The organism is Burkholderia sp. LA-2-3-30-S1-D2 (assembly GCF_001523915.2).
Lineage (GTDB): Bacteria > Pseudomonadota > Gammaproteobacteria > Burkholderiales > Burkholderiaceae > Burkholderia > Burkholderia diffusa.
In genome coordinates this window covers 1,259,518-1,374,860 of record NZ_CP013383.1, presented here as the reverse complement: position 1 = coordinate 1,374,860, position 115,343 = coordinate 1,259,518, and the positions used below count along the sequence as shown (strand labels likewise).

The following is a 115,343-nucleotide window of genomic DNA, read 5'->3' as shown; positions in this document are numbered from 1 at the left end:
GCGCCGTCAATGACTTGGGCCTCTCCCCACGGTTCGCTCTCGACCGTTTCTATCTTCTCGACGACGACGGTGTGATTCCAGCCGTCTCCAAAGTCGTATCGGTACACGAAGCGCGAACCTGGCTTCAGGACTGTCTGCAGACGAATCTTCCGGTCATCGGCAGTCGTGTCCGGGTCGGCGAAGTCCGCCACGTCATCAACCTCGAACATGGCGTAGGTCATGCCGTCGATCACGAAGTCGTGCAGATGGGTGTCGTCCCATCCGAAAGCTGCCTGCAGAATGTGATGCAGCTTGCGCAGAGATTCGGATCCTTCGACCTCGATCTGACGCCAGATCGGCGGATCGATATGCTGAAGCGTCACATTGATGGTGAGACGCTGGAACGATTTTGGCATTTGATCTCCGGAGAACGGGAATCTGCACTATTATCGCCCTAGGATGATTCCCCGGGATCTACTTGGAAGCGCGAATCGAAAATCGCTTCCGGTCAGCTTGATATGCGAAATCGATTAATTCGTTAGATTCTCTTATGTAAAACTTAACTAATCGCCCGATGGGGCACCCCCTTGGCGCGGCCTCTCTGAGTCAATCCTCACTGCCGACAAGACGTTCTAAATCAGATTCCACCAAAATCAAGGGTAGGCCCTCAGGGGCAAGGCCGTTCAGGCTTGCCGGACCGATCAGAATATATTTCGCGGCAGCACGTGCACCGTGCCGAATCAGCCCCGGCAAACAGATAGTTCCACCGTCTGATAGCGCCGCCCCGAAAGTCGGTGTGACTTCCGACCGCCGACGGCCCAGCACACCATTCCGCCGCCCCTTGCGCGCGGCTAGCATATGCGCGGTAACTGCTCCACCGTCAGCATGTCCAGTGCACGCGCGCCGCCTATCGTCCCAAGTTCAACAGTGCCCGGTCGGGTTGAGGTTTCGACGGCACCGATGATGGCAGCATCGCCACAGAATCGGCGCAGGATGGCGACGACCCGCTCCGCGCAGGCGGGCGCTACCAGCGCGACGAACCGCCCTTCGTTCGCCACATAAAGCGGATCGAGCCCGAGGATCTCGCAGGCGCCGCGTACCGGATCCGAAACGGGAATGGCCGCTTCATCGAGCCGAATCGTTACCCTGCCCGCCGAGGCGATTTCGATCAATGCGGTCGCGAGTCCGCCTCGGGTCAGGTCGCGCATGCAATGCAATTCGCTTCCTGCGTCGATCAGCGCACGCACGCTGGCCACCAGTGGTGCACAGTCACTGGTAATCGCGGTTTCGAATCCGAGCCCTTCCCGTACCGCCATGATGGCGATGCCGTGCCTGCCAATGTCGCCGCTCAGCACCACGGCATCCCCCGCCCTGACCTGCCTGGGCGAAACCGGAGAACTCGCCAGAACGAGTCCGACGCCAGACGTGTTGATATAGAGGCCGTCGCACTTGCCGCGCTCGACCACCTTCGTATCACCGGTCACGATGCGCACGCCTGCCGCCCGCGCCGCGTCGCGCATGGACATCACCACGCGGTCCAGATCGTCGATCGGCAAACCTTCCTCGAGTACCAGCCCGACGCTTAGATAGCGCGGTTCGGCGCCGCACATGGCCAGATCGTTCACCGTCCCGTTGACGGCAAGCGAACCGATGTCACCGCCGGGAAAGAACAGCGGCTGCACCACATAGGAATCGGTCGTGAAGGCAAGCTGCGCGCCGCCGATATCGAGCACGGCCCCGTCATGCGTGAGATCTTCCGGCGCCTCGGCGAAGGCAGGCCGAAAAAGATCATCGATGAGCCGTTGGGTCAGCAGGCCGCCACCACCATGGGCGAGTTCAATGGTGTCGCCGCCCGCCGCCGGTAGCGGACAGTTCGCGACGAAGCGTGGCGTGTAGCTCATAGGCTCTCCTTGCGCTCGAGTGCACCAGCCGCATCGGCGAACAGCGGCCTGCGATATCGAAAGTAGGCGGCGCACGCGCCTTCGGACGACACCATGGTCGCGCCCAGCGGATGCTCCGGTGTGCACCGCGTGCCGAAAGCCGGGCACTCCCCAGGCTTCTTCAACCCCCGCATGACCTCACCACTGATGCATTCGCTGCAACGTTCAGGCGGCACGGCAACATCCGGAAAGCGCCGCAGCGCATCGTAGTGCGCGTACGCGGGCGCGAGACCCAAGCCGCTGCGAGCGATTTCGCCGATACCGCGCCACCGCTGTGACTGAACAGCAAACACGCGGCCAAGCACGTCCTGCGCGTGACGGTTGCCGTTGCGCTGCACGCTGCGCAGATACTGGTTTTCAACCTCGGCACGGCCCTCTTCCAGTTGCCGGATGCACAGGTAGAGGCCCTGCACCAGATCGACGGGTTCGAAGCCGGTCACGACGATCGGAATGCCGAAGCGGCGCGCGATCGGCTCGTATTCCCAGTAGCCCATCACCGTGCAGACATGGCCTGCGGCCAGGAAACCTTGCACGCTATTGCCGGGGTCGCTCAGCAACGCCTCGATCGCGGGCGGCACGAGAACGTGGGACACTAGCAGCGAAAAATTCGCGAGCCCCTCGCGCTCCGCCTGCAACACAGCCATGGCGGTGGCAGGGGCAGTAGTTTCGAAACCGATTGCGAAGAAGACGACCTCGCGATCCGGTCTGTCACGCGCAATTGTCAACGCATCGAGCGGCGAATAGACCATGCGGATGTCAGCGCCGCGTGCCTTTGCCGCGAGCAGACTGCCCGCTTCGCCGGGCACCCGCAGCATGTCGCCAAACGAGCAAAAGATCACGGCGGGTCGGCTTGCAATGGTAATCGCAGCGTCGATGATTCCGGCGGGAGTCACACACACCGGGCAGCCAGGCCCATGTAGAAGGCTCACGCCTGAAGGCAACATCTGGTCGATGCCGTGCCGCACGATCGAATGTGTCTGTCCACCGCAGATTTCCATAATGGTCCACGGCCGTGTCGTGATGCGCGCAATTGCGGCCGCATAACGACGGGCTGCGGCCGGGTCGCGAAATTCGTCGATATATTTCATTCGAAATCCTCCGGCGCGAATCTAGCGAGGTAGACAAGCGTCTCCCGAGCCTGCACCTCGTCTATCACGGCGATGGCGAAGCCCGCGTGGACGAGCACATAATCGCCAGGCTTCGCTTCGGGGACATAGGCAAGGCAGGCCGCCTTGACGATGCCGGCAAAGGCGACCCGTCCTTGCCGCAACAGCGGATCATCTCCTTCGATGCTCAGAACCTGTCCCGGAACGGCAAGGCACATCAGATCTTCTCCCCGGTCAGCGGCTGGGCGGCGAAAGCGGCCTGTCCTACGGCAATGCCTCCGTCATTCGGCGGAATGCGACGATGCCAGTAAGGATCGAAGCCCGCCTCGCGTAGCCGCTCAACCGCCCGCTCGACGAGTCGCGCATTCTGAAAGCAACCGCCACTGAGCAGGACCCGCTCGAATCCGACGCGCGTCGCGACGTCGACGATGGCCTCGACCAGGCTGTCATGAAACGCCGCTGCCAGTGACGGTGTCACGACGCCGTTGCGACACCCGGCCACGATATCGGCCAGCACCGGCCGCCAGTCGAGTACGAGCTTGCCGGCATGCTCCGACAGGCGCGGCGGTGCCAGCGCCGCAGCGGTCACCGCCCGCTGGGCGGCGAATTCGACTGCCATCGCGGCTTCGCCTTCGAAGCTGGCTATCTGAACGAGATCCAGCAGTGCAGCAACCGCATCGAAGAGCCGACCAGCGCTCGATGTCAGAGGCGCATTGACGCCGCGGCGCAGCATGATGCCGAGAGTCTGTCGCTCTCGCGCGTCAAAGGCGGCGACGGGCTTCTGGTCCGTCATCGCCAGTGCGGCATCGCCAAAGGTCGCGTAGAGTGCGCCGAGCGCAGCACGGCGCGGCTCGCGCATGGCGGACTCCCCGCCGGCCAACCGAAACGGCAGCAGATGCGCAATCCGGCGAAATCGGTTCGCTTCGACGGTCAGGAACTCACCGCCCCAGATCGAGCCGTCATTGCCATAGCCGGCGCCGTCCCATGCTACGCCGAGCACGGGACCTCTGAGATCGTTGTCGACCATCCCTGCAAGTACGTGCGCAAGATGATGTGGTACGCGTCGCACCGGCAGTCCGGATGCATCCGCAACGCGGGTGCTGTAATAGTCCGGATGGAGGTCGCAAGCGACATGCAGGGGGCGCACGCCGTACAGCGCCGTCATGGAATCGACGGCTTGCGCAAAAGCCTCACGTGTTGCGGGTGCGGCGAGGTCGCCGATATGAGGGCCGAGGATGATCTGTCCATCGGCGGCGATCGCGATCGTGTTCTTCTGGTGCGCGCCGACCGCGAGCCCCGGCTCTGTGGCGGTCGGACAGGCGAACACCAGGGGAGCGTAGCCTCGCGCGCACCTGAGCACAGCCTCACGCCCCGCCATCACCCTCACAATGGAGTCGTCCACCGGACGCAGGATCGGGCGATCGTGCACGAGGAAGAAATCGGCAATGCCCGCAAGCCGTTCGAGTGCCTCTTGCTCGTCGGTCACGATCGGCTCGCCGCCCCGGTTGCCGCTGGTCGCCACGACGGGAAAGCCAAGTTCGAGCATCAGCAACTCGTGCAGCGGCGTACAGGGCAGCATGATTCCGAGCAGCGGGTTGGCCGGCGCAACGCCCGGCGTAACCACGGACACCCCCGTTCGCGACTTCGCCAGAACGATCGGCGCTGCGGCCGAGCATAGGAGCCGTTGCTCGACCTCTGAGAGGTCCGCGACTGTCAACGCGTCGGCTACTGTCCTAACCATGATGGCGAAAGGCTTGGCCGGACGTGCCTTGCGTTCCCGCAGACGGCGCACCGCAGTATCGCTGCGGGCATCGACGATCAGTTGGAAACCACCCAGACCTTTGAGTGCCACGATCAGGCCCTTGCGCACGGCGTCGCCCGCAAGACGCAGGGCTTGATGCCGCTCCGCCAGCACGGTTCCCGCCGTATCCCATAGCGAGAGTCGCGGCCCACACTCGGGGCATGCGTTTGTTTCGGCATGAAAACGGCGCGCCCCCGGTTCGTCGTACTCCTTGCGACACGCTGCACACATCGGAAAGTGGCGCATGGCGGTGCGTAAGCGATCGTACGGCAGAGCCTCGATCAGACTGTAGCGCGGTCCACAGCGCACGCAGGTCGTAAACGGATACAGGTGGCGACGATCATTCGGGTCGCTAATTTCGCCGAGACACTCCGGACAGACGGCAAGATCGGGCAATACCATGACCGAGCGTCGGCTGCCGGCCGCACTTCGGGCAATCAGGAAGCCTTGCTTCCCCTGGACCGGAAGTCGACGGCTTTGCCGCTGATGAATGGCTGCCGGCGGCGCTATTTCCGCGTCGAGCCTCGCCAGAAAGCGCTCGATCGCCTGCGGGGAGCCCTCAACTTCGATCGACACGCCCTCACCCGTGTTGCGTACAAAGCCACCCAGCCCCTCGCTGACGGCAAGCCGATGAACGAAGGGCCGAAATCCCACCCCCTGTACCGCGCCGGTGACATCCAGTTGCAGCCGCAGCGACCCCGCGCCTGCTGTATCGGTGCATGTCGTACCCATCGCGTTTCAGCCCTCCCCGTCCGGGACGTCGAACTCCATGGCCGTCATCATCACGTCCTGTGCATGCGGATGATGAAGATCCTGCGACACCTCGATACGCAGCGTGGCGCCCTCGGCCAACGTGCCGCACGCTTCGTCGACGAAATGCTCGCGGAAATGTTCCGGCGAAAACTGGCACAGCGCGCCAAGCCAGACCTCGACCCCGTTGATCCGCACAGCGCCGTTTTCTTGCGCCGCCGTCTCCAGCCGGTGCACCAGGTTTCGTACGATGCCTGTCTCATGCATGAGGTTCGATCTCCGTAACGGTCCGCCTGAGCCGCTCCACCTCGGCCACTACACGCCCGGCCACTTCATCGGCAGCGGCCGCAACTTCCGGCGTGATCGGCGCCCCTCGGTCGAAACAGGCGCCTTCGATCGCATAGACGACCATCTCGCGTGGCGCAAGCCCGAGCGCGCGGGCAAGTTCGATTGCCTCGGCCACGCCGAAGGCATGGCTCGACGTAAACGACATCTCCCGTACCAATTGCTCCGAGGCGAGGTCGATGCGGTGAACACGACCCGGTAGCGTCGCAGGTGCGGCAGCGTCCACGCACACCAGCGCGTCGAATCCGGCCCAGTCCTCGATCAGCGACAGCACGTCGCCGGTGCGTACGACGAGCGATACATCGGCCGGCAGTTGTCCGGCGATACTGCGCACGACACGCGCGCCGACGCCGTCATCGCCTCGATCGGGGTTTCCCATGCCAACCACCAGGACCCTGCGTGGCGCGCCGCACGGCTTAAGGGTACGGGTCATGTCCGGTGTACCGAGAGTTTGAGGAAGTGAGCGGAACACGAGATGCAGGGGTCGTAATTGCGGATGCTCCGTTCGCATCGATCCCGCAGCACGTCGTCAGGTTGATCCAGTGCGGCTGTCGCGACAGCCATCAGGTCCGCCTCGATACTCGGCTGGTTTTGCGAGGTCGGCGGCACTATACGCGCGTCCACGATCGCCCCGTCTGCATCGACGCGATATCGATGCCAGCAGATACCACGAGGAGCCTCGGTACAGCCGAAGCCCGTGCCCGCGCGCGGTTCGACGGGCACGGCCGCGAGCTCCGGCACCTCATAGGTCGCGATCAGTCTCAGCGCCTCTTCGCACGCGTAGACCAGTTCGAGCGACCGCACGACGATGCTCCGGAACGGGTTTCTGCAGACCGGGCCAAGTCCGGCTTCACGGGCCAGCGCTTGCACCTGGTGGGGAAAACGATCGAAATTGATGGCGTAGCGGGCGAGCGGCCCGACCAGATACGCGCCGCGCTGCTTCACCGCGGCATGCAGTGCAGTCGAGTGGGCAACGTGGCGCTCCTCGAATTCAGTCTCAAAGTCGGCTATGTCGATATCGATGCCACGGGTGGAGACGAGCCGCCCCTCGTTGAATGGATATTCGTCTGCGTGCCGCAGCGCCACGAACTCGTAGTCGCGCTCGAATTCCGGAAAGTCGAAGCCCGCCACCCAACGGACCAGATCCACCGCATGGTCGCGGGCACGCTGGAGGCTTTCGGTGACCGGCGTGAGTTCGTCGTGGCCCGGTACGCGGTAGAATCCGCCCACCTTCACGTTGACGGGATGAATCTCGCGCCCGCCCAGCAGGCGCATCAACTCGTTGCCGGCTTTCTTCAGGGCAAGGCCCCGGCGGACCGCATCGCCGTGCTCGCGGGCCATCTGGATCGCATCCGGGAAACCGAGGAAGTCTGGTGCATGCAGCATTACGACGTGCAGCGCATGGCTCTCGATCCATTCGCCGCAGTAGATCAGGCGGCGCAACGCGCGTAGCTGTCCATCGACCTTGATGCCGAAGGCGGTTTCGAGCGCGTGGACCGCACTCATCTGATAGGCGATCGGGCAGATCCCGCAGATGCGGGCCACAATGTCGGGGGTTTCGCCGAAACCCCGTCCTCGCAGGAGCGCCTCAAACAGGCGCGGCGGTTCGAAGATGTTGAGCTGCGCCGATGTCACCTGCCCATCCTTGAGATGCAGATCGAGTGCACCCTCCCCCTCGACGCGGGTGAGATAGTCAACCCGGATCGTCTTTGTCGCCATGGGCCTCGCTCTCTTTCAGAAACTCAGGTGCCGTCGCGTTGAAGGTGCGTAACGCACGCCGGATATCCAGTGGTCTCGCACCGAGCGCCTGCCATTCGCGTGTCAGCGCTGCCATGTTCGGCGTCTCCATCGGACCGTAGCAGCCGTAACAGCCACGTTGGAAAGCCGGACAGATCGCGCCGCACCCGGCATGCGTCACCGGCCCGAGGCAGGGCGTGCCCTGCACCATCACGCACACCGTGCCGCGCTGCTTGCATTCGACGCAGACACTGTGACTCGCGATCGCCGGCTTGCGGCCGGTGAGGAAGGCCGAGATGACCTCGATGAGTTGCATCTTGTTGATCGGGCAGCCACGCAGCTCGTAGTCGACAGGAACATGCGCGGATATCGGTGTCGAGGTGGCAAGCGTCTTGATGTATTCGGGCGATGCGTACACCGCAGCCACGAACTCGCGCACGTCGGCAAAATTGCGCAACGCCTGGATTCCGCCGGCTGTCGCACAGGCGCCGATCGTAACGAGATGTTTCGACTGGCGCCGCACCGACTGAATGCGCTCGGCGTCATGCGGTGTGGTGATCGAGCCCTCAACCAGCGAGAGATCGTATGGGCCGGCCCCGATAGCGCTGGACGCTTCAGGGAAATTGGCGATCTCAATGGCGTCGGCAAGCGCGAGCAGTTCGTCTTCGCAATCGAGCAAGGAGAGCTGGCATCCGTCGCAGGATGCGAACTTCCAGACAGCAAGCCGTGGCCGCTTGCGCGGGTTGGTTGCAGGTGCGCCCATCTCAGATCTCCGGGACCGCGAAGATGCCGGCAATCGTATCGAAACGCATCACTGGCCCGTCCTTGCAGATGAATGCAGGGCCGAACTGACAGTGGCCGCACAGGCCGATCGCGCATTTCATGTTGCGCTCCATCGACAGATAGATTCGCTCGGGCGAAACGCCGGCATCGTGCAGCGTATTGACCGTGAAACGCATCATGAGTTCGGGTCCGCAGAGCAGCGCGACAGTCTCGCGCGGATCGAAGGTCGCACGCGCAACGAGCGCTGGCACGACGCCAACGTGGCCGTGCCAGTCCGCGTCGGCGTGATCGACGGTGACTTCGATCTGAACGTCAAGTCGCTGTCGCCACTGTTCCAGTTCTCGACGGTAGAGTAATTCCCTCGGAGTGCGGCTTCCGAACAGGATTACGACGCGTCCATAACGGCCCCGGTTGGCCAGCACGTCGTAGATCGCGGGGCGCAGCGGCGCGAGGCCAAGGCCGCCAGCGACGATGACGATGTCCGAGCCCTCCGCGGCGGCGACCGGCCAGCCCGTTCCAAACGGGCCGCGCAGCCCGATTGTCGCGCCCGCTTCCAGCCTCGCGAGCGCCGCGCTGACAGCGCCGACATTGCGAACAGTATGCACAAAAGAGTGTCCATCGCTCCGGTCGCCGCTTATGCTGATCGCCGCTTCGCCAATACCAAACACGTAGAGCATGTTGAACTGCCCCGGCTCAAAAGCAGGTCGCTCTCCGGCGAGCGGTACAAACTCCAGCGTTGTCGTGTCGGCGAGTTCGCGCCGCGTCCGCGCGATGCGATACAGCTGTGGGACGAACGGATCCGGAGCCCGGGCGGCAGTCATCTCAGCGTTTCCCGTAAACATCGAGCAGTTGCAGCCTCGTTGCGTCCAGCCGTTTCACGAAGATCGGCAGAAAGCGCTTCATCAACGCGTAACCCAGATCGTGGTCGGCATCGCACTTGTCGCGCAGGCACCTGGCATCCATGCCGATCGCACGCGTGAGTTCGGCGGCCCGTGCATCGAAAGTCCAGCGATAGGGCGGAACCAGCCACGACGCGCCCACGATCTCGCCGGCGCCGAGTGTCGCGACCACGATGGGCGCCTGCCCGGGCGCGACGATTTCGAGCGCGACCTTGCCGTGCCGGATCAGGAAGAACTCATTGGCGGGCTGGCCTTCCCTGAACAGATAATGCCCCGCATCGAAGCGGTGGTTTTTGGCACAGCCTGAGATCAACCGGCTATGCGCGGTATCGAAACCCGCAAAGAAGGGGTGTTCGCCCAGAATATGCTCAAGCCCCTCCATGTTCATTCTCCCTTGCTGTGGTACGGGTCGCGCGAATGGCGGCGGCTTCCTCCGTGATGTCGATACCGACCGGGCACCAGGTGATACAGCGTCCGCACCCGACACAGCCGGATGTTCCAAACTGGTCGATCCAGCTCGCGAGCTTGTGGGTCATCCACTGGCGGTAGCGCGAGCGGGCGGTCTTCCGGACGCTGCCGCCGTGGATGTAGGAGAAGTCCATCGTGAAACAGGAGTCCCATTTGCGAACGCGCCCGGCAGACTGTCCGGCCAGATCGCTGTGATCCTCGATCGTCGTACAGAAGCAGGTCGGGCAGACCATCGTGCAGTTGCCGCAGCTCAGGCACCGATCTGCCACCTCGTCCCAACGCGGATGGTTCGGGTTGCGTTGCAGCAACTCCTTGATTCCGTCGGTCTCCAGGGAGCGTCCCATCTGGGCCGCCGTATGCGTAACAACCGCCTCGGCCACCGTACAGTGTGCGTCCGACGCAGGTCGATGAGGAATCTGCGAAAGAACTTCCGCGCCGTTTGGGGTGCCGACCTCGACCAGGAATTCATGGGTGCTTTCGTGAAGCAACTCGGTCAGCGCCAGGTCGAACCCGGACTCCGCCCGCGGGCCTGTCTGCATCGAAACGCAGAAGCAGGTTCCAGCGGCCTGTGCGCAGTTCACCGCAACGATGAACGCGTCGTGACGACGAATGCTGTAAACCGGATCCGGATACGGCCCCTCGCAAAAGACCCGGTCCTGGATCGCGATGGCATGGATCTCACAAGAGCGCACGCCAATGAACGCGAACTTCGGGGAAGGCTCGTCTGCTGTGGTGATCGTGAGCCCATCGTCTCCGGTTCGCGCCTCCCAGAGCGTCTGGACGGGCGGATGCAAAAAGCGCTTCCATGAATGCGGCCCAACGGCGAAACCAAACAGGGCAGCATCATTGCGACGCTCCAGGTGATAACGCCCCGCTTCCTGGTGATCGGTCCAGCCTATAGGTAAATCGGGTACGCTCGAGACCCTGTCGTAAACAATAGCGCCATCCCGCACCGTTGGCCCCATCACCAGATACCGGTTGGCGACAAGAACATCGATGAGAGACTGGAGGGCCTCACGGGTGATGACCGCCTTGTCGCCCTTCGACAGCGGATGCTCTACCATCGCAGCTCCTTCCAAACTGGACTGTGACCGTGCCGATTGTTTGACTTTAACAAGGCTAGAGCGCGTCAGCTGTAACGGTACGCACAGTCACCGTTTCATCGGCATCATCGCTGCCCATGCTCTTGAACCCTGGGTCGTGGCGCATCTGCGTGACGCACCCGCAGCAACAGGCTGTTCGCGGCGGTCCTGTTCCCCGAAAGTATAAGTTCCCGCTGAGGGTCACGTTACAACAGATTGTTGTGCGCCAATGCCGACATTCTCAGCCGATCCGGGCGTGATCGAATGACACCTTCCGCGGGCACCATAGCCTGCGCGCGGCCAGCAAACCGGCGACGAACGCGGTGCGCCAGGCATTCTGGACAATCGCCAGGGCAACACGTCCGATGCGCCCCCAGGAAGCCAAACAAGCCAATTGGTACGCAGTGCCACCGACTTCGATTGAAGCCACGGGGCTGCCCACGCGTGGGTTTGATCTCTTACAAATGGTCTGCTGGAAGGCCGCCGCGCTGCATCGTTTCCACCGCTGAACTCGGGACGATCACAATCGTGGAGTTTTCCCCTTGTCCGAATTTGCGCGGCCACCTCTTTGCCATCGTGGCTCCCCCCCACCGAAGCGATTTGACGTAAGTCAACGGGCCGGGAGCCGCCTCTCGACGTTACTCATCGCGTCAAGCAGGCGGTAATCGATCTTGGGTGGACGCACGGTCCCGACGTCACTGCGTCGTCTGATGTCGGTGATCTGCCGACTTCTTGGCGTCTTTGACACCAATCAACGCACGACTAGACTCAAGGTTCGATAGTTTCCATGGTTGCCGTTGTGGCGATGAAGATCATTGACGGCCTGTCGATGAGCCAACGATGCGGCAGCCTCGACCTGGGCTTCGTGAAGCTACCTGATGCAACAAAGGCGCGTGTCGTGCAACGAACTCAGTACGCGCCTGCATCACGACTGTGGCCTATTCCGCGTGTCGGGCCCGAGCGACGACGTGCGCGCCTTGTGAGCCAGCAATCGACCATCTGCGCGAGAGCCCATCGACTTGTTTGTGTATCGCATCGCACGGGAGTTGGCTTCGCTTACAGCCACCGTCCGTGGCCTTGTTTCGCTTTTCTTCACCGCTGGCATTGGCGGACACGCGCGCGATTCGGCGCCGGGTTTGCGAGGATGCCTCATGGCTAGGCCTCGGTTTGAGCGATCGTGCATACGCTTCCGGCGGCCCGTGTGTCCCCCCTGCTGGAAGTCGCATGTCAGTTTGGGCGATTCCGACGGATGAGGACTTGATGTTTGCGCGGCACACCCGGGCGGTTCTCGGGGTATAGCCCGCTAACGACAAAATTCGGGTATCGCCAACACGAGCGGCCCGTGCGGTGCTTGGAGAATGTCACGGATAGGAACGAGGTAGGCCGGCTTGTACAGGAGAAATTGGCATGAAGCAGGAACAGATAATGCAGGAAGATCGTGAGATCGAGACCAAGACTCCTCTTGCCACTGACGCCAAAGGTCTGACGGAGACCGAAGCGGCCCAAGGGCTCATCCAGTATGGCGAAAATGTGCTCACCGAGCGTCACGTCAGTGCGCTCGGGCGGCTCGCTCACTTCTTTTGGGGGCCGATTCCGTGGATGATCGAGGCGGCCGCGGTGCTTTCAGCGGTGCTTGGACATTGGGCGGATCTCGCCATTATCCTCGCGATGCTGTTTATCAACGCGGGGGTCGGATTCTGGCAGGAATTCAAGGCCGACAACGCGATTACGCTGCTGAAGCAACGGCTCGCGCTCAAGGCACGGGTACGCCGTGACGGCACATGGAAAGACATCGAGGCGCGATTGCTCGTTCCGGGCGACGTCGTGAATGTGAAGCTCGGCAATGTTGTGCCGGCCGATCTGAAGCTGATCGACGGCACTTACCTGAGCGTTGATCAGGCGGCGCTGACCGGCGAATCGCTGCCGGTCGAAAAAAAGGTGGGCGACGACGTCTATTCCGGGTCAATCGCGAGACAAGGCGAGATGAGCGGGGTCGTCACGGCCACGGGGATGAACACTTTTTTCGGCAAGACGGCCCATCTGGTTCAGCAAGCCAAGTCCGTATCGCACTTCCAGCGCGCCGTGCTGCGGATCGGCAACTTCCTGATTATGGTGACGGTGGGCCTGGTTCTTGTCATCGGGATCGCCGCCCTATTTCGTCACGATCCGATGGTCGAAACCATCCAGTTCGCCCTCATCCTCACCATCGCCTCTATCCCTGTCGCGCTGCCGGCTGTGCTGTCCGTCACGATGGCAATCGGCGCGGAAAAGCTTGCCAGATTCAAAGCGATCGTCTCGCGTCTCGTCGCCATCGAAGAGATGGCCGGTATGGACATGCTCTGCAGCGACAAGACCGGCACGCTGACCAAAAACGAACTGACTCTGGGCGATCTGGAGCCAGCGCCGGGGGTTGCGCGCGACGACCTCATTCTGGCAGCCGTACTGGCATCGCGGCGCGATGCGCCTGACGCAATCGATGCGGCCATCCTCGCAGGCGTTTCATCCAATCAGCAACTCGGCAGCTTTACGGTGAAGGCTTTCCGTCCGTTCGACCCCGTGGTGAAGCGGGCAGAAGCAGACATCGAACAGGGCGACCGCAGCTTCAAGGTCGCCAAGGGTGCGCCGCAAGTGATCGTCGAGCTTTGTGAGCCGGACGACGGCCAGCGTAAGGCGATTTCAGCGTCTGTCGATCGCGACGCAGCGCGGGGGTTCCGCACCCTCGGCGTGGCGCGTACGGATGAATCCGGCACGTGGCAATTCCTCGGACTGCTACCGCTGTTCGATCCGCCACGGGACGATTGTGCCGAAACGATCGCGACGGCTCGCTCGATGGGTGTCGACATCAAGATGGTGACGGGCGATCACGAAGCGATCGCCAAAGAGATTGCCGGGCAACTCAAGCTCGGACAAAACATTGTCGTTGCCGATTCCGTCTTTGGACAAGACGATGCAGGCGAGCAGCTCTCACGAATTGTCGCTGCGGATGGGTTCGCACGCGTTTTGCCCGAACATAAGTTCAAGATCGTCAAGGCGCTGCAGGATGCGGGCCACATCGTCGGCATGACTGGGGACGGGGTGAACGACGCGCCGGCCCTGAAGCAGGCAGATGTCGGCATCGCGGTCAGCGGGGCAACCGATGCCGCGCGAGCCGCGGCCGACCTCGTATTGACGGCACCTGGTCTCTCGGTCATCACGACGGCAATCGAGGAGGCCCGTCGCATCTTCGAACGCATGAACAGCTACGCGATATACCGCATTGCCGAGACGATACGGCTCTTGCTTTTCATGACCGCGAGCATCCTGGCTTTCAACTTCTACCCGGTGACCGCGATCATGGTCGTATTGTTGGCGTTGCTCAACGATTTGCCGATCATGATGATCGCATACGACAACGCACCCCTGGCCGCAAACCCGGTGCGCTGGGACATGACGCGAGTGTTGACCATCGCGTCAGTACTCGGCGCCTACGGCGTCGTTGAGAGCTTCGGTCTGTTCTGGATCGTTCGCGACTATCTGCACCTGTCCTTGCCGGTGGTCCAGGCACTGATCTTCCTCAAGTTGCTGGTCTCGGGCCACATGACGATTTATCTGACTCGCAACAAGGGGGCCGTGTGGGAGCGCCCATGGCCGAACTGGAAGCTTGTCGTTCCGTGCGAAGCAACCCAGGTCGTCGGGACGCTGGTCGTGGTCTATGGCGGGCTGATGGCACCGACCGGCTGGCCGCTCGCAATCATGGTCTGGGGCTACGCGATTAGCTCGTTTGCGGTGGCGAGCGGGATCAAGATCGGTGTGTACCGGCTACTCGAGCATCGCCCGGCGCGGCAATCCCGGCATCTCGCTCGGATCGAGGGTTCTCTGATCGGCCATGTCCCTCATCATCGGTAGCGTGTCAACTTTGGGCGGATAACGCGCGTGCAGCAGTGACGAATCGGGCGAGGTGAGCAATGAAGCGAATATTGGTGGCAACAGATGGGTCAGCGGGCGCGGATCGGGCCATTGAATATGCTGCGCGAACGGCGAAAGACTACGGAGCCGAGCTCTTGATCGTCAACGTCATTGGCGGCTATGGACTTCCGGACAAAGTATTCATGGCCTTCTCGAGCACGCAGCAAATCTGGCTGAAGGAGCTGCTCGAATCGGTGTCGGCCGAACTCCTGACAAAGGCGAGAGACCTGGCGTGGAGCGTCGGCGTCACGACGATTCAACTCGAGTCGCGCACCGGAGATGTTGCACAGACCGTCATCGAAATCGGGCAGCAAAAAAGCGTCGACCTGATCGTCGTCGGCAAGCGCGGTGCCGGGGCAATTGCCCAATTGCTGCTCGGCAGTGTCTCGCAAAAATTGGTAAGCCTTGCGCCCCTGCCCGTCACCGTCATCCCCTGATGCTGAATTGCCGATCGTTGGATGGAACACCCTCGCAATCGGGCCTCCCGAAGCGTGGATCGGCGGCCGGCACCGATCGCGATCGCCTGAGTGCCAGGTGGCCCTGCCGTGATTGAATCTACTCGCAACGTATGAGAGAAAGGACCTGCCATGCCGAACAAACTATCCGTCAAATCTACTGATCTTGCGTTATCGAGCGTACCGGCGTTCTGGCCGATGGCCATGGCTGCCGCGCTGTTCGAGCAAGGGGTGGACCTGTATGCGAAGAACCTCAAGTTCGTCGATGAAGAAATCAAAATCCACGAGGAACTCAGGCCTTCCCTGGCGACACCCAATCGGGTCCGGATCGATCTCCGCACCATGGTATTGCGCGAATATGGAAAGCCGGGCGGGATACCGACGCTCGTCGATGCCCCTCATGCGGGGCATACGGCCATGATCGCCGACTACCGGGATGGGCAAAGCCTGGTGCAGACGCTTCTTGCGAACGGCATTGGGCACGTGGCACTCACGGACTGGAAGTCGGCGACGGACGACATGAAGGATCTGGAGATCGACAACTACCTGGCCGAGATCGTCGTGGCCATCGACGATCTCGGCGGCCGCGTCAATCTTGTCGGGTTGTGTCAAGGGGGATGGGTATCGGCGATGGTCGCCGCGCGCTTCCCCGACAAGGTCAATTCGCTCGTGCTTGCGGGGGCGCCCATCGATACGGACGCCGGTAACGGGCCGATTACCCGGATGGTGCACGAGTCTCCGTCGTCCTTCTACGAAGAGCTTGTCGAGCTTGGCGGCGGCCTGATGAGAGGCAAATTCATGTTGCAGGGGTGGAAAAACATGCACCCCGAGCAGCACTACGTTCAGGATCAGATCGATCTGTATGAAAACATCGACGATCCCGCATACGTCGCCAAAGTGGAAGCCTTCGAGAGCTGGTATGAAAATCCGATCGACCTACCGGGGCGCTGGTACCTGCAAGCGATCAACCAGCTCTTCAAGGAAAATCGGCTCACGAAAGGAACGTTCGTCGGGCTCGGCCGCAAACTCGACCTGCGCGACATTACATGCCCAACCTATCTATTGGCGGGAGCCGCCGACGATATTACGCCGCCGGAGCAGGTCCTGAATGCCGAGAAGCATCTAGGCACACCCAAAGACCGCATCGTCAAGAAGACCGCACCGGGAGGGCATATCGGGTTGTTCATGGGTGCGCGAACGCTCAACGAGCATTGGCCGAAAATCGCAGAATGGATTTCAGCGCAATAACCACGATTATGAAGATCAACTCCGATGATTTCCGCGTGCGTGAGGGTGAGAAGGTTGACCTCACGAAGTGGCCGACACGCATCAAGCCCGTCTGCAAGTCGAAGGACGAATATCACGCGATGCTCGCTGGCCACGTGACGAGGCTGAGTGAACTGCAAAGCTTGCTCTATGCCGACAACCGCTATGCCGTGCTGTTCATCTTCCAAGCGATGGACGCCGCGGGTAAGGACGGAGCGATCAAGCACGTGATGTCTGGCGTCAACCCGCAGGGCTGCCAGGTGTTCAGTTTCAAGCATCCCAGCGCGGAGGAACTTCAGCACGATTTCCTCTGGCGCACCACTCGCGACCTGCCCGAGCGCGGCCGCATTGGAATCTTCAACCGCTCCTACTACGAGGAAGTACTGATCCTGCGCGTACATCCCGAGATTCTGCGCGGCGAGGGTCTGTCGCCCGTGGCAGGGTCGGGAGAGGCCGTCTGGAGAGGCAGGTATCGTTCCATCACCGAGCTCGAGAGCCATCTCCATCGCAACGATACGCGCATCGTGAAGTTCTTCCTGCATCTCTCGAAAGAGGAACAGTGCAAGCGCTTTCTCGCTCGCATCGACCAGCCGGACAAGAACTGGAAATTCAGCACAGCCGACATCGAAGAGCGCAAGTTCTGGGCGCAATACATGGTCGCATACGAAAAATGCTTCAGTGCGACGAGCACCGAAACCTGTCCTTGGTACGTTGTGCCGGCAGATGATAAAGAGGATGCGCGGCTTGTCGTATCGCAGATCGTCCTCGACACGCTCGACGCGTTGCACTTGCGGTATCCCAAGACATCCGCGAAGCGGCGAAAGGAGTTGTCGGCGATTCGCAAGCAGCTCGCTAAAGACGACGACACGTCAAATTAGCCGTCAGGTCGGAATACTCGTGCTTGCTCGTTTGCGCGCGAAGCGCGAGGAACACGGGGCTCGCGTTCTGGTGAAGAATGGGCGCGAACACGGTGACGGTATGGGCGGTACGCCGCGACGCTGGGCGCTAGCCTGACCTGCCCCCTACAAACAGGGCCAGCCGGAGTCTAGTAAAGTTCGTTTTCGGAGAAGAAGACGGACATGAAGAAGCGCTTTACGGAACAGCAAATCATCGGGTTTCTGAAGGAAGCCGAAGCCGGTATGGCGGTCAAGGAACTGTGCAGGAAGTACGGGTTCAGTGACGCGTCGTTCTACACCTGGCGCGCGAAGTTCGGCGGCATGGAAGTCTCGGAAGCCCGCCGGCTCAAGGACCTCGAGGTGGAGAATGCCCGGCTGAAGAAGCTGCTGGCCGAAGCAATGCTCGATATGGAAGCGTTGAAGGTCGTCGTCAAGGGAAAGCCCTGAGCCCGCAAGCCAAACGCGAAGCAGTGTCGGCGATTCGGGAGAAGGTCAATATCTCCGAGCGCCGCGCCTGCCGGCTTGTCGGGCTTTCTCGCAGCGTGCTGCATTACGACGCGAAGCCGGACCACGAGAATGAGCTGCTAGCGGCGCGTCTGGTGGAATTGGCACACGAACGTCGTCGATTCGGCTACCGTCGACTGCACGCCCTGGTGGAGCGCGAAGGCACGCACGCCAATCACAAGCGCATCTATCGCCTGTACCGTGAGGCAGGGCTGGCTGTGCGGCGCCGTCGCAAGCGCCATGGCGTCATGATTGAGCGCGAGCAACTGGCATTGCCGGGCGCGCCCAACGAGGTGTGGTCAATCGATTTCGTGATGGATGCGCTTTCCAACGGCCGTCGCGTGAAGTGCCTGACCGTCGTCGACGACTTCACGAAAGAGGCTGTCGACATCGTCGTCGACCATGGCATCTCAGGCTTGTATGTCGCTCGGGCATTGGACCGTGCAGCTCGCTTCCGTGGCTATCCCAAGGCGGTGCGAACAGACCAGGGACCCGAATTCACGAGCCGCGCGCTTGACCAGTGGGCATATGCGAACGGCGTCACGCTGAAGTTGATTCAGGCGGGCAAGCCAACGCAAAATGCGTACATCGAATCGTTCAACGGCAAGTTCCGCGACGAATGCCTTAACGAGCACTGGTTCACGACGCTCGCGCACGCTCGGGCTGTCATCGCGGCATGGCGTCAGGACTACAACGAGCAAAGGCCGCACAGCGCACTGAACTACCTTGCGCCGTCAGAGTTTGCGGCGAAACACCGGGCAACCGCGGATGCTCCTGCCGCTTTCCAGGAGCTGGTTTAACAGGACTTTGCTAGAAGCCCATTGGCCCTATTGAAGGGGGCAGGTCAAGCCATCGGCAATCAGCGTCGGCGCCTCATGCTCGCGGGGCGCATGATGTGTATTAGCCGGGACTTGATCTGACAGGTAGTCGGGCCGCGAGCGCGTTGCGGCGCGCCTGGTTCGGCCACGCAAATGGCGGCGGCATGAACGCCGACACCGCGCGCTGCGCGTCTTCCAGGTGGACGTGCGGCTCAGACCTGAACCCGAAATTGGTCAGGTCCGTCTCGAACTGCAGGTGCGCGGATTGGTTCGGCGAACAGCGCCGCAAAACTTTGCGTGCCGTGCGCAGCGCGCCGGTCCGCCATCCAGTGCAGTTGGCCTAGCTTGCCTTTTCTGAAATGCCAGTCTGGATGGACCAGCCCGGGTGCGTTCCGAGCGGCCGGCTGGCGATCTTCGCCCTGCCGCAATGACTGAACGAGTTACCGTAGGTGCAGAGCACCAACAGCGACTTATGCTCACCGACGCGATTACGACCACAGATTCGGAAGCCCCAGACTGGTACCGGGAGTACTTAATCTGGAACGCCCCGAATCCCGATCGGCCGGAGCTTGGGCATCGTTGACTCATGTCAACGGCGACCAGTCGCATGGGCATAGATTCAATTTCAACGGGAGACCCCTATTCCCGGAAAAGGAGACCACATCATGGATACGTTCCGGAAGTCCATCGTTTCGGCGATCATGGGCACGGTGCTCGCAATTGCCATCGCGCCTGTTCTGGCTCATGCCGCCGGCCCAACCGCTCACATCACGGTCTACGTTCTGCGCGGCGAGCAAGCGCCGAAGGGGCCCGATGGGCACGGACACGACATGATCGTGCCGGCCAATGTCGTGCTCAAGGCGGGCCAGCCGGTCGATCTCACCATCGTCAATTATGACGAAGGTCCCCATACGATCACGGCCGAAAAAATGAACTTGAACGTCATGATCGCCCCAGGCCATGAGCATGCGGATCAAACGGTGACGCCAGTGACCACGCACTATTCGTTCACACCGGCTAAAAAGGGTGTTTTCAGGTGGCATTGCCTGACTCCCTGCGATAAGGGAGGCCACTACTGGGCGATGTCAAAAGGCGACGGTGGCGACGACCAGGTCGGCTACATGGCGGGCTACTTCATCGTGATGTAAGTTCCAAACGCTGCGGCCATCACGCTGGCGCGGAGCCGACGATGGCTGCGCGCCAGAGCCGAAATGCGGGCAATCGTGGCGAATCTGATCGACTAGTTGGAATCGGGTACCTCATTCGCCCAGCGCGCGCTCTTGCCCCGATTTGACGTCGGGGGTACTTGGAGACTTGCCTATCGATGCTCATCGATCACCCGAGTTCTTCTCGTCAATTCAACTCTGACCAAGAGCACCGTGTGAGGCACGCGGCATTTTCGGCCCCTCATCCGAAGTCACCTGTCGGCGATATAAGCCGGCTTCATCGAACGGATATGACATCAGGTGGATTTGCTTTCGATTATCCACGCTCGTGCCGCCACGCTGTCGCCACTCGCAAATACCCGCACTTCCCCCGGGATCACGAATCGAAACGCCGCCAAAGCAAATCGAACCCATTCAACGTCCGTCACGACAGCAATGCGTTCCCATTGTGTGATGTGCTGAACGCCAAGCTTGAAGTCTTCCCAGGCTGCGCCAGGATCCATGCCTGAGAAATCAGAGCCCAGCTCGTAATAACAGCGCACCTTCCTGTGAGCGGCCAAGATCTCCGTCATTTTGGGGATCAGAATGTCCTCATAGTCCTTCCTGGTCACCTGTCCCTTGGCCACAAAGCCGACGACACCCGGTGGCATCTCATTGAGAATCTCGATCATCTCAGCTCCTTTTTCAGGCCCGCTCAGGTCAGCCGACAAGTTTGCCCTCGCTGCGGCCGGCACGATCGTTATACACCCGGGTATGTGCGAGCGCCACACGAAGCCTGAGCGTCCGACGACGGTCGGCGCCCCGCCCTCACGGAACGATCGCCGCCGGTACCGGCACAAGGCCGACGAACAGTTCGTGACACCCTGCCAGACACCAAGCTGATCGCGGCCGCGTAAGATCAACCGTTCAGTTCCCCGAGGACATCAGGCACCTCAAGGATGCGCGATCGAATCGCCAAACGCTTCGTCGCGCTCTGCCTCATCGGACAGCAGGAACTCACGTCTCGCATCTTCAATCACGCGGCGGACATAGGCGTCGTGACCCGGCTGTCCGACTGTCTCCATATCCCAGTTGCGTTCTTCGGCGTCCGTGGGGTGAGGCTTTGGCAGCGGGATGGATACCTGCATCGGATCGTTCCCGCTGCCGTCACGGACGCGCTTGGACACCTCGTCCCGGATTTGTTCGGCGGTGAGCAGAGTCTTTGCCATTTCTTCCTCCCGTTCTCATCGGTAGTGCTGAAGCGTCGCTACCGGGTAAGCTTCAATCGGCGGATGTATGTCTATCCCCAGCGCTCAACGCACGATAAACTTTCCGAACATGCCTTCCTCGGCGTGCTGCGGCGTCGGGCAGACATACCAGTATGTGCCGACTTCATCTGCGACAAACGTTGTCGACAGCTTTGCGTAAGTAGCCTGCTTCAGAGTCTTCTTGCTGCGCCACGGCAGTAGCGGCATGATCCGGGCGAGCCCCGGTCCGGTTGCCATCATCGCCATGTACGGATAGGGCGGCGGCTCCGGCGTCAGGATCAAGCCATGTTCCATGTTAGCTCCGAAATCCATGTTCACCAGATTGAGGTGAACCACTGCCTTGGCTGGCACGATCAGCGTGGGATTCGTCAAGCCGCGAACTTCGAACGTCTGGTCATCATGTCCCGGTTGAACGGCGATCATGTCGATCGTGACGTCCGGTGCATCGAAAGTGACTGTGTTCGTTTTGATATCGACCCTGCCTTGACGATCGCCGTCGCGGATGAAGGCCTGAACCTGGTCGTATGTCATTGACTCGCGCCCCCAACCACCGCCGCCCGGGCCGTTGGAGAAACCGCCCATCATGCCAGGTCCCATGCCGTAGCCGCCCATCATGCCAGGTCCCATGCTGTAGCCACCCATCATGCCCCACGCGTCTGAGTTACCCGAATAGCGCTGCGCCGACACTGGCATGGTGACGCCGAGCAACGTCATCGCCGCGGCCACGGCGAACACACGAATTCTAAAATTACTGGACATCATGTCCTCCTTCCACGCAGGGACTGGTTCCGCACGCAGGAACCCGAATGCTTCCGGTCGACGTGCCGCTTCTTGTACCCGCCTGCATCGATTTCGCCGCATGCATAGCGCTCGTCCAGAATGTCCAGCGCCGTGCCGTCACGGTCATGACGTTCTACACGCCTGAATGCGATACACCCGTGTGATCTTCAACACCCTTGACACCCGGAATACCCTCGGCCGCGACACGCATCGCTTGCACCTCGTTCGGTGCCCATGCGTAGTAACCCCAAAGGTGCACAATCCCGTTCTTGACGATCACGTTTCGACCGGGAAAGCTCCATTTATGACCTGCGATTTCGGCCAACAGCATGCCTCGAATCTCGCGGTCACTTAGAACCTGCTGCAGGTTGGGCGTTGATGGCGAAATTGCGAGCGCCTGAACGAGATTTGCCCGGCTTACGATCCCGACAACCTCATTGCCGCGGACGACGGGGACGCGCCTGATGTGTGCCTTCTCAAGAAGGTGAGCCAGTTCGTCGATGGGCGTCATCTCCTCGACGGTCACGACGTGTTTCGTCATGACGTCCTTCACGAGATGTGCGTGCGTTTTCACATAATCCGCAGCGTCGTCGCGGCGGGCTGTCAGCAAATCCAGCCACCAGGCGCGATGCGGCCTGTCGGTGTCGATCTCGACGCGCCGCACCAGATCCGACTCGCTGATCATCCCGATCAGACGTCCATTCTCGTCGATCACGGGCGCTCCGCTTATGCCGTGCTCGACGAGCAGCGCTGCTGTTTGCTGTACGGTCATATCCGGCTTTACGGAAATCACTGCGGGTGTCATGACATCTATTGCGTGCATTGTCAGCCTCCTCGAATCTACTTCAGGCAAGCGCCCTGCACGGCGCTTCCTGCATATCCGATATCGAGGTTAGGTAACCTGCGCATCGGTTCGTTGATATGAGTCAACGCCGTAGCCATGGCTCGCCATGCCGAATATCCCAGACGTTTCGGCTTGGCTGCGCACATAGCCAAGCCGCCTTGGCCGCCCCGCCTGTCGATGTGCCCTTTGATCACGATCAATCGTCGACAGGTTGCATCGCAGTAAATATTGGCTAGTACCTTATGCCCGAGACACAAATCAGTACGGCACCGAGCGGCACACGGACATCAACTCCAACAGCGAACAGAACTGATGAACACCGCATCGACCGACAACGCCTCCCTCCCGAAGATTCCAGGACGCGTTGTGGCAGTCCGTGGCGCAGTCGTCGATATCACGTTCCCGACCGGCATGCTGCCGCCGGTGGACACTTCAGTTTCGATCGAAGTCGATGCCCGCAACTCAATCATTGCCGAGGTACAAGCCCACCTGGATGAGCGGACTATCCGAGCACTGGCCATGCAATCGACCAGCGGGTTGCCGAGAGGGGCGGCGGCGAAAGCTTCCTGTCAGCCCATCGCGATTCCGGTCGGCAACGCTGTGCTTGGACGCCTGATCGACGTGATGGGTACGCCTGGCGACATGGGTGAGCCGCTTCCTCTCGATGTTCAACGCCGCCCCATCCACCAGCCACCGCCGGCATTGTCTGAGCAGGACAGTGCAACCGGCATATTCGCGACTGGCATCAAGGTCGTCGATCTCCTCGCCCCGCTCGCCCGGGGTGGCAAGGCGGCGATGTTCGGCGGCGCCGGCGTGGGCAAGACCGTTCTCGTCATGGAGTTGATTCATGCGATGGTCGAACGCTACAAGGGGATTTCCGTGTTCGCCGGTGTCGGGGAACGTTCGCGAGAAGGCCATGAACTGCTGGTGGACATGCAGCATTCCGGCGTGCTGCCAAAGACCGTGCTCGTGTACGGTCAGATGAACGAACCCCCAGGGGCGCGCTGGCGTGTTCCCCTGACCGCCTTGACCGTTGCAGAATATTTTCGCGACGAACAGCACCAGAATGTGCTGCTCCTGATGGACAACGTATTCCGCTTCGTCCAGGCCGGCGCCGAAGTATCGGGTTTGCTCGGGCGACTCCCGTCACGCGTCGGCTATCAGCCGACGTTGGCGAGCGAAGTCGCGGCGTTGCAGGAGCGCATCGTTTCCGTTGGCGGGGTCTCGATCACGGCGATCGAGGCCGTGTACGTTCCGGCGGACGATTTCACGGACCCCGCTGTCACGACCATCGCCGCGCACGTCGACAGCATGGTCGTTCTGTCGCGCACAATGGCCGCCGAAGGCATGTATCCGGCGATCGATCCGATCGCATCGTCGTCGATTCTGCTCGATCCGCTGGTGGTCGGAGCCGAACACGTCCAGGTCGCAACCGACGTGCGGCGCACGATCGAGCACTACCGCGAGTTGCAGGACGTCATTTCGCTGCTCGGCATCGAGGAACTGGGAGCGGACGACCGCCGGATCGTCGGCCGGGCCCGCCGTCTGCAGCGATTTTTGACCCAGCCGTTCGCCGTCACCGAAGCGTTCACGGGTGTGCCGGGCCGCTCCGTCACGGCCGACGACACCATTGCAGGATGCCGCGCGATTCTGGACGGCGAATGCGACGCATGGCGGGAACAATCGCTATACATGGTCGGAACGCTGGACGAAGCACGCGAGCGGGAGCGGGAAACGTCATGAGCACGGGGCTTCACATGACCATCGCGACGCCCGCAGGGATGCTGGTCGATTCACCTGACGTCGTCGCCTTCCGTGCGGAGGATGCGACCGGCAGTTTCGGTGTTCTGCCCGGGCATACGGATTTTCTGACCGTGCTGTCACCCTGTGTCATGCGTTGGCGCACTGCAGACGGCACACGCCGGTTTTGTGCGGTGAGCGGTGGAGTTTTACGGGTCATCGACGGAAAAGACATCAATATCGCGTGCCGTGACGGAGAACTCGGCGATGCACTTGAGACACTGGAAGCCCGCGTACGGGAAAGCCGCGAATCACGTCTCGATGCGACGCGTAGAGTGCGAGTCGAGCAAACGCGCCTCAATGCCCAAGCCATTCGGCAGATACTGAAGTATCTGCGTCCCGGCACACCGGGCGCAGCCGTACGCGCGGACGGTACAAACGAGGGCGCCGGCCATGAGCGGTGATCCCGGAAAAGAGTCGCCTGCTCGGCCCGGTCCGGAGGCGAAAACTCAGGAGCCCGACGCGCCGGTACTTGAACAGACCGCGCAACGCGCCGTTCAGCGAGACAGGCAGGCACGTGACGTGCCGGAGCCGACACTGGGCTCCAGACTCGGGCAGATCGGAATGCTCGGCTGGATTATCGTGATTCCGGCCTTGCTGGCGTTATGGCTGGGCCATTGGCTCGACCGGCATTTTCAAACCGGCGTGTTCTTCTCCGCGCCACTACTGATGCTGGGTGCGGCGTTCGGCCTGTGGTCCGCATGGCGCTGGATGCATCGCCAAGGTCCAGGGAGCTGAAACATGATGCCAATCCAGACGTTGTCGGTTCCCGTCCAGACTGCCGCAGGCTGCTTAACCGGTGGGGCCGTCGGCCTTGCCTATTTTGCGTCGCTGCTCGCCAACGTGCGCTGGTACGTACGGGATGCAATCAGCATCGCCATCATCGTGCATCTCGTTCGTTTCGGCATGATCGCCCTGGTGCTATTTGGGCTGGCGCAAATTGGATACATCGCGTTGCTGAGCGGCCTCGCCGGCATCATGCTCGCTCGCCGCGTGATGATCCGGCTGCCGGGAGGTTCGTCATGATGCATTCACCGCTCATGACCGAACCGCTGTTTCGCATCGGGGAGGTGCCTGTCTCTACGCCGGTGGCGACCACCTGGGCGCTGATGGCGCTCATTGCCGTCGCCGCGGTAGCGATGCGACGCCGGCTGTCGCTGACCCCGGGCAAACTCCAGACCGCCGCCGAGTTGTTCGTCTCGACGCTCGACAACCAGTTGCGGGACACGATGCAAGTTGAACCTGCGCGTTGCCGGACGTTGCTCGGGACGTTGTTCCTGTTCATCCTGACTTGCAACTGGTCCGGCGTGATCCCGGGTGTCGAACCCCCTACCGCCCATCTTGAAACCGACGCAGCCCTTGCCGGTGTCGTCTTCGTGTCGACGGTGTTCTACGGCATCCGCGAACGCGGTCTCGCCCGTTATCTCGCATCTTTTGCACAACCGACCTGGATCATGATTCCGCTCAATCTGGTCGAGCAGATAACCCGTACCTTTTCGCTGATCGTGCGCTTGTTCGGCAACGTCATGAGCGGCGTGTTCGTGATTGGCATCGTACTGTCGCTCGCGGGCCTGCTGGTTCCGATTCCGCTCATGGCGCTTGACCTGCTGACAGGTGCGGTTCAGGCATACATTTTCACGGTACTCGCGGCAGTCTTCATCGGCGCCGCGCTCGGCAGCGAAGGCGCGCCCGCGTCGCATCCACCGCAAGGAGCATCATGAACAACTGGATTCAAATCGTAAGCATCGTCGCGGCAGCCATTGCTGTTTCATTCGGCGCAATCGGCCCGGCACTGGCTGAGGGCCGCGCCGTGGCCGCCGCGATGGATGCTTTGGCACGCCAGCCTGAATCGGCTGGCACGATTTCACGAACGTTGTTTGTCGGTCTGGCGATGATCGAAACCATGGCGATCTACTGTCTCGTGGTCGCCCTGCTCGTTCTGTTTGCCAATCCGTTTACCAAGTAAGCATTGGCCATGCGAATCGACTGGTGGACACTCGGCTTCCAGACGATCAACGTCCTCGTCCTGATTTGGCTGCTGTCGCGCTTTCTGTTCAAGCCGGTTGCCAAGATCATGGCGGATCGTCAGCAAGCCGCTGCGCGTCTTCTGCAGGACGCATCGGCCGCCCGCGACGCGGCGCAGCAGGATCGCGACAAGGCGGCGAGAGATGTTGCCGAGCAAGAGGCAACTCGCCTGAAACGATCGAGTGCGGCCACAGTCGAGGTCGAGCGCCTTAAGGCATCGCTGCTCGCCGACGCACGTGCCGAGGCCGATGCGCTGAGAAAAGCCGCCGAGGCTGAAGTCGAAGCGATGAAGAAGGAGGCGCGCCGTGACAACGCGGCACGGGCCAGCCAGTTTGCGATCGACATCGCGGCCCGATTGCTCACGACACTCCCTGCCAGCACGCTGGTGGAAGGATTCATCGAGCCACTCGCCGAAGCGGTCCGGGCACTGCCTGCGGAGGACCGCGCACGCCTCGGCCGCGACGGTGAAATGCCGCGCCTGATTGCCCCGCGTACGTTGCGGGACGACGAGTTGGCTCGCTGTCGCTCGATGCTCGCAACGGTGTTGGGTTACGACACGCCGATACAGGCTGACGTCGATCCGACTTTGATCGCAGGGCTCGAACTCGTCGCGCCCCACGTCATCGTGCGAAACAGCTTTCGACATAGTCTGGAATCCCTGAAAAGCGACCTCATTTCCCATGGCGACGAACGAAACGCGTGAAGGCACCGCCGATGCGTGGCTGGCGCACGGCAGAACCGTGCTGGCGGCGCTGAATCTCGCACCGCAGGCGGAATCGGTCGGGCGCGTCGAGCACATCGCTGACGGCATTGCACGGGTGAGCGGCCTTCCGCATGTTCGCCTGAACGAGTTGCTGCAATTTGACGGAGGACAGTTCGGCTTCGCGCTGAAGCTGGACGTCGACACGCTCAGTTGCGTGTTGCTCGACACCGAAAGCGGCATTGCGGCCGGCACGCGCGTCTCGGGTACCGGCCGCGTCGTCGAAGTGCCGGTGGGCTCGAACCTACTCGGGCGCGTCGTCGATCCGCTCGGGAGGCCACTCGATCGCGGCCAACCGCCGAAATGTTCGTCGTCCCTTCCGATCGAACGCGCCGCGCCGTCGATCATCGAACGCGCAGCGGTCTCTCAACCTGTCGAAACAGGCATCCTCTTGATCGACGCGCTTTTCGCGATCGGCCGCGGACAGCGCGAGCTGATCATCGGCGATCGGGCAACGGGCAAGACGTCCATCGCGGTCGACGCGATCGTCAACCAGAAGCATTCCGACGTGATCTGCGTGTACGTGGCGATTGGCCAGCGGGCCACCGCAGTCGAACGCGTAATCGATGCGGTTCGACGGAACGGCGCACCGGAACGCTGTATCTTCGTCGTCGCATCGGCGGCCGATCCGCCCGGTCTGCAATGGATCGCACCGTTCGCCGCGTTCAGCATTGCGGAATACTTCCGCGATCGGGGTCAGCACGCACTCGTGGTCATCGACGATCTGACCAAGCACGCCGCAACGCATCGTGAGCTGGCGCTGCTGGCACGAGATCCGCCCGGGCGAGAGGCCTATCCTGGCGATATCTTCTACCTGCATGCCCGCCTGCTCGAGCGGGCCGCCAAGCTATCCGAGGAGCGCGGAGGCGGCTCGTTGACCGCGCTGCCCATTGCGGAAACCGATGCCGGGAATCTCGCGGCGTACATTCCAACCAATCTGATCTCGATTACCGATGGGCAGATCGTTCTCGACTCCCACCTGTTCGCGGCCAACCAGCGTCCCGCCATCGATGTCGGGCTCAGCATCAGCCGAGTCGGCGGCAAGGCCCAGCTTCCGGCACTGAGAGCTGCCTCTGGAAGGTTGCGACTCGATTACGCACAGTTTCTCGAGCTCGAGATGTTCACGCGCTTCGGCGGGCTCAGCGATACGAGAATCAAGGCGCAAATCGCTCGTGGGGAACGCATTCGCGCATTGATTGCGCAACCGCGATTCGCGCCGCTGCGCCCGGTGGGCGAGATCGCATTGCTGTTTGCGCTGGCCGACGGCGTATTCGATGCATGCGCACCGTCGGCGATCGCTGCGGTGCGAGTCGCTCTTCCCGCCCGCCTCGATTCGACCGGTATCGCGACAAAGCTCGGTCCCATGCTCATTGCCGGCGACAACGTGTCATCCGATGATCGCACCGAGCTCATCCGCATCGTCCGCGATCTCATACCGCAATCCGCGGAAATCCGGAGCGACCGATGAGCAATCGGCTCGGCGACGTTCAGAACCGACTGGGTACGGTCCGCGAACTGGAATCCGTGGTGAGCGCGATGCGCGGCATCGCGGCGACACGAACGCGAGAAGCACTCGCACGCCTGCCGGGAATCCGGGCATGCGCCGATCTGATCGGCCTTGCGATCGCTGACGCGATGAGCATTGCCCTACTACAGTCACCCGAGAGCCCGAGGTCGCCGCTTCCGGACGACACCCATGTCTATATCGTTATCGGCGCGGAACACGGCTTCGTCGGCACCTACAATCAACGTGTGCTTGAGGCAATCAACCGGCCGGCAACCGGAGCCGTCGAGTATTTCGTCGTGGGCGATCGCGCACGAAGTACGGCCGACGAATTCGGTCTCCCGGTGGTCTGGTCATCGGAAATGATCGTTCACGCCGATGCCGTGCCCGATCTCGCAGCAAAGATCATCAATGCGCTGTATCGTCGCCTGCGTCGCGGCAACGCATCGCATGTCACGCTCGTGCACGGTGTACCACAAGCGATCAGCGAAGCGGCCATCCTGACGACATCGCTGCTGCCCTTCGATTTCCGGCGTTTCAAACCGGTCACGCGCCCCTTTCCGCCGGTTGTCACGCTCCCGATTCAGCAACTGCAGGAAAGACTGGCCGAGGAATATGTCTACACGCAGGTTTGCGAGGCCATCATCCTGTCGTTCGCGGCGGAGAACGAAGCGCGCATGCGCGCAATGATCGCGGCGAAACGCAATATCGACGACACCGCGCAACGCCTGAACCGGGACTATCACCGCTTGAGGCAGGAGCAAATCACTGCCGAAATCGTTGAACTATCGACCGTTGACGGGGGCTTTGCCTCATGATTCACGACGGGATTGCAATTGATTGCCCCGAGATCGCCGTCGGCCGCCGAAGAAATGGTACGCGCACCGTGGGATCGCACCACCGATGCGGCCCGCTCCGAACATCGAGACCTTTACGTTTCCGCTCAATCGACTACCTTAGCTAGGCATACGGGGATTTTTGCAAACGAACCAACAAAGCGGCTGCATCCGATTCAGGATATTTCTCTCCTGCATGGCATGTGACGCGACAAATATTCGATGCTTAAGCGAAAAAATATGCTTGGCCACCGGCCGTGGCGCACAAAGGTCGTACGGTTGTCCAGTTGCGTGCCCTATGTCGGGCTGCTCATCGCGATGCTCATGACAGCAATATGTGCGCTCTCGTTGTATCAGAGTCGGCGCGACGCCACCACGTACACCCGCGAGAATCTCAGAAATATCGCGCTCATCGCACAGCGGGACATTGAGCGAAACTTTGAACTGTACGAGAGCTCGTTGCAAACGCTTGCTGGCAGGCTGGGAAATACCACGATCATGCGCATGCCACCGGCGCTTCGTCGGCAATTCTTGCTCGATGGTCTAACGAACTCGAGTACGCTGGGCTCCATCCTTGCCATTGACCCGACGGGACGCGTGATACTTGATTCCGAAGACGCGACGCCGCATGCAAGAAATTTATCCGATCAAATCTACTTCACGGCACAGCGTAATCACCCCGCACTGGGGTTTTTTCTCAGCCCACCTTTTCACTCCAGGGCACGGCGCGGCGATTTATGTGTCGCTCTGAGCTTACGAATCCCCGCGCCAGCCGGCAAATTCGGCGGCGTCGTCGTCATGATCATCAGTCTCGACTATTTCCGCCAGCTGCTGTCGGTGCTTTCTCTCGGCCCCGGCGGATCAGCATCGCTCATCGGAAAAGACGGGCTCATGGTGATGCGCGTGCCATACCAGACAAGCGTCATTGGAAGAAATATCAGCGCCGCCTCCACATTCAAGCGCTTCATGGCCTCGGATGAAGGATCGTTTAGCGAGATTGCAAGTCTTGACGGGGTACGTCGCCTTTACTGGTTTGCCCAAATGAGGCGCCTGCCTTGGATCATCATGGTCGCGGCCGCCCATGACGACATCTACCGCCCCTGGAGCAAGCGTGCGGCAACCATCGGGGCACTGGTGTTGTTGCTCGGCGCGCTGATTTTCGTCCTGTCCTATTTGCTAGGCGTACAACTTCGGCGAAGGGCACAAGTCGAAGCCGAACTGCACTTGCTGGCGGACACCGACGCGCTGACCGGTCTGAGCAATCGCAGGAGGCTGGACAGAATCCTCAAGGCCGAATGTCATGAGGCAATCCGCGCGCGGACGCCAATTTCATTGCTGTTCATCGACCTAGACAGATTCAAGGGTTACAACGACACGTACGGCCACGTGGCCGGTGACGCAGCACTTGCAGCCGTTGCGCGATGCATTGTCGAAAACCTTCGACATCCCGGCGACAATGCATGTCGGTACGGCGGCGAGGAGTTTGTAGTCGTGCTTCCGAACGCAACCGAGCGGCACGCGTACGACGTGGCCGAGCGGATTCGAACTGCTGTCGAAAACCAGAATCTTGCGCACGCGCTCAACGAATCGGGGTGCGTGACAGTCAGTATCGGCATCGTGACGTGGTGGCCGGATCGGGGCGATGACCTCGCGGCTTTGCTTCACGCTGCCGATTCTGCCGTCTACCGTGCAAAAGCCCGGGGCCGTAACCGGATCGTCGTCTTCAACGAATAGATGGCGACGTGGTGGTGCATCGCGTACCGCGCCACATCGGTTCGAGCCATCACGTCCGTCTCCCTCGCGGCTTGCAATACTGCGAAGCGTCGATCACGGCCCTCTCAGCGCCCGTCGTCAGGTCCCGACGCGTAGATCGAAAAGTATGCAGAACATCCTGTCGTCACCTTCGATGGGCCTGCCCGACGCCCTGATCCCGGTCTTTTAAGCGCAATTTAATACTCGCGACCTACGGTAAAACTGTCGCGGTATGGAAGCGCCGTAGCGTGTTTTTTGCCCGGTACGTTTGCCTCTGCGCGACAGGAGCGTAGTCATGGCAAGCATCGGATTGAAGCGTATCGCGGTCGCCAGTGTCGCAATTGCAGCGTTGTCGTCAAGTTGCATGTCGAAGGAGTCGCTTGCCCCGGCGCAGGCAACGCGGGCTCCTCAACGCGCGCTCTCCGCAACGTCAGACATGGCGGCCTATCCGGGAATCGTGTCTGACTTCGAGAACATAGCGAGGGTAGACGGGCCCGCTGTCGTAGCAGTCAACGCATCTCCACTCGACACGGCATCAAGTGTGAAGCAACTATGGCCTCCGCCAGGCGTCGGAAACGATCCGTTCCTTCACTTCTTCAGGGAATTCTCTCCCGCACCAGGCGACGATCGCGGTACCCTCGCACGACAACACGCCAGCGGCTTCATCATCTCGCCGGACGGGGACATCCTCACAGATGCCCGCGACATTGCCGGTGCCTCGAGAATCACCGTCTCCCTCGCTGATGGGCGAACCTATCGCGCCAAAGTAATCGGAAGCGACCCGGCAAGCGGCGTCGCGCTGCTTCAGATTCACGCGAAAGGGTTGCCGGTTGCCAGAATCGGATCGCCTTCGACGCTTAAAGCCGGCGAATGGGTCGCATCGATGGGTTCCCCATACGGACTCGGAAACTCGATCGTGAGAGGCATCGTAAGCAATACCTCCCGTCTGCTTCCTGACCAATCGTACGCTCCATTGATCCAGACCGATCTAACCGAGAACGCGGGCGATGGCGGTAGTCCGCTCCTGAACCTCAAGGGTGAAGTCGTCGGTATCGAAACGCCGCTTCCGGACGACGGCAACGCGTACCAAGGTCTGGCCTTCGCGATACCGATCGACGAAGCCATGAAGGTTGAACGCCAGCTGAAGTTGCATGGCAAGGCCACTCATGGGCGCATCGGTGTCGCAGTGCAAGACGTGACGGATCCGCTCGCCCGATCGTTCGGGTTGACGCGGCCGAATGGCGCGCTCGTCACGTCGGTCGACTCGGGTGGTCCTGCAGCAAAGGCAGGCTTGCGGGCAGGCGACGTCATCGTCGGCATCAACGGCACGGCAGTTGCGGATTCGACACATTTACCGGCGGCAGTGGCCGATCTAAGTCCTGGCGCCACGATCGATCTCGGCTACTGGCGAAATGGTGCTGTCCATCACGCGACGGTGGTTCTGTCGTCGATGGACTCCCACGGCCTTCCCGTCTACACGATGAATCGCGTGTCCTCCGGCACATACGGACTGGGGGTACGCAATCTGACTGGTAACGAAGAGCGGGCTGCAGGTGTCCAGGGTGGCGTACGCGTCGAGCAAAGTAGCGGGCCGGCTGCGCTCGCTGGAATCGAACCGGGCGACATCATTCTGAGGATCAACAGCACCCCGGTGACGAGTACGGCCCAGTTCATCAAGAACATCGTGCATTCCGCTCATAACGTAGCGCTCCTGGTCGACCGGAACGGCACGCGAATGTTCGTCACCATGGATGTGAGCTGAAGAAGTTTCGGAGCACACGCGTCGACATGGAGCACACCAGGAGGCAGTCATGAAGTTCTCGTCCAGAATGGCGCGCGGCGTCGCGACAGCCGCGATTGCCGTTTTCGCTCGAAGCGGGTTGGCCGCAGAGCTGACGTCGCTTCCACCTCCCGAAAATTCGGGCAAGGTTACCTATCTGTCCGGAGGAATCGGGAGTGACCAATCGGCCGCGATCAAACAGGAGATGCCCAAATACTCGCTCGCCCTCGAGTTCGCGGGGCACACGAGCAGCGGGAACGAGTATTTGGCAGACATCCCGGTGCAGATCGTCGACGCACATGGCAACACCGTGCTCTCGACGGTGACCGCCGGACCATTTCTGCTCGTATCGATGCCGGCCGGGCACTATGCCGTGACGGCCACTTATCACGGGAAAGTCATGCGGCGGAGCGTCGCCATACAGGCGTCTTCGCATTCTCACGCGGTGTTCGTCTGGACAATGTGATCGACACGGGGAGCCGTGCTGCCCCGTTCGGCTACCGTTTCAGGAACAGCAGCAGTGAAGGCACGAGCGCCCTTTTGTCTCGAAGGAGTTGGCATGGACGAGAAGCCGATTGAGGCTACGGGACCAGACGTCAATCGCCGTCGTTGGCTCATCGCGACAACCGTCGCGGGTGGCGTCGGCGGAATTGCAGCTGCAATTCCCTTCGTAGATTCGCTGACGCCGCCTGCCAGCGCGCTCGCCGCAGGAGCTCCGGTCAAGGTCGACATCAGTCAGTTGTCAGAGGGCGCGATGTCGACGGTTGCATGGCGAGGGAAACCGGTGTTCATCGTCGACCGATCGCCGGCCATGCTCGCAAGCGTCGTCAAGGCGACCCCGCTGGTCGCTGATCCGGACTCGCTCCATACGTTTTCGATGCCGCTGCCGAACTATTGCAAAAACCCGTTTCGCTCGCGGCCCGACCATCGGAACATTCTCGTCGTGGTCGGCGTTTGCACGCATCTCGGTTGTACGCCAACCCCCAGGTTTCAGTCCGGACCTCAGCCAAACCTGCCCGACAACTGGCCAGGTGGCTTCCTGTGTCCATGCCACGGATCAACCTACGATCTGGCCGGACGCGTATTCCGCGACAAGCCGGCACCGCAGAACCTCGACGTGCCGCGCTACATGTTTTTGTCGCCGACCGAGCTATTGATCGGTCAGGACGAACACGGGGCAGCATAGTCCGGAATAGTCCTTCGCAGACGTCCGTTTCCTCCACTCGACATCGACGTTTGGAGCGAGTAGCAATGTCAGTGCCAGTTACCGTTCGAGGGTAGGTATTTCCTCACTCCGCAAATCTTTAGGCGTCAACCCGGCGCTGCCATTCGTCTTTTATGTCACACTGTGATGCAATCCCCTGTTCCGACTTCTGCCACATCGCGGGAGGGCAACACTAATGACCGGTTGGCAAATAACGGTTACGGCGGGTCTCTGCGTATTGCTTATAGCGTGTTCACGCCGCGAGGGCGTATCAGCTCTGTCGCCCGTGTTCGCCGCAAAATCCAGTATATCCGCATCCGAAGTTGCGGATTGCGTTGTGCAACGCTGGAGACAGAGCACGCGGCAACTGCATCGCAGCGAGCGCGCTGGAACAATCATACTGAGCGCCGAATCGTTCTTTCGCGGAGTGCCGGTTGGACTGCGCATCGTGCCTGACGGGCGCCACTCGCGCGTCGAATACTTCCGCCAGCGCCGCGCCGATCCGCTCTACTCGTTGATGGTACGCGGATGTCTTCATCCTCGCGCGCCGGGCGCTCCGCAGTCGTGAGCGCACCACGCAGCGCCCGTGGCCTCGGATCCTCGGTGCTGGACGGCAGCGTCTATTCCCGATCTCGCTTGCGATCGGCGCTGATGGGAGCCGGGTTCGGTCTCGCCTTTCTCGTGTTGATCGCACGGGCGTTCTGGGTCCAATGCGTCCATGACGATTTCTATCAGTTCCAGGGGGAGATTCGCCAGGTCCGCGATTTTCCCGTGCATGCGCCCCGTGGCCGCATTCTCGACCGAAACGGCAAAATCCTCGCGATGAGCGTGGCCACCCGTTCGCTATGGGTCGATGCACGTAACGTGGCCAGCGTTCCGGAAAGCAAGCTCGCATCGGCGGCAGCCCTGCTCGGCATCGATCGCAACCGCATCGAGGACGCGTATCGCGAACACCGCGCATTCGCGTATCTGCGACGGCAAGTGCCGATCGCAAAAGCGAAAGCAGCGTTGGAACTCGATATCCCGGGGCTCTACGCAGAGCGCGACTATCGACGGCTCTATCCGGAGGGCGCGATCGCCGCGCACGTGACTGGCTTCGCCGGCATCGACGGCGAGGGCCTCGAAGGCGTCGAACGCGTCGACAACCGAATCCTGACGGGTATGGATGGCCAACGGCGCGTGTTGCGCAACGCACGCGGCCAGATCATCGATACGCTGGGCTTCATCGCACCCAAGCCGGGGCGGGATATCCGGCTATCCATTGATCGATCGATCCAGTATGCGGCCTTCAAGGCCATTCAGAAAGCGGTGCGGCGCACCGGCGCACAAGCAGGCTCCGCCATCGTGCTCGACGCGCATACCGGCGAAATACTCGCGATGAGCAACTGGCCGGCCTATGATCCGAACTCGCGCTTGGCTCGCAGCGGCCTGCACGTCCGCAATCGGGCCGTGACCGACGTCTTCGAGCCCGGCTCGGTACTCAAGCCGGTGACTATCGCACTGGCATTGCAACGGGGTGTCGTCACGCCGGCCACGATTGTTCCGACGAACGGCGGCCGCCTCCGCCTCGATCATGCCGTCATTCATGATGACAAGAACTTCGGGACGTTGACGGTCTCCCAGGTCATACAGAAGTCGAGCAACGTCGGCACGACGAAGATCGCGCTCATGATGTCGCCACGCGATATGTGGAAGAATTTTCGCGCCGTCGGTCTTGGGCGACGGCCGCATTCAGGTCTTCCCGGCGCGATGGAGGGAAGCCTCCGTCCCTACCAGAACTGGAAGCGCATTGAACAGGCCACGATGTCTTACGGTTACGGGCTGTCGGCCTCCCTGCTCCAGCTTGCGCAGGCCTATACGGTGTTTGCGAATGACGGCGTTTTCATCCCCGCCACGATTGACGCGAGAAATGCATCGGCCGCGCGTGGACACCGCGTTTATTCCGCAAAGGTTGCCCGGCAGGTCAGAGCCATGATGCGGGCAGTTGTATCGGCAGATGGCACCGCCCCTCAGGCCGCGATCCGCGGCTATACCGCTGCCGGCAAGACGGGGACGGCATACCGGTGGACGTCCCGCGGCTACAATCGCGACGAATACCGTGCTTCCTTTGTCGGTATCGTTCCCGCACAAGCACCTCGCGTCATTATTGCCGTGTCGATTGACCGGCCGCGCAAAGGCTCGCATTTTGGCGGGGCGGTGTCGGGCCCCGTATTCTCAAAAATCGGGCGCGACGTGATGCGGATCCTCAATGTGATGCCCGACGATCCGGGTACGCAACTTCTTTGCAGTCCGTGTGCCGCGACCTGAGCACAGCGCGCGCCAATCACGGTACTCGGTATGTTCGTGAAGAGCGATGATGGCAACGTCGCTGCCATGCGGGGCCACGCTTTACGTGACGGCCGCTCGTTCCTCGAGGGCTGCCTGTCCGACGACATGGACTGTTCGGGTCGGGAAAGCAAATTCGAGTCCGACGCGCGAGATTCCAGCCATCAGGTCCAGATTGATTTCTTGTTGAACGTCCATATAGAGGTTGTAGCTCGGATCCGTGACGTAATACACGACTTCGAACGTCAGGTCGCTATCGCCAAACCCCTTGAAATGCGCCCGGTCAAAGCGGGTATTGCCGGCCGACTCGACCGCTGATTTTACAATCTCCGGCACCATCCGCAGTTTCTCCGGCGTCGCCTCGTAAGTCAGCCCGAAGGAAAACTGGATACGGCGTTCGGTCATGCGCTTGTAGTTGTGAATCGTATGTTTGAGCAGTTCGGTGTTGCTGCAGACGATTTGCTCGCCGCTCAGACTGCGAATACGTGTCGTCTTCAGCCCGATATGTTCGATGCTGCCGGCCACATCGCCGAAGACGATAAAATCGCCAATTTCGAAGGGCTTGTCCAGACCGATCGCGAGCGACGCAAACAAGTCGCTCAATATGCTCTGAACGGCCAAGGCAACCGCGACGCCGCCCACGCCGAGGCTGGCAACAAAGGCCGTGATGTTGATCCCCATGTTGGCGAGAATCGCCAGTAGAAGCACGGACCACACCAGACCTCTCAAGGTCCATGCGATCATCGTGGTCATCACCGGATTATGGGCAGGGGCATCTGCTGCCTGCAAACGTCGCGCGGTCCAGATGCTGACGCCGCGGCTGGCCCATAGTGCCAATTGCAGCCCGACCACGAGGAACCAGAGGTGGTCAAGCCGAATGTTCCAGCGTTCCGGGAGCGGCAAGAACTTTGCGCCGATCAGTATCGCGGCGGCAAGGAGGGTGATTCTGCTTGTACTGCAAAGTACGTCGACGAGCATGTCGTCATACTGCGAACTGGTACGCTTCGAAAGCGTCGTGAGGCGATCCGTGACGAATTTGAGCACGTACGCAAGAATGATATAGCTTGCCGCAGCCGCGCCTATCGCATATGCCCAGTCAATCGCGGCAACGCCCATGAAGGCATTCAGGTCCAGCCAGCTTTTCATTGTTCGTCCCCGTTCCAATGTAGTCCGTGCAGGTAAACTGCTCATTACTTGAGCATCGATGCACTTTTTGTGTCGTCTCCTATCTTGAATAGTTCCCCGATCCCCGCGTTTTTTTCGTACGTGCGGGTATGGATCAGGTATGGAATTTGATCAGGCCGGCCGCGTTCACAGGTCGCCTTTGTACGGTCGATTTGGATGACGTTGATCCTGGAACGCCGTCTGGCTTCCATGCACCGCCGACAGACGCACCAAACCGCACCAATACGTCACTGCTGATGAACGCACGCGCAGCGACATCGCCGAATGGGCGCTTCCTTCAGTGCATTCCCAGTGGCTTCATGACGATACCCACCACGTGCGACCGCCAGATCTCGCGCTTCGCAGCGACCGGGACCCATCCACTGCGCGAGCGCAGGCGCGCTGAAGCTCGAACCGTCACCGTCGAATCCACCAGCGGCCTGCTGCCGGAGCGATCTTCGATCCTGCGGAATGCGCGAACCTTGGCCCTCAGCAACCGGACGTCGGGTGCAAGAGACATGTCGTACTTCGCCGACGTTCGAATCCATCGGTCGATTTCCGCGACGCAATTGATCACGACCGGACGAACGTTGATGCGCGCCAGTTAGCGGTAATCCTCGGGAATCGCATCGTCGGCGCGCAAGCGTGCGACAGACGCAAACAGCAACAGCAACGTGGCGAGAAAAATCAGCAGGCCCTTCATGAGTCGAGACGAACGCGGTTAATGACGTTCGATGCCCTGGAACAATGCTCCAGAAGGTCATCGGTGGTCAGCGGGAAAATAGCGTGTCGACAACGCTTCGTACAGCGGCGGAGCAAAGAATCGCGACACGCGGCTGGCGATCAGCGCAGTGGCCATCAACGAGATGACCAGTGCGTGACCGTTGATCATCTCGATGACGATCACGAATGCCGTGATCGGGCTCTGCGTGACCGCGGCCAGATAGCCGACCATCCCGAGCGCGATTAGCATCTGCAGTTGCATTCCCGAGAACAAAATATGGAGTGTGTTGCCGATCCCCGCACCGATCGCGAGCGACGGTGCAAACAAGCCGCCCGGCGCGCCGGGCAGGTACGAGCCAATCATCGAAACCATCTTGAGCACCGGATACAGGACGCTCACGTTCGTGTGGCTTTCGAGCATGCCCCGTGCTTCTGCGTAACCGCTGCCGAATGTATGCCCGTGCGTCGCAACGCCCACGACTGCGATAACCAACCCGCACGCTGCCCCGAATAGGATCGGCTGCCCGGCACGAAAATCCTGGAGCTTGCGCGGCATCCAGCGTCGCGTGTTGAGTAACAGCCAGCAGAAGATTCCGCCCATGACACCCGCGATCACACCGATGAGGACGACCGCAAGCGCCAGCGACTGAGGCAGGTGCGCACCTACGTCGATCGTGCCGAAATAAACGTAGTTACCCTGCAGGCCGAGCGACACGATACCGGCGAAGATGATCGCCGTAATCAGCACGCCGCTCGTCCGTTGTTCGAAACTGCGCGTGAGTTCCTCGATCGCGAACACCACGCCTGCGAGCGGCGCATTGAACGCGGCGGAAAGGCCGGCTGCCGCGCCCGCGAGGGCCAGCCGGTGCTCGAGCACACCGGGCCGGATCGCACGAAACCGCTGAGGATAAAACCTTCGCAGGTTGAACATGAGTGCAGCACCCACGTGGATCGTCGGTCCTTCGCGACCGATGGTGAACCCGCCAAGAATGGCCAGGAACGAGACCAGAATCTTCCCGATCAGGATCCGGATCTTGAGCAGCCGCGCACCCGTGTTGCCCGGCGCATGCAGCATGGCAATCACCTGTGGAATGCCGCTCCCCTCCGCACCATCGAAGAATCTCCGCGTCAGCCAGACCGTCACCGCACCGATCAGCGGCGTGACGATCAGCGGCAACCATGCATGTTCGGCGGCATAGCCCAGAAACACCGCGTAGCCGAAATCGATCAGCTTCGCGTAAAGCACCGCGACGAGGCCGACCGCCACCGCACCCAGCCAGAACACGCCATAGTGAAGCCACAGACGCCGCGCATGCAGCAACGCGCGTCGATCTGCGAGCGCGGAAATGCGGATCATCGGTCTCCCCCTGCCCACTCGTCAGTCTCGTTCATTTTCAAACGCTGTCCGGATCGTTCAGGTTCGCCGCGGCGGCGGCTTCATGCCGAATGCGATCGCCAACCATACTGCAACCATGCCGGCACACACCAGAAACACCATGTTCGGGCCGCCCTGCTTGAGCAGCCAGCCGCCCACGATGCCGCCGAGCGCGAGCCCGATCGATTGCGTGGTGTTGTAGACGCCCGTGGCCGCGCCCTTGCGCGAACCGGGCGCGAGCTTCGACACGAGCGACGGCTGCGACGCTTCCAGGATGTTGAAGCCCAGGAAGTACACGAACAGGATCGCCGCCACAATCAGGATGGTATGCGGTGCGCTGCCGAGCAACAATTGGCCGATCAGGATAGCCAGAATGCCGCCGAGCAGCACCGGTTTCATCTTGCCCCGTTTTTCCGCGACGATGATCGCCGGAACCATCATCACGAACGCGAGCCCCATCACCGGCAAGTAGACCTTCCAGTGCGCGGCGACCGGCAGCCCGCCGTCGACCAGCAGGCGCGGCACGACGAGGAACAGCGCCGTCTGCGTCGCGTGCAACACCAGCACGCCGAAGTTCAGGCGCAGCAGCTCGACGTTGTGCAGCACCTCGCCGAACGGCGCCGGCACGTGCACGGGCCTCGCCGCGTCGGGCACGATCCACACCACGACGCCGATCGCGAGGATCGACAGCACGCCGACGATCGCGAACAGCCCGCTCATCCCGACCCAGTGGAACACGATCGGCGCGCCGACGATCGCGACCGCGAACGACACGCCGATCGAGCCGCCGACCATCGCCATCGCCTTCGTGCGGTTCTGCTCGGAGGTCAGGTCGGCGATGAATGCGAGCACCGCGGACGACACGGCACCCATGCCCTGGATCACGCGGCCGACGATGATCCACGTGATGTCGTGCGCGAACGCGGCGACGAAGCTGCCGAGCGCGAAGATCAGGAGGCCGGTGGCGATCACGGGCTTGCGGCCGAACTTGTCGGACGCCCAGCCGTAGAAGATGTAGAACAGCGACTGCGTGACGCCGTAGGCACCGAGCGCGATACCGACGAGCAGCACGTTATCGCCGCCCGGGATGGTTTTCGCATAGACCGAGAACACCGGCATGATCATGAACAGGCCGAGCATGCGCAGCGCGAAGATCGCCGCGAGCGACGTGGTCGCGCGCAATTCGGGCGCGGTCATGCGGGAAGACACGGTGGACGACTGGGACATCGTTGACGCGATTTACCGAACAGATCCAACAACGGACAAAAAAAACCCAGCTGGGTAGCCGGGTTCAATAAGCTCGCCCCGGCCTTTCGAATCGGGACGACCGGACGTCGAGTGACGCGAGCTGAGGGAGCACATCTGAATTCACAATTTCGCAGAATTTCCGCATCGTAACATGGCAACTAGTCACGATGTGACATTTCTTCTACTCTAGTAAAGGCGATCGTGTTCCAGATTCATGTGACCAAGAAAATCTTTCGAATCACCCTTCAATTCATTTACAAAACTCCGTCGCCTGTCAAACAGGAGCAGCCCCGTTCACCGTGCTTCCGGCAGTGATGCCACGACCCGTTCCGTTGATCTGCGACCCATTCCGTTCAATCGAACGTCCTCTTCGGGAGACCAGTGATGAAGAGCTTGATGCGATATGCGGTGGTGTCAGCCCTTGTGCTGTTCGGTGGATGCCATTCCGCGACAAAGACGTCCAGCACTCCAGGCATGATGAATCAGAGTGCCGCAAATGGTCAGGCGGTCGGAACACCGTCGACCATGGCTGACGAATTGAACAATCCCAACAGCCCGCTCGCAAAGCGCAGCATCTATTTCGATTTCGACAGTTATGAGGTGAAGCCTGAGTATCAGTCGCTACTGCAAGCGCATGCCGACTATCTGCGTCTTCACCCAAGCCGACACGTCTTGATCCAGGGGAATACCGACGAACGTGGCACCAGCGAGTACAACCTCGCGTTAGGTGAGCGCCGGTCGCAGGCCGTGCTACGCACACTGGAAACGCTCGGCGTACCTGATTCACAGATCGAGGCAGTCAGCTTCGGCAAGGAGAAGCCGGTTGCATTGGGCCACGACGAAGCGTCGTGGGCCCAGAATCGTCGCGCGGATATCGTTTATCGATGAAGCGCTATCGTGCGCGGGAGCCCGCTCCCGCCAGGCACCGACCGACAGAAATGGTTCGTCACCGATATCGCGGTCACAAGCCCATGAAGTACGTCCGGACATCCATCTCGGCGGACCAGGACTGCACATCGGAGAGTTCATTGAACTCGACCGGCTTCCCTCGGTAAAGGCAACAATATCCATTCACCGTTCTGTAGACGATGACCCACTCGCGATCGTCACTCGCCTCGTCTTCCAGATTACCGGCCAACACTTCCTTCCATTCATCGAGATGCAGGGCCACCGCAAGGCGCCGACGCAGGACGGCCAGCTCAACGCTGAGTTTCATGCTGCCCCTCCTTGCCGGCATGCGCTTCGGCCCGCGTCGACGCGTGGCTGTCACCATGCTGTTTCCCTGGCCGCCGGCTGCGCTCCGTTCCGCGCCGGTTCTCGGGAAAAATCCTGATGCTGCTCGCCACCGCGTCTGCGATGTGTTCCTTGGCAATGACCCCGACCACTTCCATCGCGCCCTCTTCTTCGGGTCGGGTCACGACCACTGCCATGGTCGCGTGCTTCTGACGCAGCTTGCTGATCACGTCGAACGCCGCTTCACCCGGCGCGACCACGATGAAATTGCGTTGAGCGAGTGCACCGAGCGTCACCGACGGATGGTCGTGCGAGATGGCCCGGCGCAACCCGGTGTTGATGCGAAGCACACCCTCGATCCGGCCCGATCGCGTGACGACCACGTGGCGGAACGGGGGGCCATCCAGATTGCCCAGAATGTCGCGGAACGGTACCTCGGCGTCCTGCACGAGCACGTCCGTCTCCATCACGTGCGCCGCGTTCTGGACGAGGAACATGTTGGCATGCAAAGCGTTCGGAATCACGTGACCGCGACGCACGAGCTTGAGCGTATAGATGCTTTCGCGGCAAAGCAGGCGCCGGGTCGCAAGGCTGACCGCAACGGCGATGATCATGGGCAGCACGATGTCGTAGTCGCGGGTCATCTCGAAGATCATCGCGACCGCCGTCATCGCCGCACCGGTTCCCCCGCCCACCATCGCCCCCATCCCGACCATCGCGAACGCAGGTGCGCTGACGGGTGCCGAGGGCAGTACGGCCTGGACGAATGCGGCGAACGCCGCACCCAATGCCGCGCCGATGAAAAGCGACGGCGAGAAGACACCGCCAGAGGATCCCGAGCCCAGGCTGATCGACGTCGCGAGGGACTTGCAGAGCGCAAGCATGATCAGAAACAGGCAGCCACCGAGCTGTCCGTAAAGCAGCGCCTGAATCGTTGCATATCCCACGCCTTCTACGTAGTAATGCCCGGCGAAGCGCATTAGCAGGTAGATCGTCACTCCGACGAGCAACATCCCCAACGCGTGACGCGCATACCGTCCCGGAATGCGCTCGAAGACATCCTCCGCAAAATGAAGCCCGTGGGTCAGTATCGCTGCGCTGGTACCGGTGACAATGCCGAGCGCCGCATACAGCAGGAGTGTCAGCACACTGCCCGGACGATCGGGAATCGCGCCCAGTTGGGCCGGCACCAGAAACGCCGGCGCACTGCCGAAGAATAGCCGTCCGACGAAGGTCGCAGTGCCGGTCGCCAGCGCGACGGGAAGGAATGTGTTCACGCTGATTTCCGGCATCATCAGCTCGGTCGCAAACAGGACACCGCCGATCGGCGTATTGAACGTCGCGGCGATCCCGGCACCCGCGCCCGCTGCCACGAGCGTGATTCGCTGGCCGGCGGTCATCCTGACCGCTTGCCCCAGCGTCGAGCCGAGCGCCGAGCCGATCTGGATGATCGGCCCCTCTCGACCGACCGCCGCGCCGGTGCCGATTGCGAACGCGGACGCCAGCGATTTCACGATAGCGACGACAGGGCGAATCACGCCGCGCTTGAAATAAATCGCGTCCATCACCTCGGGCACGCCGTGCCCCTTCGCTTCCGGCGCGAAGGTGCAGACGAGCCACGTCACAACCAGGCCACCGACAACCGGCACCAATATGACAAACGCCCCCCATACGGAAGTCGGCGTGAACTCGCTCGCGTTGTACGAGACCGAAAACCGGCCGAGGAAAAAGGCGTTGTGCACAAAACCGATCAGCCCGCGGAACGCGACGGCGCCGACTCCAGTGACGACGCCAACCACGATCCCCAGGCAACTCAGGCGATACATGTCGATTGGCGACGCGTCGTCCTCCGTTTGTGACGAACGCTGGACGCGACCGGTTTCCACGCGAAGCGATGCGAGTTCGCCGGCCGCGCTGTCCTTTCCTCCTGCCGATCCCGATGTCATGACGCCCGCCTGTGTCGAGTGTGTCGATACGTCAACTGGTCTCGTTCATGCGCCCCATCATCTCCGACGTCTCGCCTGCATCGAGCGCGCTGCGCATGGCCAGCGCAAGCACCACCACGCTCCAGGCGGCGACCAGCAGAATGTCCCAGCCGAATCCGATGACGCCCAGGCCGCCGCCGATGCCGCCCATCCAGGACAAGAGCCATAACCCGCCGAACCACGGGAGCAACCACGCGATATGCTTCCAGCCGAAGTCTCGCGCGCTACGGCGTAACACGACGTGATGGTGAAGCGCGTAGAGGGCGAAGGCGATCGCCACCAGCGAGAACAGGAAGTTGTTGGTCTTGAAGCCGGTCCAGTAGATGACGAGGTTGCTGCACACGAATGCGAGCGGCGCGATCAACCCGGCCCAGCTCATGCGGAACGGCCGCTGCAGTTCCGGCATGTTGCGCCGCAGGACGAGCAGCGCGATCGGGCCCAGCCCGTACGTGAGCACGGTGATCGACGTGATGTAGCTCACCATTTGCTGCCACGCCGGAAACGGCAGCAGAAACAGCACGCCGACACCCCACATGATCAGCACCGCGACCCAGGGGATCCTGTTGGCGTTCAGCCGCGTCAGCATGCGCGGGCCGGCTTGCAGTTCGCCCGCCGCGAATAGGATGCGCGAGCCGCCGGTGACATACATGAGTCCAGTGCCCCCGGGCGACACGTACGCGTCGATGTAGAGCAGCGTTGCCATCCAGCCCATGCCGAGGGATGCGGCAAGCCCTGCAAACGGCCCCATCTCGCCCTTGAAGCTGAGATGGTTCCATCCGCCGGCAAGGTCGGCCGGCGCGAGCGCGTAGATGAACGCGATCTGCAGCAGGATGTAGATGACGGCGGCCAGAAGTACCGCGCCGATCACGGCCAGCGGAATGTTTCGATGCGGATTGGCGCTTTCGCCGCCCAGGTCGATCGCGGTTCGAAAGCCGAGGTAGCTGAAGACGATGCCCGCGGCCGGCAGCGCAGTGAACATACCCGATAGATGGTAACTGGCAGGCGCCGCTTGCATCACGCCCCAGTGCGTACTCGCACCCAGCAATCCGGCAATCGTCAGAAGCGGCACGAGCACTTTCCACCACGTCATGGTGGAGTTCACGCGCAACAGCCAGCGGACCACCATCAGGTTCAGCAGGGCCATGACCCCGAGCAGGCCGGCACAGGCCATGAAACCGATCGCCGTCAGCAGGCCGGCGCTTCCCGGCTGGATAAACCACGGCAGGTAGTTGTTCGCGTAGGTGACGATTGCCTCTGCCTCGACTGCCGGCACCGGCACATACGCGAGAAACAGCAGTCCGCACCAGATGCGTCCGAGTCCTGCGCCGTGGCTCGCATGGCTCATGTGCACGAGAGCACCGCTGCGGGGAAACAGTGCGGCGAGCTCGGCAAAACAAAGCGCGATCAACATGATGATGACCGCGCCCAGAACCCAGCTGCCGATGCTCAGCGGCCCTGCAATGCGCGATGCGTGATAGGCGCCGAACAGCCAGCCGGAACCGACCATGCTGGTCGTGCTGGCGAACAACAGCCCGATGATTCCGGCGTCACGCCGGAGCTTGCCTTCCAGATTGAGGCTCGAGGTCGTGCTCATATCCCACTCCTTGCAAACGACCTCCCCCTGCTGCGTGTGTGTTCGTTCTCCCGCCCTTCCGGTTCTCGTGACGACCGATGTGTGTCGACCGTTCGGTGAACCTGTTGCGCGCGCATCGTTGCCGCGCGATCAGTTGGTACCGGTGACGTCGTGGAATGCCCAGCCGAACGACTGAATTTCCGATTTGTGCAAAGCCGCGACCTTGCGCAGACAATCCGCACCTTTTTCTGTCAGATGGATCTCCACTTGCCTTCGATCCTGCTCGCTCGTCTGGCGCCGGACGAGCCCGGCTGCTTCGCAGCGTGTGATGAGCGCCACAGTGCCATGCGAGGATGCCTGTAGCCGCTCGGCAATCTCGCCCACTGTCGCCCACGAGCGGTCCGGAAACGCACAGGTGTGCAACATCAGCATGTATTGCAACGGCGTCAGCCCCTCGGCACGCAGGATCTCCTCCGAGAAACGCAGAAAACGCCGCAGCCGGTAGCGAAATTCGGATAGCTGCTCGAGGTCATGTTTCGTGGCGCTTGCGCCAGCCTTTCGATTGCTTGCTGCCATCACGAACTCCGGGAACACCGGGAGTTTTCTGGAATCATGTCATCACGTGACCTAAAATATAGGCGCGCGTGATGGGTAGTGCAAAGTGCTTTCATCGGTCGCTACTCCCGTCGCTGCGTGGATTGACCCCATCAACCTGAATCGGTGAGGACAAGTGGAAGGCATTTCGATACCGCTGCTGGTCGCGCTGGTCGTCGTACAGCCCGGTGATTCGATAAGCTCACATGCGGGAACGGCCAGCCACGTCGTTGTCTCGGCGCGAAATATACTGCATGTCGGCAACCTGCGGGCGTGGCCAAGTTTCATGCCGAACACCCACCGCCCGGCGGCAAGCTATTCGACTTCCACTAGGGTCTACATCCCCAGCGTGACGTATCACCCCGACGGTTGGGGCACTCTCCCCCGGCTGGCGGGCGAACGGTTCAAGTGGTAATCGATCAGCACCGCCTAAGGTCCACCCGCTGCCGCAAGGCACCGCGGTGAGGTCCTCGGCAAGGGAGTTCAGATTCTCCCGTCCATCCGGGCAAACCGCCCATTCGAGTTTCGCAACTGCGCAGAGTGGATTGTGGGCGGTCTGTTCGTCAAGACGCGAGTGCCACACACGTCAAGCTCTTCAGCTAGAGACGGTCATGTCGCATCCGTACAGGGGACAACCTCTCACTACGGCTGCGCGACTCGCACGCCAATCTGAATAATCTGAGATTACGTGCACCTGGCTCACTGCTACGCCGAAGGACTGAACGCTGTGATTTTGTTTCGTCCGGTCGCCTTTGCGTAGTACAGCACTTCATCGGCGGCATTGATCACGGCTCCCGGGTCGCCGCCTTGATCCGGCGTCCAACTCGCCAACCCAATACTCGCGATTACGCACCCATATTCGCTTCCGACGTGCTCGAGTTCGAGTCCGTTAATTGAACCGGTGACCTGAGGCGGAATTTTGTGACCAATCAAGCAGTGAGTCTCGCGTCGATATTATCGGAATCCAGCCAGGCTCGACGGACCGCGGCGGGAGGTTGGTAGCGATGCGCGCTATGCGGCCGGCGCTCGTTGTAGAACTGCGGCCAGCGTTCGACGAGCACCTTTGCCTCGGCACGGCTGCGGAACCATTCCCGGTTCAGCAATTCGTCACGCAGCTTGCCGTGGCAAAGGTGCTCGACGAACCCGTTTGCCACGGACTGCCAGGCGCGATGAAGGCCGGACCGATTGCAGCGTCTCGCAGCCAACGCATGATCTTGGCCGCGGTAAAGTCAGCGCCGTTGTTCATGAACTGGAAGGCGCAATTGCTTGCGCTGTACGTTGCGCCTGTATCGAGCGGCCGGTAGCGCGGGCGCGAAGCGCAACCCACACTGCCGGATCCATGCGTACGCGGTTAGAACTTGTGATTGAGCCGCACATACGCCGACTGCGCCGACACATGACTCGTGTCGATCGTCGCATCCAACCCGAGTGCTACCGTGGTCGTCTTGGCGGCCTGGAGGGTAACGCTGGCGCCCGTGGTCAGGAACGAACGCGGCAGATCGGTGCCCGGCGCGGCGAACACGGTCCCGTCCTGGCTCTGCACCTGCACGACGCGGCCCGCGCCCAGCACCTCGTGCGCATAGGCCAGGCGAAGCTGCACGTCGACGGGACGCACGGCATCGCCGAAGGTCTTATCGAGCGAGACACCCACGTAAGGCTGGAGGCTCCTCGCGCTGTCGGGGCCGACTTGCAGGTTCTGGCCGTTGGCGCCGTTCTCGCCGAAGCCGCTGCCGCGCACGTAGGCATACCGCAGCCCGATGTGCGGCGCGAGCCGGAGGCCACCAACGTCCATGGGCAGGCTGGCCTGCGTGGCGGCGGTGAACTCGTGGCCGAGATGATCGCCTTCGGCGGTACCCGGGCTGCCGAATGGCCGCTTCTGCGAAAGGAAATCCAGCCCATAGCCGAGCGTGGCCGACAGGTTGACGGCACCCATGGGCTGCGCGCCATACAGGGCGACGCGCAGCGTATCGATGCCACCCGATGCGCCTGTCGTTTCTTCACTCAGCGTGGTGTGCGTATAGCCTCCCGCCGCACCGACCGTGGCACCGCCGAGCCGCCCTTCCGCGCCCGCCAGGAAGCCGTAGGCGTGGGTAAGGAAGCCGGGCGCGCCGCCCGTTCCGCCCACCTTGGTGCTGGAACCGCTGGCAACGGCCCACACGTTGCTGGAACCCGCCTCGTTAATCTGCGGGCCCGTCAGACGGCCGAGCAGCGTCGAACTGGCGCCCTGCGCCTGAAGCAAAGCTGTCGTGCCCAAGGCCGTGTAGATAGAGGTCTTGGTTGGTGCGATGACAGTCGGGCTGGCCGGCGTGCCCGGCCCGGTGGCTTCGGCGAGCTGCAAGTCGACCCCGTTGGCACCGTAGTCCAGCGATGACTGCAACGCGCCGAGATTCGCGCCGGCGGTGGTGGTGCCGACGTTCGCGAAGCGGCCCGTCACGCCGTTGGCCGCGCTCAGCACGGTGTAGCGGCGGGCGGTATAGGTGCCTGGATCGAACAGAATGGCCAATGAGCCGCCGAGCGTCGCGGCACCGCCTACGCGTAGTTGCGATGCCTCCGTCGGGCTGACCTCGATCGAGAGGGTGCCGCCCGCTCCCTGGGTATAGTTCCCGCCCACGGACAGCGTTCCGATGGAGCCACCTGGCGCGACCACGCCGTTGCTACTGACGTCCCCCGATACCGTGCCATGGCCGCGCAACGTGCCAAGCGAGTTCACCTGGACGTTGCCACCCAGCACCGCACCGGCATTAGCCGCGTCGCCCACGGCCAACGTGCCGCCTGCCACCGTCGTCGTCCCGAAGAACGCGCTGCTGGCACCATTCAGCGTCAGCGTGCCCGCGCCTTGTTTGACCAAACCGCCGGTGCCGCTGAGGCTGCCGCTGAATGTTTGCGACGAGTCGTCGGACAGCGTAAGCGCATTGCCGCCCAATACCACCCGGCTGCCTGCTACGCCGGAGAGATGCGCGACCTGCTGACTGCCGCCGGCGGACAGATCCAGCGCGGCAGTTGCGCTGGCGAGCGTGACCGACGTGGAAGATGCAAGCCGGCCGGCACCCGACAAGGCGAGCGTGCCCGCGTTGACCATCGTCGCCCCGGTGTACGTGTTCACGCCCGACAGCGTTTGTGTCCCACCCGCAACGGTGAGCCCGCCGGTGCCGCCAATGGCACCACTGAAGGTGCCAGCCGCGTTGGCGAGCGTCAGCGTGCGGCCACCCAGCGCAACCGTGCCCGTGCCGGTGAGCGCATTGATCGTGGCACCGGAGGTCGTCCCCGAGATGTCGAACGTGCCGTTGTTGATGACGCCGCTGGACGCGGCAATGCTGCCGGCGCCTGACAGCGCGAGCGTGCCTGCGTTGATCGACGTTGCTCCGGTAAAGCCATTGGCACCCGACAGTGTCTGCGTGCCGGCCGCAACGGTGAGCCCGCCGGTGCCGCCAATGGCACCACTGAAGGTGCCAGCCGCGTTGGCGAGCGTCAGCGTGCGGCCGCCCAGCGCAACCGTGCCCGTGCCGGTGAGCGCATTGATCGTGGCACCGGAGGTCGTCCCCGAGATGTCGAACGTGCCGTTGTTCACGACACCGCTGGACGCGGCGATGCTGCCGGCACCGTTCAACGCCAGTGTGCCGGCATTGACGGTGGTGGCGCCCGTGTAGGTATTCGCCCCCGACAGCGTCTGCGTGCCACCGCCGACGGTCATTGCCCCCGTCCCGTTGATCGCTCCACCAAACGTGCCGGCCGCATTGGCGATCGTCAGCATGCGGCCACCCAGCGCAACCGTGCCCGTGCCGGTAAGCGCATTGATCGTCGCCCCGGAGATGGTCCCCGAGATATCGAACGTGCCGTTGTTCACGACCCCGCTGGAAGCGGCGATGCTGCCGGCACCGATCAGCGCGAGCGTGCCCGCGTTGATGGTGGTGCTCCCCGCATAGCCGGCGGCACCGGAGATCGCCAGCGTACCTGCACCGGCCTGCACGAGGCTGCCCGTCCCGCTGATGGTGCCGCCATACGACACCGTGTCGCTGCGGTCGAACGCCAACGTGCCGTTGTTGACGATGTTGCCTGCGACGGAGCCGGTGGTCCCGCCATTGCCGATCTGCAGCGTGCCGGCGCTGATTGTGGTGTCGCCGGTATAGGTGTTGTCACCCGTCAGCGTGATCGTTCGGTTGCCGCTCACGGCCACGTTGCCCGCGCCGGACACGGCGCCCGACATCACAAAGGTGTTGAGGCTGGAATCGAACGTGACCTGCGACGCGGTATCGCCAAGCGTGATGTTGTTGCCAAGCGAAAGGCCGGCGCTCCCGGCGACGACCGAGGCAGCTGCGCCTGCCGCTACGTCCAGGTTGCCGATGATGTTGGAGCCCGTGACAAACTGCAGCGTGTTGTGCGTGCCGTTAAAGCGAATGGCCGCCGCGCGCGTGACGCCATCGCTTAACAGGCCACCGCTGATCGTTCCCCCGTTGACGATGAAGTCGTTGTTTGCGATGACGCCCACGCCCGCCGCGCCGCCGTTGCCTGCACCGCCCGTTATGGTGCCGAAGTTGTCCAGCACGTTAAAGCCGCCGGCCAGATTGACACCTGCACCGCTGTCTCCGGCGGTGGTGCCGCCACCCCCACCGCCACCGCCCGTCCCGCCCGTGATCGTGCCTTGGTTAGTGACCAGGATCGACTGCCCCAAGGTGAGTAGCCCGTCGCCGCCGCCACCGCCGCCGCCAGGATTGCCGCCGCCACCGCCGGTGCCGCCATTGCCGCCGACCAGCAAGCCTTGGTTGTTCACTTCTGCGGAAGGCACGACCATGATCAATCCTGCGCCGCCACCGCCGCCGCCGCCGCCATTCGACGCAGGCCCCGATGTGCCGGCCCCGCCATTCCCGCCCGCACCGCCTTGCAGGGTCACCCCGGGGGTGACGAAGATACTGGCGCCGGTGGAATACACGGCAGCGCCGCCGCCGCCGCCACCTGCGGCAAAGTTGAAGCCGTCGAACCCCTGTCCGCCCCCCCCGGAAACATCGGCGCCAACGACCGTATTCCCGGCGGTCGTTGCGCCCACCGCGCCAGCCGGGCCAACCTGCCCACTATCGTTCACCGCGCCGGTACCGCCCGTGCCACCCGAAGTAGCCCCGCCGGGCACTTGTATCGTGGCGTTACCGGGACCAAGCGCGGATGAACCGCCGCCACTGCCATTGCCACTGCCACCGTTGCCGCTGCGGTTCGGAAGGCCGTTGCCGCCGGCAGCGCTGCAATTGGCGATGGTGCTGGTAGAACACGTGGTGGCCCAGCCGGGTAAGGCCGCGCCAGCCAGACCAAGCGACACGCCGATGGAAACAATGGAAGTGCAGCGGCGCGCGGGCGTGGCACCATCGCTGGCGCGGCCCCCGCCGTGCGCCGCCTTTGTGCGTTCAGATACCACTTGCGGCGCACGCAAGGTGCGGCTCCAGACCAGCCGATAGACCCGGTTCATGTTGATCCCCTCGTTGCATGGACCCATGGCGCTGGTCACGGAGACCCTGGACCGATGGCGCGACGGACCCGTTTCTGTTTTCGTTCTCTGGCGTGCCGGTACGCGGATACTGTCTTTCTTGGTTCACCGGGCGGGACGCATGCGCGCGCAATATAACACCTGCGCAAGAAACATTGCCAAGGCGGTCGCGGACCCGCCGCTCACCGGGCATCCGGCCGTATCCCGAAAAAAAAGAGTTGAGTCGTCCCGGCGCGTTGTTTCCCACTGTGTCAGGCGGATAAACCATCCACTTCCCCGCGTTGCTGACCATGCGCATCCACCCGCTGCTGCCGTCCCCAGCAGTCTCGGCGGACTTCTTGAACCCGACTACCACGGCGGCGGGCAGATCCGCGGTACGCGGTATCCGTGCTGAACCAGGGCTAGCAGATCGTTGAGTTACTGTCGGGCCGGACGTATTTTCGCTTCGGCCGTTCGCGGCGATCACGGCGAAGCGTTCGATTTCGGCCCATTCGCCCGGCTGGCCTGTACATTGAACATTGACCACCAGACCGTGCCGATCGTCGGTCAGCATATGACCAAGATCGCTCGGCAGCGCCGGCGCCACATTGCTCTTTCCTCGCGTCGGCCTGCTCTTCCTTGATCTCGGGAACCTACATCGTGCAGGACGGACCGGAGTATTTGAACGGCCTGTTAAAGATCGCCTCCCACAGATCGCTGCCGTTCACGCGCGGAATCCTGATCGCCCTCCCTGCCCGATCGTCGAAGTGACCGCGTATGCCCCGTGCGACGGCCAGACCACGCACGCGTTCCGCGCGCCCCCTCACCCGACGATCACCTGCTGCCCCGGATTGATCTCCCCCGGATTGCTCGTCAGGTTCGGGTTGAGCTGCAGGATCTCGTTCAACGCGACGTTGATCCGTTGACCGTCCGACATCCGTTGCTGTTCGTCGGCCGGTACGCGAGCGGCTGCAAGCAATGACCCTTCGTGATTTTCCGCAATGGTCCACAACGAATCGCCGGCGACCACCTGCACCGTCAGCGGAGTTGGCGTCGGGCGCGGCGAACCCGTCGAAGGCTGCGCCGACGAGGATGGCGTCCCCGACGGCGGCGCATTCGGCGTCGATGACGCAGACGCACTCGGCTGAGCCGCCGGCGCCGTCGTCGCCCCGGGCGTCGGTGCGAGCGAGGCCCCGGGCGTCGGCGTCGTGCTGCTCGAACCCGAAGGCGTCGGCGACGGACCCGACCCGGGATGCTTGTCCTTGTCGTCCGATCCCGTCAACGCCGAGATCACGCCGTACCCCTGCATGATCCCGAAGATCGCCACCGGGAACAGCGCGATGCCGGTCGGCAAGCGCGCGAGCCACGGCGTGGCATTCGGGAATTGCGTATGCAGGCGGCCGGCGCCCAGCAGCGCGCCGGACATCGCACCGAGCACGCCGGTCATCCCGTCGCCGAACGTGTGGGCGGCCATTGCGCCGTGGATGCCGCTTGCCAGACCAACGGCCGATGTCACGTAGTCGCCGGTCGCGCTCGCGATCCGCGCCAGCTGACTGCGATTCTCCGCATTCACGCCGCGCGAACCACCCTTGTAGACGATGCCGGTAGAGACGGCGCTGATGATCCCGCCCAAAGCCTGCCCGCCGGCCAGCCCGTCGCCATGGAGGAACTTGGCTCCGTTGATCGTGATCGAGCCGCCGTACCCTCCCAGCGCGAACAGCCGCCCGACCCGGCCAACCGAGTGCCGCGGACTGCCATGGTGCAGCAGTTTCAGTGACGTCCCGCCGACCACGCCCTGCATCTGCGCGAGCATGTCGGCCGCGATCGCCTGCGTGTGCGTCGCGGTTTCGTCGAACGACAGCGTCCCGTCCTCGTTCAGCGCGCGCAACTGCGCGGCGGCGGCCTTGCCTTCGTGTGCAATCTGTTCGAGCTGCGTACCTCGCGCGTCGGCGTCGAACCCGTTCGCCTTGAGTTGCTTCTGCAGGCCGCGCACGAGGCGGTCGACGACGCGATCGAACACGCGCGGATCGCCGTTCTTCAGGCTGGCGACCGCGCCGTGATGCAGCGCCTGGAACACGCGGCCGACGCGCAGCCCGGCGTACAGCGAATTCGTCGCGGTACCCACGAACTCCTTGCCCGTCGCGACGAGCGCGCCCGCGCCGGTCCCGCCGGCCAGCGTGGCGGCGGACATTTCGCCGGCAATCCGCCGTCGCGACGGCGGACGTCGGTTCGTGCCGATCGGCTCGTCGTGCACGCGCAGTGCGTGCAGCTCCGCCTGCGCGCGCTTCGCGTCGGGAATCTCGACCTTGGCGAGCTGTGCGGTCTCCCGCCGGCTTGTACCGATCGGCTTGGTGCCATCGTTGATCAGCGCGGGATCGCGCACGACCGCGCGCCAGTGTTCGGCCGGGTCCGCGGCGGATGGCTGCGCTCGGGTGGTCACGCGGTCCGGCACGCTGGCGCCGTATTGCTCCAACCAGCGTGCGGCGAACCTGCGCGCGCCCTTCTCCGTCTTGTTGCCGGGCTCGTTGCCGTCGCCCTTCCAGTGTTCCGTCGCATGCTCGATCGTCGCCTTGCGCGCCTGGTTCAGCCACACGGTCGTGTTGCCTTCGTAGAGCTTCTGGCGCAGCGCGGCCACTTCGGCGGGCGTCATCCCTTGCGCGGCACCGATCCGCTCGACCTCCGCGAACAGCAGCTGATGCTGGTTCGCCAGCGTCTGGCGGTCGACGCGCTCGAACACGCGTGTGAGCGCATCGGCACCGTGCAGGCGATCGATGATTTCCGGTCGCGCGCGGTTCTCGACGATCAGTTTCGCGAGTGCGCCGGTCAGGTCCTGGTTGCCGATGAAGTCGGCGCCGTGCGTGCCGAGCGACAGGCCGACGTGGACCCATTCGAGCCCCTCGCGCTCGAGCACGGCGCGCAACAGCTTCTCGTGCCCTGCGCCCGGCACCGATTCGGGCACTGCGTCCCAGCCGTGAAACGTGACCATCACGTTGGGCGCCGTCGTATCGGGATGTTCGTTCGACCACTTCTCGAGCGCCGTCATGACGCGCACGTAATCGTGGTATGCGTCGTTGGTGCCTGACTGGTACCGGTAGTCGGTGCCGGACACGAGCGCGCGCGATGGCGCCGTTTCGAGCCGGATCGCGAAGCCGGTGTGCGCCGCCTCGTCGAGCCAGCGATTCAGATGTGCGAGATGATCGAGCGCGAGTGCCGTCCCGTCCGTGCCCGGCGCCGGATGAATCATCCCGTTCTCGCCGTCGAACACGGCGTTCTTCTGGTCGCCGAGCGCCTTCACCGCGCGCAGGAAATCCGGATCGTGCGCCTTGCCGAGCACGGCCGCGAGCAGATGAGGATCGACCACGAGCGTGACGACCGGCGTCACACCGCCGTACTGCTCGACGATCTGGCGCATCAGCGCCGGATCGTCGCTCAGCGACAGCGAACGTGCCATCGGCACCATGCGGTCCTGCAATGCTTCGCTCGAGCGCGTGAAGAAATACCGGATCCGCTGGTCGGCGACGGTCGCCGCGCCCAAGCGCCGGGTGCGTGCGCCCAGCTTGCCGGGCACCGGCAGGAAGCGCGACGCCGACGTCGACACGTCGCGCCCGACGTACAGCTTGTTGAGCAGCGTGCGCCACATGCCCGGGTCGACCATCACGACCTGCGGCTCGCCCTTCAGCACGAGATTCACTTTGCCGGCACGCTGAGCCTGCTTGTTGTAGGCCTCGATCTGGTCGTGCGTCGGGAAATACTGCTCGGTCTTCGCCGCACCATTGCGCAGGCTGAACGCGACGACGGTCGACGACGAGAGCCCAGGCTGGTACGGCTCGATCGACAGCGGCGCGGGTGCGGTGCCGCTGCGCCGCAAGCGCTGCAAGTCGTTGAGCACCTCGTTGTAACCGTGCCGCGTCCGGGCCGCGAGCGCCCTGAACGGCGCCGAATGCTGACCACGCGCTTCCGCGTCGGACAGCTGCTCGCGCAGCGCCTTCGCGCGCGCTTCGAGCGCCGCGATGCGCGTCGGCCGCGCGCTCCGCAGGAACGCGCGCGGCGGCAATTGGGTGAGCAGGAAATGCACGTCCGAGCCGAACCGGTCGTTGCCGATCGGCATTTCGTCGAGCGGTACGCCCTGATGATGCGGGTTGTTGGCGTGCCGGACCGCGTCGAACCACCGCATCTCGCCGTTGCGCGCGGCGATCACGCCGACCGGATCGCCGAGCGCCTCGGCCACGGCGCCGTCCGTCCTGAACACGTAGATCACGTGCTGGTTGCCGTCAACCGCACCGTTGCGGATCGCAGTCAGCAGGTGCGGCACGCTGTTGCCGCTGAAATCGACCGCGTTGAGCGCGGATGTGTGCGACGGCAGCAAATGCGGATCGACCGGCGGCCGCGTTGCCGTGTTGCTTTCACCGCCCTGCTCCGCGCGCTCGAGCGGCCGGCGAAGCGGCACCTTCGACTGGAAAAGATCGCCGAGCGAACGATGCGGCGGTTTCTCTGCCGAGGTGGTTTCCTTCGCCGGCCGGAAGCCGCCGATTCGATCGACGGTTTCCGGCTTGACGTCGCTGACGACGAACCGGATGCCGCGCCGCGGCGAGCGCAGGACCGGAATGCCGCCCCTGCGCCGTCGCCGGAACACGGTGCGCAGATCCTGCTCGGGAACCTCGGCGTCGCCGAGCGGCGCTTTTTCGTAGTACTTCCATTCGTGGTTCGTGTTGCGCTCCGCGTAGCCGAGCACCTTGCCCGTCTCGTCTTCGACCACGTGAATCCAGCGCCGCTCTCCCTCGACGGCACGCACGGCCTGACGCGGCCGCTTGAAACCCGGTGCGTCGTGCAGTTTCACCACGTCTGCGGCGAGCGCGGCGTCGACCGGATGACCCGACGCCGTCACGGACCACGACGACTTGCCGTCCCGCGTCTCGATCTTCGACGCGCCGCCGAACTGCATCAGCTCGTCGTGCGCCACCGGCGACACGAAGAAATCGAACTGACGGCGTGCCGTGCGCCCGCTGCTGCCGGTCTTCCCGAGCGCCTTGCGCAGCGCGCCCGGCACGCGCTTGCCGTCCAGCATCCGCACGGGGCCGAGCGCGCCGTGCTCGTTGGTCTCGAGCACCGCGACGAACGCCGGCGCCGCGTGTTCGGCGTCGGCGGCCGGCGCGTCGGTATGCGCGGTGATCAGCACGTGCGCGTTCGGGCCGAGCTGGCGGCCCAACCCGTCGAGCGTCGGCGCGCGCTGGCCATCGACGCGCGTGAGCGTGCGTCGGCCGAGGCTGTCGAGCCACGTCGCGGCAACCGCCTGTGGATCGCTCGCTTCGGCCACCGCGGCGCCCTGCGGCACGCCCGGCTGGCTCGCATGACCGGATACGGCGGCAGGCGCCGCCGCGCCGGACGATTCGCCGGCCGTGCCGGCAAGGCGGCCGGCCGCCGGCCCCGCCGGGCCGATCGTCGGCCAGGTCGGGCGCCCGTCGGTCGCCCCGACCGCACGCATGCCGCCCGCATGCACGGCCGCATAGCCTTCCGGCAAGCCCGAGCGATCGATGCCGACGAGCCGGTACGACACCTCGCCGGTCGCCGCGTCGCGGGTGCGCACGACGTACATGTCGACACCGGCCGGCTTGACCAGCTCGCCGCCATCGGGCGTCGTGATGCGCAGCGCGCGAGCCGGATCGTGGCCGAGCGCCGACAGCAGCACGACGTCGGTCGGTGCCTGGCCCTCGACCGCGGCGAGGTTCGCTGACGCGCTGGCCGCGACACGTTCCTGCGGTGTCAGGTCGTCCCGTGCGAACGCGGTGCCGTCCGGCAACGCATCGGTGCGCACGTATGCGTGGTTCCGTGGGCCGGTATGCGCCGTATCGATTGCCTGCCCGAGATCGTCGTGCGCGACCGTCCGCGCGCCTTCCGGCAATGCGAGCCGGGCATCGGTCGTCGAACGGGCCGGCGCGTGCGCGGCAGCGGTAGCCGGTGCATCGGGCACCGTGCCGCTGAACCGGAACCAGCCGTCCTCGGGATCGAGCGCACCGAAATCGGTGCCGCTGCCGAGTTCGATGCTGCCGTCGCGCGTCACGAATTCCACGCGCAGGTTGGTCAACCCGGCCGCGTCGAACGCCTGCATCACCCCGTCGATCACGCGGGTCGGTTCGGGGCCGTCCAGGAAGCCGCTCGGCCAGCGCTGGCTCACCGTGCCGCCGGGTTGCGTCACGCGCGCCGCGTCGCCGATCACGCCGGGCCGTTCGGCCAGCGCGGTGCGGAACGGATGATCGAGCGTGACCGATTCGAACGTGTCGTCCGGAATCGCGGTGAAATCGTAGTCAGGATCGGCAAACGTCGGATCGGCCACGCGCGGCACCGTCGGGCGCGGCGGCGGATCGGCGAGCGGGCGCGACGCGGTACGGGCGGTCGTCGCGGCCGGTTCCGCGTCGCGTCCTGCGGGGAGCGCCGGCCGGCGCGCGCGTGCCGGATCGCCGCGGAAGCTTTGCATCGGCAGACGATCCTTGTCGACCTGGCCGGTCAGCCGCGTGCCGCGTACGGTGGTCGAACCGTCGGGCTCGACGAGCAGGATGTCCGGCGGCGCCCAGACCGATGTCGGTCGTCCGGTCAGCTCGGACAAGCGCTGCGCGAGTGCCGCCGCGAAGGTCGTGCTGGCCGCCCGTACTTGCCCGGGCGCGATGCGCAGCGGATCGTGCTTGTTCGATCCGCCGAAGCACGAATACAGCGTGACGTCCTGCCCCGGTTCGAGATGCGGCGCCACGCGCTCGGCCACCTCTTCCGGCGTGAGCGGACGGCCTTCCGGGCCCAGCATCGCGTCGGCCGATATCCCGTGGCCGAACACGACGTGATGACCAGGCGGCGACATCAGCCCGCGCGCGCCGATCGGATGGAGTGGATCGTCGGGCGGCATCAGCAGTGTATCGGCCGGGCGCAGGAACTCGGGATGGTGCGTCGCGTCGATGCCGGTCACGTCGTCGAACCCGGGCTGCAGCACCGACTGACCATGAACCGTCGTCGTGACGACGCCATCGTTGGCGATCCGGCGGTCCGTATAGACGCGGCTGGTCTTCGGATAGATTTTCTGCGTTTTCCCTGACAGGCTGTCGTCGGCCTCGGCTTCGGCGACCTGCTCGACGCGTGCGGCCCATTCGTCCGCCTTGTAGATCTGCCCCGGCCCGACTTCGACGAGCGGAGTCGGCTCGTAGACTGGCGGTTCGCCCGGTTCCGCGTCGGGGGCGAGCCGCGGATGCACGGGCCCGCCCGGCGTCACGTCCTGGCGTCCGCCATCGCCTTGCGAACCGCCCGCGCCGCGACGGCCGCTGTCCGAGTCCGGATCGATCTGCGCGTCGATCGCCCGCACCGGCTCGACCGGTGCATGGTCGTGCACGGCCGTGCGCGCCGCCGGTTCGCCGCGCTGCGCGAACACCATCGGCGGGTCGCTCGCATCGGGCGCCTCGGGCAGATGCAGATAGAGCCGCGTCGCGACGTCGGGATCGTTTGCCGGCAGGACGATCTTGTCGTCGATCGGATGCAGTTCCAGCGCACCGGTGCCGCGCACCGAGTTGGACGTGATCGACGCGATCACGGGCACCTGCAGTTCGTACGCGAGTTCCTGCGCGAACGAGTAACCGCCGGCACCGAGATAGCAGCCCGTCAGCAGCACGCCGTTGCCTTCCGTATAGGCCGGATCGTCGAGCAGCTTGCGCGCGAATTGCCGCGGCGAAATCGTCGTGCCGCCTTCCGTGACGGCGGCCGCGCTGTCCAGGGTCACGTCGCGCGGCGCCGTGCCGTGCGACTCGGCGATGTCGAACCCCGACACCTTCAGGAACTGCCGAGCGGTCGCGTGCCCGAGCAGGTTCACGACGTTCGAACCCGGCACGGGCCGCAGTTCCAGAGGATTGATCCGGACCGGCTGCGCGCCGCCCGGCGAGAATTTCCCGTTCACGTCGGGCTCGATCTCGAAGCGCGCAAGCCGTCGGCCCGGATTGGGGAGCGCCCGCCGCCATCCGGCCGCGTCGTCGTCGCCCAGCCGGCCGAATACCGGCGCCTGGATCAGATCCGCGAATTCCTGCAGCAACTCGGGATTGGCGCCGCTGCGCGGCCCCTCGAGCGCGATCGGCGTGCCCGGCGTATAGCCTTTCCACGCCAGTTCTTCCAGCGCATGCGTCATCTCGAGCGCGCTGGCCGACCGGCCGCTGCGCGGATTGATGATCGAGCCGCGTTTCGTCAACAGGCGCCACACGTAGACGCCGATCGGCACGCGCGCGTCGCCCGTCGTGGCGCTGCCGCCCCAATGATTCGACACCGGGCGTGGCGCGACGCCGCTCCAGTCGACCGGATGCGCGCCCTGGTCGATGACCGCCAGCGCCGGCGAGAACCGGTACGTGCGCGGTTCGCCGCTGACCGAATGGTCCGGCACGCCGGCCTGATCGGGCGCACCGGGTTCGATCAGGATGCCGCCCGTATAACCGGAGTCGGGGCTGCCGTCGGCCCGATAGCGCGGCGAACGCCATGCGACGAATCCGCTTGCGCCGTACACGTCCACGCCCAGCACGTTCGCGAGCAATTGCGCGAGCGGACTCACGCGCGTGCCGGCGCCGCACGCATAAAGAATGACCGGCGACTTGCCGTCCCAGCCGCTCTGGCGAATCAGCTCGGCCATGTCTTCGGCGCTCATCGCCTTGCCGGTCGCGCTCGCGAATGCATCGGCCCACGCATGCGCGTACACGGCGAAATAGCCGGGTGGCACCGGCATCAACGGCCGCTCGCCCGCCGGCAGCCGGTTCTCGGGCTGACTCGGGTTGTCCGAATAGATCGCGAGGTCGGCCTCGCGGCGCGGGTACGCGGCCCACTGCGTTTCGCTCATGCCGAATGGCGCGTTGATCACGTCGACGCGCCGGCCGCCCTCGTTGCGAATCAACGGCTTCTGCGGATCGAAGCCGCGCGGGTACACCACACGCAGCGTGCGGTCGTACGCATCGTTCATCGACAGCATGAACGCATCGCCGGCGTCGGTCAGCCCGACGTGGCCGACCACCGCTTCGGGCGGCACCGAGCCGTCCGCGGCGAGCGCCCCTTGATCGACCAGCGCGATCCGGTAGCGGCCGCCGGCCACGCCGTCGGCGCCGACCATCAGGGCGTCGTGATACGTCGTGTAGCGCGTCACGCCGATCGTGCCGTCTTCGTCGGGCGCAACCGCCGCACGCGCCTTCGCATCGTCGGCCGCGTTCGCGCGCCGCTGGTCCGCCCGCGCCGCGCTCATGTCGTCGACGATGTTGCCCTTTTCGGTCGCGGGCAGCCCGTCTTCCTCGGGGTTGCGCACGTTGCCTTCGGGATCCTGCAGCGCGTACACGTAGTACTCGACGTCCTCGAGCCGGTTGCCGCTCTCGATGATTCCTCCGACCACCTCGCTCAGCATCGCCGGATCGGCCGCGACATGCGCGGGGATCTCCCAGGACGCTGGATGCGCGCCGTTTGTCGGCATGCCGGCCCGGGCCGTCGATGCACCGTCGCCAGCCAGCGCGTCGGCGACGGCCGGCGTCGCTTCGCCGTCGGGCGCGAGCCGCGGCACGATCGCGGCGTCGTCCGGCGTGCCCTGCATGCCGTGCGCGCGCAACCACGCGGCGACGCGCGCCCGCAGCCCCTTGTCGGCCGGCGCGACCGTGCCGCCGTCGTCGGCCGGTTCGCCGAAGCTGTTCGCCTGCTCCTCCGCGTGCTGCCACGGGTTGCCGATCTCGCCGACCGCGAGACGCTGGTTCGCCAGTCCGTTGCCGTACAACGTGTCGACGACGTTGATCGCGACCGGCCGCGACACCGTCGACGGTGCGGGCGTCTTCGTGATGGCTCGAATCGGCCGCTCCATCAGCGTGTGCGAACCGAGCCCCATCTGCGCGATGCCGATGCCGAGGTTGAGCAATTGCTGCGCGCGATCGGAATCGGACATCGCGTCCCAGTTCTTGACCAGCGACACGCCCTGGTCGGCCATCTGGTAGCCGCCGATCACGCCGCCCGTGACATTGAATACGCCGGCCGTGCGGCCCGTCGTCTGCGCGAGCGACTGGAACGCGTCGGCTTCCTGCGTGAAACGGCCGACACTGGCCACGTCGGCCGCAGCGCCGTCGCCGCGCGATGCGGCCGTCAGCAGGTCGGAGACCCGCCCCGTCGTGCGCAGCAGCGACGATGCCTCCGCGAGCGACTTCGCCGCCACGCCGAGCCCGGCGCCGGCGAAGCCCGCGCCACTGCCGATCAGGCTGATCCAGTCGCCGCGCGCCTGTACGTTGCCGAAGCCGATCGACTGGCCGTGATCGCTCAGGTTCTTCAGGTCGCCGATCGCGGCAGGCACGCCGACGGCCATGCCCGCGCCGACGGCCGTCCACGCGGCACCGAGCATCAGGCCGCCGACCGGTGCCCCGATGCCGCTCGCGACCAGCACGACACCGCCGGCCGCGGCAAGAATGCCGGCACCCATTTCGAGGATGTGTTCGGCGTGCTGGTACCACTCGGTCTTGTGCGCGTCGATCGTTTCGTATTGCGAGAAACCGCCGGACGCCGGACCGTTCGTCAGGCTTTTCGGCACGTACAGCTTGCCGTCGTCGGACAGCGCATTGTTGTGCTGGTAGTCGTCGACGGTGTCGTACTTCCAGCCGCGATCGTCGATCAGCTTGTACTGGTCCGGATGCCCCTCCACCTGCACCTTGAAGAGCGCGCTCGGCGCGGTGCCGGTCCCCTTCGATACGTAGTAGATCGGCACCAGCGACACGACCGCGTGGTCGCCGCCGACCTTGCGGATCTGATCGACGACGTTCTGGATCATCTGCGTCGCGGCCGAATTCCTCGCGTACAGCGACTGGCTGTTGACCGCCCTACCGTTCTGCAACTGCCCGTTGCCGACGATCAACTGTTCGAGCAGCGCCATCGACGGCACGTCGTTCCGGTCGGTCGGCGTCGCGCCCGGGTCGTCCGGCTGGATCCCGAGCCCGGCGCCGACGAAGTTCGTCATCTGATCGGAGCCGGTGGTGAACGTATAGGACTTGTCGTCGAAGTGCTTCTGGAAGTCGTCGAAATACGCCTTCAGCTGTTTGTCCGGATCGGCCTGGAACAGCTTGTAGCTGGCGCTGGCGGCGTCCTTGTTCTGCTTGTCCTGGGCACTCTTGGTGCCCTGGTCGTAACGCAGCTGGAAGTCGTTCGCGAAGCCCGAGCGGAACCGGTCGTCGTTCTGCATTTTTGACAGCAGCGCCTTCGACAACGACGGATCGACGCCCGACGACAGCGCCTGCCGCACACCGTCGAATCCGTAGCCGGCATCGCTGCCGCGCAACGTATAGATCATCGTCTTCGCGTTGCCGTTGGCGTCGAGCAGCCAACTCGCGACGTCGTCTTCACGATGCACGGGCACGCCGCTCGCGGTCGGCTGCTGATCGGCGAGCCCGACCGCCGTGCTGAGGCCCTTGTAGAACTCGATGCCGTCGCCGTAAGGCTGCGGCGTGCCCGTGTTCGACTGCGTCCACTTGTTGCCGAAATCCTTCTCGACGGTATCGAGCACGACGCCCGCGAATTCGGGCGGGGCATTGGCGAGGATGTCCTGCATCCACTTGCCGGCCTTGTCGGCATTCATCCGGCCGTCGTAACGCGCCTGCATGCTGGCCTGGTCCGTCGCTTGCGAATCGGGCTTCTGCATCAGCGGATCGATCTGCGAATGGATGAAGTTCGCGTTGAAATGCGGCTGGCCCGCCTGCGTCCACAGCGTCTGGCGTTCGTCCAGCGAGAACGACGCATTCATGTTGGTGTTCAGCACCTGAAGCGCCGCGCCCGGATTGCTGCCCGGATTCTCCATCAGTTGCGCGACCTGCTGCTTCGTGTACTGCAGCCGCACGTCGGGCGCGGCGGCGAGCAGCAGCTTGATCTTCTGGTACCCGGGCTGGTTCTGGTCGGCGTGCGCCATTGCATACGCGAACACGCCGCCCGCCTGGTTGATCTGCGCGTTCAGGGCTTGCGCGTCCGATTCGCTCTTGCCGTCCGTGCTGACCGGAACACCCGTCAGCTTGACGAACGCCTCGGCGAGCGGATTCTGCTGGGCAAGCGTCTTCTCCTGCGGCGACAGTTTCGGGTCGTTCGGATCGACGGTCACACCGGTGTCCTGCAACAGCGCGAACGTGACCGGGTCGGACTGCGCGAGCTGTTTCATCTGCGGCGACAGCGACGGATCGTCGGGATTGATCGTCGCGATCGTGCGCTTGAGCTGGCTTTCCTCGCCCAGGGCGTCGACGAGCCCGGTGTACCACATGCCGTCGTGATTCTGCTTCACCGACGCGACGACCTGTTTCTGCTCGTCGGCCGTCACGTAGGTCAGCGCGGTGTCGTCGCCGCCCGTCACGACCTTGTCGTACTGGCTCTGCGCCTGCGACAGCTCCTGCGTGATGTCGGCCTCGTCGGCGCGGCGCAATCCGCCGGGCTCCTTCTGCCACGCCGCATAGTCGGCCTTCGCGTCGTTCAGGCGCAGCGTCGCGGCCGACGTGCTGTATTCGTGGCGCAACGCGGTGGTGAGTGCCGTGTATGCGTCGTCGGCGTTCGTGTCGGCCGTGGTGGCCGCCTGGCGCAGTTGCGCGCCGGTGTCGGGATCGGCACGCCGGATGCCGCCCGGCAACGCGTTGTACTGCTGCACGTCGGCGTTCGCGGCCTGATCCTTCTGCATCGCCATCGCGAACTGGAAAGCCTTCACGTTGGTCGCCCGCTCAGGCGCCGATTCGGCCGACACCGCCTTTTGCGCATCGTCGAGCACCGAGCCGAACACCGGATCGTTCGGCGACGCATTGCGCAGATCCGATGCCACGCCCGCGATCGCCTTATTCGTGTCGCCGCCGCCGTCCGCCGCGACGCGCATCTGGTTCTCGACGGCCGCCTGCACCGAGCCCCATGCGGCTTCGGCCTTCTTCACCTGGTTGTCGAGATCGGCCTGCGACGCGCCCTGGTCGTGCAGACGCTTGAGCGTCGCCATTTCGGCCTGCGCGAGCTGCAGCAGGCGCTGCGTCTCGGCCTGCGCGGCCGCGAGGGCCTGCTGTTCCGGCGTCTGGGCCGGCGGGGTGCTGCCTGCCCCGTTCTTCGGTGCCGGATCGTCGTCATTCTGCGGCTGCGGCACGTTCACCGGCCCGCCCCCGCCCACAGCCATCAACACCATGTCCATTCTCCCGCGGCATGCGTGACGTGCCGGCACAGCGGCAGACGGGCCACGCGCAATGGTCCATTGTGCAGAACGGGCACGCGTGAAAAAGTCGCGCATTACGTAGTCGCCGGCCGGGTTGCGGCAGCGCGGGCAGACTCCTGCTACGAACGGAATGAACCCGACGCGGCAATTCGACCGTTGCCGCTTCGGGCGGCAAATTTTGCCGGGTGCTGCTCACGAGACCAGAAATACATGCCGCCGCCAACGAGCAACACACGACCCAGCGCGTTGGATCACCACCCGGACGACATCCGCCGCAGGCTCCTGAAAGTACCGACGCTCACGCTGAGCCGTCCCGGCCCTGCCGAATCCTTCCGCCCACGCGATGGTTCCATTGCGCGCCGATTCGACGGAAACACCCTGCATCGAAACGCCACGATTCCACGCGATTTCGCAGAGGACCTTTCCTGTGCAGCGGCTTAATCGACGGTCGCGCGATCTCCAATAATGGCCGCTCGATCAGTCGGCCGGCGCGCCGACGCGACCCACCGGCGATCGGGCCGGAGACCAACGATAAAAAATCCTATGCATTCCTATAAAACCATCCAGCCCGCCAACGCGCGCGTTGCCACGCCGCATGCCGTCCGCCGCGGCCGTCGTACCGGGGCGCTCCCTGGAACAGTGCTCGCCGCCTGCGCGGCCGGCCTGATTCCGTGCGTCGCGCACGCGCAGAGCAGCGTGACGCTGTACGGCCTGATCGATACGTCGATCACCTACGCGACCAACCAGCGTACGCAAGGTGCCGGTTCGCCCGGCAGCGGCAGCGTCGGGCTGACGAGCGGCGCGTTGAACGCGTCGCGCTGGGGGCTGCGCGGCCGCGAGGATCTCGGCGGCGGGATGGCGGCGGTCTTCACGCTCGAGAACGGCTTCACGGGCACGAACGGCAAGCTGTCGCAGAAAGGCGTCGACATGTTCGGCCGTCAGGCGTGGCTCGGCGTCAGCTCGCGCACGGCCGGCACGCTCACGTTCGGCCGCCAGTACGACCTGATCCTCGATTTCGTGACGCCGCTCGGCGCGTCGGGCCCCGGCTGGGGCGGCAACCTCGCGGTGCATCCGTACGACAACGACGACTCGAACCGCAACCTGCGCATCAACCACGCGGTGAAGTACACGAGCCCGACGTATCGCGGGCTGACGTTCGGCGCGTTGTACGGATTCTCGAACACGGCCGGCGCGTTCTCGAACAACGCCGTGTGGAGCGCCGGGCTCGGGTATGCGAACGGACCGCTGAAGCTCGGCGCCGGTTACCTGAAGATCAGCCGCGACCGCAATGCGCCGAATCCGGACGGCGCACTGAGCACGGTCGACGGCTCGGCGACGATCACGGGCGGCAACCAGCAGATCTGGGCCGTGGCCGGCCGCTATGCGTTCGGCCCGCATTCGGTCGGCGCCGCATGGTCGCACTCGGCCACCGACGGCGTGAGCGGCGTGCTCCAGGGCAGCGGCATCACCCCGCTGAAGGGCGAATCGCTCGTCTTCGACAACTTCACGGTCGATGGCCGCTACTTCGTCACGCCGGCGTTCAGCGTAGCCGCCGCGTACACGTATACGATGGCCCGTTTCGACACGCGCACGGGCCAGACGCGCCCGAAATGGAACCATGTGGTCACGCAGGCCGACTACGCATTCTCGAAGCGCACGGACGCGTATCTCGAAGCCGTCTATCAAAGCGTGAGCGGCGGCAACGGCAATCCCGCGTTCAACGCGACCGTCTGGACGATGACGCCGTCAGCCAATAGCAACCAGCTCGTGGTCGCGCTCGGGTTGCGGCACAAGTTCTGACGCCCCGGCGACACGAGACGCGCCCGCACCGGCATGGCGCATCACGCATCGCCGCGCATGCCGCGCATGCCGCGGTTTCCGCGCAAGCAAGAATGCGTCCTGCGTCGTTCCCGTGTGAAAATTGCCGAGAAACTGGTCGCGCTGTGACATTTTTCCTAATCTAGTTGCAGCGGCGCCGTGCTTCGGCGTTCCGGTCGAGACAATCTTTCATATGGCGCATCGCCGGCTTACGAAAGCGCATCGCTCACGGAAGCCGGCACTTTCGTGCCGTCTCGCCGGATGCGTGACGCGACAGTTCGCGCGCACCACGCTTTTCTCGCAGTCAACCGCAGGAGACGCACGATGAGCAAAACGAACCGATTTGCGGTCATGGCAGCCTTCGCGCTGCTGGCGGGTTGTCACCACGCGGCGAAAACGCCCGAGAATGCCGGGATGGCGCCGGCCCCATCGAGCGAAGCGGTCGCGACGGTGGCGGCGGACGATCTCAACAATCCGAACAGCCCGCTCGCGAAGCGCAGCGTCTACTTCGATTTCGACCAGTACTCCGTGAAGCCGGAATACCAGACGCTGCTGCAGGCGCACGCCGACTACCTGCGCAGCCACCCGTCGCGCCGCGTGCTGATCCAGGGCAACACCGACGAACGCGGGACGTCCGAATACAACCTCGCGCTCGGCCAACGCCGATCGCAAGCCGTGATGAGCGCACTGGAAACGCTGGGCGTGCAGGCGTCGCAACTCGAAGCGGTCAGCCTCGGCAAGGAAAAGCCGGTCGCGCTCGGCCACGACGAGGATTCGTGGGCGCAGAACCGCCGCGCCGATCTCGTCTATCGTTGACCGGATGCCGCCGCGACGGCGGCATTCCGGCTGCTCACCCTCCGTTGCCCGGATGCAGCGAATCTGCGGGGGCGCGCCGCGCCCCGGCTGCATGCGCGAGCGCCTGCCCCGCTCCATGTCGCCATGTGCCGATACGCAAAAAGCATGGAATAAACCGCCCGCCGGAAACGTTTCGTCATCGCGCGGTCGCCGGTTCACGCGAACCATCCTGCCGCGCGGCCTTCTCGGCGAAAGGAGAGTGAAATGAATTCGGCAAGATTGGCCGCGGCGCTGCTCGCGGCACTGATGCTGGTGCTGTCGGCCGGATGTACGTCGTCGGGTGGCGGCGTATCGCCAGGCCCCGGGATGAGCCGGTATGGCGGCGCGGGCGGCAGCGGAGGCGGCGGTGGTGGCGGCGGAGGGGGCGGCGGAGGGGGCGGCTACTGAAGCGCCGCCGGAAAGGCTCGAGCGGGGCGTTACGCACGAGCGCGGCCGGAAGCCGGCCGCCTCGCGCGCGACGCCCCGCCGCGCCGCACCACTTACCGACGCATGGCCTTCACGTCGGCCGCCGTCACGCTCGCGGGCTGGCCACCCCACGTCGCGCGCAGGTAGTTCGCGAGCTGTGCGAGTTCGTCGTCGCTCAGCGTGTGCGCGAAACCCGGCATCGGTTGCAGGTTCTCGAAGCCGGCGAACTTCTGCTCGTCGATGCCATCGAGCATCGCGACCATCAGGTTGCGCGCATCGCCCTGACGCAGCGTCGAATTGCCGTTCATCGGCACCGCCACGTGCGGCTTGCCTTCGCCGTCGAAACCGTGACAGCCCGCGCACACCGCGAGATACACCGAGCGGCCGGCCGCAAGCTGCGCGGCATCGGCCGACATCGGCTTCAACGCCTGCGGCGCCGGCGGCGTATCGCCGAGCAGGTACACGGACAGCGCGCGCAGATCGTCCTTCGTCATGTATTGCGTGCTCAGGTGCACGACCGGATACATTTCGCCGAACGCCGAGCCTTGCGGCGCGATGCCGACGCCGAAGAACGTCTGCAGGTCGGTGCCCGTCCAGCCGCGCGCGGCGAGGCCGGCCGGCGTGATGTCCGGCGCGGCTACGCGGCCGAGCGCGGCGCCGGCGAACGGCTTCGCGCCGTCGAGCTGACCCGTGAACGCACGCGGCGTGTGGCATTCCGCGCAGTGGCCGAGCGCGCCCGCCAGATAGCGGCCGCGCTGCCAGTCGGCGGACTGGCCGGTCGATGCATCGGGCAGGCTGTCCTTCAGAAACACCATGTCCCAGAACACCATGCCGACGCGCAGGTTGTACGGGAACTTGAGTTCGTGCGGGCGGTTTTCCTGAGCGACCGGCTTCACCGTCTTCAGGTACGCGTACATCGCGTCGGTATCGGCGCGCGTGAGCTGCCGGTACGACGTATACGGCATCGACGGATACAGGCGCTTGGCCGGCGCCTTGCCGTCATGCAGCGCGGCGTAGAAGTCGTCCGCGCTCCAGCCGCCGATCCCGTGGTCCTTGTCGGGCGTGATGTTCGAGCCGTAGAACGTGCCGAACGGCGATTCGAGCGGCGCACCGCCGGCGAACGGCGCGCCGTCCTTCGCGGTGTGGCACGCCGCGCAGTCCGCGGCCTTCACGAGATAGCGGCCGCGCGCGACCTGGTCGGCACCGGGCGCGCCGGAAGCCGCGCTCGAAGCCGGCGCGTCATGGCCGCCGCAGGCGGCGAGCAGCAGCGCGCAGGCGGCCGCGAGTGCCGGCAGGCCCCCGGCCCGCGCGGCACGATGGACGAATGTGCGTTTCATGCGGCGTCCTTCACGAGTCCCGGCGTCGACAGGATCACGTCCTTCACGGCTTCGTAATAGCGGACGTAACCGGTACAGCGGCAGATGTGCGCGTTCAGCGCGTCGGTGATCGTGCGCTCGACGTCGGCCTTCGCGACCGGCTCGCGCTTCAGGCGTTCGATCAGCACCGTCGCCGCGTTGACGAAGCCCGGCGTGCAGTAGCCGCACTGGAAGCTGAAGTGCTCGAGGAACTTCTGCTGGATCGGCGACAGCTCGACCACTTCGCCGGCTTCGTTGCGCTTCGCGTGACCTTCGATCGTGCGGATCGAACGGCCGTGGAAGAAGTGCGCGCCGGTGATGCACGTGCGCATTTCCTCGCTCGTGCCGTCCGGCTTGTCGACGATCACGACGCACGCGTGACAGATGCCCTGCCCGCAACCGAGCCGCGAACCGGTGAGGCCCGCATACTCGTGCAGGAACTCGATCATCATCAGCCCTTCGGGCACCTGCATCGGGCCGACGGACTTGCCGTTGATGTTCACCGACAGCGGTTTCTGCTGAAAGCGGACGAGCGGACGCTCGACGGTGGCCGGTGCGGCGGCAGCGGATGCCGGGGCGGCCGAAGCCGCGTTCGGCGCGGATGCGCCGGTCGCGGACGCGCTGGCGCTCGCGGCCGACGCGGCGGTTTGGGCGGTCGTCATGCGAGCACCTCCTGAATCTTTTGCGGGGTCACCGGCAAGTCGGTGAAACGATGGCCGATCGCGTGCGCGATACCGTTCACGATTGCGCCGACGACGGGGATCATCACCACTTCGGCGACGCCCTTCGGCGGATCGGTCTCGGACAGCGGCGGCAGGATGTCGCCCGTCTGCGACCACACGGCGACGTCGGTCGCGCGCGGCAGCTGGTAGCGGTTGAAGTTCCACGTGCCGTTGCCGGGGCCGTCTTCGTAAAGCGGCAGGTACTCGTGCAGCGCATGGCCGATGCCCATCGCGAGGCCGCCCTGCAACTGGCCCGACACGAGCTGCGGCGAGATCTGGTTGCCGCATTCCATGATCGAGTGATGCGTGAGCAGCTCGACCTTGCCGGTCGCTTCGTGCACGGCCAGCTCGACGAGCGTGCCGACCGCCGTGTAGTACGTGACAGCCGCGTTGTTGCGGCTCGTCGGCGGGATGAACACGCGCTTGCGGTCCAGCACGCGATAGCCGTTCGCGGTCAGCGCTAGCGTGCCGTGCATCGCGGTCGCGCCGGCCGGCGCGGCGGTGCCCGGCATCGGGCCGTCGTCGCCGGTCTTCGGCGCGCCGATCCGCAGCGACAGCCCGTCGATCGGCAGACGATCGACCGCGCCGCCCACGTCGAACTCGGCGTCGGTCCATTGCCAGCGGTTGAACACGTGTACGACGGCGCCGGTCGCCAGGCCGAGCGCATGCGCCTGCTTCGCGAGCTGCTCGAACGTCAGCGGCTCGAGGCCGTCGGCGGTCAGCTTGCCGTCGACCCAGCGCGCGTCCTCGATGCGGATCGTGTACGGTGCGGCCTGGCCGCCGCCGAGGCCGCGCGTCCAGATCGACATCGCGGCCGGCCACAGCCCGTAGCGGAACACCGCGCGCGCGGCTTCGCGCGTGCTGTGCGTGAAGTAGTACGCGGAGTTCGTCGCGCTCGACGGCGACGCATAGCCCGGCGACCAGCGCGGATTCGCGCTCAGCCGGTCCTGGTCGGCTTGCGACATCAGGTACGGATCGCCGCTCGTCTCGACCGGCAGATCGGGCCATTCGGTCACTGCGACGCGCACCTCGGTCGCCGGGCGACCGAGCCACTTCGCGACCGCGACGGCCTGCGACGTCGACATCCCGGTGCCGATCTCGGCAGCCGTGTGATGCAGCGACACCTTGCCGTTCTCGTCGAATTCGACCTTCGCGAACGATGCCTCGGCACCCGTGCCGAAATCCTTCTGCACGCACGCGAAGCCGACGCCGTAGCGCTTGCCCGGGTTCGCCGCCTCGAATTCGGCCTTGCGCGCTGCACGGCGCGTCCACAACGGATGCTGCCTCGCACGTTCCAGCACTTCGTCGACGCGCAGCGCGCCGGCGGGAATCGCGCCCTGCGTGTTCTTCATCCCCGAACGCAGCGCGTTGCGCAGGCGGAACTCGATCGGATCGAGGTTCAGTTGCGCGGCGATCTCGTCGACCGCCATCTCGGTCGCGGCCATGCTCTGCAGCGTGCCGTAGCCGCGCGCGGAGCCTGCGTCGATCGCGCGCGACGCGATCGCGACTGCCGCGAGGTCGCTCTTCGGGAAGTAGTAGATCGATTGCGCGGCCGTCGCGCCGACCATCGCCACCGACGGCGAGAAGTTCGAGCGCCCGCCGCCGTTCGCCTCGAAATCGCCCTTGAACGACTGCATGAGACCCGTGTTGCGATCGACCGCGATCCGGTAATGCATCTTGAACGCGTGACGCTTCAGCGATGTCTGGAACTGCTCGTAGCGGTCGTTCGCGAACCGCACCGGGCGGCCGTCCGCGTACAGCGCGCAGACGAGGCCGTAGAACGGCACGTTGAAGTGATCCTTCGAGCCGTAGCCGACCGTGTAGCACGGATGCACGAACAGTTTCTTCACCGGGAAGCGGCATTTCGCGACCATCGCGGCCGCGTTCTCCGCCACTTCGAGCGGCGACTGCGTCGGCACGACGAGGTGCAGCGCCTGCGTCGCGGCGTCGTACCAGCAGTTCGCGTTGTCGGGTTCGAGCGCGGCGGTGTCGACCGACTGCGTGCTGTACGCGCGGTCGAACACCAGCCAGTCGGCCGGCGGATGGTCGAACTCGCTGGCGATCTGCCCGGCCAGGAACATGCCCTGCTCGTCGAGCTTGCCGTGCTCCTTGCCGTCCGGCCAGACCGGCAGGTGCTTGCGCATCATGCTCGGGAAGATCGGCGCATCCTTCAGGCTCGAATAGACGTCGTCGTCATAGGCCGTCTTGCCGCCTACCCGAACGAAGCGGAACGTACCCCACGGATCGCGCTCGAGCGGGCCCGTGACCGCGCCGTAGCGGATCACGTCGTCGCGGAACTTGAGCGCGTTCTTCGCGAAGCGGAAGCGCGCGAAGTCGTGGTAGATGAGGATCGCGACCGCATGGCCGAGATACGCGGGCGTCTTGCCGGCGGGCAACAGCATGTCGTCGCCATAGAACGCCGGGAACGCGACGCCGTCGCGCGCGAGATCGTCGGCCGTGACCACACGGTTCGGCTTCAGTTCGTCGCCGAGCAGCGACAGGTCGAAGCCTTCGTAGGTGCGGTCGGCCTGCGTGACGCGGAGGATCAGCGCGTGCGACTGCTGCTGCGGCCAGTGCGGCATGTCGGCGGCACGCACGTCACGGGCGAACACTTTCGAGCCCGTGACTTTCGCGATGCCGTCGATGCGGAATTGGGGGATGCCGGTGACGCTATCCCATTTGACGGGCGTGAGGAGTTTTTCTTCGAAGAGCGCCGCGAACGCGCGGCTGCCGATGGGCGCGACATACACCGCGACGCCCGCCAGCACGCTGGCTTTCAGAAAACCCCGCCGTGACAGGCCGTGGTTTTTCATGTGGGGGGAACCTCCTGATGCGGCTCGGACGGCGATAGGGTGTCGCGGCGTTCGGAGCGGCGCGCATTCTGGCATTGTTTTAGATATATCGCCTATAGTATTTCCCACATGAAATACTTATTGAATTTCTTATAACGGGATTTACACGGGCTGCGGCGCCCGGTCGCGGGCGACACACGTGCGCGACCGGGCGGTGTCGCGGCGGGCGCATCGATCGCCGCGGACCGATCGCGCGCCAGGGGCCTGCCATGTGCGGCGCGCGCCGAAACCGGTCCGCGGGCGACTACCCGACATCGTCCCGTGGGCAACGACGCCTGCTCCTGCGTCGGCGAATGCGCACGGCGTGGTCTGAGACGACTCGCCGACGCCCCCGCACGTCACGCGCGGCCGGCGTTTCATGGTAATGTCGTGCGCATCCGGCTCGCCGGTCGCCCCGCCACGTGCCGTGCGGGGCGCTCGGCAATGCGCCGCATCGTGTCGAGGTCAAAATAGCCATGGCAGTCAAGGCAAGCCTCCTGAACGCCGTTCTCGCCACTCCCCCCTGCGGCAATCACCGCGTGACGGCCGGGCTACGCCCGTCGATGCTCGTCACGCTGTTCGAAGACGTACGCCCGATGGCGCTGTCCGGCCTCGCCAGCGCGTTCGTCGCGGCGATCGCGCTGATCCGGCTGCAACAACTCTGGTGTTCGGTGTGGCTCATCGTCGACGTCGGCCTGCTCGCCGCGCGGCTCGCGATCGCACGCGCGTATGCAGTGCACCGTGCCGCCGGCGACGATCGCGCCGAATACTGGGCGCTGCGCTATGCGCCCGTGTCGCTCGTCGCGTGCTTCGTGCTCGGCCTCGGCGTGATGGGCTGCGTGGCGGCGCCCGACGCCGAGCTCGGCACGCTGTCGGTGATGGTCGCGGGCGGCGTGTTCGGCGGGATCGCGTCGCGCAATTCGGCGCTGCCGCGGCTCGCGATGACCCAGGTCACGCTCGGCGTCCTGCCGATCGGCCTCGGCGCGTTGCTGGTCGACCGGCCCGGCGCATGGCTGCTGCTGCCGCCGCTCGCGATCTATCTCGCGGCCATGCGCACGGTCGTCCAGCGTCATTACAGCGTGCTGGTCGCGCTGATCGCCGCGCGCCAGCGCAACGCCGAGCTCGTCGCGCGCTTCGACGCCGCCCTCACCTACATGCCGCACGGCCTGTGCATGATCGACGGCGAGAGCCGCGTGATCGTCGCGAACCGTCGTACCGCGCAATTGTTCGGCTCGCCACGCGAGATCATGCTCGATACGCCGCTACCCGACGTCGTCGCGGCGCTCGGCGCGAACGCGGTGACCGATTCCGACGGTGCAGGTCTCGCCGTGCAATGCGACGTCTGGCTGAACCATGACGAACCGGTGCCGCTCGACATCACGCTCGCCGACGGCCGACAGCTGGAACTGACGCGCCATCGCGTGCCGGACGGCAACGCGGTGATCATCGTCGAGGACGTCACCACGCGCCGCCGCAGCGAGCAGCACATCCGGCACCTCGCGCGACACGACGCGCTGACGGGATTGCCGAACCGCCACGAACTGCATGCGCAACTCAAGCGGATGCTCGCGCATCGGCCGCGCCTGCCGGGCGCCACGCTCGCCGTCATGTATCTCGACCTCGACGGCTTCAAGGCAATCAACGACCGGTTCGGCCACCAGGCCGGCGATGAAGTGCTCACGCAGGTCGCCGAGCGGCTCGGCAAGACCCTGCCGCCCGGCGAGCTGGCGGCGCGGATCGGCGGCGACGAATTCGTCGTCGCGCTCGACGCCACCACGATGCAGGCCTGCTCGCTCCTCGCCGCGCGGATCATCCGGCAGATCTCGGCGCCGTACGCGCTGTCGATCGGCGAGACCGTCAGCTTCGGGATCAGCATCGGCATCGCGCTCGACGACGGGCACGGCTCCGCCGACGAACTGATCCGGCAGGCCGACAGCGCGCTGTACGAAGCGAAGTCGGCCGGCAAGGGAATCTACCGCTTCTATTCGGCCGGAAGCAGGCGCGTGGCGCCCGCGACCACGAGCTGAGCGCGCGCGTTCGTTGACGCCGACGGCCTCCGCGCTTTACTGCGTGTCCCTCCTGCGCGTCCCTTTTCGCTTCCCCGCGATTGATTCCCGAAACGCTTCGCGTGGCTGGGCGCATACGCGCACGTGTTCCGCCGCGCTCGCCCGTGTCACGTGACGTGTTCCGTAACATCGGCCCGCACCGCGCGTCACGTTCGCCGCAGAAGCCCGCACGATCGGTGCGGCAAGCGGATTTTCGCGGCTGGCACCCTTATTGCTCCTTGACTGGGAAACAGGATGTCAGGGAGCCCACACATGAATACCGTCGAAGTCCTCAGCCGTGCGGAAGCGAGCGATCAACTTGACGTGATCGACGGCGCCTCGCTGATCCGGCGGCTCGTTTCCGATCACCGCGCGCCCGCCGCGCGTGAAGCCGCGTGTGTCGACAATCCGCCGCTGACGCTGTACGGCGCATTTCGCCAGGGCGTCACCGATCACGCGGCGCGACGTGCAAATCCCTATCGCGCCGGCAGCCGTTTCTGGGCCCTGTGGGAAGAAGGCCGTATCGAAGCTGAAACATCCGGTCGCTGAAGCGATCGCGCGCGCCGGCCCCGTTGCGACAAGGGGCCCGACGCGAAACACGGCGTGCGCGGGCGGCCGCGCGCCGGCATGCGTATCACCGCTGCAACATCGCGTGCGGCTGCTCGGATGGCGCATGTCGCAGGTTCGCGCGCGGGCCGCTTGACAGCGTCCGGCATCGCCCGCATCGCGCACGCCGCGCGGCGGTCGTTTCCCGATAAGATGGCAGATTACGTTCATCGAACGATGTGGCCATGACCGCCTCCTCCTCCCACCGAAATCCCATCCACTGCGAAATCGATCTCGATGCACAAGGCAAGCATGCGGGCTACCTGCGCCTGCCGCATTCCGTGCATCGCTCCGCATACGGCTGGCTGCCGATCCCGATCGCGTCGATCCGCAATGGCGACGGCCCGGTCGCGCTCGTGATGGCCGGCAACCACGGCGACGAATACGAAGGCCAGATCATCGTGTCGCAGCTGATGCGCGAGATCGATCCGGAGATGGTGAGCGGGCAACTGATCCTGCTGCCGATGGCGAATTTCCCCGCGGCCGATGCAGGCTTGCGCGTGTCGCCGCTCGACGAAGGCAACCTGAATCGCAGCTTCCCCGGCGACCCGACCGGCACACCGACGCAGATGATCGCGCATTACATCGAGCATGCGCTGCTGTCGCGCGCGCAGTATCTGGTCGACCTGCATTCGGGCGGCAGCTCGCTGCTGTACCAGGGCGGCAACATGCTCGCGATCGACCCGCTCGACGACGACGAGGCGGCGAAGCTCAACGGGCTGCTGGTCGCGTTCGGGCTGCCGAACGCGCTGCTGCACGCGCCGAACCCGGTGCACTCGGCATCGGCCGCGCGCCGGCAGGGCGCGATCTCGATCGTGACCGAGCTTGGCGGCGCGGGGATGGCCGATCCGTCGCTGATCCGGCTCGGCCGCCACGGGCTGCTGCACTACCTCGGCCATATCGGCCTGCTGCACGGCGCGCTCGTGCCCGACGCGCCGCCGACCGTCACGCGCTTCCTGCGCGTCGACGGCGATCGCCACTTCGTCTACGCGTACGAGCGCGGGCTGTACGAACCGCTCGTCGAACTCGGCGACCAGGTGAAGGCCGGCCAGCCGGCCGCGTGGGTGCACTTCCCCGACACGCCGCTGCGCGAACCGGTGCTGCACCGCTTCAAGGGCGACGGCGAAGTGGTGTGCAAGCGCGTGCCCGCGCAGGTGCGGCGCGGCGATTGCCTGTTTCAGCTGGCGGAGGCTTCGACGACGCCGCGCGTCATCGGGTAATCCGCCTGATCGACTACGGTTTCTCCGCCCACCCCAGGCCCCCTGCAAGCCTTCTGACGCGCCCCGCGAAATCCTTAATTTCGAAGTGATTCCGCTGCTGATGGTCGCGACCGTCTGGTACCTGATCATCCTGACCGTGCTGTCCGCGATCCAGGTCGAGGTCGAGGTCGAGCGCCACCATGCGGGAGGCGCAATCCGCTGACGCTCGCGACGAACGCGCTCATCGGCAACGGCCGCTACGGGCAGGCGCTTGCGCGCTGGGGTAAGCAGAGCGAGGCGGTCGCGCGCGCGGAGACGGCGCGGAGACGAATCCGCCGGGGTTGCCGTCGTTCTGACTCGATGCGCTGACCCATGAAATGAAATCGTCCCGGCATTCCACGATTGAAATGCCCGGGTGAAACGAAAAGACAACCTTCGCCGCCTTCGCCGTCACCGCCGCGTGATACCGGTCGAGTTCCGCGACATGCGCGTGAATCGCCGGAAACGGGCGGACGTGGCGGCACGGTCACTGCGCGGCCGCCGTCTTTTGCGCGGGCGCCGCGAATGCGCCCGCATACGACCGGTCGAGCAGCTTCGCCGTGTCGTAGGCGGCCGGAATCACGCCGGCCTTGTGCAGGAAGTCGGCCGTGTTCTGCGCATCCTTCGCGGCCGTGTCGTCGACGGGGCCCACGCGCTGGTGCGCGTTGTCGAGCCAGCGGTACGCGACGTCCGGCTCGAGCGTCGCGCGCTTCGCCCACAGGTCGGCATACTCGCGCGGATGACTGTCGACCCACTGGCGCGCGGCCACCACGCGCTTCAGGAAATCGGTGATCTCCGCGCGCCTGGCCGTAGCCGCCTGCTCGTTCGCCGCGACGAAGCTCAGCGCGGGCATCAGGCCCTGCGCGGTCGTCACCGGCCGCGCGCCTTGCCGCAGCGCGAGCGTGCTGACGAACGGCTCCCACAGCGACACGGCGTCGACCGAGCCGTTCGCGAGCGCGTTGGTCGCATCGATCGGCATCAGGTAAGCGTACTTGACGGAATCCGCGCGCAGGCCAGCGTGTTCGAGCGCGCGCAGCACGAGCTGCTGGCTCCATGCGCCGCGCCAGACGGCCACGGTCTTGCCCTGCAGGTCGGCGACGGTGCGCACCGGCGAGTTCTTCGGCACGAGGATCGCGACGCCGTCGAGGCTCTGCCGCGACACCGCGATCACTTTCACCGGCGCGCCGCGCGCGGCCAGCGTGAGCAGCGCGGAATCGCCGAGGAAGCCGATGTCGATCGCATTGCCGTTCAGGCTTTCGGCAACGGGCGCGGCGGCCTGGAAGTGCTTCCACTCGATCGTGTAAGGCAGGTCCTTCAGCACGCCGGACGCCTCCATCGACGCCTGGATGTTGAAGTAATTCTGTTCACCGACGCGCAGCGTGACGGTGTCTTTGGCGATGCCCGGCTGCGCGGCGAGCGCGAGCAGCAGCGCCGTGACGATTCGGCTCAACAACGTGATCTCCCCGGTGGTTGGCGGACGGCCGCGCGACGGCGTCGCCCTTGGGTCCGCTTGCCGCGACGGCCGGCGCACGGATGGAACCGATGAAGATAAGGCGATCCGCTTCATGAGACAAACGCAATATTCTTCTATGCAAAGATGCAAATGTTTTATGGATGAGTCGCCACGAAGCGACGCCGGCCGCCACGCGTCGCGCACCACCGTTCGAATGATTCCTCGATAGATATTTCGCGCACGAAATAAATCACGCACTATATTTCGCATACGAAATAACTACCCGAATGAGGATGGCCATGACGTCAGACCCCGTGGAGTTTTGCGCCGCCGACGGCTATACGCTGCGCGGCACGCTGTGGTTGCCGGACACGCCACCGCGCGCGCTGGTGTTGATCCATCCGGCTACCGCCGTGCCGGAGCGGCTGTACGCGGGCTTCGCGCGCTTCCTGACCGAACGCGGCTTCGCGGCGCTGACCTACAACTATCGCGGCATCGGTGCCTCGCGGCCCGCGCGGCTGAGCGCGCTGCAGGCCCGCATGCGCGACTGGGTCGAACTCGACGTGGCCGCCGCGATCGCGTGGGCGCGTAACGCGTACGCAGGGTTACCGCTGCTGGCGGTCGGGCATAGCGTCGGCGGTCACGCGATCGGGCTGTCGGCCGGCACCGCGCACCTGCGCGCGGCCGTGCTCGTCGCCGCGCACGCGGGCAGCACGCGGCTGATTTCCCGCGCGGCCGAGCGGCTGAAGGTGCGGCTGATCCTGCGCGTGCTCGGCCCGCTCGCGTCCGCGCTGCTCGGCTACGTGCCGGGCAAGCGTCTCGGGCTCGGCGAGGACCTCCCCGCCGGCGTGTTCCGCGAGTGGAGCCGCTGGACCACGTTGCCGCGCTACTTCTTCGACGATCCGACGCTCGGGGCAGCCGAGCGCTTCTCGAAGCAGCAGTTGCCGATTCTCGCGCTCGGCTTCGACGACGATCCGTGGGCGAACCCACCCGCGATCGACCTGCTGGTAAGCTACCTGACCCGGGCGGCCGTCGAACGCCGCCAGATCGATCCGAACGCCGCAGGCAGCGGACCGGTCGGACACATGGGTTTCTTCCGCAGCCGGCCAGGCACCGTGCTGTGGCCAGCGGTCGCAGACTGGCTCGCACAGGCGCTCGACGCGCCGCGCGCTGCGGGTCACCCGTCCCTTTCCATTGCAGCCGGGAACCGAGCTTGAGCGAAGACCGACGACTGTTTTTCCTGTTGACCATCGGCCAGCGGCGCGTGCAGCGCTGGGTCGATCGCAAGGCCGAGACCGATGCGCGCGCCAGCGCCGCGCAGGCCGGCGTGCTGTTCTGCCTCGCGAGGCAGGACGGCGCGCTGATCGGCGAAGTCGGCGCGGCGCTGCAATTGGCGCCGTCCGCGATGACGGGGCTCGCCGACCGGATGGCGAAGGCCGGCCTGCTCGCGCGTCACGCCGATTCGGACGACGGGCGTGCAACGCGCCTGTTCCTGACCGACGAAGGACAAGCGGCGCTCAAGCGTGCGCGCGTGGCGCTGCGCGAGCTGAACGGCAAGCTGTGTGACGGGTTTTCCGACGCCGAACTCGACGTCATCGCGCGCTGGCTGCACGCATTGCAGGACCGCTTTCCGACCGAACGCTGAACGGCGCCGGCGGTGCGCCGCATCGGCATGATGCCGCGTAATCGATAGCGATTCCGATTCGCGCTTTCGATTCGGTTTCCGAACTTTCCGGCGGCAAATTTTGCGTTCCGGAAGCACCGCTTCGGCAACGCTTTCCGGCTACGTCCTGTTACAAAAAATTGCCTCCCGCGCCGCATACCGATCGCCTACATTGCTATCCACTTCGACGCATTCGTCATATGCACGGACTGGCCTTCCCGTCGCGTCCGCATCCTTGGGCGCACTCGACAAGCAATGAAAACGAAGAGGTGTCTTGACCGACGTGCTGGCGGCATCCAGCACACGCGGATTGCGATGACTGAAGCGGCCTCCTGAACGACACGATCCGACGCGTGGCACGGCGTCCATTGCCGCCGCGTACCGGTGCGCGACGTGCCGCTGCGCCCTGACATCGCCGCCGCACGTGAACGAGGAGCAGTTCATGCGACACACGATGGTATCCCACTCGCTTGTCACCCGCCTCACCCGCCTGTCCGCCACGATGGGAATGGCGATGGCCGCCGCCGCGGCCGCGCATGCCGACCCCGTGGTCGTGTCCGGCCCGAGCCCGTTCGCCGCCTGCACCATCGGCGGCCCCGGCACGAACTACGTGAACGCCGAGGTCGAACCATGGCTCTCGGTCAATCCGGCGAACCCGACCAACATGATCGGCGTGTGGCAGCAGGATCGTTGGTCGAACGGCGGCGCCCACGGGCTCGTCGCCGGCTACACGTTCGACGGCGGTGCGACCTGGGCGCGCACGCCGCAACCGTTCAGCGCCTGCGCGCCGGGCGGGCTCAAGTACGAGCGCGCGTCAGATCCGTGGGTGTCGTTCGGGCCCGACGGCACCGCGTATTCGGTATCGATCTCGTTCAACCAGTCGAACAACGGCAATGCGGTCGCGGCCTCGGTGTCGACCGACGGCGGACAGACGTGGAGCAGCCCGGCCGTGCTGATCGCGAACGACGAACCGACGACGCAGTTCTTCAACGACAAGGAATCGGTCACGGCGAGCCCGGTGAAGGCCGGCACGGCCTACGCGGTGTGGGACCGCCTCGAACTGCCGAACGGCAACCCGTATGCGAACCTGCACACGCAGGCATATCGCGGGCCGACATTCTTCTCGAAGACGGTCGACGGCGGCAAGACGTGGAGCAGAGCGAAGGTCATCGTCAACGTGCCGTCGCGTCAGCAGACGATCGGCAACCAGATCGTCGTCGACCCGAAGACCGGTACGCTCTACGACTTCTTCGACCTGATCCAGCCGCCGTTCAGCAAGGCGGCCGGCAAGGTCGCGTTCATCAAGTCGACCGACGACGGCGCGACCTGGACGAAGCCGCAGGTGATCGCCGGGCTGCAGACGGTCGGCGTGACCGATCCGAACACCGGCGAACCGGTACGCACCGGCGACATCATTCCGGAGCCCGCGATCGATCCGGCATCCGGGCAACTGTACGTCGTCTGGCAGGACAGCCGCTTCAACGGCGGCAACTACGACGAGATCGCGCTGTCGACGTCGAAGGACGGCGGCGCGAGCTGGAGCGCGCCGCTGCAAGTGAACACGCCGACCGGGCGTGCCGCGTTCAATCCGTCGGTGCGCGTCGACAATGCCGGCTCGGCGATGGTCACCTACTACGACTTCCGCGACCTGCAGGCCGGCAACACGACGACGCTGCCGACCGGGTTCTGGCGCAAGATCTCGCACGACGGCGGCACCACGTTCGCCGACGAGCGGCGCGTCGGCGGCCCGTTCGACATGAAGCTCGCGCCGAACGCGGAAGGCTTCTTCATCGGCGATTACCAGGGGCTCGACGTGCTGCCGTCGTCGTCGTTCCATCCGTTCTTCGTCCAGACCAACGCGGGCAACCTGACGAACCGCACCGACGTGTTCTTCACGCCGTGATGCACGCGTGAGCGCAGCGCTGCCGCGACGCCCCTCGCGTCGCGGCAGCGTGCCCGAATGCGCGTCAATGCATGTCGGTCAGCACGATGCGGCCGTCGACCTTCCCTTCGCGCAGCCGCGCGAATATGTCGTTGATGTTGCCGAGTCGGTCACGATGGATATGCGCGCGCACCAGCCCGTCCGCCGCGAAATCGAGTGATTCCTGCAGATCGCGACGCGTGCCGACGATCGAGCCGCGCACCGTGATGCCGTTCAGCACGGTCGAGAAGATCGGCAACGGGAAATCGCCGGGCGGCAAGCCGTTGAGCGCCACCGTGCCGCCACGCCGCACCATCCCGAGCGCCTGCGCGAACGCACTGCGCGACACGGCCGTGACCAGCACGCCATGCGCCCCGCCGATCTCCTTCTGGATGACCTTCGCCGGATCGTCGGTCGACGCATCGATCGTCAGTTGTGCGCCAAGCTGGCGAGCGAGTTCGAGCTTGGCCGGAGACACGTCGATCGCCGCGACGTGCAGGCCCATCGCGCGCGCGTATTGCACGGCCACGTGGCCGAGCCCGCCGATACCCGAAATCGCGATCCACTGGCCCGGACGCGTGTCGGTGACGCGAATCCCCTTGTAGACGGTTACGCCCGCGCACAGGATCGGCGCGATCTCGTCGAACGCGACCTGCGCGGGCAGATGGCCGACGTAGTCGGGATCGGCCAGCACGTATTCCGCGTAGCTGCCGTTCACCGAATAGCCGGTGTTCTGCTGCCCGTGGCAAAGGGTTTCCCAGCCGGTGTGGCAGTACTCGCAGTGGCCGCACGCCGTGTAGAGCCACGGCACGCCGACGCGGTCGCCCTCGCGCACGTGCGTGACGCCCGCGCCGACCGCCGCGACGACGCCCACGCCTTCGTGTCCGGGAATGAACGGCAGCGTCGGCTTCACGGGCCAGTCGCCGTCGGCTGCGTGCAGGTCCGTATGGCAGACACCCGTCGCCTTGATGTTGACGAGGATCTGGCCAGGGCCCGGCGTCGGGATCGGCACTTCCTCGATGCGCAACGGTTCGCCGAACGCGTGCACCACCGCCGCTTTCATGGTTTGAGTCATGCGTCGCTCCTGTCTGGTCGATGACCGCGCCAGTATCCGGGCTCGAAACCGGAACGCATTGATGCGCATCAACGGGGCAGAAATCGTGCGCGCCGGCGGCGCATTCATCGCGAGACATGGTCGCTCGCGCCGCCGGTCCCGGTGCCGGTTTGAACGTCCCGCCGCCGCGTTCTCGGCCATTTCGGCAGGTTGTCGGAGACCCTGTGGGCTACCGCCGTTTCGCTTGGAATTTGTAATGATATAACATATCATTTCGCGAACTCGTCCATCTGAAGCCGTTCCGCCCGGGTGGCCGGGTTACGCCGAGTCATATCCAAACGGGTCACTGCGCGTCGCGGACGCAACAATATATCGTATCAAGTGGTGACCCGCATGTCTCGTTTCCCGATCCGATTCCAACCCATTCCAACCGATTCACCGACCATGCGCGACCTCCCTCGTCTACCGCTTCGCCCGCTTCCGCCCGTTTCGCTGATGCTGTTCGCCGCCGTCGCGCACGCACAGGCCGATACGCCCGCCTCGTCGACGCCGACGCACACCACGCCGCTCGCGCCGATTTTCGTGACCGCGAACCCGCTCGGCGACACCGAGCTGATCTCGCCGACCGTGCAACTGTCCGGCGACGCGCTGACGCGCCGCCAGGCCGATTCGCTCGGCGAAACGCTCGACGGCCTGCCCGGCATATCGACCACCACCTACGGGCCGATGGTCGGCCGCCCGATCATCCGCGGGATGGACGGCGACCGGATCCGCCTGCTGCAGAATGGCGTCGCCGCCTACGACGCGTCGTCGCTGTCGTACGACCACGCGGTGCCGCAGGATCCGCTGTCGATCGAGCGCGTCGAGATCGTGCGTGGGCCGGCCGCGCTGCTGTACGGCGGCAACGCGGTCGGCGGGGTCGTCAACACGATCGACAACCGGATTCCGCGAGAGGCGATCGAAGGCGTGACGGGCGCGCTCGACGCGCGCTACGGTGGCGCCAATTCGGTGCGCGCGGGCGCCGCGCAGGTCGAAGGCGGCAACGGCCGCTTTGCGTTCCATGTCGACGCATTCGACCGGGAAACGAGCAAGCTGCGGATTCCCGGCTACGCGCGCAGCAGCCAGCAACGGGCGATCGACGGCCCCGACACGCCGCAACCGTACGGCAACGTGCCGAACAGCGACGGCCGCGTGCATGGCGGCGCGCTCGGCGCGTCGTACACGTGGGCCGATGGCTTCGCGGGCCTGTCGTACAGCGGCTACGAGTCGAACTACGGCTCCGTCGCCGAGGACGACGTGCGCTTGCGGATGCGTCAGGAGCGCCTCGCGCTCGCGTCCGAGGTGCGCAACCTGAGCGGCCCGTTCACGACGCTGAAGTTCGACTTCGCGTACACCGACTATCGCCACAAGGAAGTCGACAACGGCGAGACGGCCACCACCTTCCGCAACCGCGGCTACGAGGCGCGCATCGAGGCGCGGCATCGCAGGATCGGCCCGTTCGAAGGCGCGATCGGTGTTCAGTTCGGCCAGAACACGTTCTCGGCGCTCGGCGACGAAATGCTCGTGCCGTCCACGCGAACGAACAGCGTCGCGCTGTTCGGTCTCGAGGAATGGCAGGTCGCCCCCGCGCTGAAGCTGAGCCTCGGCGGGCGCTTCGAGCACGTGAAGATCGATCCCGATCCGGCCGGCATCGAGAAATTCGCGGTCGCGCAGCCGCGCGACTTCAATGCCGGCAGCGTATCGGCCGGCGCGCTGTTCTCGCTGACGCCCGTGTGGTCGGTCGCGGCGAACGTCGCGTACACCGAACGCGCGCCGACCTTCTACGAGTTGTACTCGAACGGCCCGCACGACGCGACCGGCCAGTTCCTGATCGGCAACCCGAACGCGTCGAAGGAAAAGGCCGTGTCGACCGACCTGTCGCTACGCTATGCGAGCGGCCCGAACCGCGGCAGCGTCGGCGTGTTCTACAACCGCTTTTCCAACTACCTGACCGAGTACAACACGGGCCGCATCGTGAACGACGACGGCGAACCGGTCGCGCCCGGCGCCGGCGATACGCTCGACGAAGCCATCTATCGCGGCGTGCGCGCCGAGTTCTACGGCATCGAACTCGACGGCAAGTGGCGCGCGTTCTCGCGGCGCGGTCACACGGTCGACCTGGAACTGACCGCCGATTACACGCATGCACGCAACGTCGACACCGGCCAGCCGCTGCCGCGCATCGCGCCGCTGCGCGCGACGCTCGCGGCCGACTATGGCTACGGCCCGTTCGGCGCGCGCGCGCAGGTCACGCACGCGTGGTCGCAGCACCGCGTGCCCGACAACGACGTTCCGACCGACGGCTACACGTCGCTCGGCGTGATGCTCACGTACAAGTTCCGTGTCGGCGCGACGCACTGGCTCGCGTACCTGCGCGGCGACAACCTGACGAACCAGGAGATCCGCTATGCGACCTCGGTCGTGCGCGGCTTCGCGCCGCAAGGCGGCCGCAGCATGATGGCCGGCCTGCGCACGACGTTCTGATCGCCGGACGGCCCGCGGCGCCGGCCGCGGGCCGGGTCGAACGGGCGCGCATTCTTAGCCTCTTTTACAGGGCCAAATCGGGCGTTCCCGAGCGTCCGAACGTAAATGCGCGATTCACCCGCAAATCAAGGAACATACCAATCTGGCGATTTGAGAAACCGACCAGAACGTATTAACTTTCGGTAAAAAGTCGATTTTCATGTCCGCGTATGAACGCGACGATCATTGGCGATTCATGAGCCTTTCTCCGGATCGAGAAAGCCCAACCGGCGGGGTTTCCAATGAAAAAATAATAAATATCAGGGTTTTCGATGGGTAAAGAAATATCCGGCATTCCCGTTAATGACGGCACGGGCCTGCACGCGGTCGAACAACAAATTCCCATCGTCAACCACTCGCACAGAGGCACATCGTGAAAATCGCCAGAATAACGATCAAGGCAAAACTGCTTGGCGGCTTCGGTTTGCTCGCCGTGGTCGTCGTGGCCGTGTCGGGCATGGCGCTGAAAGCGCTGTCCGATACGAACGACGAGTTTTCCCGGTACATGAACGGCGTCAATGCGCGCGCAAACCTGTCCGCGCAAATCCGTACGGCGGTCGACCGGCGCGCGATCGCCGCGCGCAATCTGGTGCTCGTGACCACGCCGTCCGACATCCAGCTCGAACTGGCCGAAGTGCAGCAGGCGCACAAGGACGTGCAGGACCGTCTCGCGAAGCTGAAGGACCTGATGGCGAATGCGACCGACACGACCGACCGCGCGCGCGAACTGGTCGCCGAGATCGTGCGCGTCGAAGCGAGCTATGGGCCCGTCGCGCTGAATATCGTCGGGCTCGCGCAGGCCGGCAAGAAGGACGAGGCGACCGCCGATATCGACAATCGCTGCCGTCCGTTGCTTGCGCAACTGGTTCGCGCGACCGATGCGTACGCAACCTATACGCACGAGCGTGAAGTCGCGATCGCGCAGGCATTCTCGGATCGCTACGCGATCGAGCGCAACTTGCTGCTGGCCATCTGCGCAATCGCGATCGCGGTGGCGCTTGGCGGCGGCCTGTGGCTGACGCGCAGGATCACCGCACCGATCGTCGCGGCAGTCGACGTCGCGCGCACGGTGGCCAATGGCGATCTTGGCAGCCGTATCAGCGTGAGCGGCAACGACGAGACGCGCGACCTGCTCGACGCGCTGCGCACGATGAATGCGCGGCTGATCGACATCGTCGGTCGCGTGCGCGATTCGTCGAACAGCATCGCGCATGCGGTAGGCGAAATCGCATCGGGCAATCTCGACCTGAGCCAGCGCACCGAGGAACAGGCCGCATCGCTGCAGGAGACCGCCGCGACGATGGAGCAATTCACGTCGACGGTGCGCCTGAACGCGGAGAACGCGCAGCAGGCGAGCACGCTCGCCGCGAACGCGTCGGACGTCGCGCTGCGCGGCAGCGCGGTGGTCGGCCGCGTGGTCGATACGATGACGGAGATCGGCAACAGCTCCTCGAAAATTGCGGACATCACCGGGATCATCGAAGGCATCGCATTCCAGACCAACATCCTCGCGCTGAACGCGGCCGTCGAGGCGGCACGCGCGGGCGAACAGGGCCGCGGCTTCGCGGTCGTCGCGAGCGAGGTGCGCAGCCTCGCGCAACGTTCGTCCACCGCTGCGAAGGAAATCAAGGAGCTGATCTCGGCATCGGTACAGACGATCCAGGACGGCTCGGCGCTCGCGGGCGAAGCCGGCAAGACGATGTCGGACGTGACGCGAGCCGTCGCGCGCGTCACCGACATCATGGGTGAAATCGCGGCCGCATCGGCCGAACAGAGCCGCGGCATCGACCAGGTGAACCTGACGATCACGCAGATGGACGAGACGACGCAGCAGAACGCGGCACTCGTCGAACAGGCCGCGGCCGCGTCGAAATCGCTCGAGGCGCAGGGCCGCGATCTGTCGGAGACGGTGTCCGCGTTCCGGATGCCGGCCGGCGAACATGCAGCGTCGGCACACGCGCGTGCGCAAGCAGACGACAGCGCGTCGCACTGGCAGGCTGCTGCCGCATAACGTGTCACGCGTGTCACGCGTAACGCGTCGCACGGAACACGGCCCGGCTGCGCATCGCCACCGCCTGCGTGCGACGGTCGTCACGCTCGTGCGAACCTGAAACGCCGGGCGTCGCGCGGCACGCTCCATGTCTCCGCGGCACGCATCCTCGCGCGCGTCGACCACGCACATCGCGATCGATCGAAGCAATTTCGATCGACACGGAATACGATCGGGCGCGTACGTCCACGATCCCCTTTCTCCAGGATCGCCGCCTCCCGTTGCACACGCTGCAGCGCAATTTCCGGTCCCGCCCGCCCTGCACGCGAAACGGCAAGTGTTGAACCGCCTGCGAATTCGCCGATCGCGGTCATGCACTTTTAAATCATCCGAATGACGAGTATCCTAAAAAAGCACTCCACGTTCGAACGGCGAATCGCGTTCCCTGATTCCCGTCCGCTCGTATCGCGGCCCCATCGCGCCACGCGTCGATGGCGGCGTCCGCCTCGCGCCCTGGCCGCACGAACCTTCCCCAACCATTCGCAGGAGAGCTGGTGAGCCGACTTGTCGTCGTATCCAATCGCATTGCAGATCCCCGTAAAGCCGCGGCAGGCGGGCTTGCCGTGGCCGTGAAAGACAGCCTGCAGGAATCGGGCGGCGTCTGGTTCGGGTGGAGCGGCAGGCTGCGCGGCGACGGTGAACGCCCCGCGCACGGCGACGACGTGCAGATACAGAACGTCGGCGGCATCCAGCTCGCGACGATCGATCTCGATCCGCAGGATTACGACGCGTACTACCTCGGCTACTCGAACAACGTGCTGTGGCCAGTGTTCCACTACCGCCTCGATCTCGCGCAGTTCGACCGCCGCTTCGCGGACGGCTACCGGCGTGTGAACCAGTTGTTCGCGCGCAAGCTGAGCACGCTGCTGCGCCCCGACGACGTCGTCTGGGTCCACGATTACCAGCTGATTCCGCTCGCCGCCGAACTGCGTGCGACGGGCTGCAGGAATCCGATCGGCTTCTTCCTGCACATTCCGATGCCGCCGCCGCCGATCATGGCCGCGATCCCGGAGCACGAGTGGCTGATGCGCTCGCTGTTCGCCTACGATCTCGTCGGCTTCCAGACCGAATCGGATCTCCTTCACTTCGAGCACTACGTCGAGGCGGAAGCCGGCGCCGCGCGGCTACCGGACGGCCGCCTGCACGCTTTCGGCCGCACGCTGTCGGCCGGTGCGTTCCCGATCGGCATCAACGTCGACGAATTCGCGGCGCTCGCGGAGAACCGCGACGGCATCGACATGTTCGAGCGGATGCGCGACGAGTATTCGCGTCGCCAGTTGCTCGTCGGCGTCGACCGGCTCGACTACACGAAGGGGCTGCCGCAGCGCGTGCACGCGTTCCGTCAGTTGCTCGAACAATATCCGGAGAACCGCGACCGCGCGACGCTGATCCAGATCGCCGCACCAAGCCGCGAGGATCTCGGCGCGTACGACGACCTGCGGCGCGAGATGGACAGCCTGTGCGGCGCGATCAACGGCGATTACGGCGAACTCGAGTGGATGCCGATGCGCTACATCCACCGCACGGTCGCGCGCAAGCGCTTGCCGGGCCTCTACCGCGCGAGCCGCGTCGCGCTCGTCACGCCGCTGCGCGATGGCATGAACCTGGTCGCGAAGGAGTTTCTCGCCGCGCAGGACGAGGCCGATCCGGGCGTGCTCGTGCTGTCGCGTTTCGCGGGCGCGGCCGAGCAGTTGAAGCCCGCGCTGCTCGTCAATCCGTACGACACGCAAGGCACCGCGCAGGCGATCCAGCGCGCGCTCACGATGCCGCTCGACGAACGCCGCCAGCGCCACGACGCGCTGATGGCGATCGTGCGCAAGACCGACGTGCACTGGTGGCGCACGCGCTTTCTCGACGCGCTCGCCGAAGCGGCGGAAGTCGCCGCCGCAACCGAGTCCTGACGCACCACGTCCTGCCGGCGACAGGCTCGTGCTTCAGCGTTCGGGTTCGCGCGGCGGCCCGTATGCGACGAAATCGCGCTCGATCGCCGACGCCTGCTCCGGCGCATTCGCGCCCGCGCCGGGCCCGAGATCGGTCGTGGATGGCACGGCGCCAGGCGCCTCGCGCCCGTCGATCAGCGCCTGCAACGCATCGCGTTCGAGCACCTCGCACGCAAGCAGCCGCCGTGCGATCCGCTCGAGCGCATCGCGACGTTCTCCGAGTGTCGACGCGACGCGCGCGTGCGCATCGGTCAGCAGCGTATGCACCTCGTCGTCGATCATCCGTGCGGTGTGCTCGCTGCAGCGCCCCTCGCCCGAATGCCATGCGCCCGGCATGCCGGTGCGCGCATCGCCATCGTCGAAGCTCACCAGCCCGATCCGCTCGCTCATCCCGTACTGCATGACCATGTGGCGCGCCATCGCGGTCGCGCGCTCGAGATCGTTCTGCGCGCCCGTCGACACGTCGCCGAATACGAGTTCTTCCGCGACACGCCCGCCGAGCAGCGCGTCGATCCGATCGAGCAGCTCGCTGCGGCGCAGGACGTAGCGATCCTCGGTCGGCACCTGCTGCGTATAGCCGAGCGCGGCCACGCCGCGCGGAATGATCGACACCTTCTTTACCGGATCGCAATGCGCGCGGCTTTCCGCGACGAGCGCATGGCCGGCCTCGTGATAGGCGATCGTCAGCTTCTCCTGCGCGTTCATCACGCGGCTCTTGCGCTCGAGGCCCGTCAGCGCGCGATCGATCGCCTCGTCGAAGTCGTCCATCCCGATCGCCGGCTTGCCGAGTTCCGCCGCATGCAGCGCGGCCTCGTTGACGACGTTCGCGAGATCGGCGCCGACGAAGCCCGGCGTGCGCGACGCGAGTTCGCCGAGGTCGACGTCGGCTGCGAGCTTCACGTGCTTCACGTGCACGCCGAGGATCTGGCGGCGCCCGTTCACGTCGGGCCGGTCGATCGCGATGTGACGGTCGAAGCGGCCCGGGCGCAGCAGTGCGGGATCGAGAATCTCCGGCCGGTTGGTCGCGGCCATGATGATCACGCCGGAGCCGGCCTGGAAGCCGTCCATCTCGACGAGCAACTGGTTGAGCGTCTGCTCGCGCTCGTCGTTGCCCGACATCGGGCCGACCCCGCGCACCTTGCCGAGCGCATCGAGTTCGTCGACGAACACGATGCACGGCGCCTTCTGCTGCGCCTGCTCGAACAGGTCGCGCACGCGCGCCGCGCCGACGCCGACGAACATCTCGACGAACGCCGAGCCGCTGATCGAGAAGAACGGCACGGCCGCCTCGCCCGCCACCGCGCGCGCGAGCAACGTCTTGCCGGTGCCGGGCGCGCCGACAACCAGCACGCCCTTCGGAATCTTGCCGCCGAGCCGCTGGTAGCGATCCGGATCGCGCAGGAACGCGACGAGCTGCTGCAGCTCGGCCTTCGCTTCGTCGATGCCCGCGATGTCGTCGAACGTGATGCCGGTTTCCTGCTGCACGTAGACGCGTGCGCGGCTCTTGCCCATCCCGGTGAAATCCTGCAGCCCGCCGCGCTTGCGCAGCATCAGGTTCCAGATGAACACGAACGCGACGAGCGGCACCAGCCACGACGCGAGCGACGCGATCCAGCCGGTGTCGGACGCGCCGTGGAAGCGGACGCCGGCGGCGGTCAGCGCGTCGATCAACTGCGGGTCGGTCACGCGGTTGGTGGCGAAGCGCGGCGGCGTACCCTCCGACTTCAGGGCCGCGACTTCGGACGCCGGCAGCATCGCGCCGGCCTGCGGCATCGTCAGCGTGCCCGTGATCGTCGTCGATCCGATCTCGAGATCGTCGACGAGCCGCGCGGCGACGAGCCGATGGAAATCGCTGTACGCGATCAGCGTCGACGTCGGACGCAGCATCAGCAACTGCGCGGCGAACAGCACGAAGAAGCCCGCCGCGATCAGCAATCCTGCGTAGTCGAATTTCCTGTCCATGGCATCGGGTCGGCCGGTCACGCCGCCGCGCGCTTATGCGTGCCCGCGCGCCGGGCCGGCACGCGGCATCGGCAGCCACGCGCATACGGAACGCATCCGCGTCATCTTCGCCTCGTTTCGTCGCATGAATGACACCGCGAAGGCGCGCCACGCGCCGTTCGCGCGGACGACGCACGGCAACGCGCCGCCCGTGATTCCAGTCTAGTTCGCGCGCAAGCGTCGCGCATTGTCCGACAAACAGCTTTCATCGAGGCGGGCGGCCACGTTATAGTCGCGTTCATGACATTTCCGTGACAGCCGGCACCGCCCCACCCGGGCGCGACGCCGGCCGTTGCGTCCCGTCCCGCGTCGCGGCAGGCCGCGCGCCGCCGCCGCGCATCGAACGACAACCGCCCATCCGAGGAGCTCACGACGTGAACGACACCCCCGATCGCCCCGACGACCTTCCCGTTGATCCCGACCGCCGCCGCATGCTCGGCGGCCTCGCCGCGCTTGGCGCCGGCGTCGCGCTCGGCGGCTGCGAGACCACGCCGGGCGGCGCGCCGCGCACCGCCGCCGACCTGCGGCTCGACGAGGCGCTGCGCCGGCAGGTGCGCCACATCGTCGTGATCTATGCGGAAAACCGCAGCTTCGCGAACCTGTATGGCGACTTCCCCGGTGTGCGCTACCCGCTGAGCGAGGTGCGGCCCGAGCATGCGCAGCAGCTCGATCGCGACGGCAAGACGCCGTTGCCGGTGCTGCCGAAAATCTGGGGCGGACTCGTGCCGCAAGCGCAGGAAGTGGACGGTAAGCGCTACGCGATCGCCGAGCGCGACATCGACAAGCTGCCGAACGCGCCGTTCCGGATCGCCGACGCGCAAGGCAAGCCGCTACCCAATGGCGTAATCACGCGTGACCTGTGGCACCGCTTCTACCAGAACCAGATGCAGATCGCGGGCGGCCGCAACAACCAGTTCGCCGCGTGGGCCGATTCGGGCGGCCTCGTGATGGGCCATTACCGCAATTCGGCCGACACGCTGCGGCTGTGGAATCTCGCACGGCAATACACGCTGTGCGACAACTTCTTCATGGCGGCCTTCGGCGGTTCGTGGCTGAACCACATGTTCCTGATTTCCGCGCAGCCGCCGATCTATCCGGATGCACACCGGCATCCGCACGCGGCGAAGCTGCTGTCGAAGGTCGACGGCGACGATCCGGCCGGCACGCGGCTCACGCTCGCCGCCGATTCGCCAGCGTCCGCGCTCGAGGGCCCGCCGAAGTTCGCGGTCGACGGCCCGCTGACGCCCGACGGCTACGGCGTGAACACGATGGCGCCGCCGTACCAGCCGAGCTACGTGCCGCCGGCCGATCCGGGCAACGCGGCATACGCGGATCCGGCCGACCATCGCGTGATCCCGCCGCAAGGCCATGCGACGATCGGCGACCGCCTGTCGGAGAAGAACGTCGACTGGGCGTGGTACAGCGGCGCGTGGCAATACGCGCTTGAGCACCGCGACACGGGCACGGTGCCGGATTTCCAGTATCACCATCAGCCGTTCAACTACTTCGCGAACTATGCGCCCGGCACCGACGCGCGCCGCAAGCACCTGCGCGACGCGGGCCTCGGCGACGAGCCGTCGACCAACCGCTTCATCGCCGACATCGACGCGGGCCGCCTGCCGGCCGTCGCGTTCTACAAGCCGCAAGGCAACCTGAACATGCACGCGGGCTATGCGGACGTCGAATCCGGCGATCGCCACATCGCGAACGTGATCGAACGCATCCGGCGCGGCCCGCAGTGGGCGAACACCGTGATCGTGATGACGCACGACGAGAACGGCGGCTGGTGGGATCACGTCGCGCCGCCGGTCGGCGATCGCTGGGGCCCCGGCTCACGGATTCCCGCGCTCGTGATCTCGCCGTTCGCGAAGAAGGGTTACGTCGACCACACGATGTACGACACGAACTCGATCCTGCGCTTCATCAGCCGCGTGCACGGGCTCGCGCCGCTCGACGGCGTCGCCGCGCGCGACAAGGCATTCGCGTCGCGCGGCGCGACGCCGCCGGGCGACCTGACGAACGCGCTCGATCTCGGCTGACGGCCTGTCGACGCTCCACCGACGTCCGCCTGAAACGACGACGCCCCGGTGCAACACGGTTGCCCGGGGCGTCGTGCTTTCCTGTTCAGGCGACGCTACGCAACGCTGCGCAGCGCCTCGCTCGCCGAACGCGCGGCATGACGGCCGGCCTGCCGGCCGAAGAACGTCGCATCGGCCAGCGACAGCCCCGAACTGTACCCGGCGCCCCAGCGCGGAAGCCCGCAGCTCGTGCGGCCGGCCGCATAGAGGCCCGCCACCGGCACGCGCATGGCGTCGAGCACCTGCCCGGTCGGCAGCGTGTCGAGCCCGCCCAGCGTGAAATGCGGATAGAACGCGTAGTCGATCCGGCAATCGAGCGCGACGAACGGCGGCTCGATCAGCGGCGTCAGCCACTTCTTCGCCTTGTGGAACAACGGATCGACGCCTTCGGCCGCGTGGCGGTTGTAGACGTCGACGGTCGCCGTCAGGGTGCCGGCCGGCATCTGCAGGTCGCGTTCGACTTCCTCCCATGTCTCGCCCGCCGCCGCGATGCCGATCCGCGCGATCGCGGGCGGCTCCTGATAGGTCGCCTGGTCGACCAGCAGGTAGATCCGGTCGTCGGCCTGGTGGAACGCGTGATGGCCGGTGCGGCCGTGATAGCCGTCCTCGTTGATGAAGCGCTGGCCGCGCGCGTTCACGAAGATCCCGCGGATCAGCGATTCGGGCGCGTAGAACGGCAGGCTGACGAAACCCTGGTCCATGTGGATCGCGGCCCCGCCCGCGCTCTGGCCGAGCAGGATGCCCGAGCCGTCGTCGCCCGGGCTGCCGATCGGTTCGTCCGAGCGCAGCAACTGCGGCGCGTGCCGGCGCACCATGTCGCGGTTCATCGCGAAGCCGCCCGCGCACAGGATCACCGCGCGGCGCGCCCGCACGCATGCCGTCTCGCCGTACGCGCGCAGCACGACGCCGCGCACCGCGCCGGCATCGTCGACGATCAGCGCCAGGGCGCGCGTGTCGTAGCGTGTCGACACGCCGAGCGCCTGCACGCGCCCGGCCAGCACGCGCATCAGCATCTGCCCGCCGCCCCAGCCCGGCCATTGCGGTGTGTGCCCGCGCGGGCACGGCTTCGCGGCCTCGCTGAACGGCCAGGCCTCCTCGCTGCCGGACCAGATCAGGCAATCGTCCGTTTCCGGTTCGACGATCCGCTCGGCGATGAACGTGTTCTTGTACGTGAGGCCCTGCGCGACGAGCCAGTCGTGATGCGCGAGGCTCTCGTTCGCGTAGAGACGCACCTTCGCCTCGTCCGCGTCTCGGCCGCCCGCGAGCATCAGGTAGCGGTACAGGTCCTCGGTATCGTCGCTGAAGCCGGCCTGCCGCTGCGCAGGCGTGCCGCCACTGCCGCCGAGGTAGATCTCGCCGCCGGACAGCGCGCTCGTGCCGCCGTAGCTCGACGCGCGCTCGACGATCAGCGTGTCGGCGCCGGCGCTCGCGGCTTCGATCGCCGCGCACGCGCCGGCCGCGCCGAAGCCGATGATCACGACGTCGTGTTCGGCGTCCCAGCGACGCACGTCGCGGACGTTCAGGGGGCGGGTCAGGGAATAGTCGGATGGCATCGCGTAATGGTTCTGCGTGAAGGGAATGGGTGAAAGGCGGTGGTCGTGGCGAAGCACCGCCGGGCAGGCAGCCCGACACGGACGTCGGCGCGTTGTCGATGCGAGCGCTCGAGAGCGCGCATGCGAGCCGCGCCGGGTGTCGTGGGCGGAAACTCGAACGACGACGGGAAACCGGATGGGCGACCCGCGGCGCATGTATCGCGGTGCGCCACCCGGTCTGTCCGCGAGGACGCCGCCGCATCGCGACGGCTTCCGGGCGACATCGAATCGGCGCGGCGCACGGCCGCGCCAGCGTCACATGCCGCGCAGCGCGGCGAAGCCGAAGTGCGACGGATCGATCGGTACGCAACCCGTCGGCAAGCCGTTCGAGTCGACCGAGCGGCATTGCAGGATGCCGGCCGCATACGGCGGCGACGGGACCTGCTCGGCACCATATCGCGCCACCACCATGGCCGCGAACGTGCCTATCGCCAATACGCACAGCTTGCGAGTCGTCAGTCTCATGATCGTCGTCCCCTCCGGTTGGCCGCTATCGCGGTTCGTATCCGGCGACTGACCACGTGCGACGGCGCCGGATGACTGCACGGTAGCCAGCGCCGGCCCGCCAGCCATCGTCCATTTCGACTAGGGGCAAACACGAATCGCGCTTCATGCGGCGCACCGCACTGCAGCATTACTGCGAGATCGGTTCGACTGAAACACCCGCAAACCGTCTGCCCCGGCTTGTTGCGATCGGCCGCGTCACCGTCGGCCGCATGCCGTGCATCCGTCGCTGCATCGCAGCATCGGACGTTGCGCCGCCGTCGGCCCCGGTGTTTTCCCCGATCCTTACCCTGCTCCGTATGGATGATGAGCATCGATCGGTCCGATGCGAACCTGCGCGTCAACGTCGCAACGCCGCCGCGTCCGCGCTCGCGGCGCCGCAAACGCTTTCCGTTCACTCACGGGAGTACCGCATGACCGATTCGAATCCCCGCCACGCGCTGTACGAACTTGCGTGCCGTTACGCGCAAGCCGTCGATCGGCGCGACTGGCCGCGCCTCGCCACCCTCTTCACCGCCGATGCGCAACTCGACGGCCCCGGTTTCCGCTTCGACGACCGCGACGCGATCGTCGCCGGCATGAGCGTGATCGAGCGCTACGAGACGACCCAGCATCACGTGCACAACCAGCTCGTCACGCTCGACGGCGGCGAAGCCGATGTCGAGACCTACGGCGTCGCGTGCCACGTCTATGTGCGCGAAGGCGTGAAGCGCAAGCTCGACTGGGGGCTGCGCTATCGCGACCGCTGCGTGTTCGACGGCGGCACGTGGCGCTTCGCCGCGCGCACGCTGCACGTCGACTGGTCGCAAGACCTGCCGCTGGAGGGCTGAACGATGCGCTCGCCCCTCCCCCTCGCCGGCCGCACCGCGCTCGTCACGGGCGGCGCCGGCGGCATCGGCGCGGCCTGCGCGCACGCGCTCGCCGCCGATGGCGCGGCCGTCGTGCTGATGGGCCGCCGCCGCGACGCGCTCGAACGCACGCAGCGGCATCTGGCCGAGGCAGTGCCCGGCAGCCGCGTCGCGATCCATGCCGGCGACGCCTGCGACGACGCCGACCTGCAGGCCGCGCTGGATACCGCATGGGCGCTCGACGGCCGTCTCGACATCGTCGTGCCGACCGTCGGCGGCGCCGGGTTCCGCCCGCTGCTGATGCACGACGCCGACAGCTTCCGCGCGGAAATCGACCTGAACCTGTCCAGCGCGTTCGCCGCGATCCGTCACGCCGCGCCGCGGCTCGCCGACAGCGGCGGCGGCTCCATCGTTTGCATCTCGTCGACCGCCGCGCAGATCAATTTCCGCTGGCTGACCGCGTACTGCACCGCGAAGGCCGCGCTCGAGGCGCTGGTGCGCGGTGCGGCCGAGGAGCTGGCCGGCGCGAAGATCCGTGTGAACGCAGTGCGACCGGGCCTCACGCGCTCCGAAGCCACCGCCCCGATGTTCGACGACCGTGCGCTGGTCGACAGCTTCCTCGAACAGATTCCGCTCGGTACGCTCGGCGAACCGGAAGCAATCGCGCATGCGGTGCGCTATCTCGCGGGCCCCGAGTCGGGTTGGGTCACCGGCCAGAGCTTCGCGGTCGACGGCGGCCACGAGCTGCGCACCAACCCGCGCGTCGACGCCACGATCGCGCAGATCTACGGCGCGGCCGCGCTCGACGCCGTCAAGGCCGGCCGCGCGCCGGGCGCCGCATGAGCGCCCGCCTTCTTTCAACGTCGCAGGAAATCGAACCCAACATGAATCGAGTCGCAAACAAGGTCGTGCTGATCACCGGCGCGGCGAGTGGCGTCGGCCGCGCCGATGCGCTGTTGCTGGCCGCCGAGGGCGCGCGCGTCGTGCTCACCGACATCGACGAGGATGCGGGCCGCGCGCTCGCGCGCGAAATCGGCGATACCGCGCTGTTCGTGCGCCAGGACATCGCCGACGAGGACGGCTGGCGGCACGCGATCGCATCGACGCTCGACCGCTTCGGCCGCCTCGACGTACTCGTCAACAACGCGGCGATCTGCCCGGTCGGCTCGATCGAGGACACGAGCCTCGACACCTGGCGGCGCGTGCTGCGCGTCAACGCGGACGGCTATTTCCTCGGCTGCAAGTACGCGATCGGCGCGATGAAAGGCAACGACACGCCGGGATCGATCGTGATGATGTCGTCGGTCGCCGCGCTCGGCGGGCTGCCGATGATGTGCGCGTACACCGGGTCGAAAGGCGCGGTGACGGCGCTCGCGCGCAGCGTCGCCGTGCACTGCAAGCGCAGCGGCTACCGGATCCGCTGCAACTCGATCCATCCGGACGGGATCTGGACGCCGATGACGCAGGCGCTGATGCCCGATCTCGATCCAACCGCACTCGGCATCGGCAGCGATCCGATGGCACGCATGTGCGATCCGCGGGACGTCGCGAATCTCGTGCTGTTCCTTGCCTCCGACGAATCGCGTTTCGTGAACGGCGCGGAGCTGCGGATCGACAACGCGCAACTCGTTTCGTCACTGTGATGCGGCTCATGGCTTTTTCGTTCGAAGGAGTGTTGTGGTGATTTCATTTACCGGCAAGACAGTACTGATCACCGGCGGCGGCGCGGGCATCGGCCGCGCGTGCGCGGAAGGATTCGGCGCGGCGGGTGCGCGCGTCGCGGTGGCCGAGCTCGACCCCGCTCGCGCGCAGGACGTGCGCCAGGCGCTCGAAGCCGCGGGTGTCGACGCGCTCGTCGGCGTCGTGGACGTCACGCGCCGCGACGAGGTCGACGCATTCGCGCAGACGATCGACGCGCGCTTCGGCGGCCTCGACGTGCTCGTCAACAACGTCGGCGATTTCCTGCAGATCGCGAAACCGTTCGACGATCATACCGACGACGACATCGCGCGGCTGTTCGACGTGAACCTGCGCCAGGTGTTCGTCGTCACGCAGGCGATGCTGCCGTTGCTGCGCAAGCGCGGCGCCGGCAGCAGCATCGTCGGCGTGTCGTCGATCGAGGGCTTCCGCGCGATTCCGAACTGTACGGTCTATGCGTCGTTCAAGACCGCACTGACCGGTTTCACGAAAAGCCTCGCGCTCGAACTCGGGCCGGCCGGCATTCGCGTGAACCAGATCGCGCCGGAGACCACCGAGACGCCGCAGGTGCCCGTGAGCGCGATGGTCGCGGCGGAGCATCGCGCGCACATCCCGCGCTGGATTCCGCTCGGGCGCTTCGGTGCCGCCGGCGACATCGCGGGCGCCGCACTGTTCCTCGCGAGCCCGCTCGCCGCGTGGGTCACCGGCACGACGCTGCACGTGGACGGCGGCGCGCTCGCGGCGGCCGGCTGGTACCGCGACCCGAACGGTTTCTGGACCAACATGCCGGTCGTCACGGGCAACGGCTTCAACTTCTGAGCGCACTTCCGTACGGCTTCATCCGTTCAATCGTCGGTTCAATTCATGCGGCGCGCCTGCGCCGCCCTCGGAGACACCATGAACATCCTGATCATCGGCGGCACCGGCCTCATCGGCGGCCACGCCGCGCTGCATCTGCGCGCGCAAGGCAACGACGTGACGCTCGCCGCCCGCAAGCCGCCCGCGCCTGGCAGCGCGCTCGCGCAATTCGACGTGCTGTTGCGCGACTACGTGGCCGGCAACTTCACGCGTGACGATCTCGCGCCGTTCGACGCGGTCGTGTTCGCGGCAGGCAACGACATTCGCCACCTGCCGCCCGGCACCGACGAAGCCGCGCACTGGGAACGCGCGAACGTCGACGCGGTACCGCGCTTCTTCGCGTTCGCGCGCGACGCGGGCGTGAAGCGCGCGGTGCTGGTCGGCAGCTTCTATCCGCAGGTCGCGCCGGCACTCGTCGACACGGTGCCGTACGTGCGCTCGCGCCATCTCGCGGACGAACGTGTGCGCGCGCTCGCGTCGCCGTCGTTCGCGGTGTGCAGCGTCAATGCGCCGTTCGTCGTCGGGTCGGTGCCGGGGCTGCGCAACGAGATGTTCGCCGCGTACACGGGCTATGCGCAGGGCAAGCTCGCCGGCCTGCCGGTGTACGGGCCGGCCGGCGGCAGCAACTTCATCTCGACGCAGTCGCTGTCGGAAGCGATCTGGGGCGCGCTGCAACGCGGCGCATCCGGCAAGGCCTATCTCGTCGGCGACGAGAACCTGAGCTTCGCCGACTATTTCGCGGCCTTCTTCCGCGCGGCAGGCAATCCGCAGCCGGTGCCGTCGCTCGACCAGGAGCATCCGCTGCTGCCCGATATGGCGATCTATACGGGGCGCGGCAACGTCGTGTCGTACGAACCCGATCCGGCCGATATCGCGCTGCTGCGCTACCGGCGCGGCGACGTACAGCGCGCGGTGAACGAAGTGGTCGCGCAATGCGGCGCGTGAGCGCACTGCCCGTGCAACACGCGCCACGCTGAAACGAAGCAGAAACAAAAACGTCCCGCCGCCGGCGATGCATGCCGGCGGCGGGACGTTCATGCCACCACGTCGTTACTTCGTTACTTCGATTCGGATCGTCAGCCGCCGATGCGCTGTTCGATCTTCTTCATCGTGTCGGTCAGCTCGGTGGGCAAACGCAGCTTCAGCGTGTCGAACAGCGCCGCATGCAGCTTCAGCTCCTCGCGCCATTCGTCGGCGTTCATCGACGTCACAGCCTCGAACTGCTCGCGCGTGAAGTCGAGCCCGTTCCAGTGCAGGTCGTCATAGGCCGGCGACACGCCGAACGCATGTTCGCCGCCGCCGCCGTTGCCCTCGAGGCGATCGAGCATCCACTTCAGCACGCGCATGTTCTCGCCGAAGCCCGGCCACACGAACTTGCCGTTCGCATCCTTGCGGAACCAGTTCACGCAGTAGATCTTCGGCAGCGTCGCGCCGGCGCCTTCGATCTGCTTGCCGATCTTCAGCCAGTGCGCGAAATAATCGCTCATGTTGTAGCCGCAGAACGGCAGCATCGCGAACGGGTCGCGGCGCACGACGCCCTGCTGGCCGGCTGCCGCGGCGGTCGTCTCCGAGCCCATCGTCGCGGCCATGTACACGCCTTCGATCCAGTCGCGCGCCTCGGTCACGAGCGGCACGGTCGTCGAGCGCCGGCCGCCGAAGATGAACGCGTCGATCGGCACGCCGGCCGGGTCTTCCCAGTCCGCGTCGATCGACGGGCATTGCGATGCCGGTGCCGTGAAGCGCGAGTTCGGGTGCGCGGCCTTGCGGCCGGTTTCCTTTCCGATCTCCGGCGTCCACGGGTTGCCCTGCCAGTCGGTCAGCGTCGCGGGCGGCGTGTCGGTCAGGCCTTCCCACCACACGTCGCCGTCTTCCGTCAGCGCGACGTTCGTGAAGATCACGTTTTCCTTCAGCGTCGAGATCGCGTTCGGGTTGGTTTTCACGCCCGTGCCCGGCGCGACGCCGAAGAAGCCGGCTTCCGGGTTGATCGCATACAGGCGCCCGTCGCGGCCCGGCTTCAGCCATGCGATGTCGTCGCCGATCGTCGTGACCTTCCAGCCGTCGAAACCCCGCGGCGGGATCAGCATCGCGAAGTTGGTCTTGCCGCACGCGGACGGGAACGCCGCCGCGACGTGATACTTCTTGCCGGCCGGCGACGTCACGCCGAGGATCAGCATGTGTTCGGCGAGCCAGCCCTGGTCGCGGCCCATCGTCGACGCGATGCGCAGCGCGAAACACTTCTTGCCGAGCAGTGCGTTGCCGCCGTAGCCCGAGCCGAAGCTCCAGATCTCGCGTGTGTCGGGGAAATGCACGATGTACTTGACCGGGTTGCACGGCCACGGCACGTCCTTCTGGCCTGCTTCGAGCGGATGGCCGACGCTGTGCACGCACGGCACGAATTCGCCGTCCTCGCCGAGCACGTCATAGACGTCGCGGCCCATGCGCGTCATGATCCGCATGTTCGCGGCCACGTACGGGCTGTCGGAAAGCTCGACGCCGACGTGCGCGATCGGCGAGCCGAGCGGGCCCATCGAGAACGGCACGACGTACAGCGTGCGGCCGCGCATCGACCCGCGGAACAGACCGTTCAGCGTCTCGCGCATTTCTTCCGGCGCGATCCAGTTGTTGGTCGGGCCGACGTCGTCGGGCGATTCGGTGCAGATGAAGGTGCGGTCCTCGACGCGCGCGACGTCGGACGGATCGGACTGCGCGAGATACGAGTTCGGGCGCTTCGCCGGGTTCAGGCGCTTGAGCGTGCCCTGGTCGACCATCGCCTGGCACAGCGCGTCGTTTTCTTCCTGCGAGCCGTCGCACCAGACGACGCGATCGGGCTCCGTGAGCGCCGCGATACGCGACACCCAGTCGATCAGTTTGCGATGCTTGACGAATGCCGGGGGAGCGATCAGCGGGCCGTGCGTCGCTTTGGCCAGGTTGTTTTGCGACATGGGAATGTCTCCAGACTATTGGGCGGGGATGGGGGATGCGGGACGAGCCCGCGAGATGGGGAATGCGGTCGGAGCGCAGGATGCAGCGACGCGCAAGGCGGCACACGCGAGCGGAGCGCGTGTCGATGCCGCGATGCGGGCGAGAGAATGTGATGTCTCGTATGAGCGTGCGAACGCGAGTTTCGCCATGCAAGCAACCTGCCGTACAACTCCATGCCGGCCAGCATACCATCGCCGTTATTGGGCGGGCGTTGCGTTGCAACAAGAAACAACTGTGACGACGCGCCGGCATGCCGCTTGCCGGCATGTCCTTTTTACTGCGCCGACGCGTGAGCTTTGGGGACGAAACGGCTGGAACATCCGTCCTGCAAGGGTTTCGCGAAAACGGAAAAATCGCGCGACATGCTCGCATGCGATGCACGCGAACATGTCGCGGCGCAGATTCGCGTTTTCGCTACTCAGGCAAACCCTGAATTAGGTTGCGTACACAAACATCCATCGCGCATGCGTTGTGTACGCTACCGCTCAAAACGGCGCGCCCGGCAATCCGGGGTAATACGCGCCTGCCGCCATCCCGCCGTCGACGGACAGTTCGGCGCCGTTGCAGTACGACGCTTCGTCGCTCGCGAGAAACAGCGTCGCACGCGCAATTTCGTCAGGCAAGCCGACGCGCTGCAGCGGCACGTGCGTGTAGTGCTTGTTGATCTCGTCGAGCGGCGCGCCGGTCGGGTTCGACATCGCGGTGTTGACGCCACCGGGATGAATCGAATTCACGCGCACGCCCTGGTGGCCGAGTTCGAGCGCCGCCACCTTCGTCAACCCGCGCACGCCCCATTTGCTCGATACGTAGGCGGCCAGCGCGTTGACGCCGCGCAGCCCGTCCACCGACGAGATGTTGACGATCGATCCGCTCTTCTGCGCGATCATGCGCGGCGCGATCGTGCGGATGCCGACGAACGTGCCGACGAGATTGATCGATACCGCGCGCTCGAAATCACGTTTCGACAATTCGGTGATCGCACCGAACATCAGCACGGCCGCGTTGTTCACGAGCACGTCGATACGGCCGAACTGCTCGACGGTCGCATCGACGACGCGCGCCCAGTTCTGTTCGTCGCTCACGTCGAGGCGCATGAAGCGTGCCGCGTCGCCGAGTTCGCGCGCGAGCGCCTCGCCTTCCGCGTCGAGCACGTCGCCGATCACGACGCGCGCGCCCTCCGCGACGAACAGCCTGCATGTCGCGGCGCCCATCCCGCGCGCGCCGCCCGTGACGATCGCCACCTTCCCTTCCAGTCGACCCATGTCGTTTTCTCCTCGATGCTTTCCGATTCCGGTTTGCCGGCCGCGACGCGCTGCCACGTGCATCGGTGCCGGCCCTTGATGTGCGTCGCGTTCGCCGTCAGCCCCAATACGCCTGCCCGCCGTCGAGCGGCAGCGTGGCGCCCGTCAGGTACGCGGCGTCGCGGCTCGCGAGAAACACGATCGCGCGCCCGATGTCCTGCTCGCAGTCGCCCACGCGGCCGAGCGGGATCGTGCGAAAGAACGCCGCCGCTTCGTCCGGGTTCGCGTCGATCCAGCCCTTCAGCCCCGGCGACAGCGCGTGCGGCGCGACCGCGTTTACGCGAATGCCGTCGGCGCCCCATTCGCACGCGGCAGCACGCGTGAGCGCGCGAATCGCTTCCTTGGTCGCCGCGTAGGCCCCATAGCCCGACGCGTCCCAGCGCACCGCGGCCGACGACGCGAAATTGACGATCACGCCCTCCCCCTTCAGATGCGGATGGCACGCGCGCATCATTCGCAGCGTCGCGATCGGCCCCGACTCGAGGCCCGCGAGAAAATCCGTGTCGGTCACGTCGAGCAGGCGGCCGAGCGGCACGACCTGCGCGTTGTTGATCAGGATCTGCACGCCGCGAAACCGCTCGACGACCGCATCGACGCACCGCGCGATCTGCGCGGCGTCCATCACGTCGCACACGAACGGCTCCGCGATACCGCCGCGCGCGCGGATCGCATCGCAAGTCGCGACCAGCTTGTCGCGCGTGCGGCCGACCACGGCCACCTGCGCGCCTTCGCCCGCGAGCGCGAGCGCAATGCCTTGCCCGACGCCCTGCCCCGCGCCCGTCACGAGCGCGACCTTGCCTTCGAGGATGCCCATGTGCGCTCCTTTAAGCGACGATCGCCGGATGAGCCTGCACGGGCCCGCCAAGCAGTTCGCGATACGACGGCGGCTGCTTGCCGTCGAGATCCGCGATGCCATACTGCAGCGCGGCTTCCGCGCCGACCAGCACCTGCCCCGACAACGCCATGCGCTGCGGATCGGCGTGGATCGCATGGATCACGCGACCGGTGAATTCCGGGCTTTCGGCGACGAGCGAGAACTCCTTGTAGAGGTCCGGATGCTCGTCCCACACGCGCGTCGTGCGCTCGGTTCGCAGCGGCCCCATCCAGATCGACACGGCCGCGACGTCGAACGGTTTCAGGTCGACGGCCATGTCCTTCGCGAACTTGTCGACGCCGGACTTCTGCGCGCCGTACGCGGCGCCGTGCATGTAGCAGCTCGCGCCGAACGACGACGTGAACGCGATCAGCCCGCTGCGGCGCTTCGCCATCAGCGGCGCGGCGTGCCAGCTCGCGACGTACGCCGAGCGCAGCCCGACGTCGAGGATGTTCACGAGGTCGAGCGACTTCTCCCAGAACGGGCCTGGCAGGATTAGCTGGTCGTGCAGATAGGTCGCGTTGTTGACGAGGATGTCGAGTCGCCCGCTGTCGCGTTCGACGCGCTCGAACAGCGCCTTCACTTGTGCGTCGTCCGCGTGGTCGCACGCGACGGCGATCCCGCGGCCGCCGAGCGCGTCGATTTCGCGCGCGGTTTCGTGGATCGTGCCGGGCAGCGGCGCGTCGCCTTCGTTCTGCGAGCGCCCCGTCACATAGACCGTCATGCCGGCCGCGCCGAGCGCGCGCGCGATGCCTTTGCCGGCACCGCGCGACGCGCCCGTCACGACGGCGACGGGCGCCTCGTTGTTCTGTGCCATCTTCGATGTCTCCTGGGGAATGTTTTCAACCTGAGTGGGTCGTGCGCGTCGTCACGCAGCAGGCGGCTGCGCGCCGGCGAACAGCACGCCCGGCGCATCGCCGTCGTAGCGGGCGGACAACGTCGACGTGACGACGCAGCGGGTGGCCGCGATCTTCCATTCGCCGTCGACCTTCCGGTATTCGTCGTCGTAGGTCGCGCCGAGCTGCGTGAGCGTGCGCGCGTTGGTGTCTAGCATCTGGTAATGCAGGCCCCACGTGCCGCGCGCATGCGTGTCGTCGAGCACGGTGATGTCGGGATTCACGCCGTGGTGCATCTCGACGATGTGCGGATGGCAGCCGAGCCGCTCGAACACGTCGACGAGCGCATCGCGGTGGTCGAACGTGCCGATTCGGCCGTAGTCGATGTGCACCGCGCCGGGCGCGAAGCAGTCGCGCATCCCTTGCGGATCCTTCCGGTCGCAGCACGTGAAGTAGCGCGCCTTCAGGCGGCGGATCGCGTCGGCGTCCTCCAGCCTGCGCACGCGCGCTTCCATTCGTTCGATCGGGGTCATGCCGTCTCCTTGGTCTCGTGTGCGCGGATCGAAGCCGCGTCGACGCCACGTTACAGGCGCACGGGAGGCCGGCCATCACCTGTTTGGATGAACCCCGATGCCGCGTATCGGCGAACTTGAACGCAGCTCCCGCGGCGTTCGTCCGAACAGACGATGTGACGCAGGCGGCTTCATTCCTACCATCCGATGACACCACCACGAGACACGGCGATGGACGAGACGACCCGCACGCTCCACGAGTACGAGCAGATCCGCCAGCTGAAGTACCGGTATTTCCGCGCGGTCGATACACACGACTGGTCGCTGCTCGCGCAATGCCTGACCGAGGACTGCGAGGCGCGCCTGTACGGCGGCCGCTATGCGTACGACGGCCGCGACGCATTCGTGTCCAGCCTGCGCGAACTGCTCGGCAAGCCGACCTTCCTGACGATGCATCACGGCCACCACCCCGAGCTCACGCTGGTGTCCGCCGATCATGCGTGCGGCGTGTGGTTTCTCGAGGATCATTCGATCAATCTAGAGGACAACTACCTGATTCACGGCACCGCGTTCTACGACGACCAGTACGTGAAGCACGACGGCGTGTGGCGTATTCACGCGACGCGTCACGAGCGCCTGTTCGAAACCGTCACGTCGCCGATTCCGCCGTCGTTCACGCTGACCGCCAACCGCTTCGCACCGGGCGCGCACGACGCGGCCGGTGCGACCGATCCGGCCGTCAACGCTTCCTGAAACCCGGCGGCAGCGCCGCCGACCTCGTCATCCCCTTTGGAGCCGGAGCAATGGAGAAAGTCATTTATGTGTTGTGGCGCGATGCGCAGGCCGCGCCCGAACAATGGAGCCGCAGCGTGCGCGCGCAGCTCGCCGACAAGCTGCTGTCGCTAGGCGCGCACGGCGTGCAGGTCAACGTTGCCGACGCCGATGTCGCGCCGGCCGCCGGCCTGAAGCAGACCAACACGCACCCGGGCATCGACGGTATCGTCGCGGTGTGGATCGACAGCGCGAACCCGATGTTCCGCCAGAAGTTCGACGACGCGGTGCGCGCGATCGTCCCGCACATGGCCGCGTATCTCGTCACGGAATCGCAGCCGATTCCGAACACGCGCTTTCCGGCGCGGCCCGGCGAGCGCACGAGCGGCTTCTCGCAGCTCGCGTTCCTGAAGCGCCCGCCGCGCCTCACGCATGAAGCATGGCTCGACGTATGGCACGGCCATCACACGCGCGTCGCGATCGACACGCAGGACAACTTCCTGTACGTGCAGAACGTGGTCGTGCGCGCGCTCACGCATGCGGCGCCCGGCTACGACGCGATCGTCGAGGAATGCTTCCCGGCCGCCGCGATGAGCGATCCGTACGCGTTCTTCGATGCAGTCGGCGACGAGGAGAAATTCCAGCGCAACGTCGGGGAGATGATGGACAGCTGCGGACGCTTCATCGATTTCGACAAGATCGACGTGGTGCCGACGAGCCAATACGTCGTGAAGGCCGTGCGCGGATAAAAAAAACGCCAACCCGTCATGAACGGGTTGGCGTCGTGCCGCGGGTATGACGATTACGAGAACTGGTTCATCGTGTTGTCCTTGCCCGCTGCCTTCAGCGCTGCGTCGCCGCTGAAGTATTCCTTGTGGTCGTCGCCGATATCCGAGCCGGACATGTTCTGGTGCTTGACGCACGCGATGCCCTGACGGATTTCCTTGCGCTGCACGCCCGCCACGTAACCGAGCATGCCCTGTTCGCCGAAGTATTCCTTCGCGAGGTTGTCGGTCGACAGCGCGGCCGTGTGGTACGTCGGCAGCGTGATCAGGTGGTGGAAGATGCCTGCTTCACGCGATGCATCGGCCTGGAACGTACGGATCTTCTCGTCGGCGAGCTTGGCCAGTTCGGTCTCGTCGTACTCGACGCTCATCAACTGCGCACGGTCGTATGCCGACACGTCCTTGCCCTCTGCCTTCATCGCGTCGTACACCTGCTGACGGAAGTTCAGCGTCCAGTTGAACGACGGGCTGTTGTTGTACACCAGCTTCGCGTTCGGGATGACCTTGCGGATTTCGCTGACCATGCCGCCGATCTGCGCGATGTGCGGCTTTTCGGTTTCGATCCACAGCAGGTCGGCGCCGTTCTGCAGCGACGTGATGCAGTCGAGCACGCAACGCGCTTCGCCCGTGCCGGCGCGGAACTGGAACAGGTTGCTCGGCAGGCGCTTCGGACGGAGCAGCTTGCCGTCGCGCTTGATGACGACGTCACCGTTGCCCAACTGGTCGGCCGACAGCTCTTCGCAGTCGAGGAACGCGTTGTACTTGTCGCCCAGGTCGCCCGGCTCGTTCGTCACGGCGATCTGCTTGGTCAGGCCGGCGCCGAGCGAGTCGGTACGGGCGACGATGATGCCGTCGTCCACGCCCAGTTCCAGGAACGCGTAGCGGATCGCGCGGATCTTCGCGAGGAAGTCCTCGTGCGGCACGGTGACCTTGCCGTCCTGGTGGCCGCACTGCTTCTCGTCGGACACCTGGTTTTCGATCTGGATGCAGCACGCGCCCGCTTCGATGAACTGCTTGGCCAGCAGGTACGTTGCTTCGGCGTTGCCGAAACCGGCGTCGATGTCGGCGATGATCGGCACGACGTGCGTCACGTGGTTGTCGATCTTTTCCTGGATGGCGGCCTTGGCAGCGGCGTCCTTGGCAGCATCCAGCTCGCGGAACAGGCCGCCGAGTTCACGTGCGTCGGCCTGGCGCAGGAACGTGTACAGCTCGCGGATCAGCGCGCTGACCGACGTCTTTTCGTGCATCGACTGGTCCGGCAGCGGGCCGAACTCCGAGCGCAGCGCGGCGACCATCCAGCCCGACAGGTACAGGTAGCGGCGTTCGGTGCTGTTGAAGTGCTTCTTGATCGAGATCATCTTCTGCTGGCCGATGAAGCCGTGCCAGCAACCCAGCGACTGCGTGTACTTGGACGGATCGGCATCGTACGCGGCCATGTCGGCGCGCATGATCTTCGCGGTGTACTTCGCGATGTCGAGGCCCGTCTTGAACTTGTTCTGGGCACGCATGCGGGCGGCATACTCGGGATTGATGGCATTCCACGCGCTGCCGTGGTTTTCCTTCAAGCCAGCCACTGCCTTGATGTCGTCTTGATATTGGGACATGTCAATCTCCTGGGAACGAAGCGCATTTGAGTAAAGGGTTCAGCTTGCCCGCTCCGTATGACGAAGCGAACTGCATGGACTCAATAGTAACGCCGCCCGATGCGCTTTCGGCGAAGTCTTATATAAGACATAAGATATAAATTTTGCTTGTTTTTCAATGAGATAAGCAGTGCATTTTGCGATGCAAAACCGGTTTTCAAGCGGCGGGACGGCGGCGCGGCGGGAATTCCGCGCGCATTCCGCGATATGAAACGGCCTTTCGGCAGTTGGTGGGAGGACAAACATGGCGATCCCTGTTTCGGGGCTTTGCCATGCACATGACAAAACGTCTATACTTGGACAATTCATCGACGGCAAACCGAGGCACGCCGTCCCCCGCGTACCGTGATGCGCCCTCCTGCCCGGATCGACATGAGCGACTATCCCGTTTTTGACGCGCTGTGCGAGCTGCTGAACACCTCCGGCGCGCGGTTCCGCGTGCTGGATCACCCGGCCGAAGGCAAATCCGACGTGATCGCCGCGATTCGCGGCACGCGTCCCGAACAGGGCGCGAAGGCGATGCTCTGCTCGTTCAAGGACGGCGGCGACGTCACCGCGCTCGCGGTCATCCCCGGCCATCTGAAGATCGATTTCCGCAAGGTCGCCGACGCGGTCGGCCGCCGCAAGGCGACGCTCGCGCCGCCCGAACTTGCCGCCACGGTCACGCGCTGCGTGATGGGCGCCGTGCCGCCGTTCGTGTTCGACGCGAACGTGACGCTCGTCGTCGACCCCGCACTGATCGAACTCAACGACGAAATCGCGTTCAACGCGGGCCGCCTCGACCGCTCGGTCGTGCTCGACGCGTCCGACTACGTGCGGATCGCCCGCCCGCTGCTGGCCGACATCACGCGGCCGGAAACGACCGACGCGCCCGTGCTCGAGGCCAAACCATGACCACGCCCCGCCCCAGGCCGCAGTCGGAACAGGCGTCGCTGATCGAGCAGGTGCTGCGCATCGCCGAAGGGCTCGGCGCGATGTTCGCGCCGTTCACCGAAGTCGTCGTGCACGACCTGCGCACGCCGAAGCACGCGATCCTCGCGATCCATAACAACCTGTCGGGCCGCGCGATCGGCGATCCGGCGACCGAACTCGGGCTCGCCCGCATCGACGACGACGACTTCCCGCAGGTGCTCGCCAACTACGCGAACCGCTTCGCCGACGGCCGCACGGCGAAAAGCACGTCGATCGGCATCAAGGATTCGAACGGCCGCTATGTGGCCGCGCTGTGCCTGAACGCGGACGTCACGCTGTTCCGCGGTTTCCAGGGAATGCTGAACCAGTTCTGCAGCACCGAAGGCGCGCCGGTCGCCGAGACGCTCGACCCGGCCGGCGCGGACGCGATCCGGCAGCGCATCGACGCGTTCGCGACGCGCCTCGCGACCACGCCGCGCGAACTGAAGACCGACCAGCGCCGCGAGCTGATGCAGACGCTGAAGGCCGACGGCTTCCTCGAGGTGCGCCGCGCGATGGAAATCGTGTCGCAGCATCTCGGCGTGTCGCGCGCCACCGTATACAACGATGCGAAATGATGCGTGAGGCGGATGCGCCCCGCTGACCTGTTGACCGACTCTTCCGACGAGCGACTCATGAACACTCCGACCCTCCCCACCTACGACGACGTCGCGGCCGCCGCGGCACGGCTCGACGGCCACGCGCACCGCACGCCCGTGATGACGTCGCGAACGATCGACGAAGCGCTCGGCGCGCAGGTGTTCTTCAAGTGCGAGAACCTGCAGCGCATGGGCGCGTTCAAGTTCCGCGGCGCGTTCAACGCGCTGTCGCGCTTCGACGCGACGCAGCGACGCAACGGCGTCGTCGCGTTCTCGTCCGGCAACCATGCACAGGCGATCGCGCTGTCGGCGCGCATCCTCGGCATCCCGGCGACGATCGTGATGCCGCAGGACGCGCCGGCCGCGAAGATGGCCGCGACGCGCGGCTACGGCGGCAACGTCGTGACCTACGACCGCTATGCCGAGGACCGCGAGCAGATCGGCCGCGCGCTCGCGGAGAAGCACGGGCTCACGCTGGTGCCGCCGTACGACCACGCGGACGTGATCGCGGGCCAGGGCACGGCGGCGAAGGAATTGTTCGACGAGGTCGGGCCGCTCGACGCGGTGTTCACGCCGCTCGGCGGCGGCGGCCTGCTGTCGGGCACGGCGCTCGCGACGCGCGCGCTGTCGCCGCATGCGAAGCTGTACGGCGTCGAGCCGGAAGCCGGCAACGACGGACAGCAATCGTTCCGGTCCGGGTCGATCGTCCATATCGACACGCCGCGCACGATCGCCGACGGCGCGCAGACGCAACACCTCGGCAACCTGACGTTCCCGATCCTGCGGCGCGACGTCGACGACATCCTGACCGCGACCGACGCGGAACTGGTCGACTGCATGCGCTTCTTCGCGACCCGTATGAAGATTGTCGTCGAGCCGACCGGCTGCCTGTCGCTCGCGGCCGCGCGCCGGATGAAGGACGAACTGAAAGGCAAGCGCGTCGGCATCGTGATCAGCGGCGGCAACGTCGATCTCGAGAACTTCTGCGCGCTGGTCGCCGCATCCGCGTGAGCGTCGCGGCGCGCGAATGACCGCATGAACATCCCGTCATCCGCGCGCCGCCGCTCCTTCACGTCGCGTTAAGTTTCGCGCCCTACACTGAATGCGTTGTCCCGCAGTCAGTCGTGAAGAAGGAGTCGCCATGAACACGCACGCGATCGTCGCCGCCGCCCTCGCGGCAGCATCCCTCACGGCGTTCGCGCAACCGGGCGCGACGTCATCCGGTTTTTCCGCCACTTCGCCGCACGACCCGGTCGCGCAGGCCGCCCACCGTTCGCCCGCCGCGCTGCCGCACGCCGGCTTCGTGCTCGCGAAGATCGATCAGAACAATACGCCGCCCGACCGCGGCGGCGAACCCAGCGGCCGCACGCACGCCGGCACGCATATGTAACCCGGCGAGAGCCGGCCGCGTCGGTCGGCCGGCCCGCGCCATGACTTCACAACGACGGCAGCGACGGATCGCGCGCGGCGAGGATGTCCGCGGTGCGCCGCTGCAGCGCGCCGTCGATCGTCTCCGGCTGCGGAATCAGCCAGTAACGCCCGTCGCGAATGCCGTCGAACGCCCGCGCCGCAAATGCGTCGGGCGTGAGCCCGTGCGCGTTCAGCATCGCGCGCATCGTGTCAACGAAGCCCTGCACCTCGGGCCGCTCGTGCGCGGCGCCGAACGGGTCGTTGAAAATGCCCGTCTGCACCGGGCCCGGCGCGAGCAGCGACACGCCGACCGGCGCGCCGAGCATCTTGAGCTCGCCGTGCAGCGATTCGGTCAGCGCGACCACCGCGAATTTCGTCGCCGAGTAAGGCGACATCAACGGGCTCGGCAGGAACCCGCCGACCGACGCCGTATTGACGATGCGCGCGGGCACGTTGCGCTCGAGCATGCGCGGCACGAAGCTGCGGATCCCGTTCATCACGCCGTGCACGTTGATCGCGAAACTGCGCTCGAACCGTTCCGGCGTGATTTCCCAGGTGAAGCCTGTCGCCATCACGCCTGCGTTGTTGAACAGCAGGTCGACGCCGCCGAAGCGCTGCCATGCGGCGTCGGCCAGCGCATCGACGGCTTCAGGGCGGCTGACATCCGTCGGCACGCACAGCACGTCGGTGTCGAGCGTCGCGGCGAACGCGTCGAGCTTCCCCCCGTCGAGATCGGCCAGCACCACGCGCATGCCGAGCCCGGCGGCGTGGCGCGCGAGCCCGCTGCCGATACCGCTGGCCGCGCCGGTGATCACGGCGGTACCGCCGTCGAAGCGAATCGAAGTCGTCATGTCAATGTCCTGTCGGGTCGATGCGCGGATGCGCGTATGCGGGAATCATGGGTGACGGCAACGGCGTGCGGCCGTCGAGCGAGCGCACCGCGAGCCCCTGCGACAGCGGGAAATGCAGGCTGTGCGTGACGAGGCCCGTGCGCTCGCTTGCCGGTAGGCTGCACAGCGCGAGCGCGGTTTCCGCGAGATACGCGACGTCCTCGGTCGGGTAGCCTTCGGGGATGTAGCGGGCCGCGCCCGGCGTGCGGATCGCGGTGCTCGGCGCGACCAGGTTCACCGCGATGCCGTCGGCTTCGAGCTCGGCCGCGAGCCCTTGCGTGAAGCGCGACAGCGCGGCCTTGACCGCCGCATAGACGGTCGCGCCGCCCGCGCGCGCGAAATCGTCGAACGGCCGCAGCGGCGCGAGCGCCGTGACCGAGCCGACGTTCACGATCCAGCCGGCGCCGCGTGCGCGCATCAGCGGAATCGCTGCCTGGCTCAGCGCGAACGGGATGCGCAGATAGTGCTCGATCGTCGTGTCGAACATCGCCATCGGCATCGCGTCGACGCGCGCGTAGTCGGCCACGCCCGCGTTGTTCACGAGGATGTCGAGGCCACCGGCCGCCTTCGCCGCGCGCCCGACGAGCGCGTCGCGCTCGGCCGGGTTCGACAGGTCGGCCGCCAGTGCGATCGCGCGGCCGCCCGCCTGCTCGATCAGCGCGACCGTTTCGGCGAGCGTGCCGGCGGTCGTCGCGGATTGCGTGAGGCTGCGCGCCGTCACGACGACGGTCGCGCCTTCCGACGCGAGGCGCTGCGCGATCGCGCGGCCGATGCCGCGGCTCGCGCCGGTCACGAGCGCGCATTTGCCCGCAAGCGTCGCGGTTCGGGTGTCGGTCATGATGTCTCCGGTAAAAGGGGTGTCATGTACGGGCCGTTCTTCGTCAGCCCGCGATATCTGCAACGTGCAACACGAACTTGGTTTTCGCGTCGCCCGTTTGAACGAGATCGAGTGCGCTCGCCGCCTGTTCGAGCGGAAAGCGCTCGAAGCGCGGCACGCGTAGCGCGCCACGGCCGAGCCGTTCCGCGATCGCTGCCAGCGTGGCGCCGCTCGGCATCCGGCTGTACGTCATCGCGGTGCGCAGGCCGCGCTTCGCGGCTTCGGCGCCCGTCGCGGCCAATCGCTCCGCGTCGCCTGCCGCGAGCGTCATGATGTTGACGAGCGTGCCGCCCGGTGCCAGCAGGTCGAGTGCATCGGCCAGTGTGGCGCCGCCGACCGCGTCGAGCACCAGATCGACGCCGCCGGGCGCCCACGCCCGCACGGCCGCGGCGATGTCCTGTGCGCGATAGTCGATGCTCGCCGCCGCGCCGAGCGCCTCGACGCGCGCGCGGTTGCGGGCCGAGCACGTCGCCGCGACGCGCGCGCCCGCCTGCGCGGCAAGCTGGATCGCGAACGTGCCGACCGCGCCCGCGCCGCCGTGCACCAGCACGGTCTGCCCGTCACGCAGCCCGCCGTCGTCGAACAGGCCGGCCCACGCCGCCAGCGCGGGGGTCGGCGTGGCCGCCGCTTCCGCGAAGCCGACCGTGTCGGGCAGGCGCACGACCGAGTCGTGCCGCACCGCGACGTATTCCGCATACGCGCCCCAGCGCCCCGCGCCGACGTCGGTCTGCGCGAACACGCGCATCCCGGGCGCGAATCCTTCCACGCCATCGCCGACCGCCTCGACCACACCGGCCGCGTCGAAGCCGATCACGAACGGAAACGTGATCCGCATGAACGCGCCGAGATAGCCTTCGCGGCATTTCCAGTCGGCGGGATTGACGCCCGCGTACGCGACGCGGATCAGCACGTCGCCGGGGCCCGGCCTCGGTGCCGGAACGTCGGCCATTCGCAGCGCGTCGGAATGACCGATGCGGTCGATCAGCAAGGCTCGCATGGTGGTGTCTCCAGGGTTGTCGTTTGCATGGCGGCGGGTCGCGTGCGCCGCGCGTCACGCCGCCGTGTCGGTCAGCAGGCTCGACGCGAGCGGACAGAACGCGTGCGCGATCGCATCGACCGTCCAGTCGGGGCTTTCGGCGTCGAAGCGGCGGTCGACCCAGCCCCAGTGATACGGATGCAGCAGGTACTCGCCGAGCAGATCGCCGACGTGCGCGAATTCCTGTTGCCAGACGTGGGTCCACGCACCCGGCGTCACGATCCTGCTCAGCCGCCAGTTGCGGATGCCGGGCATGAACGCGGGCATGCGCAGCAACTCGCGCTCGAGGTCGCGTACCTGGGCTTCGTCGGCCTCCGGCCGCACGCGCAACATCAGCGTGCGCCATACGCCGTCGCGCAGCGCCGGCTCGCGCAGGCCGCCGCCGATCGCCCGGCATGCGGCGCCGTCGATCCGCACGACGCCCGGTATGCGGGCCAGCGCGGTGAAGCCCGGCG

Annotated in this window: 88 protein-coding genes and 5 pseudogenes (2 of these 93 only partly in view); 47 read left to right on the top strand and 46 right to left on the bottom strand. The window is 65.3% G+C overall.

Annotated features, from left to right (window positions below; translation table 11 throughout):
• The 12 genes from WS66_RS06370 to WS66_RS06315 form a co-directional block, all read right to left on the bottom strand.
• A protein-coding gene (locus tag WS66_RS06370) for a plasmid pRiA4b ORF-3 family protein (RefSeq protein ID WP_059599366.1) crosses the window boundary here: on the bottom strand, positions 1-395 show its 5' portion. 166 nt of this gene lie to the left of the window's left edge; only the first 395 of its 561 coding nucleotides appear in the window; its start codon is at positions 393-395; the stop codon falls past the left edge of the window.
• Between the two features lie 435 nt (positions 396-830).
• Positions 831-1,880: a hydrogenase expression/formation protein HypE gene (gene hypE, locus WS66_RS06365; protein WP_059599365.1), complete on the bottom strand. Its 1,050-nt coding sequence runs from the start codon at positions 1,878-1,880 to the stop codon at positions 831-833.
• Entirely contained in the window at positions 1,877-3,007 is a 1,131-nt protein-coding gene (hypD, locus tag WS66_RS06360) for a hydrogenase formation protein HypD (protein WP_059599364.1), read from the bottom strand. The genes hypE and hypD overlap by 4 nt, the downstream gene beginning before the upstream one ends.
• Positions 3,004-3,243, bottom strand: a complete 240-nt coding sequence (locus WS66_RS06355; protein ID WP_059599363.1) for a HypC/HybG/HupF family hydrogenase formation chaperone — start codon at positions 3,241-3,243, stop codon at positions 3,004-3,006. Before WS66_RS06355 ends, hypD begins: the two co-directional genes overlap by 4 nt.
• Positions 3,243-5,558 carry a carbamoyltransferase HypF gene (gene hypF / locus WS66_RS06350; RefSeq protein WP_059599362.1) on the bottom strand — a complete coding sequence of 772 codons (2,316 nt, stop codon included), beginning with the start codon at positions 5,556-5,558 and terminating at the stop codon, positions 3,243-3,245. Before hypF ends, WS66_RS06355 begins: the two co-directional genes overlap by 1 nt.
• Positions 5,559-5,564: 6 nt before the next feature.
• The gene (locus WS66_RS06345) at positions 5,565-5,843 is read right to left on the bottom strand and encodes a hydrogenase maturation nickel metallochaperone HypA (protein ID WP_059599361.1); all 279 of its coding nucleotides are present in this window, start codon (positions 5,841-5,843) and stop codon (positions 5,565-5,567) included.
• Positions 5,836-6,300 carry a hydrogenase maturation protease gene (locus WS66_RS06340; RefSeq protein ID WP_236872875.1) on the bottom strand — a complete coding sequence of 155 codons (465 nt, stop codon included), beginning with the start codon at positions 6,298-6,300 and terminating at the stop codon, positions 5,836-5,838. The genes WS66_RS06345 and WS66_RS06340 overlap by 8 nt, the downstream gene beginning before the upstream one ends.
• 50 nt (positions 6,301-6,350) lie before the next feature.
• Entirely contained in the window at positions 6,351-7,640 is a 1,290-nt protein-coding gene (locus tag WS66_RS06335; protein WP_059599359.1) for a Ni/Fe hydrogenase subunit alpha, read from the bottom strand.
• Positions 7,615-8,421: an oxidoreductase gene (locus tag WS66_RS06330; RefSeq protein WP_059599358.1), complete on the bottom strand. Its 807-nt coding sequence runs from the start codon at positions 8,419-8,421 to the stop codon at positions 7,615-7,617. Before WS66_RS06330 ends, WS66_RS06335 begins: the two co-directional genes overlap by 26 nt.
• Position 8,422: 1 nt before the next feature.
• Complete coding sequence (locus tag WS66_RS06325) at positions 8,423-9,262, bottom strand: FAD/NAD(P)-binding protein (RefSeq protein WP_236872874.1); 840 nt, start codon at positions 9,260-9,262, stop codon at positions 8,423-8,425.
• Between the two features lies 1 nt (position 9,263).
• Positions 9,264-9,722, bottom strand: a complete 459-nt coding sequence (locus WS66_RS06320) for a cyclic nucleotide-binding domain-containing protein (protein WP_059599356.1) — start codon at positions 9,720-9,722, stop codon at positions 9,264-9,266.
• Positions 9,709-10,872 (bottom strand): 4Fe-4S dicluster domain-containing protein, encoded by a 1,164-nt coding sequence (locus WS66_RS06315; protein WP_059599355.1) that lies wholly within the window; start codon positions 10,870-10,872, stop codon positions 9,709-9,711. The genes WS66_RS06320 and WS66_RS06315 overlap by 14 nt, the downstream gene beginning before the upstream one ends.
• A 1,425-nt stretch (positions 10,873-12,297) precedes the next feature.
• Between WS66_RS06315 and WS66_RS06310 the strand changes: the two genes are divergently transcribed.
• From WS66_RS06310 to WS66_RS06285, 6 genes are all read left to right on the top strand, one after another.
• On the top strand, positions 12,298-14,775 hold the full coding sequence (locus WS66_RS06310) for a plasma-membrane proton-efflux P-type ATPase (protein WP_059599354.1): 2,478 nt from the start codon (positions 12,298-12,300) through the stop codon (positions 14,773-14,775).
• A 59-nt stretch (positions 14,776-14,834) separates the two neighbouring features.
• Entirely contained in the window at positions 14,835-15,272 is a 438-nt protein-coding gene (locus WS66_RS06305; RefSeq protein ID WP_059599353.1) for a universal stress protein, read from the top strand.
• A 150-nt stretch (positions 15,273-15,422) separates the two neighbouring features.
• The gene (locus WS66_RS06300; RefSeq protein WP_059599352.1) at positions 15,423-16,538 is read left to right on the top strand and encodes an alpha/beta fold hydrolase; all 1,116 of its coding nucleotides are present in this window, start codon (positions 15,423-15,425) and stop codon (positions 16,536-16,538) included.
• 8 nt (positions 16,539-16,546) lie between these two features.
• Positions 16,547-17,434 (top strand): ADP-polyphosphate phosphotransferase, encoded by an 888-nt coding sequence (locus tag WS66_RS06295; RefSeq protein WP_059599351.1) that lies wholly within the window; start codon positions 16,547-16,549, stop codon positions 17,432-17,434.
• 201 nt (positions 17,435-17,635) lie between these two features.
• Positions 17,636-18,756 (top strand): IS3-like element IS407 family transposase gene (locus WS66_RS06290; RefSeq protein WP_108064606.1). Its coding sequence is split into 2 segments (ribosomal slippage): positions 17,636-17,894 and positions 17,894-18,756, totalling 1,122 coding nucleotides; the frame shifts between segments, so codons are not numbered across the junction.
• A gap of 683 nt (positions 18,757-19,439) precedes the next feature.
• Entirely contained in the window at positions 19,440-19,922 is a 483-nt protein-coding gene (locus WS66_RS06285) for a hypothetical protein (RefSeq protein ID WP_059602283.1), read from the top strand.
• Between the two features lie 314 nt (positions 19,923-20,236).
• Here WS66_RS06285 and WS66_RS06280 read toward each other — a convergent pair whose 3' ends face one another.
• The 4 genes from WS66_RS06280 to WS66_RS06265 form a co-directional block, all read right to left on the bottom strand.
• Positions 20,237-20,611 carry an STAS/SEC14 domain-containing protein gene (locus WS66_RS06280; RefSeq protein ID WP_059602343.1) on the bottom strand — a complete coding sequence of 125 codons (375 nt, stop codon included), beginning with the start codon at positions 20,609-20,611 and terminating at the stop codon, positions 20,237-20,239.
• A 261-nt stretch (positions 20,612-20,872) separates the two neighbouring features.
• Positions 20,873-21,148, bottom strand: coding sequence for a hypothetical protein (locus WS66_RS06275; protein WP_059602287.1), 276 nt, complete (start codon positions 21,146-21,148; stop codon positions 20,873-20,875).
• Between the two features lie 84 nt (positions 21,149-21,232).
• Entirely contained in the window at positions 21,233-21,949 is a 717-nt protein-coding gene (locus WS66_RS06270) for a hypothetical protein (RefSeq protein WP_159086522.1), read from the bottom strand.
• A 151-nt stretch (positions 21,950-22,100) separates the two neighbouring features.
• Positions 22,101-22,790 carry a CBS domain-containing protein gene (locus WS66_RS06265; protein WP_059602295.1) on the bottom strand — a complete coding sequence of 230 codons (690 nt, stop codon included), beginning with the start codon at positions 22,788-22,790 and terminating at the stop codon, positions 22,101-22,103.
• Between the two features lie 333 nt (positions 22,791-23,123).
• Here WS66_RS06265 and atpD point away from each other — a divergent pair, with 333 nt between their 5' ends.
• The 14 genes and pseudogenes from atpD to WS66_RS06195 all read left to right on the top strand — a co-directional run bounded on the left by atpD (position 23,124) and on the right by WS66_RS06195 (position 36,779).
• Positions 23,124-24,554: a F0F1 ATP synthase subunit beta gene (gene atpD / locus WS66_RS06260; protein WP_059602297.1), complete on the top strand. Its 1,431-nt coding sequence runs from the start codon at positions 23,124-23,126 to the stop codon at positions 24,552-24,554.
• A complete protein-coding gene (locus WS66_RS06255) occupies positions 24,551-25,015 on the top strand; it encodes a F0F1 ATP synthase subunit epsilon (RefSeq protein ID WP_082728935.1) in 465 nt (154 codons plus the stop codon). Before atpD ends, WS66_RS06255 begins: the two co-directional genes overlap by 4 nt.
• A gap of 118 nt (positions 25,016-25,133) precedes the next feature.
• Positions 25,134-25,349: pseudogene (locus WS66_RS34860) on the top strand (AtpZ/AtpI family protein); the annotation flags it as partial.
• Between the two features lie 3 nt (positions 25,350-25,352).
• Positions 25,353-25,637 carry an N-ATPase subunit AtpR gene (locus WS66_RS06245; RefSeq protein ID WP_059602305.1) on the top strand — a complete coding sequence of 95 codons (285 nt, stop codon included), beginning with the start codon at positions 25,353-25,355 and terminating at the stop codon, positions 25,635-25,637.
• A complete protein-coding gene (locus tag WS66_RS06240; RefSeq protein WP_059602308.1) occupies positions 25,634-26,332 on the top strand; it encodes a F0F1 ATP synthase subunit A in 699 nt (232 codons plus the stop codon). The genes WS66_RS06245 and WS66_RS06240 overlap by 4 nt, the downstream gene beginning before the upstream one ends.
• The gene (locus WS66_RS06235; RefSeq protein WP_059602310.1) at positions 26,329-26,577 is read left to right on the top strand and encodes a F0F1 ATP synthase subunit C; all 249 of its coding nucleotides are present in this window, start codon (positions 26,329-26,331) and stop codon (positions 26,575-26,577) included. The genes WS66_RS06240 and WS66_RS06235 overlap by 4 nt, the downstream gene beginning before the upstream one ends.
• Before the next feature lie 9 nt (positions 26,578-26,586).
• The gene (locus WS66_RS06230; protein WP_059602313.1) at positions 26,587-27,339 is read left to right on the top strand and encodes a F0F1 ATP synthase subunit B family protein; all 753 of its coding nucleotides are present in this window, start codon (positions 26,587-26,589) and stop codon (positions 27,337-27,339) included.
• Positions 27,317-28,864: a F0F1 ATP synthase subunit alpha gene (locus WS66_RS06225; protein ID WP_059602316.1), complete on the top strand. Its 1,548-nt coding sequence runs from the start codon at positions 27,317-27,319 to the stop codon at positions 28,862-28,864. The genes WS66_RS06230 and WS66_RS06225 overlap by 23 nt, the downstream gene beginning before the upstream one ends.
• Positions 28,861-29,718 (top strand): F0F1 ATP synthase subunit gamma, encoded by an 858-nt coding sequence (locus WS66_RS06220; RefSeq protein WP_059602319.1) that lies wholly within the window; start codon positions 28,861-28,863, stop codon positions 29,716-29,718. Before WS66_RS06225 ends, WS66_RS06220 begins: the two co-directional genes overlap by 4 nt.
• 240 nt (positions 29,719-29,958) lie before the next feature.
• Positions 29,959-31,470 carry a sensor domain-containing diguanylate cyclase gene (locus tag WS66_RS06215; RefSeq protein ID WP_082728936.1) on the top strand — a complete coding sequence of 504 codons (1,512 nt, stop codon included), beginning with the start codon at positions 29,959-29,961 and terminating at the stop codon, positions 31,468-31,470.
• Between the two features lie 313 nt (positions 31,471-31,783).
• On the top strand, positions 31,784-33,250 hold the full coding sequence (locus tag WS66_RS06210) for a PDZ domain-containing protein (RefSeq protein WP_236872930.1): 1,467 nt from the start codon (positions 31,784-31,786) through the stop codon (positions 33,248-33,250).
• Positions 33,251-33,299: 49 nt separating this feature from the next.
• Positions 33,300-33,734 carry a carboxypeptidase regulatory-like domain-containing protein gene (locus tag WS66_RS06205; RefSeq protein ID WP_236872929.1) on the top strand — a complete coding sequence of 145 codons (435 nt, stop codon included), beginning with the start codon at positions 33,300-33,302 and terminating at the stop codon, positions 33,732-33,734.
• A 93-nt stretch (positions 33,735-33,827) separates the two neighbouring features.
• The gene (gene petA, locus WS66_RS06200) at positions 33,828-34,454 is read left to right on the top strand and encodes a ubiquinol-cytochrome c reductase iron-sulfur subunit (RefSeq protein ID WP_059602329.1); all 627 of its coding nucleotides are present in this window, start codon (positions 33,828-33,830) and stop codon (positions 34,452-34,454) included.
• Between the two features lie 621 nt (positions 34,455-35,075).
• Positions 35,076-36,779: a peptidoglycan D,D-transpeptidase FtsI family protein gene (locus tag WS66_RS06195; protein ID WP_236872928.1), complete on the top strand. Its 1,704-nt coding sequence runs from the start codon at positions 35,076-35,078 to the stop codon at positions 36,777-36,779.
• 81 nt (positions 36,780-36,860) lie between these two features.
• Here WS66_RS06195 and WS66_RS06190 read toward each other — a convergent pair whose 3' ends face one another.
• Positions 36,861-37,943, bottom strand: a complete 1,083-nt coding sequence (locus tag WS66_RS06190) for a mechanosensitive ion channel family protein (RefSeq protein WP_059602332.1) — start codon at positions 37,941-37,943, stop codon at positions 36,861-36,863.
• Between the two features lie 128 nt (positions 37,944-38,071).
• Here WS66_RS06190 and WS66_RS33565 point away from each other — a divergent pair, with 128 nt between their 5' ends.
• Positions 38,072-38,569, top strand: coding sequence for a hypothetical protein (locus tag WS66_RS33565; protein ID WP_159086521.1), 498 nt, complete (start codon positions 38,072-38,074; stop codon positions 38,567-38,569).
• A 152-nt stretch (positions 38,570-38,721) separates the two neighbouring features.
• Here WS66_RS33565 and WS66_RS06180 read toward each other — a convergent pair whose 3' ends face one another.
• Both WS66_RS06180 and WS66_RS06175 read right to left on the bottom strand, forming a co-directional pair.
• Entirely contained in the window at positions 38,722-40,041 is a 1,320-nt protein-coding gene (locus WS66_RS06180) for a chloride channel protein (RefSeq protein WP_059602340.1), read from the bottom strand.
• Positions 40,042-40,098: 57 nt separating this feature from the next.
• Positions 40,099-41,286, bottom strand: coding sequence for an MFS transporter (locus tag WS66_RS06175; RefSeq protein ID WP_335672049.1), 1,188 nt, complete (start codon positions 41,284-41,286; stop codon positions 40,099-40,101).
• A 405-nt stretch (positions 41,287-41,691) separates the two neighbouring features.
• Here WS66_RS06175 and pal (WS66_RS06170) point away from each other — a divergent pair, with 405 nt between their 5' ends.
• Positions 41,692-42,195, top strand: a complete 504-nt coding sequence (pal, locus tag WS66_RS06170; protein WP_059600458.1) for a peptidoglycan-associated lipoprotein Pal — start codon at positions 41,692-41,694, stop codon at positions 42,193-42,195.
• 73 nt (positions 42,196-42,268) lie between these two features.
• On the opposite strand, the gene WS66_RS06165 is transcribed toward pal (WS66_RS06170), so the two are convergent.
• From WS66_RS06165 to WS66_RS06125, 9 genes and pseudogenes are all read right to left on the bottom strand, one after another.
• Positions 42,269-42,523: a hypothetical protein gene (locus WS66_RS06165; RefSeq protein ID WP_059600459.1), complete on the bottom strand. Its 255-nt coding sequence runs from the start codon at positions 42,521-42,523 to the stop codon at positions 42,269-42,271.
• Entirely contained in the window at positions 42,507-44,486 is a 1,980-nt protein-coding gene (locus WS66_RS06160; RefSeq protein WP_082728890.1) for a chloride channel protein, read from the bottom strand. Before WS66_RS06160 ends, WS66_RS06165 begins: the two co-directional genes overlap by 17 nt.
• A 31-nt stretch (positions 44,487-44,517) precedes the next feature.
• Positions 44,518-46,119: an APC family permease gene (locus WS66_RS06155; protein ID WP_059600460.1), complete on the bottom strand. Its 1,602-nt coding sequence runs from the start codon at positions 46,117-46,119 to the stop codon at positions 44,518-44,520.
• A gap of 129 nt (positions 46,120-46,248) precedes the next feature.
• Entirely contained in the window at positions 46,249-46,674 is a 426-nt protein-coding gene (locus WS66_RS06150; protein WP_059600593.1) for a MarR family winged helix-turn-helix transcriptional regulator, read from the bottom strand.
• A gap of 723 nt (positions 46,675-47,397) precedes the next feature.
• A pseudogene (locus tag WS66_RS06145) lies at positions 47,398-47,586 on the bottom strand (diguanylate cyclase domain-containing protein); the annotation flags it as partial.
• Positions 47,587-47,621: 35 nt separating this feature from the next.
• Positions 47,622-47,950: pseudogene (locus WS66_RS06140) on the bottom strand (integrase core domain-containing protein); the annotation flags it as partial.
• A gap of 93 nt (positions 47,951-48,043) precedes the next feature.
• Positions 48,044-52,144, bottom strand: a complete 4,101-nt coding sequence (locus tag WS66_RS06135) for an autotransporter domain-containing protein (protein ID WP_059600462.1) — start codon at positions 52,142-52,144, stop codon at positions 48,044-48,046.
• Between the two features lie 511 nt (positions 52,145-52,655).
• A pseudogene (locus tag WS66_RS34855) lies at positions 52,656-52,790 on the bottom strand (IS5/IS1182 family transposase); the annotation flags it as partial.
• Between the two features lie 174 nt (positions 52,791-52,964).
• Entirely contained in the window at positions 52,965-65,297 is a 12,333-nt protein-coding gene (locus WS66_RS06125; RefSeq protein WP_059600463.1) for an LWXIA domain-containing protein, read from the bottom strand.
• Positions 65,298-65,867: 570 nt separating this feature from the next.
• Here WS66_RS06125 and WS66_RS06120 point away from each other — a divergent pair.
• The 3 genes from WS66_RS06120 to WS66_RS06110 all read left to right on the top strand — a co-directional run bounded on the left by WS66_RS06120 (position 65,868) and on the right by WS66_RS06110 (position 68,384).
• Positions 65,868-67,124, top strand: a complete 1,257-nt coding sequence (locus WS66_RS06120; RefSeq protein WP_059600464.1) for a porin — start codon at positions 65,868-65,870, stop codon at positions 67,122-67,124.
• A gap of 342 nt (positions 67,125-67,466) precedes the next feature.
• A complete protein-coding gene (gene pal / locus WS66_RS06115) occupies positions 67,467-67,958 on the top strand; it encodes a peptidoglycan-associated lipoprotein Pal (RefSeq protein ID WP_059600465.1) in 492 nt (163 codons plus the stop codon).
• A gap of 243 nt (positions 67,959-68,201) precedes the next feature.
• Complete coding sequence (locus WS66_RS06110) at positions 68,202-68,384, top strand: hypothetical protein (RefSeq protein ID WP_082728894.1); 183 nt, start codon at positions 68,202-68,204, stop codon at positions 68,382-68,384.
• A 92-nt stretch (positions 68,385-68,476) separates the two neighbouring features.
• On the opposite strand, the gene WS66_RS06105 is transcribed toward WS66_RS06110, so the two are convergent.
• Genes WS66_RS06105 through WS66_RS06095 form a run of 3 tightly spaced genes read right to left on the bottom strand, consistent with a single transcriptional unit; the run spans position 68,477 to position 73,292 of the window.
• Entirely contained in the window at positions 68,477-69,739 is a 1,263-nt protein-coding gene (locus WS66_RS06105; protein WP_059600466.1) for a cytochrome c, read from the bottom strand.
• Complete coding sequence (locus WS66_RS06100; protein ID WP_059600467.1) at positions 69,736-70,419, bottom strand: (2Fe-2S)-binding protein; 684 nt, start codon at positions 70,417-70,419, stop codon at positions 69,736-69,738. Before WS66_RS06100 ends, WS66_RS06105 begins: the two co-directional genes overlap by 4 nt.
• Positions 70,416-73,292 carry a xanthine dehydrogenase family protein molybdopterin-binding subunit gene (locus tag WS66_RS06095; protein ID WP_059600468.1) on the bottom strand — a complete coding sequence of 959 codons (2,877 nt, stop codon included), beginning with the start codon at positions 73,290-73,292 and terminating at the stop codon, positions 70,416-70,418. Before WS66_RS06095 ends, WS66_RS06100 begins: the two co-directional genes overlap by 4 nt.
• Before the next feature lie 494 nt (positions 73,293-73,786).
• Between WS66_RS06095 and WS66_RS06090 the strand changes: the two genes are divergently transcribed.
• The 4 genes and pseudogenes from WS66_RS06090 to WS66_RS06075 all read left to right on the top strand — a co-directional run.
• A complete protein-coding gene (locus WS66_RS06090) occupies positions 73,787-75,337 on the top strand; it encodes a diguanylate cyclase domain-containing protein (RefSeq protein ID WP_059600469.1) in 1,551 nt (516 codons plus the stop codon).
• Positions 75,338-75,628: 291 nt separating this feature from the next.
• Complete coding sequence (locus tag WS66_RS06085; RefSeq protein WP_059600470.1) at positions 75,629-75,904, top strand: hypothetical protein; 276 nt, start codon at positions 75,629-75,631, stop codon at positions 75,902-75,904.
• A gap of 242 nt (positions 75,905-76,146) precedes the next feature.
• The gene (locus tag WS66_RS06080; RefSeq protein WP_059600471.1) at positions 76,147-77,181 is read left to right on the top strand and encodes a succinylglutamate desuccinylase/aspartoacylase family protein; all 1,035 of its coding nucleotides are present in this window, start codon (positions 76,147-76,149) and stop codon (positions 77,179-77,181) included.
• Positions 77,182-77,364: 183 nt separating this feature from the next.
• Positions 77,365-77,516: pseudogene (locus WS66_RS06075) on the top strand (ABC transporter substrate-binding protein); the annotation flags it as partial.
• A 170-nt stretch (positions 77,517-77,686) separates the two neighbouring features.
• Here the strand turns inward: WS66_RS06075 and WS66_RS06070 are convergent.
• Positions 77,687-78,652 (bottom strand): ABC transporter substrate-binding protein, encoded by a 966-nt coding sequence (locus WS66_RS06070; RefSeq protein ID WP_059600472.1) that lies wholly within the window; start codon positions 78,650-78,652, stop codon positions 77,687-77,689.
• Positions 78,653-78,951: 299 nt separating this feature from the next.
• On the opposite strand from WS66_RS06070, the gene WS66_RS06065 reads away from it, so the two are divergent.
• The 3 genes from WS66_RS06065 to WS66_RS06050 all read left to right on the top strand — a co-directional run bounded on the left by WS66_RS06065 (position 78,952) and on the right by WS66_RS06050 (position 82,218).
• Positions 78,952-79,869, top strand: a complete 918-nt coding sequence (locus WS66_RS06065) for an alpha/beta hydrolase family protein (RefSeq protein ID WP_059600473.1) — start codon at positions 78,952-78,954, stop codon at positions 79,867-79,869.
• Entirely contained in the window at positions 79,866-80,297 is a 432-nt protein-coding gene (locus WS66_RS06060; RefSeq protein ID WP_059600474.1) for a MarR family winged helix-turn-helix transcriptional regulator, read from the top strand. Before WS66_RS06065 ends, WS66_RS06060 begins: the two co-directional genes overlap by 4 nt.
• 460 nt (positions 80,298-80,757) lie before the next feature.
• Positions 80,758-82,218, top strand: a complete 1,461-nt coding sequence (locus WS66_RS06050; protein ID WP_059600594.1) for a sialidase family protein — start codon at positions 80,758-80,760, stop codon at positions 82,216-82,218.
• A gap of 64 nt (positions 82,219-82,282) precedes the next feature.
• Here WS66_RS06050 and adhP read toward each other — a convergent pair whose 3' ends face one another.
• The gene (gene adhP / locus WS66_RS06045) at positions 82,283-83,311 is read right to left on the bottom strand and encodes an alcohol dehydrogenase AdhP (RefSeq protein WP_059600475.1); all 1,029 of its coding nucleotides are present in this window, start codon (positions 83,309-83,311) and stop codon (positions 82,283-82,285) included.
• Between the two features lie 474 nt (positions 83,312-83,785).
• Between adhP and WS66_RS06040 the strand changes: the two genes are divergently transcribed.
• The 3 genes from WS66_RS06040 to otsA all read left to right on the top strand — a co-directional run bounded on the left by WS66_RS06040 (position 83,786) and on the right by otsA (position 89,803).
• Complete coding sequence (locus tag WS66_RS06040; RefSeq protein ID WP_059600476.1) at positions 83,786-85,813, top strand: TonB-dependent receptor; 2,028 nt, start codon at positions 83,786-83,788, stop codon at positions 85,811-85,813.
• Between the two features lie 412 nt (positions 85,814-86,225).
• On the top strand, positions 86,226-87,863 hold the full coding sequence (locus WS66_RS06035) for a methyl-accepting chemotaxis protein (RefSeq protein WP_059600477.1): 1,638 nt from the start codon (positions 86,226-86,228) through the stop codon (positions 87,861-87,863).
• A gap of 533 nt (positions 87,864-88,396) precedes the next feature.
• A complete protein-coding gene (gene otsA, locus WS66_RS06030; protein ID WP_059600478.1) occupies positions 88,397-89,803 on the top strand; it encodes an alpha,alpha-trehalose-phosphate synthase (UDP-forming) in 1,407 nt (468 codons plus the stop codon).
• 33 nt (positions 89,804-89,836) lie between these two features.
• On the opposite strand, the gene ftsH is transcribed toward otsA, so the two are convergent.
• Positions 89,837-91,804: an ATP-dependent zinc metalloprotease FtsH gene (gene ftsH, locus WS66_RS06025; protein ID WP_059600479.1), complete on the bottom strand. Its 1,968-nt coding sequence runs from the start codon at positions 91,802-91,804 to the stop codon at positions 89,837-89,839.
• A gap of 413 nt (positions 91,805-92,217) precedes the next feature.
• Between ftsH and WS66_RS06015 the strand changes: the two genes are divergently transcribed.
• Positions 92,218-93,882, top strand: coding sequence for an acid phosphatase (locus tag WS66_RS06015; protein ID WP_059600481.1), 1,665 nt, complete (start codon positions 92,218-92,220; stop codon positions 93,880-93,882).
• Positions 93,883-93,977: 95 nt separating this feature from the next.
• Here WS66_RS06015 and WS66_RS06010 read toward each other — a convergent pair whose 3' ends face one another.
• Positions 93,978-95,474, bottom strand: a complete 1,497-nt coding sequence (locus WS66_RS06010) for an FAD-dependent oxidoreductase (RefSeq protein WP_059600482.1) — start codon at positions 95,472-95,474, stop codon at positions 93,978-93,980.
• Between the two features lie 294 nt (positions 95,475-95,768).
• On the bottom strand, positions 95,769-95,978 hold the full coding sequence (locus tag WS66_RS06005) for a hypothetical protein (RefSeq protein WP_059600595.1): 210 nt from the start codon (positions 95,976-95,978) through the stop codon (positions 95,769-95,771).
• A gap of 452 nt (positions 95,979-96,430) precedes the next feature.
• On the opposite strand from WS66_RS06005, the gene WS66_RS06000 reads away from it, so the two are divergent.
• The 5 genes from WS66_RS06000 to WS66_RS05980 all read left to right on the top strand — a co-directional run bounded on the left by WS66_RS06000 (position 96,431) and on the right by WS66_RS05980 (position 100,366).
• Positions 96,431-96,847: a nuclear transport factor 2 family protein gene (locus tag WS66_RS06000; RefSeq protein WP_059600483.1), complete on the top strand. Its 417-nt coding sequence runs from the start codon at positions 96,431-96,433 to the stop codon at positions 96,845-96,847.
• A gap of 3 nt (positions 96,848-96,850) precedes the next feature.
• Entirely contained in the window at positions 96,851-97,708 is an 858-nt protein-coding gene (locus WS66_RS05995) for an SDR family NAD(P)-dependent oxidoreductase (protein ID WP_059600484.1), read from the top strand.
• 41 nt (positions 97,709-97,749) lie between these two features.
• Complete coding sequence (locus WS66_RS05990; RefSeq protein ID WP_059600485.1) at positions 97,750-98,508, top strand: SDR family oxidoreductase; 759 nt, start codon at positions 97,750-97,752, stop codon at positions 98,506-98,508.
• A 40-nt stretch (positions 98,509-98,548) separates the two neighbouring features.
• Entirely contained in the window at positions 98,549-99,382 is an 834-nt protein-coding gene (locus tag WS66_RS05985; protein ID WP_208450401.1) for an SDR family NAD(P)-dependent oxidoreductase, read from the top strand.
• Between the two features lie 78 nt (positions 99,383-99,460).
• Positions 99,461-100,366 carry an NAD-dependent epimerase/dehydratase family protein gene (locus WS66_RS05980; RefSeq protein ID WP_059600486.1) on the top strand — a complete coding sequence of 302 codons (906 nt, stop codon included), beginning with the start codon at positions 99,461-99,463 and terminating at the stop codon, positions 100,364-100,366.
• Between the two features lie 131 nt (positions 100,367-100,497).
• On the opposite strand, the gene WS66_RS05975 is transcribed toward WS66_RS05980, so the two are convergent.
• The 5 genes from WS66_RS05975 to WS66_RS05950 form a co-directional block, all read right to left on the bottom strand.
• A complete protein-coding gene (locus WS66_RS05975; protein WP_059600487.1) occupies positions 100,498-102,363 on the bottom strand; it encodes a phosphoenolpyruvate carboxykinase (GTP) in 1,866 nt (621 codons plus the stop codon).
• Positions 102,364-102,888: 525 nt separating this feature from the next.
• Positions 102,889-103,665 carry a glucose 1-dehydrogenase gene (locus WS66_RS05965; RefSeq protein ID WP_059600488.1) on the bottom strand — a complete coding sequence of 259 codons (777 nt, stop codon included), beginning with the start codon at positions 103,663-103,665 and terminating at the stop codon, positions 102,889-102,891.
• Between the two features lie 97 nt (positions 103,666-103,762).
• A complete protein-coding gene (locus tag WS66_RS05960; protein ID WP_059600489.1) occupies positions 103,763-104,518 on the bottom strand; it encodes an SDR family NAD(P)-dependent oxidoreductase in 756 nt (251 codons plus the stop codon).
• A 10-nt stretch (positions 104,519-104,528) separates the two neighbouring features.
• On the bottom strand, positions 104,529-105,395 hold the full coding sequence (locus WS66_RS05955; protein WP_059600490.1) for an SDR family NAD(P)-dependent oxidoreductase: 867 nt from the start codon (positions 105,393-105,395) through the stop codon (positions 104,529-104,531).
• A gap of 51 nt (positions 105,396-105,446) precedes the next feature.
• Positions 105,447-105,947, bottom strand: a complete 501-nt coding sequence (locus WS66_RS05950) for a nuclear transport factor 2 family protein (protein ID WP_059600491.1) — start codon at positions 105,945-105,947, stop codon at positions 105,447-105,449.
• A 210-nt stretch (positions 105,948-106,157) separates the two neighbouring features.
• Here WS66_RS05950 and WS66_RS05945 point away from each other — a divergent pair, with 210 nt between their 5' ends.
• Both WS66_RS05945 and WS66_RS05940 read left to right on the top strand, forming a co-directional pair.
• Positions 106,158-106,679, top strand: coding sequence for a nuclear transport factor 2 family protein (locus WS66_RS05945; protein WP_059600492.1), 522 nt, complete (start codon positions 106,158-106,160; stop codon positions 106,677-106,679).
• A gap of 50 nt (positions 106,680-106,729) precedes the next feature.
• The gene (locus tag WS66_RS05940) at positions 106,730-107,446 is read left to right on the top strand and encodes an EthD domain-containing protein (RefSeq protein ID WP_059600493.1); all 717 of its coding nucleotides are present in this window, start codon (positions 106,730-106,732) and stop codon (positions 107,444-107,446) included.
• 53 nt (positions 107,447-107,499) lie between these two features.
• Here the strand turns inward: WS66_RS05940 and WS66_RS05935 are convergent, their stop codons facing one another.
• Positions 107,500-109,086 carry an isocitrate lyase gene (locus WS66_RS05935; protein WP_059600494.1) on the bottom strand — a complete coding sequence of 529 codons (1,587 nt, stop codon included), beginning with the start codon at positions 109,084-109,086 and terminating at the stop codon, positions 107,500-107,502.
• 411 nt (positions 109,087-109,497) lie between these two features.
• Between WS66_RS05935 and WS66_RS05930 the strand changes: the two genes are divergently transcribed.
• From WS66_RS05930 to WS66_RS05915, 4 genes are all read left to right on the top strand, one after another.
• Positions 109,498-110,019: a YbaK/prolyl-tRNA synthetase associated domain-containing protein gene (locus WS66_RS05930; RefSeq protein ID WP_059600495.1), complete on the top strand. Its 522-nt coding sequence runs from the start codon at positions 109,498-109,500 to the stop codon at positions 110,017-110,019.
• Complete coding sequence (locus WS66_RS05925) at positions 110,016-110,654, top strand: helix-turn-helix transcriptional regulator (RefSeq protein ID WP_059600496.1); 639 nt, start codon at positions 110,016-110,018, stop codon at positions 110,652-110,654. Before WS66_RS05930 ends, WS66_RS05925 begins: the two co-directional genes overlap by 4 nt.
• Positions 110,655-110,711: 57 nt before the next feature.
• A complete protein-coding gene (locus WS66_RS05920; protein ID WP_059600497.1) occupies positions 110,712-111,686 on the top strand; it encodes a threo-3-hydroxy-L-aspartate ammonia-lyase in 975 nt (324 codons plus the stop codon).
• Between the two features lie 130 nt (positions 111,687-111,816).
• Positions 111,817-112,065, top strand: coding sequence for a hypothetical protein (locus tag WS66_RS05915; protein ID WP_059600498.1), 249 nt, complete (start codon positions 111,817-111,819; stop codon positions 112,063-112,065).
• Positions 112,066-112,111: 46 nt separating this feature from the next.
• Here the strand turns inward: WS66_RS05915 and WS66_RS05910 are convergent, their stop codons facing one another.
• The 4 genes in view from WS66_RS05910 to WS66_RS05895 are tightly spaced (at most 54 nt apart) and all read right to left on the bottom strand, a layout consistent with a single transcriptional unit that may run on beyond the window.
• The gene (locus WS66_RS05910; RefSeq protein WP_059600499.1) at positions 112,112-112,936 is read right to left on the bottom strand and encodes an SDR family NAD(P)-dependent oxidoreductase; all 825 of its coding nucleotides are present in this window, start codon (positions 112,934-112,936) and stop codon (positions 112,112-112,114) included.
• 1 nt (position 112,937) lies between these two features.
• Positions 112,938-113,813 carry an SDR family NAD(P)-dependent oxidoreductase gene (locus WS66_RS05905; RefSeq protein WP_059600500.1) on the bottom strand — a complete coding sequence of 292 codons (876 nt, stop codon included), beginning with the start codon at positions 113,811-113,813 and terminating at the stop codon, positions 112,938-112,940.
• A 43-nt stretch (positions 113,814-113,856) separates the two neighbouring features.
• Positions 113,857-114,849 carry an NADP-dependent oxidoreductase gene (locus WS66_RS05900; protein ID WP_059600501.1) on the bottom strand — a complete coding sequence of 331 codons (993 nt, stop codon included), beginning with the start codon at positions 114,847-114,849 and terminating at the stop codon, positions 113,857-113,859.
• A gap of 54 nt (positions 114,850-114,903) precedes the next feature.
• On the bottom strand, positions 114,904-115,343 hold the 3' portion of the coding sequence (locus WS66_RS05895) for a Dabb family protein (RefSeq protein WP_059600502.1). The gene runs 193 nt beyond the window's last position; only the last 440 of its 633 coding nucleotides appear in the window; the start codon falls outside the window, past its right edge — the gene reads right to left on this strand; the stop codon is at positions 114,904-114,906.

Bases quoted from the DNA above. Each gene is read 5' to 3' on its own strand.
- hypE (WP_059599365.1), bottom strand. From the start codon at position 1,880: ATGAGCTACACGCCACGCTTCGTCGCGAACTGTCCGCTACCGGCGGCG.
- hypD (WP_059599364.1), bottom strand. From the start codon at position 3,007: ATGAAATATATCGACGAATTTCGCGACCCGGCCGCAGCCCGTCGTTAT.
- WS66_RS06355 (WP_059599363.1), bottom strand. From the start codon at position 3,243: ATGTGCCTTGCCGTTCCGGGACAGGTTCTGAGCATCGAAGGAGATGAT.
- hypF (WP_059599362.1), bottom strand. From the start codon at position 5,558: ATGGGTACGACATGCACCGATACAGCAGGCGCGGGGTCGCTGCGGCTG.
- WS66_RS06345 (WP_059599361.1), bottom strand. From the start codon at position 5,843: ATGCATGAGACAGGCATCGTACGAAACCTGGTGCACCGGCTGGAGACG.
- WS66_RS06340 (WP_236872875.1), bottom strand. From the start codon at position 6,300: ATGGGAAACCCCGATCGAGGCGATGACGGCGTCGGCGCGCGTGTCGTG.
- WS66_RS06335 (WP_059599359.1), bottom strand. From the start codon at position 7,640: ATGGCGACAAAGACGATCCGGGTTGACTATCTCACCCGCGTCGAGGGG.
- WS66_RS06330 (WP_059599358.1), bottom strand. From the start codon at position 8,421: ATGGGCGCACCTGCAACCAACCCGCGCAAGCGGCCACGGCTTGCTGTC.
- WS66_RS06325 (WP_236872874.1), bottom strand. From the start codon at position 9,262: ATGACTGCCGCCCGGGCTCCGGATCCGTTCGTCCCACAGCTGTATCGC.
- WS66_RS06320 (WP_059599356.1), bottom strand. From the start codon at position 9,722: ATGGAGGGGCTTGAGCATATTCTGGGCGAACACCCCTTCTTTGCGGGT.
- WS66_RS06315 (WP_059599355.1), bottom strand. From the start codon at position 10,872: ATGGTAGAGCATCCGCTGTCGAAGGGCGACAAGGCGGTCATCACCCGT.
- WS66_RS06310 (WP_059599354.1), top strand. From the start codon at position 12,298: ATGAAGCAGGAACAGATAATGCAGGAAGATCGTGAGATCGAGACCAAG.
- WS66_RS06305 (WP_059599353.1), top strand. From the start codon at position 14,835: ATGAAGCGAATATTGGTGGCAACAGATGGGTCAGCGGGCGCGGATCGG.
- WS66_RS06300 (WP_059599352.1), top strand. From the start codon at position 15,423: ATGCCGAACAAACTATCCGTCAAATCTACTGATCTTGCGTTATCGAGC.
- WS66_RS06295 (WP_059599351.1), top strand. From the start codon at position 16,547: ATGAAGATCAACTCCGATGATTTCCGCGTGCGTGAGGGTGAGAAGGTT.
- WS66_RS06285 (WP_059602283.1), top strand. From the start codon at position 19,440: ATGGATACGTTCCGGAAGTCCATCGTTTCGGCGATCATGGGCACGGTG.
- WS66_RS06280 (WP_059602343.1), bottom strand. From the start codon at position 20,611: ATGATCGAGATTCTCAATGAGATGCCACCGGGTGTCGTCGGCTTTGTG.
- WS66_RS06275 (WP_059602287.1), bottom strand. From the start codon at position 21,148: ATGGCAAAGACTCTGCTCACCGCCGAACAAATCCGGGACGAGGTGTCC.
- WS66_RS06270 (WP_159086522.1), bottom strand. From the start codon at position 21,949: ATGATGTCCAGTAATTTTAGAATTCGTGTGTTCGCCGTGGCCGCGGCG.
- WS66_RS06265 (WP_059602295.1), bottom strand. From the start codon at position 22,790: ATGCACGCAATAGATGTCATGACACCCGCAGTGATTTCCGTAAAGCCG.
- atpD (WP_059602297.1), top strand. From the start codon at position 23,124: ATGAACACCGCATCGACCGACAACGCCTCCCTCCCGAAGATTCCAGGA.
- WS66_RS06255 (WP_082728935.1), top strand. From the start codon at position 24,551: ATGAGCACGGGGCTTCACATGACCATCGCGACGCCCGCAGGGATGCTG.
- WS66_RS06245 (WP_059602305.1), top strand. From the start codon at position 25,353: ATGATGCCAATCCAGACGTTGTCGGTTCCCGTCCAGACTGCCGCAGGC.
- WS66_RS06240 (WP_059602308.1), top strand. From the start codon at position 25,634: ATGATGCATTCACCGCTCATGACCGAACCGCTGTTTCGCATCGGGGAG.
- WS66_RS06235 (WP_059602310.1), top strand. From the start codon at position 26,329: ATGAACAACTGGATTCAAATCGTAAGCATCGTCGCGGCAGCCATTGCT.
- WS66_RS06230 (WP_059602313.1), top strand. From the start codon at position 26,587: ATGCGAATCGACTGGTGGACACTCGGCTTCCAGACGATCAACGTCCTC.
- WS66_RS06225 (WP_059602316.1), top strand. From the start codon at position 27,317: ATGGCGACGAACGAAACGCGTGAAGGCACCGCCGATGCGTGGCTGGCG.
- WS66_RS06220 (WP_059602319.1), top strand. From the start codon at position 28,861: ATGAGCAATCGGCTCGGCGACGTTCAGAACCGACTGGGTACGGTCCGC.
- WS66_RS06215 (WP_082728936.1), top strand. From the start codon at position 29,959: ATGCTTAAGCGAAAAAATATGCTTGGCCACCGGCCGTGGCGCACAAAG.
- WS66_RS06210 (WP_236872930.1), top strand. From the start codon at position 31,784: ATGGCAAGCATCGGATTGAAGCGTATCGCGGTCGCCAGTGTCGCAATT.
- WS66_RS06205 (WP_236872929.1), top strand. From the start codon at position 33,300: ATGAAGTTCTCGTCCAGAATGGCGCGCGGCGTCGCGACAGCCGCGATT.
- petA (WP_059602329.1), top strand. From the start codon at position 33,828: ATGGACGAGAAGCCGATTGAGGCTACGGGACCAGACGTCAATCGCCGT.
- WS66_RS06190 (WP_059602332.1), bottom strand. From the start codon at position 37,943: ATGAAAAGCTGGCTGGACCTGAATGCCTTCATGGGCGTTGCCGCGATT.
- WS66_RS33565 (WP_159086521.1), top strand. From the start codon at position 38,072: ATGGATCAGGTATGGAATTTGATCAGGCCGGCCGCGTTCACAGGTCGC.
- WS66_RS06180 (WP_059602340.1), bottom strand. From the start codon at position 40,041: ATGATCCGCATTTCCGCGCTCGCAGATCGACGCGCGTTGCTGCATGCG.
- WS66_RS06175 (WP_335672049.1), bottom strand. From the start codon at position 41,286: ATGTCCCAGTCGTCCACCGTGTCTTCCCGCATGACCGCGCCCGAATTG.
- pal (WP_059600458.1), top strand. From the start codon at position 41,692: ATGAAGAGCTTGATGCGATATGCGGTGGTGTCAGCCCTTGTGCTGTTC.
- WS66_RS06165 (WP_059600459.1), bottom strand. From the start codon at position 42,523: ATGAAACTCAGCGTTGAGCTGGCCGTCCTGCGTCGGCGCCTTGCGGTG.
- WS66_RS06160 (WP_082728890.1), bottom strand. From the start codon at position 44,486: ATGACATCGGGATCGGCAGGAGGAAAGGACAGCGCGGCCGGCGAACTC.
- WS66_RS06155 (WP_059600460.1), bottom strand. From the start codon at position 46,119: ATGAGCACGACCTCGAGCCTCAATCTGGAAGGCAAGCTCCGGCGTGAC.
- WS66_RS06150 (WP_059600593.1), bottom strand. From the start codon at position 46,674: ATGGCAGCAAGCAATCGAAAGGCTGGCGCAAGCGCCACGAAACATGAC.
- WS66_RS06135 (WP_059600462.1), bottom strand. From the start codon at position 52,144: ATGAACCGGGTCTATCGGCTGGTCTGGAGCCGCACCTTGCGTGCGCCG.
- WS66_RS06125 (WP_059600463.1), bottom strand. From the start codon at position 65,297: ATGGTGTTGATGGCTGTGGGCGGGGGCGGGCCGGTGAACGTGCCGCAG.
- WS66_RS06120 (WP_059600464.1), top strand. From the start codon at position 65,868: ATGCATTCCTATAAAACCATCCAGCCCGCCAACGCGCGCGTTGCCACG.
- pal (WP_059600465.1), top strand. From the start codon at position 67,467: ATGAGCAAAACGAACCGATTTGCGGTCATGGCAGCCTTCGCGCTGCTG.
- WS66_RS06110 (WP_082728894.1), top strand. From the start codon at position 68,202: ATGAATTCGGCAAGATTGGCCGCGGCGCTGCTCGCGGCACTGATGCTG.
- WS66_RS06105 (WP_059600466.1), bottom strand. From the start codon at position 69,739: ATGAAACGCACATTCGTCCATCGTGCCGCGCGGGCCGGGGGCCTGCCG.
- WS66_RS06100 (WP_059600467.1), bottom strand. From the start codon at position 70,419: ATGACGACCGCCCAAACCGCCGCGTCGGCCGCGAGCGCCAGCGCGTCC.
- WS66_RS06095 (WP_059600468.1), bottom strand. From the start codon at position 73,292: ATGAAAAACCACGGCCTGTCACGGCGGGGTTTTCTGAAAGCCAGCGTG.
- WS66_RS06090 (WP_059600469.1), top strand. From the start codon at position 73,787: ATGGCAGTCAAGGCAAGCCTCCTGAACGCCGTTCTCGCCACTCCCCCC.
- WS66_RS06085 (WP_059600470.1), top strand. From the start codon at position 75,629: ATGAATACCGTCGAAGTCCTCAGCCGTGCGGAAGCGAGCGATCAACTT.
- WS66_RS06080 (WP_059600471.1), top strand. From the start codon at position 76,147: ATGACCGCCTCCTCCTCCCACCGAAATCCCATCCACTGCGAAATCGAT.
- WS66_RS06065 (WP_059600473.1), top strand. From the start codon at position 78,952: ATGACGTCAGACCCCGTGGAGTTTTGCGCCGCCGACGGCTATACGCTG.
- WS66_RS06050 (WP_059600594.1), top strand. From the start codon at position 80,758: ATGCGACACACGATGGTATCCCACTCGCTTGTCACCCGCCTCACCCGC.
- adhP (WP_059600475.1), bottom strand. From the start codon at position 83,311: ATGACTCAAACCATGAAAGCGGCGGTGGTGCACGCGTTCGGCGAACCG.
- WS66_RS06040 (WP_059600476.1), top strand. From the start codon at position 83,786: ATGCTGTTCGCCGCCGTCGCGCACGCACAGGCCGATACGCCCGCCTCG.
- ftsH (WP_059600479.1), bottom strand. From the start codon at position 91,804: ATGGACAGGAAATTCGACTACGCAGGATTGCTGATCGCGGCGGGCTTC.
- WS66_RS06010 (WP_059600482.1), bottom strand. From the start codon at position 95,474: ATGCCATCCGACTATTCCCTGACCCGCCCCCTGAACGTCCGCGACGTG.
- WS66_RS06005 (WP_059600595.1), bottom strand. From the start codon at position 95,978: ATGAGACTGACGACTCGCAAGCTGTGCGTATTGGCGATAGGCACGTTC.
- WS66_RS06000 (WP_059600483.1), top strand. From the start codon at position 96,431: ATGACCGATTCGAATCCCCGCCACGCGCTGTACGAACTTGCGTGCCGT.
- WS66_RS05995 (WP_059600484.1), top strand. From the start codon at position 96,851: ATGCGCTCGCCCCTCCCCCTCGCCGGCCGCACCGCGCTCGTCACGGGC.
- WS66_RS05990 (WP_059600485.1), top strand. From the start codon at position 97,750: ATGAATCGAGTCGCAAACAAGGTCGTGCTGATCACCGGCGCGGCGAGT.
- WS66_RS05980 (WP_059600486.1), top strand. From the start codon at position 99,461: ATGAACATCCTGATCATCGGCGGCACCGGCCTCATCGGCGGCCACGCC.
- WS66_RS05975 (WP_059600487.1), bottom strand. From the start codon at position 102,363: ATGTCGCAAAACAACCTGGCCAAAGCGACGCACGGCCCGCTGATCGCT.
- WS66_RS05965 (WP_059600488.1), bottom strand. From the start codon at position 103,665: ATGGGTCGACTGGAAGGGAAGGTGGCGATCGTCACGGGCGGCGCGCGC.
- WS66_RS05960 (WP_059600489.1), bottom strand. From the start codon at position 104,518: ATGGGCATCCTCGAAGGCAAGGTCGCGCTCGTGACGGGCGCGGGGCAG.
- WS66_RS05955 (WP_059600490.1), bottom strand. From the start codon at position 105,395: ATGGCACAGAACAACGAGGCGCCCGTCGCCGTCGTGACGGGCGCGTCG.
- WS66_RS05950 (WP_059600491.1), bottom strand. From the start codon at position 105,947: ATGACCCCGATCGAACGAATGGAAGCGCGCGTGCGCAGGCTGGAGGAC.
- WS66_RS05945 (WP_059600492.1), top strand. From the start codon at position 106,158: ATGGACGAGACGACCCGCACGCTCCACGAGTACGAGCAGATCCGCCAG.
- WS66_RS05940 (WP_059600493.1), top strand. From the start codon at position 106,730: ATGGAGAAAGTCATTTATGTGTTGTGGCGCGATGCGCAGGCCGCGCCC.
- WS66_RS05935 (WP_059600494.1), bottom strand. From the start codon at position 109,086: ATGTCCCAATATCAAGACGACATCAAGGCAGTGGCTGGCTTGAAGGAA.
- WS66_RS05930 (WP_059600495.1), top strand. From the start codon at position 109,498: ATGAGCGACTATCCCGTTTTTGACGCGCTGTGCGAGCTGCTGAACACC.
- WS66_RS05925 (WP_059600496.1), top strand. From the start codon at position 110,016: ATGACCACGCCCCGCCCCAGGCCGCAGTCGGAACAGGCGTCGCTGATC.
- WS66_RS05920 (WP_059600497.1), top strand. From the start codon at position 110,712: ATGAACACTCCGACCCTCCCCACCTACGACGACGTCGCGGCCGCCGCG.
- WS66_RS05915 (WP_059600498.1), top strand. From the start codon at position 111,817: ATGAACACGCACGCGATCGTCGCCGCCGCCCTCGCGGCAGCATCCCTC.
- WS66_RS05910 (WP_059600499.1), bottom strand. From the start codon at position 112,936: ATGACGACTTCGATTCGCTTCGACGGCGGTACCGCCGTGATCACCGGC.
- WS66_RS05905 (WP_059600500.1), bottom strand. From the start codon at position 113,813: ATGACCGACACCCGAACCGCGACGCTTGCGGGCAAATGCGCGCTCGTG.
- WS66_RS05900 (WP_059600501.1), bottom strand. From the start codon at position 114,849: ATGCGAGCCTTGCTGATCGACCGCATCGGTCATTCCGACGCGCTGCGA.